At 69.4% G+C, this 114177-nt stretch carries 107 protein-coding genes, 1 tRNA gene and 3 pseudogenes (2 of these 111 only partly in view); 53 read left to right on the forward strand and 58 right to left on the reverse strand.

Annotated features, from left to right (window positions below; all coding sequences use genetic code 11):
* Positions 1 to 843, reverse strand: partial view of a S8 family serine peptidase gene (locus AB0B61_RS04640; RefSeq protein ID WP_358427959.1) — the start only. The gene continues 2484 nt to the left of window position 1, outside the view; the window shows 843 of its 3327 coding nt (coding positions 1-843); its start codon is at positions 841 to 843; the stop codon falls past the left edge of the window.
* Positions 844 to 927: 84 nt separating this feature from the next.
* Between AB0B61_RS04640 and AB0B61_RS04645 the strand changes: the two genes are divergently transcribed.
* Positions 928 to 1905, forward strand: a complete 978-nt coding sequence (locus AB0B61_RS04645; protein WP_358427962.1) for a LysR family transcriptional regulator — start codon at positions 928 to 930, stop codon at positions 1903 to 1905.
* A gap of 646 nt (positions 1906 to 2551) precedes the next feature.
* On the opposite strand, the pseudogene AB0B61_RS04650 reads toward AB0B61_RS04645, so the two are convergent.
* Positions 2552 to 2671, reverse strand: a pseudogene (locus AB0B61_RS04650) (carbohydrate kinase family protein); the annotation flags it as partial.
* Positions 2672 to 2729: 58 nt separating this feature from the next.
* Between AB0B61_RS04650 and AB0B61_RS04655 the strand changes: the two are divergent.
* Positions 2730 to 3413, forward strand: coding sequence for a DUF4429 domain-containing protein (locus AB0B61_RS04655; RefSeq protein WP_358427965.1), 684 nt, complete (start codon positions 2730 to 2732; stop codon positions 3411 to 3413).
* Between the two features lie 394 nt (positions 3414 to 3807).
* On the opposite strand, the gene AB0B61_RS04660 is transcribed toward AB0B61_RS04655, so the two are convergent.
* Positions 3808 to 4962, reverse strand: a complete 1155-nt coding sequence (locus tag AB0B61_RS04660) for a DUF5685 family protein (RefSeq protein WP_358427968.1) — start codon at positions 4960 to 4962, stop codon at positions 3808 to 3810.
* Between the two features lie 408 nt (positions 4963 to 5370).
* Here AB0B61_RS04660 and AB0B61_RS04665 point away from each other — a divergent pair, with 408 nt between their 5' ends.
* Together AB0B61_RS04665 and AB0B61_RS04670 are read left to right on the forward strand one after the other, a co-directional pair.
* Positions 5371 to 5517, forward strand: coding sequence for a hypothetical protein (locus AB0B61_RS04665; protein ID WP_358427971.1), 147 nt, complete (start codon positions 5371 to 5373; stop codon positions 5515 to 5517).
* 65 nt (positions 5518 to 5582) lie between these two features.
* Positions 5583 to 5879 (forward strand): hypothetical protein, encoded by a 297-nt coding sequence (locus tag AB0B61_RS04670; RefSeq protein WP_358427974.1) that lies wholly within the window; start codon positions 5583 to 5585, stop codon positions 5877 to 5879.
* Between the two features lie 840 nt (positions 5880 to 6719).
* On the opposite strand, the gene AB0B61_RS04675 is transcribed toward AB0B61_RS04670, so the two are convergent.
* Together AB0B61_RS04675 and AB0B61_RS04680 are read right to left on the reverse strand one after the other, a co-directional pair.
* A complete protein-coding gene (locus AB0B61_RS04675; RefSeq protein WP_358427977.1) occupies positions 6720 to 7073 on the reverse strand; it encodes a hypothetical protein in 354 nt (117 codons plus the stop codon).
* A gap of 198 nt (positions 7074 to 7271) precedes the next feature.
* Positions 7272 to 7730, reverse strand: a complete 459-nt coding sequence (locus tag AB0B61_RS04680; RefSeq protein ID WP_358429311.1) for an integrase core domain-containing protein — start codon at positions 7728 to 7730, stop codon at positions 7272 to 7274.
* 444 nt (positions 7731 to 8174) lie between these two features.
* On the opposite strand from AB0B61_RS04680, the pseudogene AB0B61_RS04685 reads away from it, so the two are divergent.
* The 6 genes and pseudogenes from AB0B61_RS04685 to AB0B61_RS04710 form a co-directional block, all read left to right on the forward strand.
* Positions 8175 to 8516: pseudogene (locus AB0B61_RS04685) on the forward strand (IS3 family transposase); the annotation flags it as partial.
* Between the two features lie 130 nt (positions 8517 to 8646).
* A complete protein-coding gene (locus AB0B61_RS04690) occupies positions 8647 to 9108 on the forward strand; it encodes an integrase core domain-containing protein (RefSeq protein WP_358427980.1) in 462 nt (153 codons plus the stop codon).
* A gap of 195 nt (positions 9109 to 9303) precedes the next feature.
* Positions 9304 to 10263 carry a CPBP family intramembrane glutamic endopeptidase gene (locus AB0B61_RS04695; RefSeq protein ID WP_358427982.1) on the forward strand — a complete coding sequence of 320 codons (960 nt, stop codon included), beginning with the start codon at positions 9304 to 9306 and terminating at the stop codon, positions 10261 to 10263.
* A gap of 30 nt (positions 10264 to 10293) precedes the next feature.
* On the forward strand, positions 10294 to 11046 hold the full coding sequence (locus AB0B61_RS04700; RefSeq protein WP_358427985.1) for a MerR family transcriptional regulator: 753 nt from the start codon (positions 10294 to 10296) through the stop codon (positions 11044 to 11046).
* Positions 11047 to 11872: 826 nt separating this feature from the next.
* On the forward strand, positions 11873 to 13333 hold the full coding sequence (locus AB0B61_RS04705) for an alpha/beta hydrolase (protein ID WP_358427987.1): 1461 nt from the start codon (positions 11873 to 11875) through the stop codon (positions 13331 to 13333).
* A gap of 466 nt (positions 13334 to 13799) precedes the next feature.
* On the forward strand, positions 13800 to 14048 hold the full coding sequence (locus tag AB0B61_RS04710) for a hypothetical protein (protein ID WP_358427990.1): 249 nt from the start codon (positions 13800 to 13802) through the stop codon (positions 14046 to 14048).
* Positions 14049 to 14396: 348 nt separating this feature from the next.
* Here AB0B61_RS04710 and AB0B61_RS04715 read toward each other — a convergent pair whose 3' ends face one another.
* The gene (locus AB0B61_RS04715; protein ID WP_358427993.1) at positions 14397 to 15149 is read right to left on the reverse strand and encodes an SDR family oxidoreductase; all 753 of its coding nucleotides are present in this window, start codon (positions 15147 to 15149) and stop codon (positions 14397 to 14399) included.
* 143 nt (positions 15150 to 15292) lie between these two features.
* On the opposite strand from AB0B61_RS04715, the gene AB0B61_RS04720 reads away from it, so the two are divergent.
* Positions 15293 to 16222, forward strand: a complete 930-nt coding sequence (locus AB0B61_RS04720; RefSeq protein ID WP_358429313.1) for an AraC family transcriptional regulator — start codon at positions 15293 to 15295, stop codon at positions 16220 to 16222.
* Positions 16223 to 16514: 292 nt separating this feature from the next.
* Positions 16515 to 17096 (forward strand): annotated as a pseudogene (locus AB0B61_RS04725) (low temperature requirement protein A); the annotation flags it as partial.
* Positions 17097 to 17554: 458 nt separating this feature from the next.
* Here AB0B61_RS04725 and AB0B61_RS04730 read toward each other — a convergent pair.
* A complete protein-coding gene (locus AB0B61_RS04730; RefSeq protein WP_358429315.1) occupies positions 17555 to 17794 on the reverse strand; it encodes an ester cyclase in 240 nt (79 codons plus the stop codon).
* Positions 17795 to 18041: 247 nt separating this feature from the next.
* On the opposite strand from AB0B61_RS04730, the gene AB0B61_RS04735 reads away from it, so the two are divergent.
* Positions 18042 to 18485 (forward strand): hypothetical protein, encoded by a 444-nt coding sequence (locus AB0B61_RS04735; RefSeq protein WP_358427996.1) that lies wholly within the window; start codon positions 18042 to 18044, stop codon positions 18483 to 18485.
* Here the strand turns inward: AB0B61_RS04735 and AB0B61_RS04740 are convergent.
* The 7 genes from AB0B61_RS04740 to AB0B61_RS04770 form a co-directional block, all read right to left on the reverse strand.
* Complete coding sequence (locus AB0B61_RS04740; protein ID WP_358427999.1) at positions 18475 to 19317, reverse strand: alpha/beta hydrolase; 843 nt, start codon at positions 19315 to 19317, stop codon at positions 18475 to 18477. The genes AB0B61_RS04735 and AB0B61_RS04740 overlap by 11 nt on opposite strands.
* Positions 19292 to 19690, reverse strand: a complete 399-nt coding sequence (locus AB0B61_RS04745) for a GNAT family N-acetyltransferase (RefSeq protein WP_358428002.1) — start codon at positions 19688 to 19690, stop codon at positions 19292 to 19294. Before AB0B61_RS04745 ends, AB0B61_RS04740 begins: the two co-directional genes overlap by 26 nt.
* Positions 19691 to 19706: 16 nt before the next feature.
* Complete coding sequence (locus AB0B61_RS04750; RefSeq protein ID WP_358428005.1) at positions 19707 to 20414, reverse strand: NAD(P)-binding domain-containing protein; 708 nt, start codon at positions 20412 to 20414, stop codon at positions 19707 to 19709.
* The gene (locus AB0B61_RS04755; RefSeq protein ID WP_225963420.1) at positions 20411 to 21481 is read right to left on the reverse strand and encodes an LLM class flavin-dependent oxidoreductase; all 1071 of its coding nucleotides are present in this window, start codon (positions 21479 to 21481) and stop codon (positions 20411 to 20413) included. The genes AB0B61_RS04750 and AB0B61_RS04755 overlap by 4 nt, the downstream gene beginning before the upstream one ends.
* Before the next feature lie 284 nt (positions 21482 to 21765).
* Positions 21766 to 22428: a hydrolase gene (locus tag AB0B61_RS04760; protein WP_358428008.1), complete on the reverse strand. Its 663-nt coding sequence runs from the start codon at positions 22426 to 22428 to the stop codon at positions 21766 to 21768.
* 43 nt (positions 22429 to 22471) lie between these two features.
* Positions 22472 to 22753: a hypothetical protein gene (locus AB0B61_RS04765; protein ID WP_358428011.1), complete on the reverse strand. Its 282-nt coding sequence runs from the start codon at positions 22751 to 22753 to the stop codon at positions 22472 to 22474.
* Complete coding sequence (locus tag AB0B61_RS04770) at positions 22754 to 23026, reverse strand: hypothetical protein (protein WP_358428014.1); 273 nt, start codon at positions 23024 to 23026, stop codon at positions 22754 to 22756. It lies immediately after the preceding gene.
* Between the two features lie 170 nt (positions 23027 to 23196).
* Between AB0B61_RS04770 and AB0B61_RS04775 the strand changes: the two genes are divergently transcribed.
* From AB0B61_RS04775 to AB0B61_RS04790, 4 genes are all read left to right on the forward strand, one after another.
* Entirely contained in the window at positions 23197 to 24132 is a 936-nt protein-coding gene (locus AB0B61_RS04775) for a LysR substrate-binding domain-containing protein (RefSeq protein WP_358428017.1), read from the forward strand.
* A 221-nt stretch (positions 24133 to 24353) separates the two neighbouring features.
* Positions 24354 to 24968 (forward strand): helix-turn-helix domain-containing protein, encoded by a 615-nt coding sequence (locus tag AB0B61_RS04780; RefSeq protein WP_358428020.1) that lies wholly within the window; start codon positions 24354 to 24356, stop codon positions 24966 to 24968.
* Positions 24969 to 24975: 7 nt separating this feature from the next.
* Positions 24976 to 25515 (forward strand): integrase core domain-containing protein, encoded by a 540-nt coding sequence (locus AB0B61_RS04785; RefSeq protein WP_358428022.1) that lies wholly within the window; start codon positions 24976 to 24978, stop codon positions 25513 to 25515.
* Positions 25516 to 25872: 357 nt separating this feature from the next.
* On the forward strand, positions 25873 to 26655 hold the full coding sequence (locus AB0B61_RS04790; RefSeq protein ID WP_358428025.1) for a hypothetical protein: 783 nt from the start codon (positions 25873 to 25875) through the stop codon (positions 26653 to 26655).
* Between the two features lie 209 nt (positions 26656 to 26864).
* Here the strand turns inward: AB0B61_RS04790 and AB0B61_RS04795 are convergent.
* Positions 26865 to 26938 (reverse strand) — tRNA-Arg (locus tag AB0B61_RS04795).
* A gap of 92 nt (positions 26939 to 27030) precedes the next feature.
* Here AB0B61_RS04795 and AB0B61_RS04800 point away from each other — a divergent pair.
* Complete coding sequence (locus tag AB0B61_RS04800; protein ID WP_358428028.1) at positions 27031 to 27984, forward strand: tyrosine-type recombinase/integrase; 954 nt, start codon at positions 27031 to 27033, stop codon at positions 27982 to 27984.
* Between the two features lie 53 nt (positions 27985 to 28037).
* Here the strand turns inward: AB0B61_RS04800 and AB0B61_RS04805 are convergent, their stop codons facing one another.
* On the reverse strand, positions 28038 to 28772 hold the full coding sequence (locus tag AB0B61_RS04805; RefSeq protein ID WP_358428031.1) for a ZIP family metal transporter: 735 nt from the start codon (positions 28770 to 28772) through the stop codon (positions 28038 to 28040).
* A gap of 95 nt (positions 28773 to 28867) precedes the next feature.
* Here AB0B61_RS04805 and AB0B61_RS04810 point away from each other — a divergent pair, with 95 nt between their 5' ends.
* Together AB0B61_RS04810 and AB0B61_RS04815 are read left to right on the forward strand one after the other, a co-directional pair.
* Positions 28868 to 29653: an aminoglycoside phosphotransferase family protein gene (locus AB0B61_RS04810; protein WP_358428034.1), complete on the forward strand. Its 786-nt coding sequence runs from the start codon at positions 28868 to 28870 to the stop codon at positions 29651 to 29653.
* Positions 29634 to 30590, forward strand: a complete 957-nt coding sequence (locus AB0B61_RS04815; RefSeq protein ID WP_358428037.1) for a cobalamin biosynthesis protein — start codon at positions 29634 to 29636, stop codon at positions 30588 to 30590. Before AB0B61_RS04810 ends, AB0B61_RS04815 begins: the two co-directional genes overlap by 20 nt.
* 6 nt (positions 30591 to 30596) lie before the next feature.
* On the opposite strand, the gene AB0B61_RS04820 is transcribed toward AB0B61_RS04815, so the two are convergent.
* From AB0B61_RS04820 to AB0B61_RS04835, 4 genes are all read right to left on the reverse strand, one after another.
* A complete protein-coding gene (locus AB0B61_RS04820; protein ID WP_358428040.1) occupies positions 30597 to 30833 on the reverse strand; it encodes a hypothetical protein in 237 nt (78 codons plus the stop codon).
* A gap of 133 nt (positions 30834 to 30966) precedes the next feature.
* Positions 30967 to 32154 (reverse strand): MFS transporter, encoded by a 1188-nt coding sequence (locus AB0B61_RS04825; RefSeq protein ID WP_358428043.1) that lies wholly within the window; start codon positions 32152 to 32154, stop codon positions 30967 to 30969.
* On the reverse strand, positions 32151 to 33551 hold the full coding sequence (locus tag AB0B61_RS04830) for an AlkA N-terminal domain-containing protein (protein ID WP_358428046.1): 1401 nt from the start codon (positions 33549 to 33551) through the stop codon (positions 32151 to 32153). Before AB0B61_RS04830 ends, AB0B61_RS04825 begins: the two co-directional genes overlap by 4 nt.
* 66 nt (positions 33552 to 33617) lie before the next feature.
* Positions 33618 to 36416 (reverse strand): AAA family ATPase, encoded by a 2799-nt coding sequence (locus AB0B61_RS04835; protein WP_358428049.1) that lies wholly within the window; start codon positions 36414 to 36416, stop codon positions 33618 to 33620.
* Positions 36417 to 36489: 73 nt separating this feature from the next.
* On the opposite strand from AB0B61_RS04835, the gene AB0B61_RS04840 reads away from it, so the two are divergent.
* Positions 36490 to 37692, forward strand: a complete 1203-nt coding sequence (locus tag AB0B61_RS04840) for an MFS transporter (protein WP_358428052.1) — start codon at positions 36490 to 36492, stop codon at positions 37690 to 37692.
* 10 nt (positions 37693 to 37702) lie between these two features.
* Here the strand turns inward: AB0B61_RS04840 and AB0B61_RS04845 are convergent, their stop codons facing one another.
* Positions 37703 to 38329, reverse strand: a complete 627-nt coding sequence (locus AB0B61_RS04845) for a hypothetical protein (RefSeq protein ID WP_358429317.1) — start codon at positions 38327 to 38329, stop codon at positions 37703 to 37705.
* Positions 38330 to 38349: 20 nt separating this feature from the next.
* Between AB0B61_RS04845 and AB0B61_RS04850 the strand changes: the two genes are divergently transcribed.
* Positions 38350 to 38520: a hypothetical protein gene (locus AB0B61_RS04850; protein WP_358429359.1), complete on the forward strand. Its 171-nt coding sequence runs from the start codon at positions 38350 to 38352 to the stop codon at positions 38518 to 38520.
* 7 nt (positions 38521 to 38527) lie between these two features.
* On the opposite strand, the gene AB0B61_RS04855 is transcribed toward AB0B61_RS04850, so the two are convergent.
* Positions 38528 to 40090, reverse strand: coding sequence for an ABC transporter substrate-binding protein (locus AB0B61_RS04855; protein WP_358428055.1), 1563 nt, complete (start codon positions 40088 to 40090; stop codon positions 38528 to 38530).
* 161 nt (positions 40091 to 40251) lie between these two features.
* On the opposite strand from AB0B61_RS04855, the gene AB0B61_RS04860 reads away from it, so the two are divergent.
* Positions 40252 to 42153: a nitrate- and nitrite sensing domain-containing protein gene (locus tag AB0B61_RS04860; protein ID WP_358428058.1), complete on the forward strand. Its 1902-nt coding sequence runs from the start codon at positions 40252 to 40254 to the stop codon at positions 42151 to 42153.
* Positions 42146 to 42502, forward strand: a complete 357-nt coding sequence (locus tag AB0B61_RS04865; RefSeq protein WP_358428061.1) for a DUF742 domain-containing protein — start codon at positions 42146 to 42148, stop codon at positions 42500 to 42502. The genes AB0B61_RS04860 and AB0B61_RS04865 overlap by 8 nt, the downstream gene beginning before the upstream one ends.
* A 50-nt stretch (positions 42503 to 42552) precedes the next feature.
* On the opposite strand, the gene AB0B61_RS04870 is transcribed toward AB0B61_RS04865, so the two are convergent.
* The gene (locus tag AB0B61_RS04870; RefSeq protein ID WP_358428064.1) at positions 42553 to 43944 is read right to left on the reverse strand and encodes an MFS transporter; all 1392 of its coding nucleotides are present in this window, start codon (positions 43942 to 43944) and stop codon (positions 42553 to 42555) included.
* A 72-nt stretch (positions 43945 to 44016) separates the two neighbouring features.
* On the opposite strand from AB0B61_RS04870, the gene AB0B61_RS04875 reads away from it, so the two are divergent.
* Positions 44017 to 44493, forward strand: a complete 477-nt coding sequence (locus AB0B61_RS04875; RefSeq protein WP_358428067.1) for a MarR family transcriptional regulator — start codon at positions 44017 to 44019, stop codon at positions 44491 to 44493.
* Positions 44494 to 44557: 64 nt separating this feature from the next.
* Here the strand turns inward: AB0B61_RS04875 and AB0B61_RS04880 are convergent, their stop codons facing one another.
* From AB0B61_RS04880 to AB0B61_RS04910, 7 genes are read right to left on the reverse strand one after another with little or no spacing between them, the layout of a single operon-like run.
* Positions 44558 to 45421 (reverse strand): ABC transporter ATP-binding protein, encoded by an 864-nt coding sequence (locus tag AB0B61_RS04880; RefSeq protein WP_358429319.1) that lies wholly within the window; start codon positions 45419 to 45421, stop codon positions 44558 to 44560.
* A 2-nt stretch (positions 45422 to 45423) separates the two neighbouring features.
* Positions 45424 to 46221 (reverse strand): ABC transporter ATP-binding protein, encoded by a 798-nt coding sequence (locus tag AB0B61_RS04885; protein WP_358428070.1) that lies wholly within the window; start codon positions 46219 to 46221, stop codon positions 45424 to 45426.
* Positions 46218 to 47120 carry an ABC transporter permease gene (locus AB0B61_RS04890; RefSeq protein ID WP_358428073.1) on the reverse strand — a complete coding sequence of 301 codons (903 nt, stop codon included), beginning with the start codon at positions 47118 to 47120 and terminating at the stop codon, positions 46218 to 46220. Before AB0B61_RS04890 ends, AB0B61_RS04885 begins: the two co-directional genes overlap by 4 nt.
* The gene (locus tag AB0B61_RS04895; RefSeq protein WP_358428076.1) at positions 47117 to 48133 is read right to left on the reverse strand and encodes an ABC transporter permease; all 1017 of its coding nucleotides are present in this window, start codon (positions 48131 to 48133) and stop codon (positions 47117 to 47119) included. Before AB0B61_RS04895 ends, AB0B61_RS04890 begins: the two co-directional genes overlap by 4 nt.
* Positions 48134 to 48136: 3 nt before the next feature.
* Positions 48137 to 49756, reverse strand: a complete 1620-nt coding sequence (locus tag AB0B61_RS04900; RefSeq protein WP_358428079.1) for an ABC transporter substrate-binding protein — start codon at positions 49754 to 49756, stop codon at positions 48137 to 48139.
* A 23-nt stretch (positions 49757 to 49779) separates the two neighbouring features.
* On the reverse strand, positions 49780 to 51402 hold the full coding sequence (locus AB0B61_RS04905) for a hydantoinase/oxoprolinase family protein (protein WP_358428082.1): 1623 nt from the start codon (positions 51400 to 51402) through the stop codon (positions 49780 to 49782).
* Positions 51395 to 52474: a DUF917 domain-containing protein gene (locus AB0B61_RS04910; RefSeq protein WP_358428085.1), complete on the reverse strand. Its 1080-nt coding sequence runs from the start codon at positions 52472 to 52474 to the stop codon at positions 51395 to 51397. Before AB0B61_RS04910 ends, AB0B61_RS04905 begins: the two co-directional genes overlap by 8 nt.
* Positions 52475 to 52712: 238 nt before the next feature.
* Between AB0B61_RS04910 and AB0B61_RS04915 the strand changes: the two genes are divergently transcribed.
* The 3 genes from AB0B61_RS04915 to AB0B61_RS04925 all read left to right on the forward strand — a co-directional run bounded on the left by AB0B61_RS04915 (position 52713) and on the right by AB0B61_RS04925 (position 56985).
* Positions 52713 to 53147, forward strand: a complete 435-nt coding sequence (locus AB0B61_RS04915; protein WP_358428088.1) for an RpiB/LacA/LacB family sugar-phosphate isomerase — start codon at positions 52713 to 52715, stop codon at positions 53145 to 53147.
* A 130-nt stretch (positions 53148 to 53277) separates the two neighbouring features.
* Positions 53278 to 54441: an amidohydrolase gene (locus AB0B61_RS04920; protein ID WP_358428091.1), complete on the forward strand. Its 1164-nt coding sequence runs from the start codon at positions 53278 to 53280 to the stop codon at positions 54439 to 54441.
* 27 nt (positions 54442 to 54468) lie between these two features.
* Positions 54469 to 56985 carry a Tex family protein gene (locus AB0B61_RS04925; protein WP_358428094.1) on the forward strand — a complete coding sequence of 839 codons (2517 nt, stop codon included), beginning with the start codon at positions 54469 to 54471 and terminating at the stop codon, positions 56983 to 56985.
* A 202-nt stretch (positions 56986 to 57187) separates the two neighbouring features.
* Here AB0B61_RS04925 and AB0B61_RS04930 read toward each other — a convergent pair whose 3' ends face one another.
* On the reverse strand, positions 57188 to 57496 hold the full coding sequence (locus tag AB0B61_RS04930; protein ID WP_358428097.1) for a hypothetical protein: 309 nt from the start codon (positions 57494 to 57496) through the stop codon (positions 57188 to 57190).
* Between the two features lie 159 nt (positions 57497 to 57655).
* On the opposite strand from AB0B61_RS04930, the gene AB0B61_RS04935 reads away from it, so the two are divergent.
* The gene (locus tag AB0B61_RS04935; protein ID WP_358428100.1) at positions 57656 to 58780 is read left to right on the forward strand and encodes a hypothetical protein; all 1125 of its coding nucleotides are present in this window, start codon (positions 57656 to 57658) and stop codon (positions 58778 to 58780) included.
* Between the two features lie 322 nt (positions 58781 to 59102).
* Here AB0B61_RS04935 and AB0B61_RS04940 read toward each other — a convergent pair whose 3' ends face one another.
* From AB0B61_RS04940 to AB0B61_RS04975, 8 genes are all read right to left on the reverse strand, one after another.
* A complete protein-coding gene (locus AB0B61_RS04940; protein ID WP_358428103.1) occupies positions 59103 to 59606 on the reverse strand; it encodes a hypothetical protein in 504 nt (167 codons plus the stop codon).
* A 142-nt stretch (positions 59607 to 59748) separates the two neighbouring features.
* A complete protein-coding gene (locus AB0B61_RS04945) occupies positions 59749 to 60642 on the reverse strand; it encodes a sigma-70 family RNA polymerase sigma factor (RefSeq protein ID WP_358428106.1) in 894 nt (297 codons plus the stop codon).
* 10 nt (positions 60643 to 60652) lie between these two features.
* Positions 60653 to 61039, reverse strand: coding sequence for an STAS domain-containing protein (locus AB0B61_RS04950; RefSeq protein ID WP_219530398.1), 387 nt, complete (start codon positions 61037 to 61039; stop codon positions 60653 to 60655).
* Positions 61040 to 61080: 41 nt separating this feature from the next.
* Positions 61081 to 62058 (reverse strand): phosphotriesterase-related protein, encoded by a 978-nt coding sequence (locus AB0B61_RS04955; RefSeq protein ID WP_358428109.1) that lies wholly within the window; start codon positions 62056 to 62058, stop codon positions 61081 to 61083.
* A 57-nt stretch (positions 62059 to 62115) separates the two neighbouring features.
* Complete coding sequence (locus AB0B61_RS04960) at positions 62116 to 63546, reverse strand: methionine--tRNA ligase (RefSeq protein ID WP_358428112.1); 1431 nt, start codon at positions 63544 to 63546, stop codon at positions 62116 to 62118.
* A 182-nt stretch (positions 63547 to 63728) separates the two neighbouring features.
* The gene (locus AB0B61_RS04965; RefSeq protein ID WP_358428115.1) at positions 63729 to 64193 is read right to left on the reverse strand and encodes a universal stress protein; all 465 of its coding nucleotides are present in this window, start codon (positions 64191 to 64193) and stop codon (positions 63729 to 63731) included.
* A 115-nt stretch (positions 64194 to 64308) separates the two neighbouring features.
* Positions 64309 to 64938 (reverse strand): DUF998 domain-containing protein, encoded by a 630-nt coding sequence (locus AB0B61_RS04970; protein WP_357955961.1) that lies wholly within the window; start codon positions 64936 to 64938, stop codon positions 64309 to 64311.
* 181 nt (positions 64939 to 65119) lie between these two features.
* Positions 65120 to 66040, reverse strand: a complete 921-nt coding sequence (locus AB0B61_RS04975) for an anti-sigma factor RsbA family regulatory protein (protein ID WP_358428118.1) — start codon at positions 66038 to 66040, stop codon at positions 65120 to 65122.
* A 195-nt stretch (positions 66041 to 66235) separates the two neighbouring features.
* Here AB0B61_RS04975 and AB0B61_RS04980 point away from each other — a divergent pair, with 195 nt between their 5' ends.
* A complete protein-coding gene (locus AB0B61_RS04980; RefSeq protein ID WP_358429321.1) occupies positions 66236 to 66790 on the forward strand; it encodes a DUF1707 domain-containing protein in 555 nt (184 codons plus the stop codon).
* Here the strand turns inward: AB0B61_RS04980 and AB0B61_RS04985 are convergent.
* Positions 66760 to 67869 (reverse strand): aromatic ring-hydroxylating dioxygenase subunit alpha, encoded by a 1110-nt coding sequence (locus AB0B61_RS04985; RefSeq protein WP_358428121.1) that lies wholly within the window; start codon positions 67867 to 67869, stop codon positions 66760 to 66762. The two genes, AB0B61_RS04980 and AB0B61_RS04985, sit on opposite strands and share 31 nt — an antisense overlap.
* A gap of 194 nt (positions 67870 to 68063) precedes the next feature.
* On the opposite strand from AB0B61_RS04985, the gene AB0B61_RS04990 reads away from it, so the two are divergent.
* Positions 68064 to 68444, forward strand: a complete 381-nt coding sequence (locus AB0B61_RS04990) for a hypothetical protein (protein ID WP_358428124.1) — start codon at positions 68064 to 68066, stop codon at positions 68442 to 68444.
* Positions 68445 to 68562: 118 nt separating this feature from the next.
* Positions 68563 to 70020: a DUF2079 domain-containing protein gene (locus tag AB0B61_RS04995; protein WP_358428127.1), complete on the forward strand. Its 1458-nt coding sequence runs from the start codon at positions 68563 to 68565 to the stop codon at positions 70018 to 70020.
* On the opposite strand, the gene AB0B61_RS05000 is transcribed toward AB0B61_RS04995, so the two are convergent.
* From AB0B61_RS05000 to AB0B61_RS05010, 3 genes are read right to left on the reverse strand one after another with little or no spacing between them, the layout of a single operon-like run.
* Positions 70006 to 70467: an SRPBCC family protein gene (locus AB0B61_RS05000; protein ID WP_358428130.1), complete on the reverse strand. Its 462-nt coding sequence runs from the start codon at positions 70465 to 70467 to the stop codon at positions 70006 to 70008. The two genes, AB0B61_RS04995 and AB0B61_RS05000, sit on opposite strands and share 15 nt — an antisense overlap.
* Positions 70464 to 70706 (reverse strand): hypothetical protein, encoded by a 243-nt coding sequence (locus tag AB0B61_RS05005; RefSeq protein ID WP_358428133.1) that lies wholly within the window; start codon positions 70704 to 70706, stop codon positions 70464 to 70466. The genes AB0B61_RS05000 and AB0B61_RS05005 overlap by 4 nt, the downstream gene beginning before the upstream one ends.
* A gap of 46 nt (positions 70707 to 70752) precedes the next feature.
* Positions 70753 to 71835: a glycosyltransferase family 4 protein gene (locus tag AB0B61_RS05010; RefSeq protein ID WP_358428136.1), complete on the reverse strand. Its 1083-nt coding sequence runs from the start codon at positions 71833 to 71835 to the stop codon at positions 70753 to 70755.
* A gap of 39 nt (positions 71836 to 71874) precedes the next feature.
* Here AB0B61_RS05010 and AB0B61_RS05015 point away from each other — a divergent pair, with 39 nt between their 5' ends.
* The 3 genes from AB0B61_RS05015 to AB0B61_RS05025 all read left to right on the forward strand — a co-directional run bounded on the left by AB0B61_RS05015 (position 71875) and on the right by AB0B61_RS05025 (position 77248).
* Complete coding sequence (locus AB0B61_RS05015) at positions 71875 to 72693, forward strand: PIG-L family deacetylase (RefSeq protein WP_358428139.1); 819 nt, start codon at positions 71875 to 71877, stop codon at positions 72691 to 72693.
* A gap of 49 nt (positions 72694 to 72742) precedes the next feature.
* A complete protein-coding gene (locus AB0B61_RS05020; RefSeq protein WP_358428142.1) occupies positions 72743 to 73798 on the forward strand; it encodes a lysylphosphatidylglycerol synthase domain-containing protein in 1056 nt (351 codons plus the stop codon).
* Positions 73799 to 73879: 81 nt separating this feature from the next.
* Complete coding sequence (locus AB0B61_RS05025; RefSeq protein WP_358428146.1) at positions 73880 to 77248, forward strand: BTAD domain-containing putative transcriptional regulator; 3369 nt, start codon at positions 73880 to 73882, stop codon at positions 77246 to 77248.
* Here the strand turns inward: AB0B61_RS05025 and AB0B61_RS05030 are convergent.
* Positions 77217 to 77738 carry a hypothetical protein gene (locus AB0B61_RS05030; RefSeq protein ID WP_358428149.1) on the reverse strand — a complete coding sequence of 174 codons (522 nt, stop codon included), beginning with the start codon at positions 77736 to 77738 and terminating at the stop codon, positions 77217 to 77219. The two genes, AB0B61_RS05025 and AB0B61_RS05030, sit on opposite strands and share 32 nt — an antisense overlap.
* Before the next feature lie 150 nt (positions 77739 to 77888).
* Here AB0B61_RS05030 and AB0B61_RS05035 point away from each other — a divergent pair, with 150 nt between their 5' ends.
* The 3 genes from AB0B61_RS05035 (at position 77889) to AB0B61_RS05045 (ending at position 79513) form a co-directional block, all read left to right on the forward strand.
* Positions 77889 to 78383, forward strand: coding sequence for a VTT domain-containing protein (locus AB0B61_RS05035; RefSeq protein ID WP_358428152.1), 495 nt, complete (start codon positions 77889 to 77891; stop codon positions 78381 to 78383).
* 62 nt (positions 78384 to 78445) lie between these two features.
* Positions 78446 to 79291 carry a serine hydrolase gene (locus tag AB0B61_RS05040; RefSeq protein ID WP_358428155.1) on the forward strand — a complete coding sequence of 282 codons (846 nt, stop codon included), beginning with the start codon at positions 78446 to 78448 and terminating at the stop codon, positions 79289 to 79291.
* 72 nt (positions 79292 to 79363) lie between these two features.
* On the forward strand, positions 79364 to 79513 hold the full coding sequence (locus AB0B61_RS05045; protein WP_358428158.1) for a hypothetical protein: 150 nt from the start codon (positions 79364 to 79366) through the stop codon (positions 79511 to 79513).
* 23 nt (positions 79514 to 79536) lie between these two features.
* Here AB0B61_RS05045 and AB0B61_RS05050 read toward each other — a convergent pair whose 3' ends face one another.
* From AB0B61_RS05050 to AB0B61_RS05065, 4 genes are all read right to left on the reverse strand, one after another.
* The gene (locus tag AB0B61_RS05050; RefSeq protein WP_358428160.1) at positions 79537 to 81120 is read right to left on the reverse strand and encodes an NAD(P)/FAD-dependent oxidoreductase; all 1584 of its coding nucleotides are present in this window, start codon (positions 81118 to 81120) and stop codon (positions 79537 to 79539) included.
* Between the two features lie 633 nt (positions 81121 to 81753).
* Positions 81754 to 82455, reverse strand: coding sequence for a hypothetical protein (locus AB0B61_RS05055; RefSeq protein ID WP_358428163.1), 702 nt, complete (start codon positions 82453 to 82455; stop codon positions 81754 to 81756).
* Between the two features lie 161 nt (positions 82456 to 82616).
* On the reverse strand, positions 82617 to 83177 hold the full coding sequence (locus AB0B61_RS05060) for a hypothetical protein (RefSeq protein WP_358428166.1): 561 nt from the start codon (positions 83175 to 83177) through the stop codon (positions 82617 to 82619).
* 109 nt (positions 83178 to 83286) lie between these two features.
* Positions 83287 to 83754 (reverse strand): hypothetical protein, encoded by a 468-nt coding sequence (locus AB0B61_RS05065; protein WP_358428169.1) that lies wholly within the window; start codon positions 83752 to 83754, stop codon positions 83287 to 83289.
* A gap of 513 nt (positions 83755 to 84267) precedes the next feature.
* Between AB0B61_RS05065 and AB0B61_RS05070 the strand changes: the two genes are divergently transcribed.
* A complete protein-coding gene (locus AB0B61_RS05070) occupies positions 84268 to 87195 on the forward strand; it encodes an AAA family ATPase (protein WP_358428172.1) in 2928 nt (975 codons plus the stop codon).
* 46 nt (positions 87196 to 87241) lie between these two features.
* On the opposite strand, the gene AB0B61_RS05075 is transcribed toward AB0B61_RS05070, so the two are convergent.
* The 3 genes from AB0B61_RS05075 to AB0B61_RS05085 form a co-directional block, all read right to left on the reverse strand.
* Entirely contained in the window at positions 87242 to 89791 is a 2550-nt protein-coding gene (locus AB0B61_RS05075) for a M4 family metallopeptidase (RefSeq protein WP_358428175.1), read from the reverse strand.
* A 258-nt stretch (positions 89792 to 90049) separates the two neighbouring features.
* A complete protein-coding gene (locus AB0B61_RS05080; protein ID WP_358428178.1) occupies positions 90050 to 90910 on the reverse strand; it encodes an RNA methyltransferase in 861 nt (286 codons plus the stop codon).
* A complete protein-coding gene (locus tag AB0B61_RS05085) occupies positions 90858 to 91631 on the reverse strand; it encodes a DUF4184 family protein (RefSeq protein WP_358428181.1) in 774 nt (257 codons plus the stop codon). The genes AB0B61_RS05080 and AB0B61_RS05085 overlap by 53 nt, the downstream gene beginning before the upstream one ends.
* A 209-nt stretch (positions 91632 to 91840) precedes the next feature.
* Between AB0B61_RS05085 and AB0B61_RS05090 the strand changes: the two genes are divergently transcribed.
* From AB0B61_RS05090 to AB0B61_RS05140, 11 genes are all read left to right on the forward strand, one after another.
* On the forward strand, positions 91841 to 92413 hold the full coding sequence (locus AB0B61_RS05090) for a cation transporter (RefSeq protein ID WP_358428184.1): 573 nt from the start codon (positions 91841 to 91843) through the stop codon (positions 92411 to 92413).
* Positions 92414 to 92547: 134 nt separating this feature from the next.
* On the forward strand, positions 92548 to 94323 hold the full coding sequence (locus AB0B61_RS05095; protein WP_358428187.1) for a substrate-binding domain-containing protein: 1776 nt from the start codon (positions 92548 to 92550) through the stop codon (positions 94321 to 94323).
* Between the two features lie 139 nt (positions 94324 to 94462).
* Positions 94463 to 96049 (forward strand): sigma-70 family RNA polymerase sigma factor, encoded by a 1587-nt coding sequence (locus AB0B61_RS05100; protein WP_358428190.1) that lies wholly within the window; start codon positions 94463 to 94465, stop codon positions 96047 to 96049.
* 368 nt (positions 96050 to 96417) lie between these two features.
* Positions 96418 to 96786 (forward strand): hypothetical protein, encoded by a 369-nt coding sequence (locus tag AB0B61_RS05105; protein ID WP_357644170.1) that lies wholly within the window; start codon positions 96418 to 96420, stop codon positions 96784 to 96786.
* 8 nt (positions 96787 to 96794) lie between these two features.
* Positions 96795 to 97910, forward strand: a complete 1116-nt coding sequence (locus AB0B61_RS05110) for a GNAT family N-acetyltransferase (protein ID WP_358428193.1) — start codon at positions 96795 to 96797, stop codon at positions 97908 to 97910.
* A 148-nt stretch (positions 97911 to 98058) separates the two neighbouring features.
* A complete protein-coding gene (locus tag AB0B61_RS05115; RefSeq protein WP_358428196.1) occupies positions 98059 to 98892 on the forward strand; it encodes a glycosyltransferase family 2 protein in 834 nt (277 codons plus the stop codon).
* Between the two features lie 11 nt (positions 98893 to 98903).
* Positions 98904 to 99842, forward strand: coding sequence for a glycosyltransferase family 2 protein (locus AB0B61_RS05120; protein ID WP_358428199.1), 939 nt, complete (start codon positions 98904 to 98906; stop codon positions 99840 to 99842).
* Positions 99842 to 100645, forward strand: coding sequence for a polysaccharide deacetylase family protein (locus AB0B61_RS05125; protein WP_357956016.1), 804 nt, complete (start codon positions 99842 to 99844; stop codon positions 100643 to 100645). The genes AB0B61_RS05120 and AB0B61_RS05125 overlap by 1 nt, the downstream gene beginning before the upstream one ends.
* Positions 100638 to 101954 carry a hypothetical protein gene (locus AB0B61_RS05130; protein ID WP_358428202.1) on the forward strand — a complete coding sequence of 439 codons (1317 nt, stop codon included), beginning with the start codon at positions 100638 to 100640 and terminating at the stop codon, positions 101952 to 101954. The genes AB0B61_RS05125 and AB0B61_RS05130 overlap by 8 nt, the downstream gene beginning before the upstream one ends.
* An 8-nt stretch (positions 101955 to 101962) precedes the next feature.
* Complete coding sequence (locus AB0B61_RS05135) at positions 101963 to 104782, forward strand: hypothetical protein (RefSeq protein WP_358428205.1); 2820 nt, start codon at positions 101963 to 101965, stop codon at positions 104780 to 104782.
* A 78-nt stretch (positions 104783 to 104860) separates the two neighbouring features.
* Positions 104861 to 106042 carry a DUF418 domain-containing protein gene (locus tag AB0B61_RS05140; RefSeq protein WP_358428208.1) on the forward strand — a complete coding sequence of 394 codons (1182 nt, stop codon included), beginning with the start codon at positions 104861 to 104863 and terminating at the stop codon, positions 106040 to 106042.
* Here AB0B61_RS05140 and AB0B61_RS05145 read toward each other — a convergent pair.
* Entirely contained in the window at positions 106021 to 106476 is a 456-nt protein-coding gene (locus AB0B61_RS05145) for an Lrp/AsnC family transcriptional regulator (protein ID WP_358428211.1), read from the reverse strand. The genes AB0B61_RS05140 and AB0B61_RS05145 overlap by 22 nt on opposite strands.
* A gap of 93 nt (positions 106477 to 106569) precedes the next feature.
* Here AB0B61_RS05145 and AB0B61_RS05150 point away from each other — a divergent pair, with 93 nt between their 5' ends.
* From AB0B61_RS05150 to AB0B61_RS05160, 3 genes are all read left to right on the forward strand, one after another.
* Positions 106570 to 107424: an LLM class flavin-dependent oxidoreductase gene (locus tag AB0B61_RS05150; RefSeq protein WP_358428214.1), complete on the forward strand. Its 855-nt coding sequence runs from the start codon at positions 106570 to 106572 to the stop codon at positions 107422 to 107424.
* Between the two features lie 11 nt (positions 107425 to 107435).
* Positions 107436 to 107861, forward strand: a complete 426-nt coding sequence (locus tag AB0B61_RS05155; RefSeq protein ID WP_358428217.1) for a nucleoside deaminase — start codon at positions 107436 to 107438, stop codon at positions 107859 to 107861.
* Between the two features lie 91 nt (positions 107862 to 107952).
* Positions 107953 to 109545 carry an alpha/beta hydrolase gene (locus AB0B61_RS05160; RefSeq protein ID WP_358428220.1) on the forward strand — a complete coding sequence of 531 codons (1593 nt, stop codon included), beginning with the start codon at positions 107953 to 107955 and terminating at the stop codon, positions 109543 to 109545.
* 60 nt (positions 109546 to 109605) lie between these two features.
* Here AB0B61_RS05160 and AB0B61_RS05165 read toward each other — a convergent pair whose 3' ends face one another.
* The 6 genes from AB0B61_RS05165 to AB0B61_RS05190 form a co-directional block, all read right to left on the reverse strand.
* Positions 109606 to 110835, reverse strand: coding sequence for a cytochrome P450 (locus tag AB0B61_RS05165; protein WP_358428223.1), 1230 nt, complete (start codon positions 110833 to 110835; stop codon positions 109606 to 109608).
* Entirely contained in the window at positions 110832 to 111389 is a 558-nt protein-coding gene (locus AB0B61_RS05170; protein WP_358428226.1) for an ATP/GTP-binding protein, read from the reverse strand. Before AB0B61_RS05170 ends, AB0B61_RS05165 begins: the two co-directional genes overlap by 4 nt.
* A 31-nt stretch (positions 111390 to 111420) precedes the next feature.
* On the reverse strand, positions 111421 to 111780 hold the full coding sequence (locus AB0B61_RS05175) for a DUF742 domain-containing protein (RefSeq protein WP_357644144.1): 360 nt from the start codon (positions 111778 to 111780) through the stop codon (positions 111421 to 111423).
* Positions 111777 to 112196, reverse strand: coding sequence for a roadblock/LC7 domain-containing protein (locus tag AB0B61_RS05180; RefSeq protein WP_225292333.1), 420 nt, complete (start codon positions 112194 to 112196; stop codon positions 111777 to 111779). Before AB0B61_RS05180 ends, AB0B61_RS05175 begins: the two co-directional genes overlap by 4 nt.
* 65 nt (positions 112197 to 112261) lie before the next feature.
* Positions 112262 to 113608 (reverse strand): ATP-binding protein, encoded by a 1347-nt coding sequence (locus AB0B61_RS05185; RefSeq protein ID WP_358428229.1) that lies wholly within the window; start codon positions 113606 to 113608, stop codon positions 112262 to 112264.
* Positions 113609 to 114027: 419 nt separating this feature from the next.
* Positions 114028 to 114177 carry the final stretch of an ABC transporter ATP-binding protein gene (locus tag AB0B61_RS05190; protein ID WP_358428232.1) on the reverse strand. 1692 nt of this gene lie beyond the right edge of the window, so 150 of the gene's 1842 nt are visible here — the last part of the coding sequence; its start codon lies off the right edge, out of view; it ends in the stop codon at positions 114028 to 114030.

Raw genomic sequence — 114177 nt, forward strand, 5'->3', positions numbered from 1 at the left:
CGATGCCGAACCGCTGCCGGCGATGGTGGATGCGACGTGCGTGCCGTGACCGACGTTGTCCACGGTGTCGGCGGCGTCGGTGAAGTTCTTCTCCTCGACGATCTTCCCGGCCAAGTCCGGGTGAGAGTTGTCGATCCCGGTGTCCAGGACGGCGACGGTAATCCCGCTGCCGTCGTATCCGGCCGCCCAGGCGGTCGGCGCGCCGATCTGCTTCACGCTCTGGTCCAGCGAGACCTCGCGCTTGCCGTCGAGCCAGATCCGCCCGATGCCGGACGCCGCGGTGCGCTGGGTCGCCGGGCCGGCGGTCACCTCGGTCCAGAACTCGTGCGCTCTCGCTTTGCCGACCTTCACCGCGGCGGCGCCGATGCTGGGCAGCGTGCGAGTGACCTTCCCGGCCGACCTGACCCGGGCGGCGGCCTTGGCCTCGTACGACACGATGGTGGGCACGTCGTCGACGTGCGCGTCGTCGTATCCGGCCTGGACGAGCCCGGTCACGTCGAACAGCCGCCGGTCGAGCCGGGCGGCCGACACCAGCTTCTGGGCGTCGTTCGGCACGACGAACTGGTGCCCGTCGCGTTCGTACTGGCTGAAACCAACCTTTTCGCGGCCGGGAGCGGGGTCGATCGAGACCCGGTTCCCCTCGACATAGACCCGGTCGCCCGTCAGCAGGGTGACCCACGAGCCGCGGGGCGCCGTGGACTGGGTACCGGAGGTCCACCGGGAGGGTGCCGGATCGGCGCTCGGCGTGGGCTCCGCGCTCGCGGTGGAGGTCAGACTCGCGGTTAACAGGGCGGTGGTGAGCAAGAGACCGGGCAGGCGCCGGCGGAGAGACGTCCTGGACATCAAAATCCTTCCTCATGGTGCAGGGAAGATTCTGAGATCACGACATTGAGCGTAGGTACTCCTAATCGGGCATAACATCGCGTTATGCAGTTGGAGATCCGCCACCTCCGGGTGGTCGCGGCGATCGCCGAGTCCGGCAGCATCAGCCGGGCCTCGGCCGTGCTCGGCTTCAGCCAGCCGGCCGTCACCGCGCAGTTGCAGCGGATCGAGCGCGCGCTCGGCGGGAGGCTCTTCGCCCGCGACGGCACCGGCGCCAAGCCCACGGCGTTGGGTGCCATGGTCCTGTCCCATGCCCAGGGCATCATCGCGTTGCACGACGATCTGGTGCGCGACATCCAACGCCGTGACGCTGACGGCGACCTGGCGACGCTCAGGATCGGCGCCACGGCCGGGCCGATGGCCGCCGGCCTGATGACGGTCAGCCGCCGGTTGCTGCCGGAGGCCGAGGTGTCCCTGCACGTGAGCGACGCGGACGAGGAACTGGTCGAACTGCTCGCCGAATCCCGGCTGGAGATCGGGCTGAGCGTCGACTATCCGGGCTACGAACTGCCGGTGCCCGAAGGGCTGAGCGAAGCGGTACTGGGCGTCGAGCCCGTCTTCGTCGTCCTGTCGAGGGACCACCCGCTCGCGGCCGAGCCCGAGGTGCCGCTGGCCGCGCTGGCCGGCGAGCGCTGGCTGCCGGGTGTCGGCAAGGACATCAGGATGCGGGCGATGTTCCGGGACACCTGCCGCCGCGCGGGGTTCGTGCCGCGGCGCATCCAGCGCACCGACGCCAGCCTGGTGTTCTCCCTGATCAGCCAGGGGCACGGAGTGTCCCTGTGCAGGGCGATCACAGCCGAGCGCGAGAACGTGGTGGTCAGGCCACTGGCCGGCGACCCGATGTGGGTACGGGAGCGGCTCCTGTGGTCGGCGGGCTCGCCAGTCGCCGAGCACGTACCAGGTATCCGTGACGTGCTCGCCGCGGCGTACCGGGAGCAGGCGGAGGCGATGCCGGCTTACCAGGCGTGGCAGCGCAGCCGCCGCCGGTCCTGGTCGGAGCGCGACGTGGAGCCCTTCGCCTAGCAAGTACCGCACTCGCCTCGGATTAGAAGCAAGATCTTTAAGTGTTACCTTGTGACGCTTTCTGATACTTCGTGCCGCTTTGCCGCGCCGTTCGTGCCCCGCGATGCCGCATCGTGACGGGATGTTCCAGGGCGCAGGAGCACGCACCGAGCACGATGCATCCCCCGACGCACGAAGCATGGGTCTCGGGCGGCCGTTACGTACCCTCCTTTCCGGATCCGGCCACAAACCTGAAGCACGTCTCCGACCTGGCCGCAACACCGACGGGAACGGCTTGGAGGACTTTCGGCAAGCGACTCATTTGTCCGCTTGAACTGCATGGATGAGATTTTCGGTAGGCGCAGTGCTTGATCACGGTTTGGTGTCGTGCGACCGGCCGATCTTGACGCAGGTGCACCCATGAGACGTTATTAAAACGTCTGTTCCCATTTGTGCAGGAGGTCCTCGTGCGCCACCCACTGGTTCGCCGATTAGCCGCAGCTCAAGCGGCGCCGCGCACCGTGGTATGCCCAGCGGACGGTGCTGGTGGGCTGGTCCTACGGGGCGCCGCTCGCGCTGCACTGGGCCACTCGCAACCCACTCGAACCTGCCGGAGTCACAGGTCCGGCCGCACGCCGAAGGCTGCGCCCGGCCCTGGCCGTTGCTCGAAGCGCCGCGACCTGGACAGGTCGACCGCTTCCTGCTCCTCCAGAGTGCGCCAGCAGAAGTCGCCGTAGTCGTCGTCGCCGAACGCGGCGGCCAGCGATGTGCGCAGGCCCAGCCGGCTCATCACGGTGGCCGCCCGTCTGCGCAACCGCCAGTGTTTGAGCACCTATCCTGCTTGCATGGGTGACGTACTGAAGGGGCGAGGTTGCGCGTGGGAGTTCGAGGACGAAGGACTGCGCATTACGCCTGAGCCGGGTAAGGCGTCGAAACTGAGCATGGAACTCGGCGAGCGGTTCGTGCCGTACGACGCGCTGGCCGATGTCATGGTGGAGCCCGGTGCACGCGGCAGGGTGGTGTTGCGGGTGGTTCCCCGGGAGGGAGCCGACCCGGTCATGTCCGCGGCAACGGGGCAGCTCCAGGAGTCGCTCGATCCGTACCGGCTGGTGCTGCCCGCCGCCACGAAGACGCTGGCCGACCAGTATGCCGACGAGATGCGCGCGGCCCTATCCGAGCGCGGTCCGGCTGAGCGGTTCTTGATCGCCGGTCCTTCGGTGCCGCGTAGTTTCAAGGCATGGGACGGTGAGGCCGCCTTCGACGGGCAGGCTGTCACCTTCACCTGGTTCTCCTCCGGGGCTTCCCCGGCCAAGTTCACGGCAGGTGACCGGCGTTACCCGATCACCGAGATCGAGGGCGTCGATTGGCATGCACTGGAGGACGCTCGCGGGTCGTTGCGGCTGCGCATCCGTGGGCAGCAGGCCCTCTCCAACCCCAACAACGATCCCGCCTCCGTGGTGTTCGGCATTGGCTGGGGAGCCACGCATCACTCCCTGCCCTTCGCCGCCGCCGTGCTGGCCGCCGTATAAGCGATCTTGAGGACGAGGCCGAACGACGCTTCACCGAGGTTCTAGCGGACGGCCAGGCCAGCACCGTGCACGGGTCGTGGGCAAGCATTGGGCGTGGACGCCCGCAAACGATCAGCGAGAGCCGTGGACGGCCGGACATGCGAAGAGAGCCTCTGACCCGCATTACAGCAGGTCAGGGGCTCTTTTGTGCTGGTCGGGTGAAGCGCGCCCTGCAGGATTCGAACCTCCGACCGTCGGATTAGAAGGTGACGGGGCGTACAAGCACGCACCGAGCACGGCTGACCGCCAGTGCTGGGGTCTGACGGCACGCTCCGGGGGGCGATCCTGGCCGGGCGCTTCGGCATCGGCCACCGGGCTTATCGCCCAGACCCTGCTGACGTGACTCCCGCGGCGGTCAGTCGCAGCCGCAGCCGTCACAGCAACAGCCGTCCTCGCCCGGGCAGCAGGAGCAGCAGTTGCCGCAGCAGTCGTAGCCGGAGCAGTCGAAGCGCTCGCAGAAGGAGCCCTCGCGGTCCTCGTCCCAGGCAGGCCGGTACAGGCCGCACGTGCAGCAGGTCAGTGCGGCGCACGCCAGCGACAGCAGCCCGCCGGGATCCTGCTTCGGCGGCCGTCCTCCCGGCGGCGCGCCGGGATCGCCGGGCGCGTGTCCGGGCGGGTGACCGGTGCCGTGGGTTCCGGCGGTGGCGAAGGCTCGGGAGAGGGCGCTGCCGGTCTCCCGCACCAGCAGGGCGCGCGTTAGGCCAGGTCGGGGCATGTCCAGCTCGTCCACGGCGGCGCGCAGCTCGGCGTGCGCGACGTCGCAGTGGCGGCGCGCCTCGTCCAGGCCGGTGCCGGTGGCTGCCAGCGGGTTGTACGCCCCGGACTCCCGGTCGTCGGCCAGGTCCTCCACCGCGTCGATCAGGTGTGCCAGCTTCCCGAATCCGCGACCGGCCGCCTCCAGAGCCTCCCGGTTGTGCGGCTTGCCCGCGAGCACCGCTGTGTGCGCGAACGCGGCGGCTACGGCGTCCTCAGTAGGCCCCGTCAACTCTCGCAACCCGGGCGCCGCGCTGCTCCCCGGGGGCGCCTGGGCGGGAGCGCGTTCCAGGAGGGTCTGGCGGTCGGCCGCCGCCGTCAGCGGGGTGGGGTCGAACCCCAGCGTGCCGGCCATGGCCGCGCCGGCCGAGGACCAGCGGCCCGCCAGGCGGGTGGCGCCGGCGGCCACCGGGCGGCGGGCGTACACGCCGTCCCCGTCCGCCACGTGGTCGCTCACCTTGCCGGCCGCCAGGAGCAGCGACACCGAGGCCGCCAGCCGTACCCCCTCCGACTCCACTACGTCGGCGCCCTTGAAACCGCGTAGCGCACACGGGCCCGCCCTCCTGCGCGACGCGGACGTGGGCGACTGGGCCTCGGTGAGGACGGACACGAGCAGGCCGTCGTAGTTGGTCACCAGGCGCGACAGGTGTCCGTGCTCGTCGCGGAGCGCCAGGCAGAGCCCGCACAGGTGACCCATCCAGTCCGCGTAGAGCCCTTTGCACAGGACGTGCCGACACGGGCGGACAATGCCGAACATACGTCCCCTTATGTACGCATCAGAGAGCCAACCGTAGCACCAGGCCGCCGGTAGATACCGCGGCGCCGAACGGATCCGCAGGAAGGAGAAGGTGCCCTCACCGACAGGCCTGGCGCACTGCGCCTGCCGACCTAAAAGGACCAAAATCGTTTGGACAACGGGTACCCACATGGCCATCGTTTGCCGTGATCGGATCCAGCTCGGTGCGCAGCCGCGCCGCTTGTCTGACCACCACCCGCGGGCAACTGCGGAAGCCGTTAGAGGCTCAGAACGGATGGCCAGCGGCAAGTCGTTACGTCTGGGCCCGCACCTGACCAGCTTGGGGTCGGTCATCCACCGGAGCAGATACACCCCCTGTCGACGTGGTGCAGGCCCGGCGAGGGCGCTGAGCTCGTCGTCGCGGTCGGCGTGGTGTTTTCGCGCGACCGCGTCGTCGCGATGCGGCCCGACGGCGCCGCGTCCTTCCGGTTCACCGACTTCGACCGCATCTCGGAGGAACTGGGCGAGTACGGATGCACGCCGAACGTCTACCTGTACCCCATGACGACCCACTAACGATCCCCGCAACGCCACGGCCGGCCCTGGCGGCGCGGGACCTACACGGCTGGTACAAATGGGGCATGAGCGAATCCGTCGGGTATCCCCCGCGGCCGAATGTGCCAGCGGCCCGGCGTGTCTACAGTCGGACGTACCGTGTGTGGGCCCGGGTGCTCCTGTGGACGCCGATCGCGCTCACGGTGGCCGGCGTGGTCCTCGGCCTGGGGCTGTTCGCGGCCGCTGACGCCGACCCGACGCACAGTTCGTCCGCGCTCGGCTATCTCGGCCTCGTTGTGTGGGGCGCCCTCGCGGTCCTGTCACCGGTCCTGCTCGGGTCGTTCATCGCCGGGCTGGTCATGCTGAACCGCACGCGCAGTTGAGGTCGCGGCGGGACACGGCCCGACCCAGAGTGCCGCTGCGCAGGCAGCCAGGCGGAGAAGCGGCGCCGGGGCGGAAGGCGGGTGGACCGGATAGATGCCTACACCAGCGTGCCGCGGCCACGTGACGGGGTTCGTCGAATCAGTCGCCTGGCAGGCGTGCTCCGGTACGCGCCTCGATGACCGCCATGACGGCTGCCGCTTGCGCCGGCCAACGAGTGCGGCAGGCTCGGCGCCGTGCAGCGCGTGCGGATCCAGTTCCCGGGATCATGGCAAGCTGCCACCTGCTGGCCACGTACTCCAGAAATCTCCCACCTGTAAGGTTCCACGACACGTGCCGCACCTGCGCGTCCTGGCTGAGCCATTCCAGGACGGGCACCCGCGCGGCGTAACCGAAACCGCCGGGGATCAGTATGCCGTCCAGATAATCGTTGCCCGTACTATGGCGAGGACGTCGTGTTACGTTGAAAGCGCCTCGTCGAGCTGCGGGCTCGGTGGGGTAGGGATAAGCGGGTCGGCTGGGCCGGGCTATTGGCACTCGCTTGAGATACGAGCTGCAGTAGTGTCGATGGTCATGGGTTCGATTCCCACCGCGCATGTCATCGTGCGCACGCCCGGCGGTCTCCACACGTTCGGCGCGGAGACCGTTGTGCCTTTCTTCTCGCTCGATGGCTCAGTGCTGTCGCCCTTATGGCACGAGTACGGAACCTGGCCAGACTCATCCTGTGCCGCTCGAATATTGAGTTACTTAGGCTGAGCTGCGGTTAAGCGGCGTGGCGTATTCGCTGATCATGCCCGCGACGACGGGTTTTCGGTGGATGGATCGCAGGTCGTTGAGGTCGGTCACCTCGCGAGCAGGCCGCGGTGCGGTGTCTGGGGGACGTTGTTGCCGGGACTGGTGCGGCCGGTCCGTTGTAGTGAATCAGGTACTCGCGAGCGCGCCAGGGCCAGATGACGTTCGCGGAGGATCAGGATCCGGTCCAACAGTTCGCGGCGCAGGGTACCGATGACTCGCTCGCAGATGGCGTTCATCCTCGGCGTCTGTGCCACGGTGGCGGTGATCCGAAACCCTTCGGCCGCGAGCACCTCCCTGAACGCGGAGGAGAAGAGTGGATCGCGATCGTGGATCAAGAACCGCAGCTCGGCGATGCGCTCCCCCAGGTCTATCACCAGGTTGCGGGCCTGCTGGACGTCCACGCCCCGGTCGGACGCGCGGTTACCCCACCCAGATGCAGCCGCCGAGTGCCGTGCTCGATGAAGACCAGCACATACAGCCGGTTGAGTAGTACCGTCTCGACCACTAGGAAGTCGCACGCGTTGATCGCGGGGGCCTGAGCGGCCAGGAACTGCCTGTGGGTGCCGAATACTGTGTCTCCTCATGCGTACTGTGTCTCCTCATGCGACCTGGGCGTACTCATGCAGGAGACCGCCGAGCCGGTCTCGCCGGGAGACCTCGATGTCGGCGTCGACCGGGTCGGGTAGCGCCCGTAGCGGGCTGGCCTGCTGCAAGGCCCGGTGCGGACGATGCCCATCGAAGTAGGTCTCGTACTCGGCGAGGACTTTGCACAGGTGGCGTTCGTTCATGATGAGGATCCGGTCGAGTAACTCGCGGCGTACGCTGCCCACCCACCGCTCCATGACCGCGTTCATCCGAGGAGCCCGAGGTGCTGTGAGCACCACACGAATGCCCTCGGACCTGAACACCTCATCGAACAGAGCAGTGAACTTACTGTCCCGGTCTCTGATCAGGAATCGGAAGTCGCCGATCCGATCGCCCAGGTCAAGTATCAGGTTGCGGGCTTGCTGGGCGACCCAGCCGGCGGTTGGGTTCGCCGTGACCCCCAGTACGTGCACCCTGTGCCGCGTCAAAACGCAGCCATGATGGCTCTGACCTGTGGTTTGACGGGACCCGCCCCTGCAGACAAGATCGCGTCTTGTGCTTGTCCGCCTGCTCTATCTCATCACGCTGCGGGTGTTCGGCTGGCTGATGTTGCTGGGCCGTAGCCAAGGCGTCGAAGAACGTGGAAATCATGGTGCTGCGTCACGAAGTGGCGGTGTTACGGCGCCAGGTCGAACGCCCCAAGCCGGACTGGGTCGATCGAGCCCGTAACGCTCCAGAATGGCTGCATAGCTCTTGACCTGGGACGACACTCCCCGTACCGATACGACACCATCGATCGTGTACTCGTCCGACTGCTCTACCTGATCGCCACGCGAATCTTCGCGTGGCTCGTCCTGCTGTCTCGTTCCTCCGCGGCCAAAGACGCAGAAATATTGATCCTGCGGCACGAGGTAGCGGTGCTGCGCCGCCAAGACACCACGCCAAGGCTCACCTGGGCGGACCGCGCCCTACTCGCCGCCCTCGCCCGACTACTCCCCCGTGTACTACGCAGCCACCGAATCGTCTCCCCACGCGCCCTCCTTGCCTGGCACCAGGGCCTCATCAAGAAGAAGTGGACACAGCCGCCGTCCGCAGAACGCCCTCCAGTTCCAGAGGACCTGCGCGAACTGATCACCCGCCTTGGCGCCGAGAACCCGCGCTGGGGCTCCCGAAGAGTGCACGGCGAACTGCGCCGCCTCGGGCACAAGGCCAGCCCGGCCACCGTCCGCCGCGTCATGCGCGCCGCCGGCCTGGGTCCCGCTCCGCGACGTCACCCAAGGCGGAGCGAGTGGACCACCTTCCTCAAAGCCCAAGCCCACGACCTACTCGCCACCGACCTGTTCCACATCGACACAATCGGACTGCAACGGCTCCTACGCCCTGTTCGTCATGGAGGTACACACCCGCACGGTCCACATCCTCGGCGTCACCGCCCACCCCACCGCAGCCTGGGCCACCCAGCAGGCCAGACAGCCGCTCTGGCACCTCGGAGAACACGCCGACCACTTCACCCACCTCATCCGTGACCGCGACGCGAAGTTCACCGCCGCCTTCGACGCCGTCTTCGCCAGCGAAGGCATCACCATCACGAAGATCCCCCCACGTAGCCCCAACTGCAACCCGCACGCCGAGCGCTTCACACGTTCAGTACGCGAGGAGTGCACGAACCGGATCCTGCTGTTCGACCGCGGTCACGCCGAGAGGGCCCTCCACAGCTACGCCCGCCACTTCAACGAACATCGCCCTCACCAAGGTCGCCAACAGCTTGCGCCGCTGGACCGACCCCGAGGTCGTACTGCTGCCAGCAACCCAGATCAAACGCCGGACAGCCGTCGCAGGCCTCATCAATGAGTACCGCCGGGCTAGCTGACCAAGCGACAAAACCCCAGCTCAAAGCCGGTGAAGCCGTTAAGAGCGGTACGCCCAGAACCCCTGGAGGCGCTGCAGCGGGGATGGCGGGGAGACAGGACACCGCTTGAGTGTGCCCCCAGGGCACGGTGTTCCCTAGTGCGTGGAACAACCATCTCGACCCAGGAGGACCGCCCGATGTCCGTACCAGAACCCGGCCAGACCCCGGCCACTGCAGCGCGCCCGAGCTCACCGCACCAGGCCGACGACCCGGCACCCGGACGTCGCGGGCCGGAGGTCGACGGCTCCCGGCCGTTCGGTGCCCACGTCCGCATGAGCTGGTGGAGGCCGCTGATCGTCCTCGTCATGCCGCCGGTCGTGATGGTGCTCCTGCAGATCCTGCTATACCAGGTCGTTGGCGCCATCGAGGGCAGCGACGACCCGATGTCCGCCACCTTCACCCCGCTGAAGCTCCTGGCCGTCAACCTGAGCGTGGGCATCTCGGGCGTGGTGGCGATCCTGCTGCTGGCACGGCTGGCGAAGGTGCCGTGGCGCAGCCTGATCAGCTCGCCACGGGCGTTCGACGGTCGACGCCTGGCGCAGTACCTGCTCGGCGCGGCCCTGCTGGTGGGCGCCGGCATCGGCGTGGTGGCGCTGGTCGCCCCCGAGTCCCCAGGCTGGGTCGCGTTCGGTGTCTCCGGGACGACGATCCTCATGCTGGTGATCACTGTGCTGAGCACCCCGCTCCAGTCCGTCGGCGAGGAGCTGATGTTCCGCAGCGCCGTGCTGCCCGCCGCCGCGTCCTGGGTGCGCGCGGTTCGCCCGGCCCTCGCCGTCGGTCTGGTGGTCTCCAGCCTGGCCTTCGCGGTCGTTCACGGCTCCAGCGACCCCTGGCTGTTCGGCTACTACACCTTCATCGGCGTTGCCACGGGACTGATGGCGATCATCAGCCGCGGCATCGAGGCGCCGGCCGCGTTCCACATCGCCAACAACGTCCTGTTCTCAAGCGTGAACACGCTGATGGCAGACGGCGAGGGCTACACCATCAACCGGTCCACCGACACCGGTGACGCGGCCCTCCTGATCCTCGCCGCCGTTAACATCGCCATGGTCGTCCTCGTTTGGGTGCGCGAGCGACGTACACGGAGCACGACCTAGAACCGGCGCCGGACGACGAGGTGAGGACCCATGGCCTGGAGCACACGCGAGATCGCCGACCTGGCGGGCATCACGGTGAAGACGGTGCGCTACTACCACCAGGTCGGGCTGCTCGACGAGCCCGACCGCGAGCCCAACGGCTACAAGCGCTACGAGGTGCATCACCTGACGCGGCTCCTGCAGATCAAGCGCCTGACCGGGCTCGGTGTGCCGCTCGCGCAGGTGGCCGAGATGGGTACGAGCGGCGAAGGGCAGGCCTCCGTCTTCCGGACCGTCGACGCCGAGCTCGAGGCGACGGTCCGGCGGCTGGAGAGCATCCGGCGAGAGCTGGCCATGCTGGCGCAGCCGGGTGCGTCACCGGAGGTGCCGACCAGCTTCAGCGGCCTCGTCCAGGACCTGCGCGACAACGACCGCGCTCTGCTGACGATCTACGCCCAGCTTTTCTCGGACGAGTCGATGGAGGTGCTGCGCCGGACGCTCGAGGCACACCCGAACGACGATCTCGACGAGGCGTTCCGCGACCTGCCCGAAGACGCCGACGATGCCACCAGGCAGGCCCTCGCCGAGCAGCTCGCGCCCTTCATCGTCCCGGGCGCCACCGCACATGGCGTGACGCTGGAGCCGAGGGCCACCACGCCAGGCCAGGCCGAGGCGGCGCGGCGCGCCGTCGGTCACGCCCTCAGGGCGCTCTACAACCCCGCGCAGGTCGACGTGCTCCGTCGAGCGCACCTGCTCCACGAGGCCGACGACGACGGTGCCGACACCGGTGCCGACGCCCCGTGACCCCCTCGATGATGTAGACCGCCTCCCACACCCCGCACGGCACGAACCTGGAGAACAGCGCGATGTAGTTGTCGGCGATGTGTCCGCCGCAGCCCGCAACCTGGAGTCCGGCACCGCGCAGAACGCGTGCCGTGCAGTACAGATTCCTCGCCCACCCGGTCACTGTCATCGGCGACCGGTCGTCTGCGACACCGACCACCGCAGCTGGTTCGGCCTTCTCCGATCTGCGAGAGCGGCACACCCAGCTCGGCAAGACGTCGGATCCGCAGGAGGCGGCCAAGGGTGTGGTCGGGTACGCGCGACGTTGCTCAGGGTTGCCGGCGCTCGGCGTCCGGAGATGGGGGCGCCAGTCGTCCGTGGCCGTGCAAAAAAGGGCACTCGGCCGTTGACACCGGTCCGATGGCGCGGCCGGATCGCTCCGGGGTTCACCAGTGACGCCGCGTCATGGACTTCACCTGCGAATGTCATGTGGCGAGGTGGTGACGTGGCTGCACTGCCGGAAGAGCACCGCAACGGCTGTAATCGACCCACATGAGGCACTTAAACCCAGCCGCCGGCGAGCTGCTCGACACGCTGGACCGGCAGGCAACCGCAGAGATCGAGCGGCTGACCAGCCGGCGGGCGACGATCGCCGACTTCCCGACATCGAAGTCGGCCTCGACGCGCCCTCGATGCTCACAGCCTACGGCGAGCACCTGCTCAACGACCAGCAGCGCCGCACGAACCGGCTGTTCCAGGCACTCATGACCAACCCGGACGAGCGCTGATCACGCCTCCCCAGGGCCCGTCCACGCCCATGCCCATCTCGTTCGTAGAAAGTGATCAGATGCGAAAAGCCCTGACAGCCCTGATCGTCGCCGCCGTGGCGACGACCCTCCTGCCGGGAGTGCCCGCCGCGGCAACGACCATGCCGAGCGCGGTGCGGTGGGGGCCGTGCCTGGAGAACGTCGCCGCGTCCGGTCTGGAGTGCTCGACGCTCAAGGTTCCGCTGGACTATCGCAAGCCGGACGGGCGGACGATCGACATCGCGATCTCCCGCCTGGCGAGCAAGGACCGGACGCGGCGGCGCGGCGTGCTGCTACTCAACCTGGGCGGCCCGGGCGCGGCGGGCCTGCGGTTCCCGGTCGATCTCGTGGCCGCCGGTATGCCGCGGAGTGTGCTGGACACCTACGACGTGATCGGGTTCGACCCGCGCGGCGTCGGCCACAGTACGCCGGTGACCTGCGCTCTGACACCGGAGCAGCAACTGCGGGGCAACATCCCCCCGTACGCGCCCACCGCGGCCTACGTCGCGAAGCAGGCGGAGGAGGCCAAGGCCATCGCCAGGCAGTGCGCCACGTCGAAGACGGGGTTCATGCTGCCGTACGTCACCACCGCCAACACCGCCCGCGACATGGACCGCATCCGGCGGGCACTGGGCGAGCCGAAGCTCTCCTACCTCGGTTACTCCTACGGCAGCCACCTCGGCGCGGTGTACACCACGCTGTTCCCACAGCGCGGCGATCGGATCGTGATCGACAGCAACCTGCCCCCTGGCGGCATCAACTACGAGGACAGGAGTCTGTTCGCCCGAGGCGTCGAAGATCGGCTCCCCGACTTCGCCGAGTACGCCGCCGCCCACGCCGGGTACGGGCTGGGCAGCACATCGGAGTTGGTGACCGAGAAGTACTTCGAGATCGCCGAACGATTGGACAGGACACCGGTCCAGGGAACCGACGGTGCGCTGTTCCGGATGCTCACGTTCGCCATGCTCTTCCGCGACGCGAATTTCCCTGCTCTGGCCGGGCTCTGGCAGTCGATCGACACCGGCCAGGCGCCGCCGGCGGGGGCGGCGGATGATTCCGTACTGAACTCGGACAACTCGATGTCCAGTCACCAGTACGTGGTCTGCGGCGACTCGCGCTGGCCCCGGTCGATCCATACGTACCAGCGCGCCGTCGAGGCCGACCGGAAGCGGTACCCGATGTTCGGCGCGGCGGCGGCCAACATCCGGCCGTGCGCGTTCTGGCCGTCCGACCCCATCGAGGCGCCGGTGCGCGTCAATGACCGGGGCCCGTCGAACGTCCTCATGGTGCAATTCCTCCGCGACGCGGGGACACCGCTGGCCGGCGCCAGGAAGATGCAGCGGGCGCTCGGCGACCGGGCCCGGATGGTGACCGTCGAGCAAGGCGGCCATGGTGTTTACCTGCTCGGCAAGAACACGTGCGCGGACACCGCGGTGACGACGTTCCTGACCACGGGGAAACGCCCGGTGCGCGAGCTGACCTGCGCGGCAGAGCCCGCCTGATCCGAGTCGCCGTGTTGGCCTGCTCGACGAACCGGCTCGCAGGCCCAACGAGTACAAGTACAGGGTGTCGCATCTGCTGCGCCTGCTCCGGATCCGGCGTGTGAGGGACCTCGGGATACTGGTGCCCCTTTGGGGTGCCAAACGGCGAATACCGTTGCTGAACTGGGCGTTCGCAGGGCGATCAGGCTGCTCTCCGGTACTCGCCGATCAGTCCAGTGACGGTCCTTCGACGGTGGATCTGAGAGGCCATGTCGATCACCTCACTAGGTTCGTGCAACGGCGGGCGAAGCGAACGGCCCCGATGCAGGCCATGGTGGTTGAAATGGCGTTCGTACTCGGCCAGGACCTTACGCAGGTGCCGCTCACCATAGAGCCTTGCCCAACAGCAACGGCCCACCTGCACGGGGCGGCTCCCCCGCCATATCGCCTCGCACCGTTGCCCCCGGCCCGTGTAGGTGAGAGCCAGTTGCACGATCAGGTGCGGAACTCGCCGGGGGTCCAGCCGGTCGGACACGACCCCATCGAGGAGGCGGTGTCATCCGTAGTCGTCGGGGAGCCGGTCGAGGACCCGTTCGAGCGCGGGTCCGATGACATCCAGCTCGGCGTCGGTGAGCACGCCGATGAAGTACCGCCGGACGGCGGCGACGTGTGCGGGAGCGGTGGCGACGATGGCCGGGGCGTCCCGCTGCGGTTCCCTGTCAAGTTAGCGTGTTGAGGCGTCCCGCATGCCCGTCGCGGAGCACGTCCGCTTGCTGGAGATCCAGTGCCATGCCGTACACCTCATACCCAGCTGTGCGTTGGCGTGGCACGCTGACGTTGTTCCGGCCATCTGGTCTGTGGATGTTGGTACCGGGGTTGTTGTCAGCCTCGTTTGCCGGAACGCGCAGCGCGGTCGGCAGTCCAATCGGCGGCATCGGCTCGACTCCTCGCCGAGGAGCCCGCTCGGGCCGTGGACCTGCTGGTCGATCTCGGCGCCGACGTCGATGTTGGTGGCTGCGCCGCCTGGATAGTAGCGGCATAGAACCTGGCACGCTTCAGATGCCACCCATCGTGTGGTGCCTGCTCAGATCTGGTTCGTGCCTCCGTCGACGTAGATGTTCGCGCCGACTACGTAGCTGCTCTGTTCCGAGGCCAGGAAGGCCACGACTGCGGCGGCCTCCTCAGGCTGCCCCATGCGGCCCTTGGCCACGGTCGCGGCAACATTCTCCTTGACGGCCCGGGCGGTCTCCTCGTCGCCGAAAGCGGCGGTGCCCCCGGGAGTCTCGATCCATGCCGGCGAGACCACGTTGACCCGGATGCCACGACCCTTGAGCTCGTTGGACCACGTCCGCGCGAAGGACCGGACGGCCGCCTTCGACGCCGCGTACGCGCCGAACGCCTCTACTCCACGGTCGCCGGCCGTCGAACCGACCAGGACGATCGAGGCTCCGTCGTTGAGCAGCGGCAACGCCTTCTGCACGGTGAACAGCGTGCCTCGGACGTTGACCGCGAAGGTCTGGTCGAAGTGCTCCTCGGTGGTCTGTTCCAGCGTCACGAACGCACCGACCGCCGCGTTCGCCACGAGCACGTCCAAACCCTCGCCTCGCGCCCGGACCGCCTCGTAGAGCCGGTCCAGGTCCTCCGGCTTCGAGATGTCGCCGACGACCGCGGTGGCCCGGTCTGCTCCGATGGTCTTGACGGCGGCCTCCAGCTCGGCCTCGCGCCGGCCGGTGACGAACACGTACGCGCCCTCGTCCGCCAGCCGTACGGCGGTGGCCAGCCCGATCCCGGTGCTGCCCCCGGTGACCACCGACGTCTTGCCTTCCAGCTGTCCCATGTGGGTATCTCCATCACTCTCTCGATGCCGATCCGTTCGACATCCATACTGCGGGAGATCGGGGATACTATCCATGATGCAGAGTCCGGCATTCTTTACGTATCGTCCAGGAGGTGCCGTCGGTGCTCGGATTTCGGGATCCAGTGGCTGACGCGATCGGCCTGCTCCGGCCCCGCACGGTGATCGGGCCCAGTCTCCGGGCCGTGGGAGAGTGGGCTTTGCGCTTCGACACGTTCTTGCACGTGCGGATCGGGGGCCTCGTGCGCGGCACGTGCTGGTTGATCCTCGAAGGGCACGAGCCGGTGCTCCTGCAGGAGGGTGACACCTTCATGCTGGGCAACCCGCCGCCTTACGTGCTGGCCAGCACGCTCGACGCAATCCCGCGCCCTGCGGAGCCGGTGTGGGCGGGTGCCGAAGACGGGTTCGTGCGGATCGGCCCGGAGTCCGAGGAGGACCTCTACCTCTGCGTCGGGCACATCGCGTTCGACGACAGGAACGCGGCCCTCCTGACCGATCTTCTGCCGCCGCTCGTGATCGTCCGCGTGGCCGATCCTCATGGCAGGCGGCTCGCGCAGCTGATCGATCTCCTGGCCACCGAGGTCGGGGTCGCCGCCGCCGGCGGCCCGCTGGTGCAGAACCACCTCGCACAGATCCTGCTCGTGCACATGCTGCGTGCTCACGCCGGTCAGACAGACCGGCCCACCGGCTGGCTGGGCGCCCTGAACGAGGACGGCATCGGTGCCGCCCTGCGTGCCGTGCACGCGGACGTGGCCCATTCCTGGAGCCTCAAGGAGCTCGCCGAGATCAGCCACATGTCGCGTTCCGCGTTCGCCCAGGCCTTCAAGAGCCACGTCGGGGTCCCGCCGTTGGAGTACCTGATCCAATGGCGCATGAGCCTCGCGCGCGACGCCCTCACCCGCGACACTCTGTCGATCTCCGAGCTCGCACGGGCCACGGGCTACCTGTCCGAGAGCGCGTTCAGCACCGCGTTCCGCCGCGTGGTCGGCTCATCGCCCGCACAGTTCCGGCACCAGGCACGGCAGCCACCGCGCTCGGCCGCGAACGGAAGTTGAAGGAGGCATCCTGTGCTCGGCTGCGCCGCTCACGCTGGCGACGAAGACACCAGCACACCGCCCGCCGACACCACTACCAGCGACGCGGACACGCGTCATAAACGCGACTGCAGTACTGGTGCGATCGCGTTGGCGTGGATGCCTGGCCCCGGGTCGTGGCCATGCCGTCCCCGACCTCGGCGTTGTTGGCCACATGCCGACGCCGGCCCGCTGGCGCAGAGTTGGCGCTTCGAGCCAGACGCCTCTACCTCGCCGACCAGTCCACGCCCGATGACCGAATCAGAGACGCGGCACCACCCCGTGGCACCCCCACCACATCACCGAGCGCTATGGCTTGTTCACGCTCATCCTGCTCGGCGAGAGCCTACTCGCCTCCTCCAACGCGATCATCGAGGCCGTCCACGACGCCGAAGCCCTCGGACGGCTGATCTCGATCGGCGCGCTCACCTTCGTCGCGACCGCCGCCCTGTGGTGGATCTACTTCTGGCCGCCCCACCACCGGTCCATCACCAGCTTCGGCGGGTCGCTGCGCTACGGCTACGTCCACTACTTCGTGTTCGCCGCCGCCGGTGCGTTCTCCGCGGGCATCGAGGTCGAGATCGACGTCCTGACCGGGCACAGCGAGCTCAGCAACCCGGCCGCCTCCTTCGCCGTGACCGTCCCGGTCGCGATCTTCCTGGCAGGCACCTGGTGGATCGCAATCCGAGACCACGCCGACCGGCTCGTCAACACAGTCGTCCCGCTGGCCGCAGTTCTGGTCCTGTGCGACCCGCTCATCGCGGTTCCCGTCACGCTGACCGCCGTGGTCCTCGTGCTCGTCGTGGTTGTCCTAGTCCTGCAGCCACCCGTGAACACACGTGCCCCATCGCGATAGAGCCGAGGCTCCTCCAGACGCGGATTGCGTGCTCCCGGTACCGGGTGACATCGCCGTCGCCTCGGCGCCGGAGAGAATCGCCCGAGCCGCATGGGTAAACACCGGCGCAGACCGGTTGTGGACTGGCTTCTTGACCTGACCGCATGGTCGGGAGTCATCGGCCTGATCGGCTTCACCGTCGCCGCACTGGTCCGGATCCGTTTCTCTGGGCGAGTCGAAGAACGTACAGTCCCACAGCCCGCGCCACTCAATCATCACCCTCGCCCTGGAAGTCGGCGTCCCCGAGCGCGACGTCGGCGTCGGCCTACCGGGCACCTCGCAAACGACCGTCGCGCCAGCGGCGAAGACCACCGAGACGTAGCCTTCGATACCGGCCGTTCGCGGCGATGGCGTAGCCGGGCGCACGCTGGGCGAGCTTGAGCATGCGGCGGGCTCTGCGTGGCTGAGCCCCGGCTGGGTCAGCCCGCGAGCTGCTTCTTCAGGGCCTCGGCGTCGTGAACGGCCGACATCTGCACGAACTTCCCGTCGCGGATCCGGTAGATGGCGAACTCGTCGATCTCGATCGGAGCGCCCGTGGGAGCCACCCCGAGCCATTCCTTGGTGGGGGTGCCGTGGTTGACGGAGTGGCAAGCCAGAGTTTCACCATTGATCGCCACCTCCTTGATCTCCCAGTGGAAGTCGGGAACTGCGTCGGTGATGCCCTTGAGCGCCGGACATGACTGCCTTTCTCGCCCGGTGTCCGGGCTGTTCTCGTGTACTCATGGTTCACCTGCGACATCGATACTGCAGAAGCAGCGGAGTACGATCCATGATGCAGAGTCCGTAATTCTTTACGTATCGTCCAGAGGGAGTGCTCGGTGCTCGGCTTTTCGGGATCCAGTGGCTGACGCGATCGGCCTGTTCCGGCCCGCACGGTGATCGGGCCCAGCCCGCCTTCATCAAGGTGTGCACCTATTTCCCTATCCGGCCAAGATCTGGCTCAACGGGCACGAGTGGGCCAAACGCCAGGCCACCCAGGCCGGGATCGGCTTCACCGAGCTGTCCAACGGGTTCGCCACCACCGACGATCCGACCGTGTTGCAGGCGATCTGCGACCGGCTCGGTCCGGGCGTGATCAACGTGTTCGTACAACGCTGGCTTTCCAGGCTGCCGCTGCCGTTCACCGATACCGACGGGGACGCCGGCTACTGGTGGGAGACCTCGATGTGGCAGGTCGAGCTCTCCCGTACGATCGTCTTCGACGCACCCCGCCACGCCCGGGGGTTCTTCGAAGCGTTGATCGCCGACAAGCTTGATCTTGGCCGTCCGCACAACGTGGAGATCATCTTCAACCGCCAGATCCGGAGTGGTCCGACCACCAAGATCATCGGTGGAGGTCCTACGTGTTGAGGAATGTGTTCAGTGCGGTGTTCACCTCGTCGGCGTGGGTCCAGAGCAGACCGTGTGGGGCGCCTTCGATCTCGACATACTCGGCCTCGGGGAACGCCGCGTGGAAGCGACGCCCGGTGGCGTCGATGGGGAGGATGTTGTCCTTGGTGCCGTGCAGGATCAGCGCCGGCTTGCCACTGGCGCGCACCGCCTCGACGTCACCGCGGAAGTCCTCGATCCAGGACGGGACGACCGCGTACGCGGCGACCGGGGCGCTGCCGATCGCGACGTTCCAGCTGGCGGTGACGGCCTCCTGGCTGATCCGGGAGCCGAGGTTCTCGTCCAGGTTGTAGAAGTCCGAGTAGAACCGCGTGAACCAGGCGTACCGGTCGCCCTTCGCGGCTGCGGAGATGCCGTCGAACACCTCCTGCGGTACCCCCTCGGGGTTGTCGTCGCGGGCGACAAGGAACGGTTCGAGCGAGGCGAGGAACGCGAGCTTCGCTACTCGCTCATGCCCGTAGCGTGCCACATACCGGGCCAGTTCCCCGGTGCCCATCGAGAAGCCGACCAGCACCACATCGCGCAGGTCCAGGGTCTCCAGGACCGTGTTCAGGTCCGCGGCGAACGTGTCGTAGTCATAACCGGAGCCGACCTTCGACGACTGCCCGAATCCGCGACGGTCGTAAGTGATGACCCGGTACCCGGACGCGAGAAGCTCGCGCGTCTGACCCTCCCAGCTGTGCCCGTTCAGCGGGTAGCCGTGGATGAGGACGACCGGTTGACCCGACCCCTGGTCCTCGTAATACAGCTCGACCGGCGTGCTGTTCTCATTCCCAACGGTGATGTATCCCATGATCTTCCCTTTCGGTGCTGACCAGCCCAACGCTGGCGCGCGTGACCAGTGCGATGTCGGCAGGTGTCGGCTGGCGGAAGACACCGCCATTCGCGGCGAATTCATCGCCATGCATTCTCAGATGGCGAGCAAACAGCGGGCACACAGGCACGACGGTGAGGTTCTTGCGAATGCTGTCTGCGAGCGCCTCACGCACCAGCAGCCCAGCCAGACCTCGTCCACTGAACTCCTGGTCTACCTCGGTGTGGAAAAATATCCGGTCATCGTCTTCCTCGGGAAAGTCGACGAAGTCGACCCTGCCGACGGGTGATTCATTGGCGAGGTTCACCGTGTAGGAGCTGATCGGGCTGGCGACCTCGAGCCTGATCGTCACGGATGCACCGCTGTTGTCAACTGATCCCTGAGTCATCTGGCTGTCCTTTTTGTGAATAGGCCAGAGACGGTTCAGTGGCCGGAGCAGGGGTAGTGGTGAGCACGCGAAGCTGCTCGGCGTCGACATTGGCTCCGAAGGCAGGGGCGCCGGGCTCGAGCCGGGCACCCGCCGCGAGGTCACCGATGGCGAGTGGGTCGAACCCAAGTGTGTCGATCAGCTCTGACACGGCGGTGAGATCCTCGGGTGAGTCACCCGCGATCGCGATCGCCTTGCGCCCGAGGTGGCCGGATGGGCGAGCCCCGTCTTCGAGGTCGTGATAGCCCATGTGGTTGAAGGCTTTCACGACTCGCGCGCCCGTCAGGAACTGCTGCACGACTTCGCTCGAGGACGTACCGGGCGGGACGATCGTGTCGCGGGGACCATCGATTTCCCACCAGTGGTTCATCGCATCCACGACCAGCTTCCCCCGCAACGCCGAGACCGGGAGGTTGCGGAGTTTGCCGAGCGGGAGAGCGAGGATCACCACGTCCGCGGCTTGCGCGGCCTCGGCTGGCCACGCGGCGGTCGCGCCAGGGGTGAGCACCTCGGCGGTCAGCGCGATCTTCGCGGGGTCACCGGAGCCGGAGATCAGAACCCGGTAGCCGGCGGCGACCGCCAGGCGCGCCAGGACGGTGCCGACCTTCCCGGCCCCCAGGATCCCGACGGTGGCCACGGGGGTGGTCATCGTGTCGCCGCCGTGACGGCGGGCTGTTCGGCCAGCAGCTCGCGGACCCGGGGGATGACCTGGGTGCCGTACAGTTCGACCGAACGTAGCCGGGCGGTGGCTGAAACGGTGCCCGCGGCGGAGTAGATCATGTCGAACCGGCCCGCGTCCAGCACCCGGATCGCGTGGGCGATCTTGTTCGCGACCGTCTCGACCGAACCGACATATAGCGACCCGCGCCCCACCTCGGCGTCGAACTCCTCCCGGCGAAGCGGTGGCCAGCCGCGCAGCGCCCCGATCCGGTCGCGGATCTCCCGGTACCCGGGGTAGAACAGCTCTTTGGCTTCTTCGTCGGTGGCGGCGACGAAGCCGGGCGAGTGCATCCCGACCGGCTGTGCGGTGGTGCCGAGCTCCTGGTTCGCCCGCCGGTAAAGATCCACGTAGGGAGCGAACCGGGCGGGGGCGCCGCCGATGATGGCGAGCATGAGCCGAAACCCGTAGTGGGCGGTACGGAGCACGGACTGCGGTGACCCACCGACTCCCACCCAGGTGCTGAGCCGTCCCGAATCGGTCTTCGGGTACACGTCCGCGTCATTCAGGGCGGCCCGGGTGGTGCCCTCCCAGGTGACCGGCGTCTCGTCCAGGAGCCGGTGGAACAGGTCGATCTTCTCCTCGAACAGCACCTCGTAGTCCTTCAGGTCATACCCGAACAGCGGGAACGACTCGGTGAACGAACCACGTCCGAGGATCACCTCCGCCCGGCCGCTGGAGAGCGCGTCCACGGTCGCGAACCGTTGGAAGACCCGCACCGGGTCGTCCGAGGACAGCACCGTGACACCTGAGGCGAGCCGAATGCGCTTCGTGGCGGTCGCGATGCCGGCCAGCACCGTCTCCGGGCTGGAGATCGCGAACTCCGGCCGGTGGTGCTCCCCCAACGCGACCACGTCGATGCCGACCTGATCGGCCAGCACGGCCTCGGTCACCGCGGCGCGGATCGCCTGCGCGTGCGAGACGACCTCACCCCGATTGTCACGGGGCCGGTCCCCGAAGCTGTCGATACCGAACTCGATCTTCGAAACGTCCATCATGGCAACTTCCTCAGAGCTTTCGTTGTGCCCGTGCGCGACGGTGCGAGATTCACGAGAGGTAGGGGTAGCGGAAATCGCCTGAAATGTATTCGGCCGGGGCGACGACGACCTGCGTGTACGAGTGCTTGAATCGTTTCGGACCGGCGTCGGTGACGCTCTGGAATCGCACCTGGATGACGCGGGGATGCTCCCACTCGCCCCCGATTCCGAATGTGACCGCACCGAAGGCGGCCTGGGGCACGCCACGTGCCCCAGGTTCGCCTCCGGCTCAGCGTCCGTCGGCGCTACGCACCAGCTCCATCGGTGGTGGGTGTGGCCAGCAGTTGCAGCTCCCAGGCGAACGCGATCCCGCTGGCGCCACCGTGTTCCTGGAGAATCTGCGTGAGCTCGGGGGGCGTCGGCTCGCGAGCCCAGTCGCGCTGCCATTCCCCGGACACGGCCATCCAGGTGATGGGCACCACGCCGGCCTGCTCCATGCGGCGCACCGCCATGTCGTGCGCCTCGGCACTGACCCCGCCGCAGGCGTCGGTGACGACGAAGACGTCGTAGCCCTCACCCAGCGCCTGGATGGCGGGCATGGCGACGCAGATCTCCGTCCACAGCCCGGCGATGATCAGCTTCTTGCGCCCCGTCTTCTCCACGACGTCGACGACACGACGGTCTTCCCAGGTGTTGATGTACGTGCGGTTGATCGGTTTCTGGTCCGGGAACACGTCCTGGAGAGCCTTGATGAGGTAACCGCCACGTTCTTCGATCACCGTGGTCAGCACAGTGGGGACGTCGAACGCCTTGGCGAGCTTGGCGAGGCCGACGACGTTGTTGACGATCATGGTTGGTTCATGGCTGTTGAGATTGGTGAACTGGTAGGGCTGGTGGTCGATGAGCACCAGGACGCTCTCCTCGGGGGTGAGCAGTGCCTCGAGTCCGGTCTTTGCGGTGCGCGTCACTATGTTCCTTCTGCGTGATGGGCTGAACGTTCGATGGTCAGAGTCAGAGCTGTTCGGGTGATGCCAGCCGGTAGACGAACTGGCCGAGTCCGGACTGCGCGATCGCGAACATCGGGTCGGCCAGGCCTTCCTGCGTGGCGGCCATGTTCAGGTCGCCAAGGCGGACCGCCTCGTATCCGGCGTCGAGACTGAGCTGCCTGACAACGCCCTGGACTTCGTCGTCACCGGACCACAGGTTGCTCGGCCGTACACGGGCATCGGCGACCTGCCCGAGGAGAGAGGCGAAGTTGGTGCTGAACGCCTTCGCCGTCGGCCCGCCCGTCACCTACTGGACGTACTCGGCGTTGGAGGAGAACCCGGCCGGAGGCCGGGCACCGCCGTAGAGGTTCGTGGCGTCGAGCACTGTCTTGCCCTCGAGCCCGACGACGGATGACAGCGCCACCTCCACGGCGGTTCCCGGGACGGCGAGCAGTACCGCGTCCGCGGTGCCGACATTGCCGCCTCCACGCCCCAGCCGCGTCACCTGGTGCCCGGCACGTTCCCACAGGCCGGCCAGCCCGCCGCCGACGTTGCCTCGTCCGATCACGGTGATGTTCATGCTTCATTCCTTGCGAGGCTGAGGTGGTTTGTCGGCCGGTCACGCGAACCGAAACCGGCTCCGACCAGGCTCGACGGGGCACGTTGGAACGTCTCCCACGTCGTGAGAACGACACTACGGCGGCCATCCGGCGGGCGTCCAAGACTTGTCCGGACCTCCAGCGGTAGGATTTGTCTATCGATGTCAGCCCCCGTGTCCTCCGCTACTTCATGGCCGTAGCCGAGGAACTCCACTTCGGTCGCGCGGCCACGCGTCTCTACATCGCTCAGCCATCCCTGAGTCATCAGATCCGCAAGCTCGAGGAGACCCTCGGCACCCCGTTGTTCGTGCGTTCGAGCCGGAGCGTGCAGCTCACCGCCGCGGGCCGGACACTGGCTCGCGAGGCGCCGAAAGCGCTGGCCGCGCTGGAGCAAGCCGTGCAGCTCACCCGGCTGGCCGGGGCAGGGATCGCGACGACGATTCGATTGGGCTACACACCGGTGACAAGCTTCGACACGCTCACGGCGCTCCTGGACACTCTCCGGGAAGACCATCCAGACGTCCTGGTCGACGCTCGAGAGTTCTTCAGCGCCGAGATTCCCGAACGTCTCCGTGCCGGCGACCTGGACGCCGGTCTCGCTCTCTCACCGCAGCCCCTCGACGGCGTAAATGGCGAGCTCCTCCGCGAAGAGCCCGTCTCCGCAGTCCTCAGCGCTCGCCACCGCCTCGCTGACGCACCGAGGATCCCGGTGACGGCCCTCCGCGACGAGACGCTGCTGCTGTTCGCCCGCCACCACGCCCCGGCGTACTACGACGCCATCGTCGCCGCGTGCCACGAGGCGGGCTTCTCACCCGATATTTGCGCATTCGACGAACCACCGGTGAACGCCATGCTCGCCCGGCTCTCCAGCGGACGCGAGGTCAGCCTGGCCCCGACATCGTTCGCTGAGCACGCCGCGAAGACCAGCCCCGGCATCGTTCTTCGTGACGTCGTCGATCCGCCGATCATGGCAGAACTCTCCGTGCTGTGGCCCACGAACGATCCGTCACCCGCCATCGCGAGCGTCGTCGACACCGCCCGACGATGCGCTGAACGCAACAAATGGCTACGCAACCCCATCACGTAGCGTGCGACGCTGCGACCCGCAGCCTCGATCACCGAACGGCATGTACAACGCCTGCACCGGGCCACGTCCATCCACAGTGGAATGGACGTAAGCCCAACGTCGAATTTCCTGGGCATTCCGCGTAAGCTGGGGGTTCGCTCGGATGGCCAGCCGTGCTTTCCGGGGCCGCGCGGTAAGCCCGCCCGGCCTTCGGCTGACCGGCGCGGAATTTCAGGCGTGGTGTGCTGCTCGAAAACTCGGCTTCGTGCTGTGAACTGGGCCTTTGCGGCATGACCAGGGGCGGCTGCGACCATTACGAGGTGTTGTTGTCGCTAGTCTACCGGTTGGTGAGGTGCTCGTTCGGCTTGCTGGCGGTGCTGATCCGCTCTGATCTGTCCAAGGACGTTGAGCTACTGGTGCTCCGTCACGAGAATCAGGTGCTGCGCCGACAGCTCGGTGACCGGCCGCGGTGGAGTCACGCCGACCGGCTCTGGCTTGCGGCATTGTCGAGGCTGATTCGCCGTCGCCAGTGGGCGGAGGTGTTTCCAGTCACCCCGGCGACGATCTTGCGCTGGCATCGCAACCTTGTAGCGCGCAAGTGGACCTTCACCGACAGGCGGCGCCCGGGACGGCCCTGCACCCGTCCGTCAGTCAAGGCACTGATCGTTCGGATGGCTCGGGAGAATCCGACCTGGGGTCACAGGAGAATCCAAGGCGAGTTGGCTCGGCTGGGCTACCCGATCGCGGCCTCCACGGTGTGGGAGATCCTGCACGCCGCCGGTATCGATCCGGCGCCCCGCCGGGCCGACCTGGCGGCAGTTCTTGACCGCTCAGGCCCACGCCATCATCGCGTGTGACTTCCTCGTGGTCGAGACGCTGCTGCTCAAACGGCTGTATGTGCTGGTCTTCATCGAGCACGGCACCCGGAGCCTGCACCTGGCCGGAGTGACCGCGCACCCGACCGGGGCATGGACGGTGCAACAGGCCCGCAACCTGCTGATGGACCTAGGTGATCGCATCGCCGGGCTGCGGTTCTTGATCCACGATCGGGATCCACTCTTCACCTCCGCCTTCCGAGAGGTCTTCCAAGCCGAAGGGCTGCGGATCATCGCAACGCTGCCGCGGACGCCGAGGATGAACGCCATCTGCGAGCGCGTCATCGGCACCCTACGTCGCGAACTCCTGGACCGCATCCTGATCCTCAACGAACGCCACCTGGCCCGCGTGCTCCACGAATACCTGATCCACTACAACGAGCATCGACCGCACCAATCCCGGCAACAACGGCCCCCGGACACCGCAACGCAGGCTGCCCGCGACGCGACCGACCTCAACGATCTGCGATCCATCCGCCGAAAACCCGTCGTCGCAGGCATGATCAGCGAATACCACCACGCCGCTTAACCGCAGCTCAGGCCACGTAACTCAATATTCGAGCGGCACACGCTCACCGGTTCAAACCCTGGACCGTCGCCACCCACCTCAACTAACTACAGGCGAGAGGATTCGGCCGCACGAAACCTGTCATCGGCAGCTATAATCCCTGCGCCGAATCCTGGATTCGACCTTCTACGGAAGATCCTCCTCCGCAGCTACTAACGAGGACGAGATCACGCTCGGTCACAACAGCACACACTTTGCGCCAGAACCACTTTGTACGACCACGGACATACCGGTATCGAAGGCTATCCTCAACGGATCTTTCATGGTCGCATCTGACCCGCATTCCGCACGTGACCCGACTGCGGCAGGATCATCACCATGAGAAAGATGATCGCAACTTTAGCGGCCTGTGGTGCTCTCCTAGCGGGCGCTACTCCGGCGCAGGCAGTGATCAAGGACCCCGTCCAGGCGCTGAAGGCCGTTCTGGCAACCGGGCACGGCGTGCGCTTCACCGAGACGGCGACGCTCTTAGAGGGCGTCGACGAACGGGCGGAACGTCGGCGTGAGGGTGTCTTCGAGTTCAACGCCAAGGGCGGCGTCAAAGCCCTGGACGTCACCACCACCGGAGGCGAGTACGGACACGAACGTGTCATCGGTTTCAACCACGACAGCGGCGGCACCAGCTACCGGTCCGGCGGTCTTGTAGGGAAACGGCTGCAAAAGGGCAAGATCTGGTTGAAACATTCCGACCAGGGTTACCTTTGGCACACCAGATCGCTCGGCGACGACGAGCAGCTCATCAACCCGACCGAACCCGCGACCATGGCCGCGCTACTGAAGAACGGGCGGACCAACGGGAATACCGTGACCGGCGCGATCACCTTCAAGGAGCTTCGGAAGGTCTCACCCTGGATGAAGCACTCGGACCGCGCCGGCTGGGAGAATGAAACAAAGATCTCCTACACCCTCACGCTGATCCCACCCGGCCTGGTCAGCAGGGTGGAGAGCATGTTCACGTTAGTCAACGGCCCTGACGACCTGGTGGGTACGGTCATTCATGTCGACACTCACTACAGCCGGTGGGGTAATAAGGTGTCGATCAAGGCGCCGGATCGCCGCAAGACAACCACCGAACTGTGCAGCGAGACTTCCTGCAATTGACGTCTCCGGGGCTGATGGCGCAAGGGTGCTTTGCTGCGCCGAGGTTCTCAAGGACGGCCTGGCCGGAACCGTGCACGGGGTCGTGGGCAAGCATTGGGCGTGGACGCCCGCAAACGATCAGTGAGAGCCGTAGACAGCCGGACATGCAAAGGGAGCCTCTGACCCGCATTAACGCAGGTCAGAGGCCCTTTTGTGCTGATCCGATGAAGCGCGCCCTGCAGGATTCGAACCTGCGACCGTCGGATTAGAAGTCCGGTGCTCTATCCAGCTGAGCTAAGGGCGCTCGAATTCGGCCTCTGACCAGCATGTCAGCCGACCAGGAGAGACGGTAGCATAATCATACGCCGATCGAACAGTATCGGATTTGGAGGGGCCATGGCGCGATCCCGAAGACAGATGCCCCCTTCGCCTCCCCTGCTCGACATGGTGCCCTCCTGGGAATTGTCCCTTCAGGCGGCTGACAAGTCACCCGGAACGATCCGGAGCTACCTCGACAGCGTACGCGTCCTGGCCCGGTTTCTCTCCGAGCGCGGGATGCCCGTGGAGGTGGAGGCGGTCGACGCCGCGAACGTACGCGCGTTTCTCGATGCCAGTACGGCCGCGACCAGTTCCGGGAACGCGCGCAAGCATTTTCGCAACCTGCGGGTGTTCTTCAACTGGCTGATCGCGGAAGAGGAGCGGATCTCGGGGACGCCCATGGACGGGATCGACCCGCCGAAGGGGGCCGGTCGGACGGTCGAGATGCTGGCTGATCGGGAGCTTGAGGCGTTGCTGGAGGTGTGTTCCGGGGGGTCTTGGGTGGATCGTCGGGATACCGCGATCGTGCGAGTGCTCATGGACAACGGGATGCGGCTGTCCTGGCTGGCCGGGCTCCGGCACGGTCCCACCGATGAGCAGCGGGACAATACTCAAGCCGGGCGGGTCGGGGATGTGTGGTTGGATCGGCGGTCGCTGCGGATCGTCCGTAAAGGTGAGGACGCGCTTCTGGTGCCGATCGGGCCGAAGACCGCCGCGGCGATCGATCGGTATCTGCGGGCCCGTACGCGACATCCGCACGCGGCCTCGCCCTGGCTCTGGCTTCCGGTACGCGGTATCACGGCCGAAGGTGGGCAGCGGCGGCTGACCGCGACCGGCATACAGCAGATGCTGGAACGGCGAGGTCGGCAGGCGGGGATCCCGGGGCGGCTGCATCCGCACCGGTTCCGGCAGACGATGGCCGACGACTATCTGGAGAAGGGCGGCGATCCGCTCGATCTGATGCGGATCACCGGGTGGAAGAGCGTGGAGATGGTACGCCGATACCTCAGCGCCGCCGCCGAACGTCACTAAACCTCAGCGCCGCCAACGCCGGCTGCCCGTAACGGACCACGAACAGCAGCGCGTCAGTCCGTCAGGGCGATCACCAGCCACATGAACGCCGCCCCCGCCACCGTGGCCAGCAGCGTCGGACCCGCCGCGCGGCTCGTGGTGTGGGCCTCCGGCAGGATGTCCGACGTCGCCAAGTACAGCAGAAACCCGGCGAACATCCCCAGATACGCCCCCAGCACCCCCGCCGGAATCGCGATCAGCGACGTCAACGTAGCCCCCGTCACCGGCGCCAGAGCGTCCAGACCCAGCAGAATCAGCGCCCGGCGGCGCGCGTTCCCGTACAGGGAAGTGATCGTGTACGTGTTGAAGCCGTCCGTGAAGTCGTGCGCGATGACGCCGATCGCGACCGCGACCGCGAGCGTGGTGTCGGTCTGGAAGGCGGCGCCGATCGCGGCGCCGTCGAGGAAGCTGTGGACGACGAGCGCGGCGCCGGCGACGAGGCCGACGCCCGCGTGGGAGTGGCGGTGTGAGGCGTAGTCGCCTTCGTGGGCGTCGTGCATGCCCATCGAACGTTCGACGCTGTGGATGCCCAGGAACGCCAGCGCGAACATGAGCATCGGCACCGGCACCCCGCCGAGCTGAGCCGGGTCGCGGGAGAGCGCCTCCGGCAGCAGGTCGAACGCCACCACGCCGAGCATGACGCCGGCGGCGGCGCCGAGGACGAGGTGACGGCGTTCCTTGACGCGATGCGCGACCAGCCCGCCGAGCAGCGTCATCAGGAATGCCGCGAACGACAGCATGATCGGCATGAGGCTCCAGGCTAGGGGGCGCGTACGTGTCACAGAGTCGCGACACGCTAAAACGCCAGGCGGGAGGGGTGCAAAAGGGTCTAAGCTTTCTGGGCATGGTCGCGACGCTCCTGCACGAGATCCCCTTGCAGGGCGGGGACGTGACAGACGGGGTGGTCCGGGTCGGTGACACCGTCCGCAGACCGGCGAGCCCGTCGACGCCCGCCGTGCACGCTCTGCTCCGCCACCTGGAAGCCGCCGGGTTCGAGGGCGCGCCGCGCGTCGTGGGCATGGACGGGCTCGGGCGCGAGATCCTCACCTATGTTCCCGGTACGGTCGGGCTCGGCCTGGTGACTGTCACCGACGAGGCTCTGGTACGGCTGGCCGAGCTGCTGCGCGACTTCCACGACGCGACGGAGGGCTTCCCGCTGACGCGCGGCGGATGGGAGGGCGGTTCGAACGACGACGCCGCCCCGGAGGTCATCGGGCACTGCGATTTAACCGTTCAAAACGTGATATTTCGCGATGGAAGGCCTCGGGCGCTGATCGACTTCGATCTGGCCCGGCCGACGACCCGGCTGTTCGACGTCGTCACGACGCTCAGGCACTGGGCGCCCATCGGCGACCCGGTCGACCTGGCACCGCTCCAGCGCGGGCTGGACGTGGGGGCGCGGCTGCGCCTGTTCTGCGACGCGTACGGGGTGCCGCCGCGTGATCGCCGACGGCTGCTGGAGCTGGCCAGGCTCCGGTTCCAGCGCTCCTACACGGTCATGCGCGACCGGGCGGCGACAGGCGGGAGCTGGGCCAGGATGTGGGCGGGCGGCGCGGGCGAGCGCATCCGCCGGGCCGCCGTCTGGCTGGACAAGCACGAAGATAAGCTCCATGCGCATTTGGTCAGTTAAGTCCCACCCACCTAAAGACACCGCCAGGCCGGTGGGCATCGCGTTGGGAGTGGCGCTCGACGCCGTCATCGGCGACCCGCGCGCGGCCCACCCGGTCGCGCTGTTCGGCCGCGCCGCCACCAGGCTGGAGCGGGCCCTCTACGGCGACGCCAGGCCGAACGGCGTCGTCCACGTCGCCCTCTGCGCGGGCGCGGCCACGGGCCTGGGCGTACTCGCCGAACGCGTCGCGAACCCCGTCGCCCGTACGGCGTTGACGGCCGTCGCCACCTGGGCGGTGCTCGGCGGCACCACGCTGGCCCGCGAGGGCGCCTACCTGGCCGCGGCGCTGGAGGACGACGACCTGACCAGGGCCCGCGCCCGCCTCCCCCACCTGTGCGGCCGCGACCCCGCCGCGCTGGAGGCGCCCGAGATCGCCAGGGCCACCGTCGAGTCGCTGGCCGAGAACGCCTCCGACGCCGTCGTGGCCCCGCTCTTCTGGGGCGCCGTGGCGGGTGTGCCGGGGCTGCTGGCCTACCGGGCGATCAACACGCTGGACGCGATGATCGGCCACCACTCCCCCCGCTACGAACGTTTCGGGTGGGCGGCGGCCAGGCTCGACGACGTGGCCAACTACCTGCCGGCCCGGCTCACGGGGCTGATCACCGTACTCGTCGCCCCGAACCGGGCGCAGGCGCTGGCCGTACTGCGAAGAGATGGGCACCGCCATCCCAGCCCCAACGCGGGCAGGTGCGAGGCCGCGTTCGCCGGAGCGCTCGACCTCACGCTGGGCGGCACGAACGTCTACGGCGGCAGAACCGAGCACCGGCCGACCATGGGCGACGGCCCCAAGCCCGAGCCCGCGGACGTCCGGCGCGCGGTGCGCCTCACCCGCGCGGTGAGCCTGACCGCCGCCGGAATCGCGGTGCTGGCCGCCTGGGGCCTGCGCCGCCGCCGCTAGGAGGGCCTACGTCAGGCTCTGCAGGTTCGTGACGAACCAGAACGCGATCACCACGACCACGCCGACCCCGAACATCACCCTGACCGCGCTTCCTGTGGACTGCCGTCTGATCGGCACGGCCCGCATGGAGTGCCGCCAGGCCTGCCGGGCCGAGACCATGGACTGGAAGCGACGTCCCGCGACGAACAGGGCGAGCGCGACGATGATGAATAAGACGACAACGCGGCTATCGGACGCGTCCATAGAGACGCTCCTTCGAGAGTCAAGGAGTGTGCCCCCGCACAAGCTGAAGGCACCAGAGTACTCAGATAAGCCGCTTTGTGCAGTAGTGAATTACGCGCCCCATTACAGGTCATCAATGTGGAGAAAGGCGAGGTCACACCGCACCGGTCCCCGAGCGCGGCAGGAGCAGGAGAAGGGCGGGCAACCCGGCCAGAGCGGCCATGAGGACGGCGGTCAGCGTGAGGTCGCCACCGGCCAGGAGAGGGGCGACGACGGCGGCGCCGACCGGCGGTGTGGCCTGCATGAGTGTACGGAGCACGCTGAACGCGCGGCCGCGCAGAGCGGGCGGGATCAGCTCCATGCGCAGCGACTGGGCCCAGATGGTCATCACCACGCCCGCCGCCCCGATCAGCAGGAACCCGGCCGTGAGCACCCACCGGTCGGGTACGGCCAGCAGCGCCAGGAATCCGGCCGCCGCCAGGAGCTGTGCCAGCCCGATCGCCCGCATCCGGCTGACGTTCGGCTTCCACGACCCGGCCAGGAACCCGCCCGCCAGCTCGCCCACCGACAGGGCGCTGAGCAGCAGCGCCAGCGTGGCCGGGCCGCCAGGCAACCGATCCTTGGCCAGCCACGGCCCGGCGACCAGCACCAGGGCGCCCTCGGCGATGTTGAACGCCATGAACGCCAGTGTCGTGCGCACCAGCGCCCGATCGCGCAGCAGGTGGCCAAGGCGCGGCCGGCCCGTCTCCGGCGTCACGTGCGGCCGCAGTGGCGTGCGGACCAGCAGCGCGGCCACGGCGAAGCACAGATAGCTCACCGCGTCGAGGGCGAGGACGTTCACCGCGCCGATGGCGTCGATCAACGTCCCGGCCAGGGCGTAGCCCACGATTCCGGGCACGGCGTACGCCAGGGACTCCAGCGCGTTGGCCTTGTCGAGCGCGTCCGGCTCGACGAGATCCGGAATGGCGGCGGGCACACCGGCCATGGGCACCATCTTGAGCAGGCCGTGCAGGGCCGCCACGACGAACGGCAGCCACCCCGGCACGCCGCCCAGCACGGCCGTCAGCGGCACGGTGGCCACCGCGAAACCCCTGATCAGGCTGTCGGCGGCCAGCACGTGCCGCTTGTCGAAGCGGTCGAGCAGCGGGCCCACCGCCAGCCCGCCGGCCAGCACCGGAGCGGTGTAGCAAGCGGCCAGCAGGCTGAGCGCGCCGACGCCACCCGGCCCGTTGAGCACCAGCCAGGACAGCGCCACGAGCGTCATGCCGTCGCCGACCAGCGAGATGGACGAGCCGATCCACAGCCTGCGGAAGTCCCGCGCGGCCAGAACGGTGAGCGTCATGCCGCGGCCCACAGGTGGTGCAGGGCGTAGGAGCGCCATGGGCGCCAGCTCGCGGGCGCCTGCCGTACCTGCTGGGTGGGCAGGAAGACGTCGGGGTCGGCGAGCGCCCGCATGCGGATGTAGGCGGCGGTCCGCTCGTCCACGCCGGGTACGGCGCGCAGCTGCCGCTCGGCCTCGTCCCGATCGGCGCCCGGATCGAGCGTGAGCCGCCCGGTGACCAGCGCCTCGGCGATCGGGACGACCTCGGCCAGCGCCGCCATCGGCGGGAACAGGTGGGTCACCGCTCCGGCCGGACTGCCGAGCGGCTCGCCGAAGCGCTCGACCAGTTCCGCCAGCTCCTCCCCCTGCCCGCACGCCGCGCGCACGGCCAGCTCGGCCGGGTCCACGTGGCCCGGCGAGCGCAGCCCCGGACGGGCCGTGACCAGCGGGGCGAGCACCGGATCCGCTCCGAGCACCTCCTCGATCTCGCGCGGGTCGGCGTCGAGGTCGAGCAGCACCCGGCACCGCCGCACGGCGACGGCGAGGTCCCTGACGTCCGCCAGCAGCAGCTCGCACCGCATGTGATCGCCGCCGTCCGTCACGCCCACCACGGCTGTCCCGTACGGCAGGCGCAGCGACCTTCGGTAGAACCCGGCCCCGCCCTCCTCGACGCCGGGCACGACCCGCGCGGCCAGGTAGGTGAACAGCGCCTCCGCGTCCAACGGCGGCCGGTAGGCCAGCCGCACCTCGACGCGGACAGCCCGCGAGCCTGAGCCGACCACCGATCCGGCCGCGGTCACCGCGCCGTGCACTGCCGCGGAGCCCCGCTCGGTCGCGGGGTCCGGCCGGTTTCCGTGGTTCCCGGCGGTGCGGGACCGCAGCTCGGTCGGCGTCAGCCCGTACAGCTGCCTGATCGTCTGGTTGAACTGCCTGATGCTCGCGAACCCCGCCGCGAACGCCACCTCCCCCGCCCCCAACCCCGTCGACTCCAGCAGAATCCGCGCGGTCTGCGCCCGCTGCGCCCTGGCCAGCGCCTGCGGCCCGGCGCCCAGCTCGGCCAGCAGGAGCCGGTGCAACTGCCGCTCGCTGTAGCCGAGCCGGGCGGCCAGCCCCGAGACGCCCTCCCGGTCCACCAGCCCGTCGGCGATCAGCCGCATCGCCCGGCCGGCCACGTCGGCCCGCAGGTTCCAGTCGGGTGAGCCGGGCGCCGCATCGGGGCGACAGCGCTTGCAGGCCCGGTGGCCCGCCTGCTGGGCGGCCGCGGCCGTGGGGTAGAGCCGCAGGTTCTCCGGCTTGGGCATGGCCGCCGGGCAGCTCGGCCGGCAGTAGACGCCCGTGGTGACGACCCCGACGAAGAACCGCCCGTCGAAGCGCCGGTCGCGGCTCCTGAGCACCGCGTACAGATTGTCAGCATCCATCACCCGACCCACTGTGACGTGGCCCGGAGCGCGGCGGCTAGCCACGATCGGACGCCGACGACAGCGTTACAGGAGCCCGGTACGGCGGGCCAGTGCCGCCGCCTCGACCCGGGAGGCCACGCCGAGCTTGGCCATGATGTTGGACACATGGACGCCCGAGGTCCTGGCCGAGATGAACAGCCGCTCGGCGATCTGCCTGTTGCTCAACCCCTCGGCCACCAGCTCCAGCACCTCCAGCTCCCGCGCCGACAACCCCGGTTCGGCCGTCAGGCGCACCTTTCCGCTGGCCGCCGCCCCCTCGACCTCCTGCCGCAACGGCGCCGAGCCCAGCCGCTCGGCGATGGCGGCGGCCTCACGCAGCAGCTCGCGTGCCGCCCCTGGATCCTGCTCGGCCGCTCTGACCAGGGCCTGTCCCAGCGCGTACGGCTGGCCGACCGTCCGCCAGGCGGCCACGGCGGCCGCCCACGAGCCCCCGCACTCGGCCTCGAACGTCGCCCGGTACGCCTCCTGGACCCGCCCCGTCGTCTCCATGCCCGCGGGCGCCTGGCGCACCCGGCCCGTACGCGCGGCGATCACCAGCAGCGGCCAGGCGTAGCGGCGGCTGAGCGTCAGGTCGTGCGCGGACAGCACGTGGTCGGCCAGCCGCCCGGCCCGCTCCACGTCACCGGCGGCGACCGCGAGCCTGCCTTCGAGCAGGTCGGGCTCCAGGCACGAGTCGTAGCCGCGCGAGCGCCCGCGCATCAGCGGCCTGGCCCGCTCCAGAACGTCGGCCGCCTCCGCCAGCGAGCCCTCCCACACCGCGACCGTGCCGAGCACCATCAGCAGCCAGGCCCGGTGGATCGGCGGCGGGTCGAGCGCCAGGGCGGCGTCGATGACCTCGCGCGCCTCCTTCCAGCGGCCGAGGGAAGCCAGGGGTTCGGCCAGGTTCGCGGCGATGTGGGCGCCGCGCGAGCGGGCCATGCCCAGGCGCTTGGCCTGCGCCATGCCCCGGCGCGCGACCGCCTCCGCCCTGGCGTGCTCGCCCGCCGCCTCCAGCACGTCGGCCTCGCCAGCGTACGCGGCCAGCACCGTGTCGTCGTCAGGCGCGGCGGCCCGCGCCTCGGCGTGCAGTCGCGACGCGGTCACCAGGTCGCCTTCGAGCGCGGTGAGCGCGGCCAGCGTCACCAGGGACCTGGCGTCGCCGAGCGCCAGCGCGTCCTCGGCATGGGTACGGGCCTCGGCGTCCTGGCCGTTCCAGGCCAGCGTGTTGGCCAGGGCGCCGATCAGCCGGGCCTCGCGCGGCGCCAGCCGGATCGCCTCCCGCAGGTCCGCCAGCCCCTCCTCGCCGAGCAGGTCGCGGATCGCCACCCGCAGCTCCAGCAGATGGGCGGCCCGCAGCGGGTCACGCACCTCGTCCAGCGCCCGGCTCGCGAGCTCCTCGGCCCGCTCGGCGTCACCGGCGTGCAGCGCGTCCTTGGCGGCCAGCTCCAGCACGGCCGCATGATCCATACCGCCATCGGCCGGATCGAACCGACCCCGCAGTCCCCTGCCGCCCTCGGGCAGGTCGGACCGATCCCGCAGGTCCGTACCGCCCTCGGACGAGTCGGACCGTCCCCACAGCTCCGTATCACCCTCGGGCAGGTCGGACCGATCCCACAGTTCCAGTACGCGCTCCCATCGGCCCGCCCGCCAGGCCGCCTCGAAGGCGCGACGCCGGTCGCCCGCCGCGTACCAGTGGTCGGCGGCCAGCTCGGGCCGTGCCTCGGCGCAGCGGGTGTGCAGCCGGATGCGCTCCCCCGGCAGCAGGTCGTCGTAGACGGCGTCCCGGATCAACGTGTGCCTGAACACGTAGCCGTCCCCATCCACCAGCAGCAGCCGAGCCCGCACGACCGGCCGCAGCGCCTCGTCGAGCGCCAGGTCGTCCAGCCCCGCCACGGCCCGCAGCACCTCGTGCGGCGTCCTGCTCCCCCCGTACGAGGGCGAGACCGACGACGACACGGCGGCGATCCGCAGCACGTCCAGACTGGCCCGGCCGAGCCGCTCGGCTCCGGCGAGCAGCAGCTCGCGCAGTGACGCGGGCGTGGCGGCGGTGCCCGCGTCGGCCAGCGCCTCCACGAACAGCGGGTTGCCCTCACTACGCGCCACGATCCGGTCGATATCGGCACGTCCGAGTGGCACTACCTGCTCGCCGTCGCTGCCGCCGAGCATGCGCGCCACCTCGTCGCGGCCCAATGGCGGGACCTTGAGGGTTTCGGCCATGGGCAGGCGCAGCGGCTCGCGCGAGGTCGCGATCACCAGCACGCCGGGCCGCGTCAGGTTGCGCAGCAGGAACACCAGCAGGTCGCGACTGGCCTGGTCGGCCCAGTGCAGATCTTCCAGCACGAGGACCACGGGCCGCCGCTCGGCCGCCCGCTCGACCAGCAACAGCACCTCCTCGAACAGCCGTGCCCGCCCCAGCTCCGGGTGTTCCTCCAGCTCGCCGAGCTCGGGCAGCAGCCGAGCCAGCCCCTTCCGGCCACCGCCGGGAACAAGCCCGGCCCCGTACTCCCGAACCAGACGGCGCAGCACCGGCACGAACACCGCATACGGCACACCGCCCTGAACGCCATGCACGCCAGCCTGGACACCGTGCACGCCCGCCTGAACGCCGTGCGCAGCCGCCTGACCACCATGGACAGCCGCCTGGACACCGTGTGCGGCCGCCGTCTGAAGGGCCGTCCCCGGGTCGGCGCCACCCTCGGCGACCAGCGCGCCGACGCCGCGCGTGAACTCGCGTACCAGGGCCGATTTGCCGATGCCCGCCTCTCCGACGACGAGCACCGCGCCCGGTGTGCGCTCCAGGGCGGCCGCCAGCGCGGCGAGCTGCTTCTGACGTCCGACGAACACATCCCCATTATGAAGAGGCGGCTACGCATCATGCCGGATGTGCCTAGGACGCGCCTCCGGCACCGTTTGAGTTATGTTGACCCACCCCGCCCCTTCTGGCTCGCTGCTCACCCGCCCGTTTGTCATGACCATGGCCGCCGCGGCCGGTGGGCTGCTCGGGTTCTACCTGCTGTTCGCGACCATGCCGCTCTACGCCGCGTCAGGCGGCGCGGGCGAGACCGGCGTGGGGCTGACGACCGGCGTCATGATGCTGTCCACGGTCCTGCTGGAGCTGGCCGTCCCGTGGCTGCTGGCGAGGTACGGCTACCGCGCCGTGCTGGCGCTCGGTCTGGTGCTGCTCGGCCTGCCCTCCTTGCTGCTCCCCCTCTCGGCGGGGTTGCCGTTGATCCTCGCGGTGGCCCTGCTGCGCGGCGGTGGGCTCGGCATCCTGGTCGTCGCGGGCACCGCGCTGGCCGCCGAGCTGGTGCCCACTGAACGGCGTGGCGAGGGACTCGGCCTGTACGGCGTGGCGGTGGGTGTCCCGTCGGTCATCGGGCTGCCGCTGGGCCTGTGGGCGGCCGGAGTGCTCGGCTTCACCCCGGTACTCGTCGTGGGCGGCCTGATCCCACTGGCCGGACTGGTCGCGGTACTCGGACTACCCGCCCTCGGGCCCGCCGCAGAGCCCACCACCGCGCCCACTGGCGGGCCGGGCACAGAGCCCACCACCGGGCCCGACGCAGCGCCCACCAGCGGGCCTGGCGCCAAGCCCGCCGGGACGTTCGATCTGCGGAGCCAGATGCGGCCCACGCTGATCTTCGCCGCCGTCACGCTTGCCGTCGGCGTGCTGGTGACGTTCCTGCCGCTGGCCGGGTCGCCGGAGCTGGCCTCGGGCGCGCTGCTCGCCCAGTCGATCGGCACGCCGCTGGCCCGCTGGTGGGCGGGCAAGGTCGGGGACGGGCACGGCTCGGAGCGGCTGCTGGTGCCCGGCGTCCTCGTCACCGCCGTCGGCGTCGCCCTCCAGGTCTGGTCCGCCGAGCCGGTCGCGGTGGTGGCCGGGATGGCGCTGTTCGGCATCGGGTTCGGGGTGCTGCAGAACGCCACGCTGGCGCTGATGCTCGAACGCGGCCCCGCCGGCCCGGTCAGCGCCCTGTGGAACCTCGCCTACGACGCGGGGATGGGTGTCGGCGCGATGGGGTTCGGCCTGTTCATCGGTCACACGGGCTACCCCGTGGGCTTCGCCGTGACCGCGGCGCTGGTCGCCGCCACCCTGCCGCTGGCGCTGCGGCGCACCCGCTGAAAAACGCGGGTCAGCCGGTCCGCTCGACGCCCACCGTGATCTCGTTGCCCAGCTTGTGCTCGCCCACGAGGTCAAGAGAGTCGCCGCTCCAGAACCGGCCGGGGTCGTACCAGTTGGGCCGGCGCCCACCGGGCAGCAACCCCATCTCCTCGTACGTCACCGCGACGATCTCGGCGCAATAGGCGCTCTCCAGCGTGCTCTCCCCCAGCCGGCGCCGCAGCTGCGGGACCCGCCCCCTGGCCCAGCGGGCCGCCAACCTCGCGGTGGAGGGGAACGGCGTGCCGTCGAGCCGGGCAACCGCGCGCAGGGCCGCGTCCTCCATCTCGGGGGTCGCCTCGGGTTCGAGCTGGCGGAGCCAGGCACGCTGGCCGTACCTGTTGGCCCAGACGGTGACCGCGTCGCGCAGGTCGTGCAGCTGCACCCCACGCTGGTGGGTGCCCGACCAGAGGTCGGGCAGTGACCTGCCGAGCTCGGCGTGCCACATCATGGGTGGCAGGTCCTCGACGACGATCGCCATGCCGACGTGGTTGATCGGGCTGTTGGTCATCGTCTGGATGGCGCGGTCCGGCACCGAGCGCCCGCGGAAGACCCACAGATCGCCGGTCCTGGTCAGTCTCACGGCCTCGTCGAGAGTCAGCACACAGCTAGCCTAGGCACATGCGTTGGTGGAAGGTACTCGGATTGGCCGGGGTCGCGGGAGTCGCGGCCACCGGGGTGGCGATCGCGCGGGCCGAACGACGCCGCCGCGCCTACACCCCCGAAGAGATCAAACAACGACTGCGCGACCGCGTCCAAGCAGCACCACCGCCTCACGAAGTGAGGCCATGAACAGAGCTCAGCCGGCCGGGCGCAGGTCGTAGACGAACACCACGTCCGGGTAGGCCGGGTTGTCGTCATAGTTCTGGATGCCGCCCAGATAGGCCCGCTGGTAGTTGACCACCCACGGCAGCGCCCCGGCGACCCGCTGGTCCAGCACGCGGCTGGTGGCCTGCTCGAAGCCTCGCTGGGCGGCGGCCTTGTCCGTCACCGTGAGCTCGGGCAGCGTGTCGAGCAGCGCGTCCGTCCGCTTGTCCTTCAGATAGGTCAGGTTGAACAGGGGCGGGTCGGCGCTGTGGAAGACGTTGCCGAACCACGAGTAGCCATCGGCGTAGTCGGGCCACCAGTACATGACGAAGATGTCCTGGCCGCGCTTCTTGCCCTGCTCCCATTGGGCATTCCATGGCATCGCCCGCGCGTCCAGCGTGACGTTGAGCGTCTTGAGCGTGGCCTGCAGCCGGGTGACCAGCAGTCGCTCGTCGTTGTCGCCCTCGGCGTAGGTGAGCCGCAGCCGCAGGGGCCGGCCGGTGGGGCCGTAGCCCGCCAGCTGGAGCTGGCGCGCGGCCTCCACCAGGTCCTGTTTCGGCACCCGTCCCGGGGTGTGGCCGGGCAGCCCCTCCGGCACGATGCCGCTGGTCGGTGAGGCGGCGCCCTTGAGCGCCCGGATGATGCCCTGGTAGTCGACGGCCTTCTGCACCGCGCGCCGTACCCGTACGTCGGCCATGGGGCCCGCGGCCGTGTTGAACAGCAGCATCGCCGTCTGGAACGACGCCCGCTCGGACGTGCGCAGGCCCGGCGTGACCGACGCTCTGGCGAACAGGCGCGGGCTGAGCCGGTCCACGAAGCTCACGTCGCCGCGGACCAGCATCTTCCAGGCCCGCTCGGGATCGGGTATGACGCGGAACTCGACCGTGCGGTAGTGGGGCTGGCTCCAGCCGCCCCAGTAGCCGTCGTACGACTTGAGCGTGAGCTCCTTCTCCTTGCCCTTACGCCAGCTCGCTACCGTGTACGGCCCCGAGCCCGCGTCCCGGCCCTCCTGGAACCACTTGCCGAGATCGGGCGCGGCCTGGGTGTCGTAGATGTAGGCCGCGTAGCCGGAGGAGGCGACCAGGTCCAGCGGGACCGGGTACTTGAGGGTGAAGGTCACGGTCTCCGCGTCGTCGGCCCGGATGCCGGACACCGCGTCCCAGATGTAGGACGCCCCGGTCGCGCCCTTGATGGTCCGCTCGATCGACGCCTTCACCGCCGCGGCGTCCAGGGGCCGGCCGGTGTGGAAGGTGACTCCCGAGCGCAGCGTGAACGTCCACGTCTTGCCGTCCGCCGACGAGCGCCACGCGGTGGCCAGCCGGGGGCTGGACTTCTTGGTCACCGGGTTCCAGACGGTCAGCGTCTCGTAGATGTTCTGCAGGGCGATGATCTCGTTGGAGTACGAGCGGCTGGGGTCCCAGTCGGTGATCACGTCCAGATTCTGGACGTAGACGAACGGCGACTCTCCGGCCGGTGCCTGCCGTACCTCTGTAGGGGTCGAACACGCGGCGATGGAGAGCACCAGCGCGGCGACCGCTGCGAGTCGACGGCGCAACGCATCTCCCTCTGTGACGGATGTACGCCGAAACTTACTGCACGATGCCCGCCAAAAGTCCAAAAGTCCCGAAAAATTAGCCAATCCAGAGATCGAATTGCTATTCTCTGGGCTTGTCCCGTCCGGGGTTGCCAGCAGGGGACCGACCGGAATGAGGTGCCATGGGTCGTAGCCGAACGATCCGCATGAAGATCATCGGCCTACTGCTGGTTCCGCTTGCCTCGATGGTGGTGCTGTGGGGAGTCATCACCGCCGTCAGCGCGAGCCAGAGCTTGGAACTGCGCCAGTACAAGACGCTCTGGACCAACCTGCGGCTGCCCGCGTACAAGCTCATCAACGAGATCCAGCGCGAGCGCCTGGCCTCGGTGAAGCTGCTGCGTACGGGGAGTCCGGCCGACCGGTCGGCCACCGCGGCGCAGCGCACCAAGACCGACGTCGCCGACGCGGACTTCAAGAAGCTCTCCAGCCTGTCCATGAACTCCTCGGAGACGATCCGGACCCAGGTCGACTCGGTGCTCACGCAGATGGACCGGCTGGACGCCATCAGGGCCGAGATCGACGCGGGCCTGTCCGACCGCCTGCGCGCGGTCGAGTCCTACAACGCGATGACCGACTCGCTCTTCGGGCTGCACCGGCGGGTGGCGTTCATCGACGACATCCCCATCTACGAGCAGTCGCGCATCGTCATCGACATGGGGTACGCCAAGGAGCTGCTCACCAGGGAGCAGGCCATCGCGGTCGGGCCGACCTCGATCGCCGAGCGCAGGCTGTTCACCCAGTGGGTCGGCAACCGGCGCTTCCTCATCGACCAGGCGCTCGGCGAGCTCGACCCGCGCCTGCGCGACACCCAGGTGTCGCTGATCACCTCGGCCGCCTACCAGCGGATGCGGCTCATGGAGGACCAGATCATCGCGGGCGGCGCCCCGAAGTCCTGGTTGACCACGGCCGACACGCTGGCCAAGTCGTTCCAGGAAGCCCAGATGCAGGCGAGCACGATGCTCTCCGCGCGGGCGGAGCCGGTGGCGGACTCGGTGCTCTACCAGTCGTTCGTGCTGGCGGGGACGTGTTTCGTCCTGGTGATCGTGTCGATCGCCTTCTCGCTGAAGATGGGCACGCGGCTGTCCAAGGAACTGCTCGCGCTCCGGCAGGCCGCGCTCGAAGTGGCCCAGGAACGGCTGCCGCAGGTGGTGGCCAAGCTGCGCAAGGGTGAGACGGTCGAGGTGCCCGAGCTGTCGGTGGCGAGCACGACCGTCGAGATCGCCGACGTCGGCCAGGCGTTCTCCACCGTCCAGCAGACGGCCGTGGAGGCCGCGGTCGGGCAGTCGCAGCTGCGCGACGGTGTCGGCCACGTCTTCCGCAACCTGGCCAGGCGCAGCCAGACGCTGCTGCACCGCCAGCGGATCCAGCTCGAGGGCATGCAGCACCGTACGACCGACCCGCACGCCCTCGACGACCTGTTCCGCCTCGACCACCTGACCACCCGCATGCGCCGGCACGCCGAGGGCCTGATCATCCTGTCGGGCGCCACCCCCGGCCGCGGCTGGAGCAAGCCCGTGCCGCTGCTCGACGTGGCGCGCGGCGCGGCGGCCGAGGTCGAGGACTACCAGCGCGTCACCGTCGAGCCGATGCCCGGGCAGCGCTTGGCCGGTCCGGTCGTCGGGGATGTGATTCACTTGATCGCCGAGCTCATCGAGAACGCCACCGTCAGCTCCCCGCCGCACACCACGGTCGTCGTGCGCGGCGAGGCGGCGGCCCGCGGCTTCGTCTTCGAGGTGGAGGACCGCGGTCTCGGGATGAGCGAAGAGAAGCTGGCCGAGTGCAACGAGCGCCTGGCCAGCCCACCGGAGTTCGACCTGGCCGACAGTGACGAGCTCGGCCTTTTCGTCGTCTCCCGCCTGGCCGCCAGGCATGACATCCGCGTCACGTTACGCGGTTCACCATATGGAGGGACCACCGCGATCGTGTTGATCCCGGCAGAACACGTGAGCGACCCGCCGGCCGAGCCGGAGAGCCGCGCCAAGGAGCCCGCCGCCCGGCCCATGCGGGTGGTGCCCAGTGAATGACGAGCGGTGGCTGGACGAGGACGCTGGTCCTATCGTCCCCGCCTACTTACTGACCAGGGGCCGGACCATCCCCGCGAGCAAGGCCATCGACCTCATCGCGGTGATCATCACGGCCGGCGGCCTGACGCCGCCTGCCGGTCTCGGCCCCGAGCATCTGATCATCATGCAGAAGTGCACCAAACCGACCCGGCTCGTGGACGTGGCCGCCGAGCTGAACCTGCCCATCGGTGTGGTCAGGGTGCTCGTCGGCGACCTGCACGCGCAGCAGCTCGTTCAGGTCGAGCCGCCGCGCCCCGCGCCCGACGCCACGGTGCTGCTGGAGGTGATCAGCGGCCTGAAGGCGCTCTGAGCACCTCCAGGCCGCGTCACCCCACGGCGCCGCACTTACAAGCGCCGCGCTCAGGCCGCCGCGACCGCCACGCGGCGGTTGAGCAGGCCGAACACGGCGGCGAAGACCGCCGCCACCCCGCCCGCGACGGCGGCGACCCCGAAGACCCACTGATATCCGAGTACGCCCGGCTGGGCGGCCAGGACGGCGGCGATGACCGCGCCCGCGGTGCTGCCGCCCACGATGCGTACCAGCGCGTTGACCCCGGCGGCCAGCGCCGTCTTGTCCGGGGCGACGTGCTCGACCGCCATGGTGCCGAGAGCCGCGTAGCCCACCCCGAGGCCGATGCCCAGCAGGGACGTCGCCACGTAGATGTCGCCCCCGGTCCGGTGCGCGAAGACCAGCCAGACCGCCGCGAGCGCGACGACCCCGGCACCGGCCGCCACCATCGACGAGGCCGAGAACCTGCGCATGAACCGCCCGGCGAACAGCGAGATCACCAGCATGAACAGCGTGCTGGGCAGCAGGTAGAACCCCACCTCCAAGGTGGAGGCCCCCAGCCCCGAGGCCGGCGCCTGGGTGAACCCCGAGATGCCCGTCATGACGGTGAAGAAGGCGAACCCGAGCAGCATCGAGGCCACCGTCGCGCCGACCGTGCCGCGCTGCACCAGCATCGACATCTGCACCAGCGGCTCGGCCACCCGCCGCTCGACCGCCACCCAGACCACCGCGACCACCACCGCGGCCGCGAACAGCCCGATCACTCCCGGCGAACCCCAGCCCCACGATCCGCCCTCGCTGATGGCCAGCAGCAGCGCAACGAGCCACACGGTCAGCAGGAACGCCCCGGCCAGGTCCGGCCGCCCGCCGCGCCCCGGAGCCTGGTCGCGCACCAGGAAGGCGACGATCACCGCGGCGACCACCGTGATCGCGGCGGTGATCCAGAACACGGCGTGGTAGTCACCCGAGGCGAGCCCCGCGAGGATCATCCCGCCCCCGCTGCCGAACCCCATCGTGGCGCTGAGCACCCCGATGCCGGTGGCCAGCTGCTGCCTGGGCAGCATGTCACGGACCACCCCGATCGCCAGTGGCACCAGCGCCGCCACGAATCCCTGCAAAACCCGGCCCACGAGCAACCACGGCAACGAGGTGGCCAGTCCCCCGATGACAGAGCCGATCACCAGGAGGGCCAGCGCGCCGAGGATCATCGGCCGCCTGCCGTACATGTCGCCGAACCTGGACAGCAGCGGCGTCGACACCGCGCCGACCAGCAGGCTCAGCGTGAGCGTCCAGCTGACGGCGGACAGCGAGGTGTGCAGCTCGCGCTGGAGCACGGGAAGCAAGGGGACCACGGCCGTGTTCTGCAGGGCGGCGATGGAGGCCGCGAACGCGAGCGCGACCACCCCGGGCCACGGGCTCCGCTTCGACGTCTCAGGCGGCGCGGAAGCGACGATTGTCGCCATGACGGCTCCTTAGATAACTTGGGTAAGTAATCGAGAGACGATGATACATACGTAAGTTAGGTAATCAAAGCGATGGGTGAAGATCTCAGCAAGACCGTGTCGGCCTTCAGGCGATTGGTGACCACCCTCAACCGCGCCAAGACGCATGACCAGCTGACCCAGGCGGCCGGCGTCCGGCTCGACCGTCCCGACGTGCAGATCCTCGTCTATCTCCTCGACGCCGGTGAGCCGCGCAGGGTGGGCGCGATCGCCGAGGGCTTGCAGGTGGAGAGCCCGCACGTGACCCGGCACGTCTCGTCGCTGGAGCAGCGCGGGTTGCTGTCCCGGGTCAAGGACCCCGACGACGGCCGGGCCTGGCGGATCGCGCTCACCGATGAGGGTGCCGAGGCGGCCATCCGATGCCGCCGCATCACCCTCGAATGGTTCGACGCCGCGATCGCCGACTGGCCCACGGACGAGCGGGCGGAGCTGGAGCGGCTGCTGTCCAAACTCTCCGACGACCTGTGCACCCACCTCCAGGACCGCTTCGCGGACAGCCCGGCCAAGTGAACGCCCTCAGCCCAACTCGGCCGGAGTGAGCGCCCTCAGCCCAACTCGGCCGGAGTGAGCGCCCTCAGCCCAGCACGTCTTCGGCGCGGTGACAGGCCACCTGGCGGCCCTCGACCTCCCTGAGCGCGGGCGCCGTTTCACACCCCTTCACGGCCAGCGGGCAGCGCAGCCGGAAAGCGCAGCCCGTCTCCGCGGGCCGCGCCTCCGTCCTGCCCCTGGCCACGGGCGGCTCTCCACCGAGCTTCGGCACGGCGTCACGCAGCGCCAGCGTGTACGGGTGCGCGGGCCTGGCCAGAATCTCGGCCGTCGGCCCCGACTCCACGACCCGGCCCGCGAACAGCACGTGCGAGGTACGGCAGAGCCGGCCGACCACGGCCAGGTTGTGCGTGATGAGCAGGTGTTCCGTGTCGAGGCCGGCCAGCAGGTCGAGGATCCTGGCCTGGACGGTCACGTCGAGCGCGCTGGTGGGCTCGTCGAGGATGAGCAGCCGTGGGCCCACCGCGAGCGCCCTGGCGATGACCACGCGCTGCCGCTGACCGCCGGAGAGCTGGTGCGGGCGCCTGGTGGCCAGATCCGGGGAGAGGCCGACCTGGTCCAGGAGTTCGGGGACGCGGTGCCGGGCGTTCCTGGGCAGGGCTTCGGCTATGGAGGCGCCGACGCGCATCCTGGGGTCGAGGGCTTCGGCTTGGAAGACCGGTTGGACGTCCCTGCGAAACGCCCTCATGTCCGCTTTTTTCAGGGTTTTCTGGCCGTACCAGATATTTCCTGACATGGGGGCTAGCAGGCCCAGGAAGGCCCGCGCCAGCGTGGTCTTGCCCGAGCCGCTCTCCCCGATCAGGCCGACGCCCCCGTCAGTGAGGTCGAGCGTGACGTCGTGCACGACAGGCGTCCGGCCGTACCCGAGCGTCACGCCCTCCGCCCTGAGCATCGTCACGGCAGCGCCTCCAGCAGCTCACGGGTGTACGGATGGGACGGCTCGGCGAGCACCTCGGCGGCCGGGCCGCCCTCCACGACCGCGCCGTCCTTCATGACCAGCACCCGGTCGGCGATCGTGGAGACCAGGGCCAGGTCGTGGGAGACGAGCAGCAGGGCCAGGCCGCGCTCCGCGCGCAGCCGCCGCAGCACGCCGACGACCTCGGCCTGCACGGTGACGTCGAGCGCGCTGGTGGGCTCGTCGGCCAGGATCACCTCGGCGCCGAGCGCGATGGCCAGCGCGATCGCGAACCGCTGCGCCTGACCGCCGGAGATCTCGTGCGGATAGCGGCGCAGGATGCCCGGATCGAGCATGACCGCCTCGACGGCGTCCACCATGATCCGCCGCACCTTCCCCTGCCTGGCCTTCCGCCCCGTCCCCCGCTCGGGCTCCGGCCCGGCCCCCTGCTCCCCGCCGCGGCCATGCAGCTTCAGCGCGCGGCGCATCAGGGTGCCCAGGCGGGTCGTGGGGCTGAGCGCGGCCTGGGGTGACTGCATCACGAGCGCCACCCTGGCGCCCCTGATCTCGCGGAGCCGCCGTTCCGGCGCCTGGAGCACCTCGACCCCACAGACCCGAATACTTCCGGACACGTGGGCGCCCTCGGTGAGGCCCAGGAGCGAGAGCAGCGTGGTCGACTTGCCCGAGCCGCTCTCCCCCACGATCGCCACGCACTCCCCCGCGCGCACGTCCAGCTCGGGCACGCTCGCGACCACCCGCTCGCCGTACCGCACCTGAAGATCCCTGACCTCGATCACTTGACGACCCTTCGCGGATCCAGGGCGTTGCGCAGCCCTTCCCCGAGCACGTTGAAGGCGAACGCCGTCATTAGAATCGCCAGCCCCGGGAAGGTCACGACCCACCAGTTCGTGGTGAACAGCGTCTGGCCCTGCTCCACCATCAGCCCCCACTCCGCCGTCGGCTCCTGCGCGCCGAGCCCCAGGTACGACAGCGCGGCGGCGGTGAGGATCACCCCGCCCGCGTCGAGGGAGATCTGGACCAGGACGGGGGTGAGCGAGTTCGGCAGGACGTGTCTCAGGACGATCATGGGCGCGGGCACGCCCAGGCAGCGGGCCGCGTCCACGTAGGCACGGGTCGAGATGGAGGCCGCCACGGAGGCGGACAGCCGGGCGTACCAGGGCCACCAGGTCGCCGCGATGGCCACGATCGCGGTCGTCACGCTGGGCTGCAGCACCACGGCCAGCGCCAGCGACAGCAGCAGCGCGGGGAAGGCCAGGAAGACGTCGGTGACGCGCATGATCACGTCCCGCACCCAGCCGCCGGCGTAGCCGGCCACCACGCCCAGCGTGACGCCGACGACCGCCGACACCGCCAGCACGGCCACGGCGATGGTCAGGGAGGTCTGTCCCCCGTACAGGACCCGCGTGAGCACGTCCCGCCCGACCTTGTCGGTCCCGAACCAGTGCGCGCCGCTCGGCGGGAGCAGCGCGTCGACGGGAGCGAGCCGGTCCACGGGGTACGGCGCGAGCCACGGCGCCAGGATCGTGGCCAGCAGGACGAGCGCGATGAGCACCGCCCCGGCGGCGGCGAACCGGTCGGTGATCTTCGGCAGCGTACGACGCAACCGCACCGGCTCAGGAGCGCCCTCGGGACGCGGCTCCAAGCGGCCCTCCTGGCTCGTCAGGCCCTCGCTCATCGGGCCCTCGCTCTCGGGTCCACCACGCCTTGGAGGACGTCCACGACCAGGTTGGCCAGCACATAGACCATCGCGACCAGCAGCGTGACGCCCGCGATGGCCGGGGTGTCGAGGCTGTGGATCGACTCGACGGCGTACCGGCCCAGGCCCGGCCAGTTGAACACCGCCTCGACCAGGAACCCGTTCACGATCGCGTACGCGAAGACCAGGGCGATCAGGGACAGCACCGGGTTCAGCGCGGGCCGCAGGGCGAACCTGGTCAGGATCGACGTCTCCCCGAAGCCGAGCGCCCGCTCCAGCCGGGCGTGCTCCTGCCCGGACTCCTCGATGAGCGCCGCCCTGGTCATCTGCGCGATCACACCCGCCGGGTAGGCCGCCACGACCAGCGCGGGGAGCACCAGGTGTTCGAGCGTGCTGGTGAAGATCGGCCAGTTGCCGGTGATGAGCGCGTCGACGATGGTGATGTTGGTCCAGAGCGTCAGCGGGCTCGTGGTGTCGAGCACTGAGTCGTACTCTCCGGCGACCGGGAACCAGCCGAGGTTGCTGGCGAACACCGTCTGCAGGGTCAGGGCCAGCCAGAACACCGGGACCGAGACGGCCAGCATGCTCACGACCCGCACCCCAAAGTCCGGAAATTTCGTCTTATAGCGGGCTGCGAGCACGCCGACCGGAATGCCCACCGCGATCGCGATGAGCAACGCCGTACCGACCAGCTCCAGAGAGGCGGGGAACGCGAGCAGCAGGTCGTCGCGGACCGGCTGCCGGGTCCGCAGGCTGGTGCCCCAGTCGCCGGTGACCAGGTCCCTGACGTAGTTCCAGAGCTGCACCGGGATCGCGTCGTCCAGCCCGAACCGCAGCCGGGCCGCGGCGAGCTCCTCGGGCGTCGCCTTCGGCCCGGCGAACGCGACCGCCGGATCGCCGGGCACCAGCCGCATGATGGCGAACGTCAGCACGACCACCCCGGCCACGACCAGGACGGCCTGGCCGAGGCGGCGGGCCAGATAGCGGGGCACGGGTCAGCTTGCGGGCTTGAGATCGTAGAAGAAGACCACGTTGGGATAGGCCGGGTTGTCGACGTACCCCTGCACGTCCGCCGTCAGCGCGCGCTGGTAGGTCTGCACGTACGGCACCGCCACCGCGGCCTGGTCCTGGATGATCTGCTTCTGGATGGTCGCGTACGACTGCTCGGCGGCCAGCTTGTCAGTGGCCGTGAGCTGCGGCAGCGCGTCGATCTCCTTGTCGATCTCGGCGTTCTTCAGGTAGGAGAGGTTGAACTGCGGCTTGTCCGCGCTCCTGAACACGTTGAAGAACCACGAGTAGGCGTCGGCGTAGTCGGGATACCAGTACATGACGAAGATGTCCTGACCCTGCTTCTTGCCCTGGTCCCACTGCGCGTTCCAGGCCATCGGCTTGGCCTCCAGGCTCACGTTGAGCTGCTTCAGCGCCGAGCTGAGCAGTGTCACCAGCAGCTTCTGGTCCTCGTCGCCCTGGGCGTAGGTCATCTTCAGCTTCAGCTCGGGGAGGTCGGGGCCGTAGCCCGCCTCGGCCAGCAGCGCCTGCGCCTTGGGCAGGTCCTGCTTGGGCTCCAGGTTGGCGGTATAGCCGATGAGGCCCTGCGGCACCAGGCCGGTGCTCTTCTTGCCCGCGCCCTTCAGCGCCGCCACGAGGCCGTCGTAGTCGAGCGCGAGCTGGAGCGCCTGCCGGATCTTGACGTCCTTCATCGGGCCGGTGGCGGTGTTGAACAGCAGCAGGAGGTTCTGGAAGGACGGCGTCTGCGAGGTCTGCACGCCCTGGGTCATGGCCGCCTGCTCGAAGAGCTGCGGGTTGAGGCGCTCGACGAAGTTCACCTCGCCCTTCTGCACCAGCTGCCAGGCGGTGGTGATCTCGGGGGTGACCCGGAAGGCGATCTTCTTGTACTGCTCGGGCTTCCAGCCGCCCCAGTAGTCCTCGTACGCCTTCAGCGTGAGCTCGGTCTCCTTGCCCTTCTGCCAGGTGTCGATGGTGTACGGACCGGTGCCGGCGTCGGTCTTGCCGTCCTTGAGCTTGTCGGCGGCGGCCGTGTCATAGATGTAGGCGGCGTACCCGGAGGAGGCGATCAGGTCGAGCGGAGCCGCGTACTTGAGCGTGAACGTCAGCGTCGCCGGGTCGGGCGTCTCGATCGTCTTGACCGAGCCCCAGATGTAGGCGGCGCCCGCGTTCATCTTGATCGTGCGCTCGATGGCCTTCTTGGCCGCGCCGGCGTCCATGGGGGCGCCGGTGTGGAACTTCACGCCCTGGCGCAGCTTGAACGTCCACTGCTTGCCGCCGTCGGCCGAGGTCCACTCGGTGGCCAGGCGCGGCTCGGGCTTCTGCGACTGGGTGTTGTACCTGGTCAGGCCCTCATAGATGTTGGACATGGCGATGATCTCGTTGGAGTACGAGGTCGCCGGGTCCCAGTCCGTGACCACGTCGAGGTTGGGCGCGTAGACGAAGGTGGCGTCGTTGGCCTTGGTGGCCGCGACGGCGGACTCGCTCGTCGTGGCGCTCGGTTTCGGGGTCCGATCAGCACCGCGCACCTGGCCGCCCGCGCACGCGGTTGCGGTCATGGCCACGGCCCCGGTGACCCCGGCGACGAGCAAACGCTTGTGCCAGCGCATGGGTGGGGAGTCCTTTCGATCTGTCACCGGGACAGAGGTCCGGCGGCTTTGACGTGTACCCGCACCGCGGGTTCTGAGAGGTAGCTCAGCGGCACCTCGAGCAGGTCGACGATCTCCACCCTGGCCGGGTCCGCACCCGCCGCCACGGCACGAGCTGCCGCCTCCTCTTTGACTCTTTCGATCGCATTTGCCCGGCTTTCGCCCGCAGGCAAGATCGTATCGACTCTGCCACTCGCGAGGGCGATGGCCGCACCGACGGCGTTGGCCACATCGGCGTGCTCGGGACGGATGACACCGCTCACGCCGGGGATCTCGGCGGGCAGCAGGAACGCGCCGCCACCCACCGCCACCAGCGGACGGTCGGCCCGGCCGAGCGCCATCCGGTCCACGGCGTCGATCACCATGGCGTCGGCGACGGCCAGCGCGCTTTGCAGAGTGTCGCGGAATGTTTCCGACATGTCGCCCGCGCCGTACGCCGCCGTTCCCGTGGGCTTCGCGGCTGTGGTCGCGTGGGCGGCGGCTTCCAGCCGGTCGCGCCAGTCGGCCGCGTTCGCCGGGACGCGGCCGCCCGCCACGGCGGCGTCGGTGAGCGTCGTCGTGGCGCCGCCGAAGACCAGCGCCTCCTCCGCGATCCGGTACCCCACCGAGTCCGGCCCCACCCGCACACCGGCCCCGCCGGGGCGGACCACAGTGCCGCCGCCCAGGGCGATGGCCAGGATGTCCGGCATCCGGAAGTTCGTCAGCACCCCGCCGATCTCCACCGCCGCCGCCGACTCCCTCGGGAAGCCGCCGACGAGCACGCCCAGGTCCGTGGAGGTGCCGCCCACATCAGCCACGATCGCGTCGCGTACCCCCGACAGGAACGCCGCCCCGCGCAGCGAGTTCGCCGGTCCGGAGCCGATCGTGGACACCGGCAGCCGGGCGGCGTGCGCCACCGTCATGAGCGTGCCGTCGTTCTGGGCGAGGTACGGCCGCGCCGCCAGCCCCCGTTCGGCCAGCGCCGTCACCAGGGCCTCGGTCACGTGCGCCGCCACGCCGTACAGGGCGGCGTTGAGCACGGTCGCGTTCTCCCGCTCCAGCAGCCCGAGGGAGCCGATCTCGTGGCTCATCGACACGGGCAGCTCGTACTCGTCCCGTACCAGTTCCTCGACCACCCGCTCGTGGTCGGCGCTGGCCGGGCTGAACACCCCGGTCACCGCCACGGCGTCGGCCCGTACGCCGTCCAGGAACCGGCGGATCGCGCCGAGGTCGAGCGAGCCGATCTCGCGGCCGTCGACGTAGTGACCGCCCGGCACGATGACCTCACCGGCGGACACGGCCTCGCGCAGGTCGTCCGGCCAGTCGGAGAGCGGCGGCACGGCGGTGGTCGCGGGCGCGCCGAGCCGGAGCACGGCCACCCGGCCGAGGTTCCTGCGCTCAAGGATCGCGTTGGTCGCGTGGGTGGTGCCCAGCATGACCCGGGTGATCCGCTCCCACGACGCCACGTCGGCCAGCACCGCGTCCAGAGCCGCCCTTAACCCCTCGGTCACGTCCGGCGTCGTCGGCCGCTTGGCCTTCGCCACCACCCGGTCGGACGCGTCCAGCACCACGGCGTCCGTGTTCGTACCGCCGACGTCGATCCCGATCCGCAACGCGCCCTCAGCCACGCGGCTCCCCCTTCGCCAGCTCCTCGATCGGCACGTACTCCAGGTCGTAGCCGAACGCGCGCGGCCCCGCCGTCTCCAGCCCCTTGGGCGTGCGCCAGAGCGGGTCGCACGGCCAGGCGAGCACCGTGACGCGCTGGCCGTAGCGCAGGCCCTCGGTCTGTACGGCGGCGGCCGTCTCGGTGTCGACCACAGTGATCAGGTCGGGCACCATGGCCCTGGGGCGGCCGTTCTCGAGGGCGACGAGATTCTCGTTCTGGAGCTCCAGCATGAGCGTGCGGCCCCGGTCGTCGCCGGTGCCCTCGATCGTGGCCGTGCCCCTGACGAAGCCGCCGGTGGTACGCCGTTCGACGTCCGTCAGCTTGCCGGTGATCAGCCGGGCCGCGCCGAGCCGTTCCGCCAGGGCGCGCAGCGGCTCCGCCGCGCCCTCGGTGGCCCGGCCGACGGCCAGCGCGCGGGTGACCGTACCCTCGATGATCGCGCCGCGCGCCTGTGCGGCGGTGAGCACGTAGTCGGCCATCAGCGCGTGCGAGCCCGCCGCCACGCAGACGGCGCGCGCCAGACGCTCGGACCAGAGGCCGTCGATGGGGCGGATCGTCACGATGTTCCCCACGACGTCGGACATGATGACGAGGTCGGCAGGCAGCCCCGCCACATACATCGACACCATCTGCACTTCGGGAAACGCCCGCCCCATGCCGTCGGCGTCGAGCAGCGGCAGGCCGAGCTGGGCGGCCCAGGCGACGGGCGCGACGCCGTTCGCCCCGCCGATCTCCGACGACATGACCGCGGCGGGCGGGCGGCCGAAGATCCGCTCGATCTCCTCCGCGATCCGCTTGGGCTCGTCCTCGCCGTGGATCATCTCGTGGCTGACGGTCGGCGCGCCGATGCCGGACAGCGGCACGACCAGCGCGTCACTGGGCAGGTCCGCCAGCTCGATGAGCGGCACCGGCCCGTACGTCTGGATCGCCCGGATCGCCGCCAACGACCCGGTACGCACGTCCCCGCCGCCTCCGGTGCCCAGGACGGCACATCCCCGGGCGAGGGCGGGAATGTCACTGATGTCGATGGTCATATGGCGACACAACCAAGCACATAGCCACTCATTGCGCCAGTCAGGTCGGCGTTACGTGGACCAACTCAGGTCTGTGAACCGGCAAACCGATTGCGCGATCCGGCTCCGCGCGGCGAAGCTCGTGGCGGGCATACCCGCGGTGGCGGCGACGGCATAAGTGCTGTGGTCGCGACGACATAGGGGCCGTGATGGCGGCGGCCTTGGAGCCGTCACGACATTTCCGGAAAGGCAAGCGATCATGCGAATTTCGGTGGCGACCGACAGCCTGGACGGCGTGGCCGAGCGCGTCGTGAAGCTGCTGCGTACGCGCGGGCACGAGGTGGTCACGCACGGCGCGCTCAACCCGGAGGAACGCGACGACTGGGCGTGGGCGTCCGAACTCGCCGCCCGCGACGTGAGCGAGGGACGCGCCGACCAGGCCGTCGTGTGCTGCTGGACCGGCACGGGCGCCTCGATCGCGGCGAACAAGGTGCCGGGCGTACGGGCGGCGCTCTGCGTCGACGCCTACACGGCCGACGGGGCCCGCAAGTGGAACGACGCCAACGTGCTGGCGCTGAGCCTGCGACTGACGTCCGAAGTGGTGCTCGACGAGATCCTCGACGCCTGGCTGGCCGGCGCGCCGAGCACGGACGCCACGGACCAGGCGAACGTCTCCCACCTCGACACCATCTGACGGGCGACCCGCCAAGAGACCGTCGTACAGGAGACGACCTCGGGTCCGGAGCCGGCGGCGACCGGCCGCGTGGGAAATGACCTTCGGCGGAACCGCGGAAACGTCGGTGCCGCCCTTTAGGGTGCTGGGCATGACGGATGTGCTCCTCCACGGCGGGCGGCCGTGGGGTCATGAGGCGCCTGCCGACATCCTCGTCCGCGACGGCCGTATCGAGCGGGTCGCGGACGGTATCGACGCGCCCGCGGCGCGCTCGTTCGACATCACCGGCGGCCTCGTGCTGCCCGGCCTCGTCGAGGCGCACTGCCATCTCGACAAGACCCTCTACGGAGGGCCCTGGGTGCCCCACTCCGCCGCCGACACGCTGGCCGGCCGCATCGGCAACGACCTGGGCCGCCGCGCCGAGCTCGGCGTGCCGAGCGTCGAACGCGTCGCCGCGCTGCTGGCGCGGATGAGCGCCTACGGCACCACACACGTCCGTACCCACACCGACATCGACCCGCTGGTCGGCCTGCGCGGCGTGGAGGCCGTAAGGGAGGCGGCGGCGGGCTCGCCCATCGACGTACGCCAGGTCGCCTTCCCGCAGCACGGCGTGCTCACCAACCCCGGCACGGCCGAGCTGCTCGAAGCGGCGCTCAAGAGCGGTGTCGAGGCGGTCGGCGGGCTCGACCCGGCGGGCATCGACCGCGACCCGGTGCGCCACCTCGACATCGTCTTCGGGCTGGCGGAGCGCTACGGCGCGCGGCTCGACATCCATCTCCACGACGGCGGCTCGCTCGGCGGCTGGGAGCTGGAGCTCATCACCGAGCGCACCAGGGTGCTCGGGCTGGCGGGCAGGGTGACGGTCAGCCACGCCTACGCGCTCGGCCAGCTCGACGAGGCCTACCAGGACCGGCTGGCCCAGGGCTTCGCCGAGGCCGGGGTGGCGCTGGCGACGGCCGCCGTCTACAGCTTCCCGGTGCCGCCGATCAAGAAGCTCCGGGCCGCGGGCGTCACGGTGGCGTGCGGTCACGACGGCATCCGCGACCTGTGGGGCCCCTATGGCAGCGGCGACATGCTCGAGCGCGCCATGCACCTGGCCTACCGCAGTACGTTCCGCAGGGACGAGGACATCGAGCTCGCGCTGGAAGCGGCCACCTACGGCGGCGCCCGCGTGCTCGGCCTCGACGCCTACGGGCTGGCTCCCGGCGACCGGGCCGACCTCGTCGTCGTCCCCGCTAGCGGCGCGGCCGAGGCCGTGATCACGCATCCGGCGCGCACTCTGGTCATGAAAGACGGCACCGTCCTGCACAATTGACCGGCGGGACCATCGAAAGGCAGGCAAGTGCTCTCTATTCACCAGCGGATCGCGGAAGAGCTCGGCGTACGCGACGGGCAGGTGCTGTCGGCCGTCGAGCTGCTCGACGGCGGCGCGACGGTGCCGTTCATCGCCCGCTACCGCAAGGAGGTCACCGGCGCCCTCGACGACGCCCAGCTGCGCACGCTCGAAGAGCGGCTGCGCTACCTGCGCGAGCTGGAGGAGCGCAGGACGGCGATCCTGGAGTCGATCGAGTCCCAGGGCAAGCTCGACGACGAGCTGCGGGCCCAGATCATGGCGGCCGACACCAAGGCCCGGCTCGAGGACATCTACCTCCCCTACAAGCCCAAGCGGCGCACCAAGGCGCAGATCGCCCGCGAGCTGGGCCTGGAGCCGCTGGCCGACCAGCTGATCGCCGATCCCTCGCTCGACCCGGCCGCCCTGGCCGAGACGTTCGTCACCGAGGGCGTCGCCGACGGCGCCGCCGCGCTGGAAGGCGCGCGGGCGATCCTCATCGAGCGCTTCGCCGAGGACGCCGACCTCATCGGCGGCCTGCGCGAGCAGCTCTGGGGCCGCGGCCGGCTGCTGTCCAAGGTCCGGGAGGGCAAGGAGGAGGCGGGGGCGAAGTTCTCCGACTACTTCGAGTTCGGGGAGCCGTTCACCAAGCTGCCCTCGCACCGGATCCTGGCCATGTTCCGGGGCGAGAAGGAGGAGATCCTCTCCGTCACGCTGGAGCCCGACGACAGCCCCGAATACGAGATGCGCATCGCCTCCCGCTTCGGCGTCTCCGACCAGGGCCGCCCGGCCGACCGCTGGCTCAACGAGACCGTGCGCTGGGCCTGGCGCACCCGCATCCTCGTGCACCTGGGCATCGACATCCGGATGCGGCTGTGGCAGGCGGCCGAGGACGAGGCGGTGCGGGTGTTCGCCACCAACCTGCGCGACCTGCTGCTGGCCGCCCCCGCCGGCACCCGTACGACCATGGGCCTCGACCCGGGCCTGCGCACCGGCGTGAAGGTGGCCGTGGTCGACGCCACCGGCAAGGTCGTCGACACCGCCACCATCTACCCGCACGAGCCGAAGCGGCAGTGGGACCAGTCGCTGGCCGTCCTGGGCGCGCTGGCGCAGAAGCACGGCGTCGAGCTGATCGCCATCGGCAACGGCACCGCCTCCCGCGAGACCGACAAGCTGGCCGGTGAGCTGGTCAAGCACATGCCGTCGGTGACCAAGATCGTCGTATCGGAGGCGGGCGCGTCCGTCTACTCCGCCTCGGCCTACGCCTCCGCGGAACTGCCCGACCTCGACGTGTCGATCCGGGGCGCGGTCTCCATCGCCCGCCGCCTCCAGGACCCGCTGGCCGAGCTGGTCAAGATCGATCCCAAGTCGATCGGCGTCGGCCAATACCAGCACGACCTCGCCGAGACCAAGCTGTCCCGCTCGCTCGACGCGGTGGTCGAAGACTGCGTCAACGCCGTGGGCGTCGACGTCAACACCGCGTCGCCGCCGCTGCTCACCCGTGTGTCGGGCATCGGCGCCACCCTGGCCGAGAGCATCGTGCGCCACCGCGACTCCAACGGCCCCTTCAAGACCCGTTCGGCCCTGAAGGACGTGGCCCGGCTCGGCCCCAAGGCGTTCGAGCAGTGCGCGGGCTTCCTGCGCATCGCGGGCGGCGACGACCCGCTCGACGCCTCCAGCGTGCACCCCGAGGCCTACCCGGTGGTCCGGCGCATCCTCGGCTCGGTCCAGACCGACCTCAAGACGCTGATCGGCAACACGGCGACGCTGCGGGCGATCAAGCCGCAGGAGTTCACCGACGACACGTTCGGCCTGCCCACGGTCACCGACATCCTGCGCGAGCTGGAGAAGCCCGGCCGTGACCCGCGACCGGCGTTCAAGACCGCGACCTTCAAGGAGGGCGTGGAGAAGATCTCCGACCTGCTGCCCGGCATGATCCTGGAGGGCGTGGTGACGAACGTGGCCGCCTTCGGCGCGTTCGTGGACGTCGGCGTACACCAGGACGGCCTGGTCCACGTCTCCGCCATGTCCCGAAATTACGTGAAGGATCCCCGCGAGGTCGCCAAGCCCGGCGACATCGTCCGCGTCAAGGTCCTCGAGGTCGACATCCCCCGCAAGCGCATCTCCCTGACCTTGCGCCTGGACGACGAGACCACCTCCGAGGGCCGCACGTCCCGCGGCCAGGGCGGCGCGGGCCGCGGCTCGGCTGGAGACGGCGGCCGGGGCGGCTCGCGCGGTGACGGCGGTCGCGGTGACGGGCCCGGCGGACGCGGGGATAGCGGACGTGGGGACGGCATGCGAGGCGCCGGGTCCGGCGGACGCGGAGACGGTGCGCGAGGTGGCGGCGGTCGCGGAGATGGCGGTCGTGGTGACGGCGGTCAGCGCGGGCGGGGCGACACCGGCCAGCGCGGCGACGGCGGCCAGCGGGGTCGCGGGGAAGGCCAGCGCGGCGGCGCACGCCGCCCGGCCCCCTCAGGCGCCATGGCCGAAGCCCTCCGCAAGGCCGGCCTAACCGGAGACGACCAGTAACTCCGCCCTCGACCTGCGCCTTGGGCAGCGGGCACGGCGCCACCACACGCCGTGCCCGCCCTCTTGGTTGGGCCGTGGACGGACAGCACGGCCTCACCGCACACCGTGCCACCCCCGTCGAGGTGGTCCGCTGCCAGTAGCGGAGGAATACACCGCACTGGACCGCTGGGTCCGCCCAGTGGCCGCACCTCACGAGGGTCTGTCAGTACTTCTTGATCTCCCAGTCGTGGCCGGTGGCCTTGCGCTTGCCGGAGCAGGTGGCGACGGACTGCCCGTCTATGCCCGCTTGGACGACGACCCACGGGCCGCGCGTCTTGCCGGTAGGACATGTGGCCACGGCCCGTACGTACCCCGAGCCCCTGTCGCAGCTGGCCCAGGTCACGTAGTTCTGGTAGCCAATGCCGCTGTGGCAGCCGGTGGGCGGTGGTTCGGCCAGGGCAGGGCTCGGCGCGAGGGGTATGACCGTCGCGACGGTCGCGGCCATCATCAGGGTCATGATCGTCTTTTTCATGCGGGCGATCTTAGTAAGCCATTCGGAACTTATACGGCTTTTCGGATGACCGTTGTCAGGATCGACCGGAGACGGCGGCTGACTTCCGCCGTCGGGTGATCCGCTGCTGGCGGAACTTCGGCGAGTCGGCCAGGCCCGCCGGGGCGATACGGTCGAAGGGTGAGCACAACTGCGTACACCACGGCGATCACCCAGGCCCGCGACCTGCTCAGGTGGCGCTCACCACTGCGCGCCGAGCTCTGGGCAGCCCGGCTCACGGCCACACTGAGCCCGGCGGAGGTCCAGCCGCTCGTACGACAGCTCACCGAAGACGGCAGCCCGGAAGCGCGCCTCACCCTCGCCGCCCTGGCCACCGTGGAGCCCGCAGCTCTGGAAGCCGCGGACATCGCGGCTCTGGAAGCCGTGGAGATCGCCCCGGACGATGTCGAGACCGCAACTCCGGATTACGTGGAGCCTGCAGCACTGCGCGACGAGGCGGAGCGGGCCACCGGACAGACGGCCGCGCGGGAGCCGGGAGGGGAAAAGACTCTTCGGGAGACACCGCGGGAGGCCGGGAGGGAGGCCGCGCGAGGACTGCCCGAGTGGGTCAGGCGGATGGGACAAGTGGTGTGTGAACAGGCGTGGTACGGCAAGGCCGACCGCTACGGCGAGCAGACCCTGGCCGTCCTGCGCTTCCGCTACCCCGACGACAAGGAGCCGCACGTCCTGATCGTAGGCATCGACCAGGTCAACGGCGGCCTGGCGGTCGACGCGGTGGTCGAGGAGCCGAAGTTCCTCGACGACCTGGACCTGCGGCCGGCGGATCCGGCGGTGGTGGCGGGGCGGGTGCTGGACGCGTTCGAGATGACCGACCTCGTCATGGGGGCACCGATCGCCGAGAGCCTGCCCGCCGTCCGCCCGCTGGCGCTCGCCCGCGCGCAGGCCGTCCCCGATCCGGTACGGCAGGCGCCCGATGACACCTTGTCCCGGTTCCTGGATCTGCCGGACCTGCCGGGAGCGCAGGAGGCGTTCGGGAAGCTGGTCGAGTTCGTGGGTGATCGGCCCCTGTGGTGGAGCCCGGCCCGGGTCTCACGGTTCCTCACCTCGTGGTTGCCGCGCGAGGCGATCCTGACGGACGCGGCCGTCTCGGCCATGCCCGAGGTGGTCCGCGCCTGGAGCCGCTTCCACGGCGCCGAGCCGGAGGTGCTCCGGCGGATCGAGGCCGACGCGCCCCGCCTGCCCGCGCTGATGGCCGACGAGTCGCTGGCGGGCCTCCGCAAGCGCATGGCCCAGAACGACCGGTAACCACAGGCGGGCCGCGCCCTTCTCAGAGGGCGAGACAAACGGGTGCTGCCCAGCAAGTCCGCTACCAGCGGCAAGTCGCAGCAGTGACCACGAACATCACGATCTACAACTGGAGTAGTAGGTACGGACGGCTATGCTGCGCACTGAACGTTTTACCGCCGCCCCCGCACGGGCGTCACAAGGGAGATCAACGTAATGTACAAGGAGTTCGCCGCAGAGGCCGTCGTCTGGCTCGTCCCGGTCGTGGTCCTCATCGGCCTCGCTCTGATGGTCACCTCCTGACGGTCAGGCGCTGGACCGGGTGCGACCCCTGGCGTCCTTGTCAGCGGTAATACTCGGAGTGCACGACCGTGGTGACGTCACGGTCGAAACGGATCCCGCCGTCGAGCCACCGGTTCCACATGTTCGAGAGCGTACGGGTTCTGACGGTGCACGACCCCCAGCGGGTGCGCTTGGCACGGATGGTGCCGACGTAGTCGTAGCAGGACCCGACCTTCTTGCCGTTGACCTTGAGCCGGGCGTTCAGGCTGACGGCATAGAGGGTCCTGCGGGAGATGTTGGTGATCCGCACCTTGACAAGGCACGTGTCCTTGCATCGGCCAAAGTAGATCTTGTACTTGACCAGGTGCGGCTTGGCGGTGCTGGAGAGGGTGGCCGTCGGACCCGCGGCCACCCCGGCAAAAGCGGAAGCCCCCGTGAAAGCGGCCACCCTCGTGAAGGCGAGTGCCGAAGAAGCGGCGTCCCCAGCGGCCGGCGCTACAAGCACCCCCGTCGGCACCGCCACCACCGTGGCCGCTAAGAAGAAGCAGACGAGACCCTTGACCATGTTGCCCCCATAGCGTCAACATGCCGCCGCTTCCACCCGGCGAAAACCGTCGAAAGCCATTGAAAGCGACATCAGGGTCCCGATTAACCGTCAGGAAAATGGCCGAGTCAACCGGCCTTCCGACCACACCCCTATTACCTCGTCACGAAGCCCAGGCGAGCAATGGACGCAGCTGGCGCAGGCGTTTCAACGCCTGTTTCTCCAGTTGCCTGATGCGCTCTCTGGTGAGCCCGAGACGATCCGCGATTTCGGTATAGCTGCGGGCTTCATTGCCCGCCAGGCCGTACCTGAGTCTGAGGACGAAAGCCTCTCGCGGCGGGAGCGAGGTGAGCACCTGGTGCAGTTCGGCGTTGAGCGCGCGGCGTTCCGTGAACTCCTGCACCTGGAGGCCGTCCTCGTCGGGGATCATGTCACCGATGTTCCCGTCGCCGTTCTCGCCGACCGGCACGTCCAGGCTGACCGTCTCCTGGGCGAGCCGCCGTAGCACGGCGACGTGGCGGAGCGAGCGTTCGGCGGCCTTGGCGAGCTCCGCTTCCCGGGGCTCGCGCCCCAGGTCGACGGTGAGCTGCCGGGCGATCCTGCTCAGGCGCGCCAGCTCTTCGGCGACGTGCGTGGGCAGCCGTACGGTGCGGCTCTTGTCGTGGATGCCGCGTTCGATGGCCTGGCGGATCCACCACATCCCGTAGGTGGAGAACTTGTAACCACGTTTGTAGTCGAACTTCTCCACGGCCCTGATCAACCCGAGATTGCCCTCCTGGATGACGTCGAGGAGTGGGAGCCCACGAAAGGCGTAGCGTCTGGCGGCGGCCACCACCAGCCGGAGATTGGACCTGATGAGCAGGTCCTTAGCACGCTGCCCGTCGCGGCGGACGTATTCGAGCTCGGGTGTGACCTCGCCGCGACTGATCAGGTAGCCCGAGTAGAGGCCTGCCTCGATCCGTCGTGCCAGGTCCACTTCGTCCGCGGCGCAGAGCAATGGTGTCTTTCCGATCTGCTCCAGATACATGCCGAGCAGGTCGGGCTCTTCGGCCGACATACCAAAGCGACTACCCGGTAAACGGCGGCGAACTCCCCGGTTCATTGAGTTCTGCGATGGCGAGTTCGGCGGTGGTGCGGATGTCGAAGAACTTGTCGAGGGCGGTGATCGCGAAAAGGTGCTTACACCTGCCGTTCAGCCCGGAAAGCAACAGCCGGCCGCCGGAGGCGGTCACCGCCTTGTGCAGATAAACGAGCACGGAAAGCCCGGAAGAATCGCAGACGCTGACCGCCTGCATGTCGATGACGAGTAAGGGTGGCTGGGTCAGGTCGAGCGCCTTGGTGACGCGATCGCGCACCTCGGCCGCGGACCCGAAGTCGAAGTCTCCCGTGAGCCTGGCGATGACACACGGTCCCTGGAGCCCGAGGCTGATCGACAAGGCCTGCTCCGAAGTCACCCAGTTCCACCTACCCGCATTGCTCGCCCGATGTCACCACTTTACGAGAAGTAGCGTCTTGGGTTGGACACCAGCATCTGCTCGATCTGATCGCCGGTCACACCCGAGTCCAGCAGTGCGGCCAAGACCTCGTCGTGGATGTGATCGTAGCGCCAGTTGGGCGCCATCGTGCGAAGTGCGTCATCCCAAGACTCCACAAAGTAGTCCATAAAGCAGGCGGTGTCGTGGCTGAGGACCATCCGATCAGCGTATCCCCGCTGGCAGAGGGCGGCGATGGTGGCCACCCGATCGGACGTCGCATTGTAGACATCCAACCCGAATCTATCCATCCCCAGCGTGGCGCCCGTGTCGGCCAGACGCATCAGGTAGTCGAGATCGTTGGTGTCGCCCGCGTGCCCGACGACGACCTTCGTCAAGTCCACGCCCTCCTTGGCGAAGAGGTCGAGCGCGGTCAGCCCGCTCTGCGTGAAGGAGTTCGTATGAACGGTGATCGGCGCACCGGTACGCGCATGCGCCCGCGCGACGGCCCGGCCGATCCGCTCGACCCCGGGCGTCAGGCCCTTCTGCTCGACCACGCACTTGAGGAACGCCGCCTTGACCCCGGTGTCGGCGATGCCCTCGGTGAGGTCCCGTACGAAGTCGTCGATCATCGGATCGGGCATGTCCAGGAGCAGGCCGGGGCCGCGATGGTCGTACTGGTGGGGCAGCTCTTCGAAGCTGTAGATGCCGGTCGCGGCGATGATGTGCAGATCCGGCACTTCGGCGGCGATGCGCTGGATGCGGGGGATGTACCGCCCGAGCCCCCACACCGTCGGATCCACGATCGTCCGCACCCCCTTCGCCGCCACCGCCTGGAGCTTGCCGATCGCGTCCGCGACCCGGAACTCCTCATCCCACCAGGCACCTTTGCCGTAGTTGTCGAGAAACTCGGTGGACAGGACGAAGATGTGCTCGTGCATGAGGGTCTGACCGAGCTCATCGACGTCGACGGGACCGCGAACGGTGTTGACGGTGGGCATGAGCGCCTCCATACCGGCTGGTCAGTGCCGCCAACCTAGGCCGCCCCTTACCCTCCGTCAACCAGCCAGCCGCGGGAACAACGGCTCGGGCCGGGGCAGCCGTTCCCCGCTCACCGCCACCGCCACCCGCGCCGCCCCGGTGGGCAGAAAAGGCGCCAGCTGTCCGGCCAGCGCCCGGCACGCGTGGACGAGCGTCGCCAGCGAGGTCTCCCTGTCACCAGGCTCCTGCCGCCACGGCTGTACGCGTTCGACGTACTTGTTGGCCTCCTCGACGATCGTCCAGACCGCGGCGGCGGCGCGGCGGAAGTCGAAATCCTCCAGCGCCTCGTGCACCCGCCCCGGCGCGCTCTCGCAGGCGTCGACGAGGCCACGTCCGGCATCCCTGTCGACTGCGACTATGGGCACCACGCCGCCCCGAAACCGGTGCACCATGGTGACGACCCGGTTGACCAGGTTGCCGACACCGTTGGCCAGATCCTCGTCGGCCCTGGCGACCAGCCGTTCCACGGTGAAGTCGGCGTCGCCGACCCGCGGCATCTCGCGCAGCAGCCACCACCGCACCGCGTCGGCGCCATAGGCTCGCGCGATCGCCTCGGCGTCGGCGGGCGTTCCGGCCGACTTGCTGATCTTGCGGCCGCTGACGGTCAGGTAGTCGTGCACGAAGATCTCAGCGGGCAGCGGCAGGCCCGCCGCGAGCAGCATGGCGGGCCAGTACACCGCGTGGAAGCGGATCACGCCCTTGCCCATCAGATGGACCTTGCGCGGTTCGGCCACCCACCAGCGGTCGTAGTCGCCGCCGTCCAGCGCGGTGACGTAGTTGGCCAGGGCGTCCCACCACACGTACACCACCTGGGAGGGATCGCCCGGCACGGGTATGCCCCAACCGCGGGCCCGGTCCGCGGCGCGCGAGACGCTGATGTCGGCCAGACCCGCCTCGATGAACGCCAGCACCTCGTTCCGCCGTGCGGCCGGCTCGATCCTGAGGCGCCCGCCGCGGATCAGGTCCAGCAGCGCGTCCTGGTAGCGGGAGAGGCGGAAGAACCAGTTCCGCTCAGAGACGCGCTGTAACGGCGCCTCGTGCTCGGGGCAGGGCCCCTCGCTGTAGAACTGCTCGCAGCCGACGCAGTAGAGCCCCTCGTAGTGCCGCTGGTAGAGGTCGCCGTCGATGGCCCGCCAGATCCGCTCGACTCCCGGGCGATGCCCCGGATGATGACTCGTCCGGATGAACGCGTCGAAGGACAGGTCGTACGACTCGCGCAGCCCCTCGAAGGCGGCCGCGTTGCGATCGACCAGCTCGCGCACCGGGACGCCTTCCGCCTCGGCGGCCAGCACGTTCTTCAGCGAGTTGTCGTCGGTGCCGGTCTGGAAGCGTACGGGCTCACCGCGCCGCCGGTAGTGCCGGGCCAGCACGTCGCCCTGCACGAACTCCAGCGCGTGCCCCAGATGCGGGCGGGCGTTGACGTAAGGGATGGTGGTCGTGATGTACATCGTGTGTCTCCCGAGAGGCCCCGGACACGATGCGAGGCCCCGCTGGCAGGGCCTCGAACAAGACGTCGTCGGTGGCAGCCCCTACGGGGCCATCATCACCAGTCGCGACGTCATGCGCTCATCGTAGTGTTCCGGATGAACCCGGCGCATCCGAAAATCCAGGCAGCACGTCGCCGCCAGAACTACTCCGGCGCGGGCACCACCAGCACCGGCCGGCGCGCGTGGTGCAGCACGCGGTCGGACGTGCTCCCGAGCAGCAGCGACTTCACCCCGCCCTGCCCCCGCGTCCCGGTGACGATCAACGTGGCCCCGATGTCGTTCGCCACGTCCACGATGGACGACCACACGGACAGCGCGTCCGGCTCGCACCGCGGCGAAGCGTCGAAGCCCGCCTGTCTGGCCAGCTCCGCGCCCTGCGATGCCAGCTCCCTCATGGCCTGCCCGACGGCCTCGTCCTCGACGGGCGAGTCGTCGATGGTCATCATCAGCCCGGCCGACGCCCGCGCCGAGGCCAGCGCCAGGCGTTCCCACACGGTCAGTACGACGGCGCGCGCGCCGGGCAGCAGCGTGCCCGCGAAGGTGATCGCCGCCTTGGCGTCGTCGGAGCCGTCGTACGCGATCAGAATGGTCTGCTCAGTTGCTTCCATAGGCGAGCTCTTTCCAGATCAGCCCGTTTCACGCCCGGGAGCCGGGTAGCCAGCGGATATGACCGTCACACCCGCAGGACGACATCGGGAGGGTCAAGAAGAACCTGGCCAAGTACTACGCCAAGATGGGCGACACGCCGCCCTGGGAGCGCTGAACCGAGGGCTTGAGCAGCGACATCCCGGCCAGGGCCAGCACACCGATCTCGGTGAGGACCACGACCCGCTGGGTGAGCCCGGCGGGGATGTCGTCGTTGGACAACTCGATGCCGAACATCCGCACGACGTACGGGACCACGACGAGCAGCAGCGCGCCCAGCGCCACCGCGCTCAGGACCCGTACGGCCCTGGCGTAGCGGACTCGCGCGTTGGCCAGCAGCATTCCCGCGGCCGGCATCACCAGGAAGGCGGCGAAGGCGGCATATCTGTGGATGCCTCCCGACAGCGAAAGCGGCACGCCCGGACGGTCCGTGGGGAAGGCGCCGATCAGGAACATGCTCCCGCCCCACGCCAGCAGCAGCAGGACGACCCAGACGCTCGCGCCCGCCCGGCGCAGCGACTCGGCGATCAGTGCCGAACCGACCGCGAACAGCGTCAGCGAGGTCGGCAGCAGCCATCCCAAGGGCTGAAAAGCGTACTCACTGATCACGCTGTGCATGGGGTCCAGCCCCGACTCCGCGTGCAAGGTGAGCATGGCGCCGGCTCCGGTGCCGATGGCCGCGAATCCACTGACAAGCAATGCCTTCATGCTTCAAAGGTCGTGGAATACGGGCTTCCGGAGTATCGGAGATCGACCCGAACAGGCCCTGAACCGCCCCTTAATACCTAGGTCGTAGCACTTCGGATACCTGCTCGCTGACCTGCGGGAAACCGCCCCTGGGTCCAGCCCGCCGCCTCAGGGTAGGTAGGGCCAGCTATACCACTGCGGATCAGGGCAGGTCGAAGTAGACCCTGATCACGGTGGCGCCCGCTCGCGTGTGTACGCGGACCAGGTCGCTGAGCAGGTTGACGATCAGCAGGCCGCGCGAACCGGGGGTGCGCGGATCGACCGGCATCCGCCCGGCCAGCGGGTCGATGATGTGGCCCGAGTCGCTGACCTCGCACACCAGCCGGTCGGCTTCGGCCCAGACCCTGATCAGCCCGGCGCCGCCGCCGTGATCGAGGCTGTTGGCGCCCAGCTCGGCGACCGTCAGGCGGATGTCGTCGAGCCTGGCCCGGCTGAACCCGAGCTCGGCGGCCCGCCCGGCGGCCAGCCCGCGCGCGGCGGCCAGGTTGGTGTGGTCGAAGCGGAGCGAGAGGAAGTCTGCGGGCTCGTCCAGCGGCTGGTTGTGCCCGTCGACGACCTTCTGGGGCGCGTAGTCGCCGCTGTGCCACTCGCCGGAGCCGTCGCGCAGCACGGGATGGGTCTGCTCGGCCTCGCGGATGACCTCGGGGTCGAGCCCGTCGAGGTCGTACGGGCACAGGATCGTGACGTGGCGGCCGGTGAAGGCGTAGTTGATCAGGGCTTCGTGCTGGGCGCAGGCGGGATATTCCGTCACCGTGCGGCCCGGCCAGATGGGCTCGCCGATGATCCGTACGTGACCGACGGGGTGGCGGTCGGCGAACTCGCGGAGCACGGCGGGGATGATGCGTCCAGGATTGCGCCCGGCGCTGGTCATGTCGAGCAGGAGCACCTCGTCGGCGTCGCGCCCCAGACCGGCCTCGATCAGGGCGAGATTCCGGGGCGGAACCGCGACGGCGACGGGCTCTCCCGAACTCAGCCCTTCGCGGACGAAAGCCGTGGTGGCAGCCACATATTCCCGATCGCCTCGGTAGAAGAGTGCCGGGTGCACGAAGGGGTCCGCCGCCATCACACTTCAAGCTACCCCGCGATGAGGTCTTTACGGCAATCCGTTGGGTATCCATGTGTTATGAAGAGACTCCAGATCGTGCGGCCGACGAAGCCCTCCCCCCGGCCGCTCCCTCTCGATCTGCGTACGCCCTCCGGCCGACGCCTCCCGTTCTGAACCGGGCGAACCTATGCTCGGAACATGTCGGATTTACAGATGCGCGTCTCAGATGCCGACCGTGAGCGTGGCGCGCGAAAGCTCCAAGAAGCGTTCATGGAAGGCCGTCTCACCCAGCTGGAGCTGGAGGACCGGCTCGAACTGGCCCTCACAGCACGAACATACGGCGATCTGGCCGGTCTGACCGCCGACCTGCCGGCTGACGGGCCCGCGGTGGACGGGCCCGTGGCCGACGAGGTGGTGGAGCTGGAGTCCAAGAACGGCCACATCAAGCGATCAGGCGACTGGGCGGTCCCCCGCCGGCTCAAGGTCGCCTCCAAGTACGGCAGCGTCGAACTCGACCTGTCGGAAGCGGTCATCTCCCATCCGGTCATCGAGATCGACCTCGACCTGAAGTACGGTTCGGCCAAGATCGTGCTGCCCGACGGTGCCGCGGCCGACATCGACAGGTTCCGCACGGAGTGGGGCAACACCGCGACGTCGGAGGTGCCGGGCCGGCCTCGGCCGGGAGCCCTCTATGTGGTGGTGAGCGGCCAGGCGAAGTACGGGAATCTGGCGATCCGCTATCCGCGTAAGCGCTGGTTCACCCACTGATGGAAGATCGAGATGTGGTGCTCGCTCGGCACCAGGACCCCGCCGGCCCGGTAGGCGCGTGACGACATACCGGGCTGGGTCCGTTCGCAGGCGGCGAAGTCCTGCTCGTTGACCCGGTGGAACAGCTCGACCGAGAGCGACAGGTCGGCGCCGGAGGCGACCACGTCGGGGTGGTAGAGCCAGTCGCACTCCACGATCGTCCGGTCGGCGGCCAGCGGCACCATGCGGTGCAGGATCACGTGGTCGGGCACCAGGTTGACGAACACCTGCGGCTTGACGGTGATCGCGTAGTAGCGCCGGTCCTGCTCGGCCGACACGTCGGGCAGCCTTCCGAAGCCCGGGCTCCCGTCCACGGTGAACCCCTCGGCCCGCTCGGCGAACTCCGCCCCGTGGCCCACGTAATACTGCGCGGCGTAGCCGCCCGCGAACTCGGGCAGCACGGCCGTCAGCTCCGGGTGGATCGTGGCGCAGTGGTAGCACTCCATGAAGTTCTCGACGATGAGCTTCCAGTTGGCCTTGACGTCGTAGACGACGCGGCGCCCGAGGTCGAGCTTGTCGACGTGGTAGTGCTCGATCGCGGCCGGATCGCCCAGCCGCTCGGTGGCCGCGCTCGTCACCGTCTCCTCGAACGAGGGCGGCTCGTCGGCCAGGCAGACCCAGGCGTAGCCGAGCCACTCGCGCAGGCTCACCGGGATCAGCCCGTACTCCACCCGGTCGATGTCGGGCATCTTCGCCAGGTTCGGCGCCGCGGCGAGGCGGCCGTCCAGGTCGTACGACCAGGCGTGGTAGGCGCACCTGATCGTCCGCTTGACCTCGCCCGCGTCCTCCAGGCAGAGGCGGGCGCCGCGGTGCCGGCAGACGTTGAGGAAGGCGCGCAGCTCGCCGTCGCGGCCACGGACCACGAGCACGCTCTCCCTTCCGACCTGGACCGTCCTGAACGTCCCCGGCCGGGCCAGCTCGCCGGACCGGACCGCGCAGAACCAGAGGCTCTCGAAGATCTTGGCCTGCTCCTCGGCGAACGTCGCGGGGTCGGTGTAGGCATGACCGGGCAACGTGGAGATCAAGCTCGATGTGGTCAACCGGCACCCCTTGTTGCGTATTACGCACCGAGTTGCTCTATATGCGACATCGTCTGGTCGGCCCCAGGGGCTGTCAAGAGCTGGTCGCCCGCTTTACAACGACTTGATACTGATGGTGCTAGTGGGGTGCAAGCACCTGTCAAGGATTACTCCATAATGTCGATTCGTCGCTAAACGCAACGAAGGGCACGGAAATGACACCCCCTCGTCGTCGCATCGCCATCGCGATCGCGACGCTTTCTCTTGCCGGCCTCACCACCGCCTGTGGTGCCATCGGCAACGCTGTCGACTGCAACCAGATGGGCAGCGAAGTCACGAAGATCATGACTGACTTCAACGGGAGCATGGCCTCGGCCGCGACCGATCCCAAGGCATTCGAGACGGCTGGCGATGACGCCGCCGCCAAGGTGAAGACCCTGGCCGGCAAGTACGACGGCGAGCTCGCCGCCGCGCTCAACGACCTTGCCTCCGGACTCGATGGCATCAAGGTCGATCCCAAGGACCCCACCGGCTCGCTGGACTCCGTCCAGAAGTTGCAGAGCTTTGTAACGAAGATCCAGAGCGCCTGCTCCTGATCCCCTGCCGCGCCGCCCGCGGGGGGCGGTGCGGCGCGGCAGCCTTGTCGCGTACGCGGTTCAGGGGGAACTTTTCCGCGAACGCGATCCCGGGGGAATCGGTCTACGCTTGCTGCCCGTGACGGGGGAAGCTCTGGCAGCCGGCGCTGCCCGTTGGACGGCCCGGATCACGCCGAACCGCCTGCGCGTCGGGCTGATCGCCGTGATCTCGGCCGCCGTCTATGCCGTGCTCGGCCTGGTCAAGCTGGCCACCTATCGCGCCAGCACGTTCGATCTGGTGATCGTGGACCAGGCCGTGCGCAACTACGCGCACTTCCGGCCGCCGTACATCCCGATGGTCGGCGCCTTCCACGACCGGGGGCTGGACTACCTCCAGCTCGCCGACCACTTCTCGCCCATTTACGCGCTGCTGGCGCCCTTCTACTGGATCCATGACGGGCCGGCCTCGCTGATCGTGGCGCAGGCGCTGCTGTTCGCCGCCGCGATCCCGTTCATCTGGCTGTTCACCAGGCGGATGCTGGGGACCACCCCGGCCTACCTGGTCGCCGTGGCCTACGCGCTGTCGTGGCCCGTCGCGCAGGCGATCGCGTTCGACGCGCACGAGGTGATGTTCGTCCCACTGCTCACCGCGATCATGATCGAGCGCTACCACGCGGGGCGGCTGCTGCCCGCCTTCGCGGCGATGGGCGCGCTCCTCCTGGTCAAGGAGGACATGGGGCTCACCGTGATCGGCTTCGGCCTCTACCTCTTCCTCACCGGCGACAGGTTCCGCGGGATGTGCTGCGCCGCGATCGGCCTCGGCGGGGTCATGCTCACCCGGGGCGCGCTCATTTCGCTGCTCGGCGGCCAGAGCGCGGACTTCTGGGCCTATGGCCACCTGGGGCCCGACGCGCCGAGCGCGATCCTGACGCTGCTGCGCGACCCGCTGGCCGCGCTGCTGCTGCCCTTCAGCGAGGAGACCAAGGTCGACACGCTGTTCCTGCTGGCCTGGCCGACGCTGCTGCTCTGCCTGCTGTCGCCGCTGTCGCTGGTCGCGCTGCCGCACGTGCTCGAACGCATGCTGTCGGACCGCGAGCCGTGGTGGCGGGCGGACTTCCAGTACAACGCCTTCACCGTGGTGATCCTGCTCCTGGCGGGGGTCGACGGGCTGTCCAGGCTGCTGCGCCGGATCAACCGCGCCGACGACCGCTCGCTCAAGCTGGCCTGGTCGGCGGGCGCGCTCGTGGTCGCGCTCACCCTGGTGCCGAAGTTCGCCCTGGACCAGCTCTACCATCCGGCCTTCTACAAGGCGGAGGAGATCCGCACCGAATCGGCCGCCGCGGCGGTGGCCACGGTTCCCACGGGGGTCACCGTGGAGGCCGCCAACTCGCTCGGTCCGGCGCTGACCTCCCGCACCACCGTCCTGCTCTGGACCGGGCAGCCGCGCGGCGCCGCGTGGGTGGCGGCCGACACGGCCCGCTGGCAGTTCCCGTTCGGCTCCCCCGACGATCAGCGCGCCCAGGTCGACCGGCTGGTGACCGAGGGATATACGAAGGTGTTCGACCGCGATGGGTATGTGGTGCTACGTCGTACGTGACGTGGCTTCCGGTCCGAAGCGGGCGGCGATATCCCGTTCCCATGACGCGAGGAAGGCCGGGTAGCCGTCGGCGAACTCCCGCAGCTCCCGCTCCCCTGCCGGCGAAAGCGCGGTCAGCTCGTACGTGACCCGCACAGCGCTCCCGCCGCCGTGGCCCGCACCGACGGCCACCCTGACGGTCCCGGCCCGCGAACCCGGCGTCACCCGCGCGTACGAGACGTGCCGCCCCCTCTCCCTGCCGAGCACCACCCAGGTGGTCCGCTCGCCGTGGGCGTCGGTCTCGAACACGGTGCCCGGCTCGCTGTCGTCGTCGGTGGGCACGGGGAAGCGGGGCAGCCAACCGGCCACCCACTCCTCCTCCCCTCGGGGCGTGAACAGCCGGAACGCCTCGGCAGGCGGCATCGCCACCGCGAGCTGTCCGCTGAGCCGGACCTGGGCGCCGCTCACTTCTCCACCATCCGGTGCGCGTCGGCGGCGGTCAGCGTGAGGCCGTAGACGGCCTTGAGCTGCTCGATCTTGCCCAGCGTCTCGGGCGTGAAGGGCGCCTGCCCCTCGAAGGCGTGCAAGGCGATCCCCTCCACCAGATCGCCCAGCGACATGTCCAGATATTCGGCCAAGCCCTTGAGCACCTTGAGCAGGTTGCGCTCGAGCCGCAACCCGGTCTGCGTGCGATCAACTGTTACCATAGTAACAATGTACGCGACTTGGCATGTAGCCCCTGCCCAAGGCGGCTTATCCGATGGCCTCCGCGTACGCCCGGTCGAAGCCCGCCAGGACGGTCGGCCAGGTGCCCGCCGACGGCGGGACGGCGCGGTTGTGGGCGATCATGCGCTGCCGCAGCTCGGGATCCGTGGCCAGGCGGGCCACGGCGGCGGCCAGGTCGCCCAGGCTGCGGCCGAGCAGCCCCTCCGTGCCGTTCTGGACGAAGTCGGCCACCCCGCTCTGCGCCCGCGCCACCACGGGCAGCCCGGCGGCGCGGGCCTCCAGCGCGGCGATCCCGAACGACTCGCGTGGCGCCGGCGCCACGAACACGTCGGCCGACTCCAGCACCTTGGCGATCTGCTCGCGGGTGTAGCGTCCCGGCAACGAGACCCAGCCCGTCATGCCGTGCCTGGCCAGGTAGCGCTCCATCTGGGCGCGGGCCGGGCCGTCGCCGATCACCGTGGCGCGCAGCGGAATGCCCTGCGGGACCCGGGAGCGCACCATGTCGAGCAGCTTGAGCAGCCGGACCGGCTGCTTGCGCGGCGCGAGACGGCCCACGGCCACGATGTGCACCTCGTCGCGCGGCTCCGGCGGGGACCCGGAGAACAGCCGCCAGCCCGACAGGTCGAGGCCGTTGGACACCACGTGCACGGGCACCCCCTCCCCCGCGACCGACCGGATCGGGGCCGCCGCCGCGTTGCTGACCGTGGTGGCCACCAGCCCCCAGCTCTGCCAGCCGTAGACCAGCCGCAGCAACCGGTAGATCCCGCGCGTGACGGGATCCCACATGCTGTGCACGGTCACGACACAGGGAATTCCGGCCCGTTTCGCGGCCCGCACCCCCATCCAGGCGAACGGCGAGACCGCGCCCATGTGGACGTGCACCACGTCGGGCCGCGAGGAGGTCAGCCGCCGCGTGAGATGTCCCACTCCGAACGGGTGGACCGGCAGGTCGAAGGGCATCCTGGCGACGATCCTGTGCACACCGGGCAGCGCCTCTCCCTTGGTCGCGGTCGCCACATCGACGGCGTGGCCGGCCTCGCGCTGCGTACGCACGAGGTCGGCGACCTGAACCTCGATCCCCCCGAGTCGCGGCAGGTAACAGTCACTCACGTGAAAGATCCGCACCCCTCCCAGACTAATCTGGGCGTTGTGCCTCCACGTACCGCTGTGTTCTTCCACGCCCATCCCGACGACGAGGCCTTGCTGACGGCCGGCACGATGGCGATGCTCGCGGCCGAGGGGCACCGCGTGGTCCTCGTGGTGGCGACCGCCGGCGAGCGCGGCCTGGCCGAGATGGGGCCGGGCGAGGAGTTGCGCGCGACCCGCCTGAAGGAGCTGTACGAGTCGGCGGCCCTGCTCGGCTGCGCCCGTGTCGAGTGCCTCGGCTACGGCGACTCGGGCCTGAGCCCGCAGGGCGGCCGCGCCGAGGAGCGGCCCGACGACGCCTTCATCGACGCCGACTCCGAGAAGGCCGCCGGGAAGCTGGCCGCCATCCTGGAGGAGGAGCGGGCGGACCTGCTGTCGATCTACGATCCGGCGGGCGGCTACGGCCATCCCGACCACGTCCAGGTGCACCGGGTGGGGCGGCGGGCGGCGGAGATCGCGGGCACGGCGGTCGTGCTGGAGGCGACGGTCAACCGCGACCCGCTGGTCAGGCTGCTGAAGCTGGCCGGGAAGTTCTACCGGTTCCCGCCCGAGTTCGACGTACGGACCTTCGAGAGCGCCTACTCGGCGAGTGAGACGATCACCCACCGGGTAAATGTCCGGAAATATACGAAACAGAAGCGGGCGTCCATGTCCGCGCACGCCTCCCAGGCGACCGGCGGCGACAGCGACCGCACGCTGGCCGTGATGCTCAAGGTGCCCGGCCCGCTCTACCGGCTCGTCTTCGGCACCGAGTGGTACGTACGGCGCGATCTTCCACCCGGCACCCGCCTCAGTCATCCTCTGGACCAGTGGCCGAAATGAGTCCCCAGTATGATCCGGGCCGCCCCCGCGACCGGCAGACTGTACCCCGATGAAGAACAGATGGCTCCAGATCACGCTGTCGGCGCTCTCCCTGGCGCTGGCCATGGCCCTCGTGGTCTACCTGCCGCAGATCGTCCACTCGCTGACCGGCAAGCCCGTGTCCTGGCGCGAGATCGGCGCGCTCTTCCACAGCCTCAGCTTCGGCACCATCGCCCTGATGACCGCGGTCTGGCTGCTGAGCCTGCTGGCCTACACCTTCGTGCTCACCAACTCGCTGCCGGGTCTCAACAACCTGCAGGCGCTCACGCTCAACGCGGCGGGCAGCGCGGTGAGCAACCTGCTGCCGTTCGGCGGCGCGGCCGGGGTGGCGCTGACGTTCGCGATGACCAGGGGCTGGGGGTTCGCCAACCGGTCGATAGTGGTGATGACCCTGGTCAGCGGCATCTGGAACACACTGTTTAGATTCATCCTGCCCGCCGTCGGCATCATCGCGCTGCTGGCGGCCGGCAAGGCGCCCAACCCGACGGTGGCCAAGGCCGGCTGGGTGGGCGCGGTGTCGATCCTGGCGCTCTGCCTGGTCGTGGCCGCCGCCCTCTACTGGGACCGCGCCGCCGCCCTCCTGGGCAAGGGCCTCGACTTCCTCGTACGCCTGTTCAGGCTGAAGTTCCACGCCTCCGAGGCGCTCGAGCGGCTGCGCAAGGACACCGCCGAGATCGTGAAGTCGCGCTCGATCGGCCTGTCGCTGGCCATGGTCTTCTTCCTGGGCTTCCAGTGGGCGATCATGGTCGTCTGCATGCACGCCACCGGCGCCTATCCGGGGCTGGCCCAGTCGATCGCCGTCTTCGCCCTGTCGCGCGTGCTGACCAGCGCGCTGGTCACGCCGAGCGGCGCGGGGATCATGGAGAGCGGCGTGGCCGCACTGCTCTACGCCTTCGGCGTGGCACCCGCCCCGGCGACGGCGACCGCACTGCTTTTCGGCTTCTGGACTTACACTATCGAGATCCCGTTCGGCGGCCTCGCTCTAGGCGCGTGGGCGCTACTGCGCAGGCGCAACGCCAGGAACGCCGACGCGGAGCCCCCGTCCGCGATCTCGAAGGCCCCCTAGTGACAATCCCAAACCGAACAGGCGTTAATCAATCACGGCCCTTGTGCCTGATTCGGAAGCCCGCATAGCGTGGCGGCTGACATGGTGGCGTTCCGAGTTCTGGGGCCAGTCGAGGCGTACGAACACGACGACGAACTCGACCTCGGCGGGTTGCGGCAGCGGGCCGTCCTCGCCCGGCTTCTCGTGGCCAGAGGTCAGGTCGTGCCGGTTGACACGCTCCTTTACGACTTGTGGGATGACGACACGGCCAAGGGAGCCCAGTCGGGGCTCCAGGTTTACATCTCTCGGCTGCGCCGGGTGCTGGAGCCGGGCCGACCGCGTGGCGGGCCCAACCGCCTGCTGGTGACCGTCGCCTCCGGCTACGCACTGCGGGTGGCGCCCGACCAGGTCGACGCGCTCAAGTTCGAGCAGTTGGTCAGGGCGGCGGGCGAGCACCTCGAGGAGGGCGATCCGCAGTCCGCGCGCGCCCGCCTGGAGAAGGCGCTCGGCCTGTGGCGGGGCACCCCCTACTCCGACTTCGCCGACCAGCAGTGGGCGGAGGCCGAGGTCAACAGGCTGACCGAGCTGCGGCTGGTGGCGCGTGAGCGGCACGCCGACACCGGGCTGCGCCTCGGCCTGCCCGCCGAGACCGTGCCCGACCTGGAGGCGCTCACCACCGAGCACCCGCTGCGCGAGGAGGGCTGGCGCCTGCTCGGCCTCGGCCTCTACCGCTGCGGCCGGCAGGGCGACGCGCTGGCGGCGCTGCGCCGGGCCAGAGGCATCCTGGCCGACGAACTGGGCATCGACCCGGGGCCGGCGCTGCGCAAGCTGGAGTCCGACATCCTGGCCCAGGCGCCCGAGCTGGAGCTGAGCGTCGCGCCGCGGCCGTCCAGGCCCGTGCAGGCGCCCACCGACACCTGGCCGCCCCGGCCCGCCGCCCCGGTCGAGCCGCCGCCGCTGGAGCCCGAGCCGTTCGTCGGCCGCGACGCCGAGCTGGCCAGGCTGACCACGGCCGCCGCCCGCACCGGCAGGTTCCAGGTGGCGATCGTCGCGGGCGTCGCGGGCGCGGGCAAGACCACGCTGCTGCGCCAGCTCGACGGCAAGCTCACCGGCGACGGCTGGATCACCGCCTCCGGCGCCTGCCCCGACTCCAGCGCGACACCACCGGGCTGGGCGTGGGTGGAGATCCTGCGCGCCCTGGTGGGGATGACCGGCGCGGGCGAATACGCCCAGCTGCTGGCGCCGCTGCTCGACGACGCCGACCCCGATCCCGACGACGACGAGGTGTCCGGCGGCTTCCGGCTGCACCGGGCGGTCGGCGGCTACCTCGCGGGGGTGGCCCGGCGCGCGCCGGTGCTGCTCACGCTCGAAGACCTCCACTGGGCCGACGACCAGACGCTGGCGCTGCTGCGCGCGCTGCCCAGCCTGCTGGCCACCAGCCGGGTGCTGCTCGTGGTCACCTGCAGGGAGAGCGAGCTCGACGACCGCCAGTCCGACGTGCTGGCCGCGCTCGCCCGGCTCGGCCCGGTGCGGGTCGGGCTGTCCGGCCTCGACCCCAAGGCCGTGGGCGAGCTGGTCAGGGCCACCTGCGTGCGCGAGATCGACGAGGACGCGGTCGAATCCATCGTCGAGCGCACCGGCGGCAACCCGTTCTTCGTGCGCGAGACCGTACGCCTGCTCGACTCCGAGGGCGCGGCCGACCGGGCCAGCGCGGTCGAGGTGCTGTCGCGAGTGCCCTCCGGGGTGCGCGACGTGCTGCGGCGGCGCATCTCCCGGCTGCCCGCCGGAGCCCAGCAGATCCTGTTGCAGGCGGCGGTGATCGGCCGCGACGTCGACGTCGACGTGCTGGTCGACGTGGCGGGCGACGAGGACGCCGTGGTGGAGGCGGTCGAGGCGGCGCTGCTGGCCGGGCTGGTGACCGAGCCGGGGCCCGGGCTGCTCAGGTTCGATCACGACCTGGTGCGCGACACGATCTACTCCGACGCGTCGCGGCTGCGCCGCACCCGGCTGCACGCGGCGGTCGCGTCGGTCATCGAGCGGCGCACGCCGTCCGACGTGGCGGCGCTGGCGCACCACTACTTCCTGGCCGACGCCGCCGAGAAGGCCGTCCACTACGCCGGACTGGCCGCCGAGCAGGCCGAGCGCAGGTTCGCGCACCGCGAGGCCGCCACGCTGTGGGAGCAGGCCATCGCGGCGTTCGACCGCACCGGCGGCGACACCAAGGACCGGCTGCAGCTCATGCTCCGCCAGATCAGGGCCCTGGCGCTGTGCGGCGACATGACCGCGGCGCGGCTGCTGCGCCGCCAGGCCATGGACTCCGCGCTGCCGCTGGGTGACCTGGAGATCACCGCGCGGGTGGCGGCCTCGCTCGCCGTACCGCACAAGGGGATGGCCCGCGACTTCACCCGCACCGCGTGGGAGATCGTCGACGTCACCGAGAAGGCGCTGATGGAGCTCCCCGAAGGGGAGCAGACGCTGCGCGCGAGCCTGCTCACCACGCTGGCGCTGGAGTTGGAGGGCTCCTCCTCGCCCGAGCGGGGGCGGCAGGCGTCGCTGGAGGCGCTGGAGCTGGCCAGGCAGAGCGGCGACCCGACGCTGCTGGCGGCGGCCCTCAGCGGGCGGCTGCGCCAGTCCTACGACATCCCGGCGGTCGACACCCGCGAGAGCATCGGCCGCGAGCTGCTGGAGGTCGCCCAGCGCTCCGGGCAGATGGCCACGCAGGCGCTGGCCCACCTGGTGCTGCTCGAATGCGCGGCGGCCCGCGGCGAGTTCGCCATCGCCGACGAGCACGCCGCCGCGGCCGACCGGCTGGCCAGACAGTACGACCTGTCGGCGCCGGCGGCCGTCTGCGCCTGGTATTCCGGTCAGCGGCTGATGATCGCCGGCGACTACCGCGGCGCCGAGCGGGCCTACGCCGACGCGGCCAGGATGACCGAGCGGGCGGGCATGCTGGAGGGCCGCCAGGACCTGCCGCTGATCACCACGTTCTGTCTGCACCTGGTCGACGGCCGGGCGGCCGAGACGGTCGGGCAGATCGCCGACAAGCACCAGCGGGGCGCGAAGTGGACCCTCGACGCCTACGCGCTGGCGCTCGCCTCCGCGGGTCGCGTGGCCGACGCCAAGGCCGTGGCCGCCGTACGCCCGCCGGTGCGGCCCGACTTCCTGTACGAGCTGGCGATGACCTGGCGGGCGCTGGCCGGGATGCTGCTCGACGACCGCGAACGGATGATCGACTGCTACGACAAGCTCAAGCCGTTCGCCGACCGCATCGCGGGCGCCGGCACCGGGGTCGTGGCGCTCTGGCCGGTGGCCCTGACGCTCGGCGACCTGGCGGTGCGGCTGGGTCAGCCGGACGCGTCGCGGGCCCACTACGAGAAGGCGCTGGAGGTGGCCGAGCGGGTCGGCGTGCCGCGCTGGGTGGAGGCGGCGCGGCGGTCGGTCAGCAACTCACCTGGAAGCGGTCGCTCTTGATGGTCTTGGCGCCCTCGACGGTGAGCTCGATGCGATACCAGCCGGCGTTGTTCGAGATGGTGGGGTTCCAGCGCACGGTCTTCCTGTCGCCGGCGAAGCCGTCATAGACGACGAAGTAGGAGTGCCAGGTGTTGGTGCCTGGGCTCCAGCGGGCCAGCTGCCAGCTGTACAGAACTGTGTGGTCGGCCTCGGGGTTGACCACCACGCTGCGGGCCACGAACGTCTTGACACACCCGGCGTCGCCGCCCGGCAGCGCGCTGACGCTGATCTTGCCCGGCTCGGCGGCCTCGGGCGTCCGGGGGGTGGCCGGGTAGGTGATGGGCAGCTCGCGGGCCGACAGGGTGACCGTCTGCGCCGGGCGCGGCGCGGAGTTGGCGGTGTCGTAGGCCGAGAAACCGACATAGGCTCCGGTGAAGGCGAGGGCCGCCACGAAGAGCTTGGCCGTGCTGGCCGTGCCGGAGGCCAGAACCGCGGTGCTTCTCGTTGCCATGATCAACACTCCTTCTCGTTCACCTACAGTGGTACGCGAAGGTGGTTGAACCCTGGTTGTCGATGAGTTGCACCCTGCTGTGGCGACGGCTCGCCCCTTGAACTAAGGTAAGGCTGACCTAAAGCACGCGACGGGGGTGTGGGGTCCTTGATGCGACGTCTGGCGATCACCATCGAACCCGTGGGGCCGATCTGGCTGGGGGTCGTGCTGATCATCGCCCTGTTCGGCGCGTTCCAGGCGTACTACTGGATCGGCCGCAGGCTCGGCGAGAAGCTGTACGACTCGCGCATCGGCGTCAACCTCGGCCGTGAGCGGATCGCGAAGGTCGAGCGGGTCGTCGAGAAGTGGGGCGCGTTCGCGGTCTATGGGTGCTTCTGGGTGCCCATGCTCCGGCACACGCTGCCGTGGGTCGCCGGGGCGCTGCGCGTCTCCTACCCCTGGTACCTCGTGGCCAGCGCGCTGGGCTGCCTGACCTGGGCGCCCATCTGGTGGTTCGGCCTGAGCGCGCTGGTCTGGGCCTGGCTCCAGGTCGCCGCGCGGTCGCCGATCACGGCGGCGGTCCTGGCGGTGCTGTTCGTCGGCGGGGTGATCGCGTTCGTCGTGTGGCGCCGGAAGAAGCGGGCGGACAAGGTGCTGGCCGCCTGAGTGTCCCCAAGTTGGGACAGAGTTCGGCATATTAAGCGGTGATCACCTGGGACCATGTCGGCATGCATATTGGGGGTTTCATCGGCGGCGCCGCGCTCGCCGTGGTCGTGGGGATCTCGTCGCCCGCAGCGGCCGCGCAGGCGGCGGATCCGCCCGTTGTGGCGGCAAAGTCCGCATATGTGGTCGATTCAGCGGGAACGATCCACTTCAACAAGCGGGAGACGAGCCGCGTCCCGGTCGCCAGCCTCGTCAAGGTGATGACGGCCTACGTGGTGCTCCGCGAGGCCAAACTGGGCGACACCATCACGATCACCGCGGCCGACGTCAAGCACGCGACCAAGTACGGCGGCACCACCGCCTCGCTGAAGAAGGGCGAGCGGCTCACGGTCAGGGACCTGCTGTACGGGCTCATGCTCCCCTCGGGGGCCGACGCCGCCAACGCGCTGGCCAGGACGTACGGGCCGGGCAACGCGGCATTCGTCGCCAAGATGAACGCCGCGGCCAATCGGCTGCGCCTGGCCGACACCCGCTACACCAACGCCGACGGCCTGCCCGTGCCCAGCAACGGCGGTTACTCCACGGCCGTCGACCAGACCAAGCTGGCGCAGGCGGCCCTGCGTGACACGACGTTCAAGACGGTCGTCGGGCGCGCGGTGCACAAGGTGGCCAAGACGTCCGCGCACCGGGCGCACACCTGGCGTAACTCCAACAAACTGCTCACGCAGGCTGACGGGGTGCTGGGGGTCAAGACCGGCTACACAAACGCGGCGGGGTTCTGCCTGCTGTTCGCGGGCGAGCGCGGCGGCAGGCAGGTGGTGGGCGTACTCCTCGGGGACCAGGACGCGCGCCGCTTCAGCACGGCCGAGAAGCTGCTCGACTACGCGGGCGAGCAGATCGCGGGCAGCTGATCCGAGCATCGGTGATGACCTGGCGAGCGGCCAGGTCATCACCGGCTCCCGGCCGCTCCCGGCGGAGCGACCGTGAGCGGTCGTGAGCGGTCGGGTGGCCGGGAGCGGTCAGGCGGCTGGGAGCGGCCGGGTGACTGGGATCGGTCAGGCGGCTGGGAGCGGCCGGGTGACTGGGATCGGTCAGGCGGCTGGGAGCGGCCGGGTGACTGGGAGCGGCCGTGAGCCGGGTGGGCCGGGTGGCATCCTCAGCTGCGGAGAAATCCCTGGTAGTCCTTGGCAGCTACCTCGCTGCATTTATCCCGATATACGCCGACACCGCCGACATACGGCATGAAAACCCGAGGCTTCCCGGGGATGTTCGCCCCCATGTACCAGGAGTCGGCCCGCGGGAACAGCGTCAGCTTCGCGATCTCGTTCACCTGCTCCACCCACGCGTCCTCGGCCTGCGGATCCGCGTCGATGACCCGCCCGTCCAGCCGCTCCAGGCACTCGGCGATCCAGTCCACGTGCTGCTCGATCGAGACGATCATGTTGCTCAGCACCGACGGGCTCCCCGGCCCGGTGATCGTGAACAGGTTGGGGAACCCGGCGCTCATCAGCCCGAGATAGCTCCTGGGCCCCGCCCGCCATTTGTCCCGCAGCGACAGCCCGCCCTCGCCCCGGATGTCGATGGCCAGCAGCGGCCCGGTCATCGCGTCGAACCCCGTCGCGTACACGATCACGTCCACCGGGTGCTCACGCTCGGCCGTACGCACGCCGCCAGGGGTGAGCTCCCTGATGGGCGCGGTCCTGAGGTCGGCGAGGGTGACGTTCGGGCGGTTGTACGCGGCGTAGTAGCCCGTGTCGACACAGAGGCGCTTGCTTCCTATGGGGTGGCCGCCGGGAAGGAGCCGCTCGGCCACCGCCGGGTTCCGTACCGTGGCCCGGATCTTGTCGTGGACGAAGCCGGCGGCCGTCCGGTTCGCCTCCTCGTTGACCAACAGGTCGGAGAACGAGCCGAGGAAGCCCAGGCCGCCCCGCTCCCAGCGCGCCTCGAACTCCCGCCCCCGCACCTCGTCCGTCACCGCCAGGGCGGAGTCGGGGTTCGGGCTGGCCAGGAGACCGCTGTGGGAGGTACGCAGCTGACGGCGGAGATCCTGGTGGTTGGCCTTGAACCACTGCTCGTACTCCGGCGACAGCGGCCCATTGCGCGCGGGAACGCTGAAGTTGGGCGTCCGCTGGAACACCGTCACATGCTCGGCGCTCTCCGCGATGACCGGAATGGACTGGATGCCCGACGAGCCGGTGCCGATGACCGCCACCCGCCGCCCGGACAGGTCCACGCCATCGGCCGGCCACCGTCCCGTGTGATAGCTCGGCCCCCGAAAGGAACCGGGCAGACCGGGGAGGTTGGCCACGGACAGGCAGCCGACCGCCGTGACGAGGTAGCGGGCCGACAGACGCTCGCCGCCGCCGGTCTCGACCCTCCATGTTCCGGGCGCATCCCAGGAGGCGGCCGTGACGCGGGTGTCCAGCTGGATGTCGGGGCGCAGGTCGAAGCGGTCGGCGACGTAATCGAGGTAGCGGAGGATCTCGGGCTGGGCGGCGTACCGCTCGGTCCAGGTCCATTCACGCTGGAGGTCGTCGGCGAAGGAGTAGGAGTACTGCAGGCTCTCGACGTCGCAGCGGGCTCCGGGGTAGCGGTTCCAGTACCAGGTGCCGCCGACGCCACCGCCCGCCTCCAGGACGCGGGCCGCCATGCCTAGGCCGCGCAGGCGGTGGAGCATGTACAGGCCGGCGAATCCGGCGCCAATGATGATCACGTCGTGGTCGGTCGATCCTGCGGGCATCGCGCCTCCATCGGCGATCGAGAGGGACCTCCCTCTAGGAGAACACGGCCCGTACTACAGAACACGGCCCGCCGGACAGCGGTTGCCGACCGGCCGGGGCTCGAATGGCTGTCCTGGTGCGGTGCCGCCTTAGGGCTATCCCTTGGCCAGGCCCTGAGGTGCTCGGCCCCTCACCCGATCTACGCTGGATCCCACCTGCGGCCCGAGGCGCGTGTGGTGGCTTCCTCCATCGAAAGCGGGGGGCTCGATGGTTCAAGCGCCATTCGCCCGAGGAGCTGACCGGCAGGTTGGCGATTACCGGCTCTGCGGACGGCTCGGCTCCGGCGGACAGGGGGCCGTCTACGAGGTCTTCGAGAGGGACGGCACCCGGGGCGGCCGGCAAGCCGCTCAGGCGCGACCGGATGGAAAGGGCGAAGGCCAGAGCCCGTTTCGCCAAAGAGGTCGCCGCCACCCGCCGGGTGGCGGCGTTCTGCATGGCGGGCCAAGCTCAGCAGGCCACCTGAGCCAGGGACAGGCCTGACCTGGGCACAGGCCCAAGCCGAGCACAGGCTCGAGCTGGGCACAGGCCCGACCCAAGTACAGGCCCGACCCAAGTACAGGCCCGAGCCGGGCACAGGCCCGAGCCGGGAGTTCTCACATCCGGATCGATTTCGGGGTCGTGCCGGTCGGCGTGCGCAGCTTCAGGCGTCCAGGTGGCCCGGTCGGCGGCGCGGGCGGCGCGGCCGAGGGTCGTCCCGTAGGTGCCGGTGGTGGGTCCGTCGCCACCAGGCAGCCCCGGCACGGCGCCCAGAGGAAGCCCGACCAGGCCGAGGAGCCGTTCCACACCGAGCCGGTCCACTGCCACGACCAGGCGGTCGTCGCGTAGTAGCGGTTGTCGCCGCAGGCGCCGCCCCAGCCCCAGGTCGGGGCGAACGTGAAGGAGGACGAGCCCGACACCTGCCCGGTGCCGCCGCACTGCACCCAGGTGCCGCCGTCCCAGTAGTAGAGGAGGTTCTCGCTGATCTGCGTGGTACGCCACCGGCTGTTGTTGCGGTAGGAGAAGCCGTCGGCCCCGGTGTGAACGCCGTCCGGCAGGAACTCCACCCGTGACCGGGTGCCATGCTCATAGCCGCCCGTGGTGGACGTGGCCCAGCCGTAGCTGAAGATCCAGTAGTCGGGCGGTCCCAGTTCCTCGAACGCGGGCTTCCAGATGTAGTCGTCGATGTCCCCGTCGTAGGCGCATTCCCAGGTCTCGCCGCTGACGGTGACGAGGTCGCCCTGCGCCGCCTCGTCGCACCGGTCGCCGGGGTAGTCGGCGTACGCGGCGCCCTGGCCTATGGCCAAGGGCGCCGCCACGAGTAAGAGAGTGGTGAGCACGTGCCGCCAGCTGCGGAACGGCCCTCTCATAACGTACGCTTCCGCGATTTCTTCCTGATCATTCGCACAAAGTAACTTTGGCCCAGGAAGCCGTCAAGGCGTACCTTGACCATCGTTTCCGAATAATTGCTGACCTGAAGCTATGCCGCCCGCAGCGTGAACCGCACGGTCGCGTGCTCTTCTGAATCGCCGTTGATATCGACCCGGAAAGCCGGATCGGTGCCGTTGACGTCATAGGAAGTGGCGGCGAAGGACGAGATGAACCAGTTAACGCGTACATTTCGCGAGTTCAGCCGCCCGTCCAGGCAGTCTCGGGTCAGGTATTCGGCCGACCCATCCGTCCCCACGAGAATCGCGTTGGATTCGGACTTCCATACTCCGGTGACACCCTTCGGAATCAGGTCGGGAGGGGTGGAGACCCACTGCCCGTGGTCGAGGCGAATCCGCGCGAGGTGGAGGTCGCAGAGGCTCGACTGATCGTTCGCCAGCTTGACTTCGACGGACAGATGCCCGAACGCGGCGCCCGCCGACCGTACGGCCGTCGTCGAGACCCCCGCCGACCGTACGGCCGTCGTCAAGGCGCCCGCCGACTGCGCGGCCGTCGTCGAAGTCGCGCCGGCCACAGCCGGCAGGCCAACCGTCATCGTCAACGCCGAGAGACAGGCGGCGAAAACCCTGCGGCTGAGCGTCTTCCTGGTCATGACTCTCTCCTGCTCATCGGTGGTGGGCTCAGCGGTGGTACGCGGTGGGCGCGGGGAACCCCGCACCCACCGCTCGGTGAATCGCTGGTACTTCAGCTGCCGGGCTGGATTACTCAGGCAGGAAATAGGTGAACTGCCCGCCCGCGTGGTTACCGCCGCCGATCACGACATTGGTACGGAAGGCGGGGTCCGTTCCGGCGGCGTCGCCGGAATTACCACCAGAGAACGGGTTGTCCCAGTGCGCATGGATCCGCTTGGTGTTGTTGCTCGCTGGATCGCAGTTCTCGGTGATGTAGTCGGCTTCTCCTTCGGTTCCGGTGCCGACCCCGTTCGACTCGGATTCCCAGCTGACGAGCCGGCCCGACTTGATCCGCTCCGGCGGCTGCCTGCTCCACTCGCCGTGGTCGAGCCGTGCCGTGACGAGCTTCAGGCCGCAACCCGTGTTGTTGCTCAAGAAGACCTCGAAGCTGATGAACGAACGAGCGGAGCCGGCGCTCGCACTCGCTCCGGCCGCGGATGCGATCAGGCCGGCCGACAACAGCCCCGTGGCGATGACGGCACTGCCGAGCCTGCGCATCCCGCGCCTGGTGATGCCTTTACTGTGCATTTCCGTTCCCCTTTTTAGGGCGATGAGCTCCTGACTCCTTAAAGTTAGGAGGGATTCAACCGCGCCCACATACCCAGCCTTGGGGATTGCCCCGACACCGTGCCTGACACTATGCTTCCGAGTGTCGCTGAAATATGGGGCATCGCGTATAGGAGAAATGCACCCATCAAGCACCCTATATCGCTGAAATCTCCCGGTGCGCTTTATCGGCCGCCTGAACAGCCGGGGGCAGCGGCAGAAACTTGGGACATATCCGTGGATCGCCACTCCGCTGAGGTTCGGCCGAGAGGGCGGCTCGGGCTCATCGGGATGCGCACAGCCTCGTCAGCGCGCTGACAGCCCCCGAGCCAAGCGTCGGCGTCCCGTCCGCTTTATAGGGTTAAGGGATGATATGTCAGTAAAGCGAGGGTTGACCGTAGATGACTGGTAGTAGATAACGGTATTCCGGCACGGGCACCAAAACCCGGACCCTCGGAGACGCCGATGACGAGTGTCGCCAGTCCCGCGATGGTCGGACGCGAAGCGCCGTTGCGAGCACTCCTCGGCGCGATCACCCGACCGCCCGCCGTGGCCCTGGTGGAGGGCGAGGCGGGGATCGGCAAGACTCGGCTGGTGCGGGCGGCCATCGACCTCCTGCGCGACGGCGGGCGCACCGTGCTGCTCGGCCACTGCCACCAGCTCAGGGAGCCCTTCCCGTACGGCCCGGTGTTCGACGCGCTGCGCCACGTCGCCGCCGCCCTGCCCGGGACCGAGGCGCTCAACCCGGTGACCGGGGCACTGCGCGGCTACCTCCCCGAGCTCGCCGGGCACCTGCCGCCCTCACTGCCGCCGGTCGACGACCCGCGGGCCGAGCGGCACCGCCTGTTCCGCGCGGTCCACGCGCTGCTGGACGCCGCGGCGCCGGTCGTCCTGGTGGTGGAGGACCTGCACTGGGCCGACGACGGCACCCGGGACCTGCTGCGGTTCCTCACCCAGCAACCGCCCGAGGGCCTGGCGCTGGTGGTGACCTTCCGGCGGGAGGACCTGCCCGTGTCCGGGCTGCCGTTGGGCCACGCCTATCGGCATCCGCCGGGCGCCAACAGCGTGGTGATCTCGCTCAAGCCGCTGGACGTCGAGGCCGTCAGGACCCTGACCAGCACGCTGCTCGGCCGCCCCCAGGTGACGGAGTGCTTCGCCGCCAGGCTGCGCGAACGGACGGCCGGCGTACCGTTCCTCATCGAGGAGGTCGTCCGCTCGCTGCTCGACGGCGACGGCCAGTTCCCGGACGGTGTGGAGGAGCCGGAGGCGCTCGACCGCATCGCGGTGCCGCTGCTGCTCCGCGAGGCGATGGCGGAGCGGCTCGCGGAGCTGTCGCCGCCCGCGCTGCGCGCGGTGCACGCCGCCGCCGTGCTCAAGCTCCCCGCCGACGAACGGCTGATCGCCGCCATCTCAAGCAGCGCCATCTCAAGCACCGCCGACGAACCACTGCTCGCCGCCATCTCCAGCACCACCGACGAACCGCCGATCGCCCCCGCCGGAGCCGCCCTGCGCGAGGCGCTCAAGGCCGGCGTCCTGCTGGAGCACCCCGACGGCCAGTACGGCTTCCGCCACGCGCTCGCCCAGCAGGCCGTCTACGACGCGATCCCCGGCCCCGACCGGCAGCTCACCCACAGACGGGCCATGGCGGCACTGGCCGCGCTGGACCCGCCGCCGCTCGTACAGCTCGCCTACCACGCCAGACGCGCGGGCGAGTTCGAGGCGTGGCGCAGGCACGGCGTCGCCGCCGCGGACCAGGCGGCGGCGCTGGGCGACGTCCCGCTCGTGGTCGAGCTGCTGGAGGGCATGCTGGCCGACCCCAAGCTGCCGCGCGAGGCCCGCGGCCCGCTGGCCCTGCAGCTCAGCCGGCTCGCGACGATCGGGCTCTCGCATCGGCGCGCCGTGCGGATGCTCCGCCGCCTGCTGTCGGACGACTTCCTGACCGGGGACGTCCGCGGCGAGGCCAGGCTGAACCTGGGCGTCCTGCTGGCCAACCAGGCGGGCGACATAGCGGCGGGACGCCAGGAGGTCCTCGCCGCGCTCCCCGACCTGGCGGGCCGGCCCGGCATCGCCGCCAGGGGGCTGGCCCTGCTGGCGATGCCCGCCTGGGGCGGCGAGCCGATCGCCACCCACAAGAAGTGGATGGACCAGGCCGAGAGCCTCCTGGTCGCCGTCGCCGACGAGGACCCCGAGCTGACCGCGACGGTGTACGTCAACAAGGTCACCTTCGCCATGCTCGTGGGCGCGCCCGACGCCTTCGCGCTGGCCGGCACGCTGCCCGTGAGCGATCCGTCGGCGGCCGTACGCAGGCAGGCCGCGCGCGGCTACTCCAACCTGTGCGACGCGGCGACCGCGCTCGGCCACTACGGCCCGGCCGGCCGGTTCGCGCGCGAGGGCAGGCGGATCGCCGGGGAGACCGGCGCCCTGTACCCCGCCTACCTGGTGGAGGTGTCGTCGATCAAGCTCGACTGGCTGACCGGACGCTGGGACGGCCTGCGGGAGCGGGCGCTCGCGGCGGTCGAGATGACCCCCGACACGCCGCTGCTCAGCGTGGACGCCCGGCTGGTCCTGGGCATGCTGGCGCTGGCCAGGGGCGAGTGGCAGGAGGCCGGCGAGCACCTGGAGGCGGCCGGTCCGCGCGAGCCTGACTCGGCCTTCCTCCCGGTCGCGGCCGCCGCCTCCGGCGGGCTGGTCGAGCTGCACATGACCCACGACTCCGTGGACGACGCGCTGTCGGAGGCCGACAGCGCGGTGACCAGGCTGCGGCACAAGGGCGTGTGGGTGTGGGGCGAGCAGGTGGTGCCGGTGGCCGTCACCGCGCTGCTCAGGGCGGAGCGGCCCGCCCAGGCCGCCGAGCTGGTGGCCGAGTTCGCGGCGGGTGTCGCGGGCACGACCGCGCCGGCGGCCGAGGCGGCGCTGGAGTCGGCGCGCGGCGCGCTGGCCGGGGCGAGTGGCCGGTTCGAGGAGGCCGCCCGCTACTACGGCCGGGCGCGGGCCGCCTACGAGGCGATGCCCAGGCCGTACGGGGCGGCTCGGGCGGCGGAGGCCGAGGCGGGCGCGCGGCTCGCGCTCGGCGACAGGGCGGCCGCCGCGGAGATCCTCGCGCACGCGGACGAGTGCTACACCGCGCTCGGCGCCACCCACGACGCGGCGCGCTGCCGCCATCTGCTGCGGGAGATCGGCGTGGGCGGCCGGCCGCGCCGGGGGCGGAAGCCGGCCGGCGGGGTGCTGTCGCCCAGGGAGAGCGAGGTGGCCAGGCTGGTCGTGCTCGGCCGGACCAACAGGGAGATCGCCGAGGTGCTGTTCCTGTCGCGTCGCACGGTCGACACCCATGTGGCGCGGGTGCTGCAGAAACTCGGCGTCCGCACGCGTAACGAAGTGGCTCTCCCTCCATGAGCCGAAGCCCTGGCCGGATGACCGGCCAGGGCTTCGGTGTCGTGTGTCAGAGGGTGATGCTCCAGGTGTCCAGGCGCCCGGTGTCGAGGAAGTAGTCGTCGGTGACTTCGAGCACCCAGGTGCCCGCCGCCTGCTGGCTCACCGGGACCGAGTACGTCCTGGTGCCGTACGAGGTGCAGCTGGTGCCGCCGGAACCGTCGACCGAGTACCACGTACCGTTCGGCCCGCGGAGCCGGATGTCGAGATCCTCCGCGCAGGTGTGCGCGATGGTGACCGACAGCTTGACCGGCGAGACCGCCGTGCCCGTCGCCGTGGAGGTGATCGGGCTCTGTATGGTGGCGAAGTCGTTGATGGCGTAGTCGGTGCCGTTGGTGAACGTCCTGCCGCCCGAGGTGCTCTGCACCGTGAGCGCGTAGGTCGTGGTGTGCGTCGCCGTCACGCCGGTGCCGGTCACCGTCACGGTGTACGAGCCGGCGGGCGTGGTCGGCGCGGTCGAGATCGTCAGGGTGGACGACCCGCCCGAGGTCACCGAGGCCGGGTTGAAGGCGGCCGTGGCGCCCGTGGGCAGACCACTCGTCGCGGCCAGGTTCACGGCCTGCGCGGTGCCCGCCGTCGTGGTGGTGCCGATGGTGGTCGTGGCCGCGGAGCCGGCCTGCACCGTGCCGGACGTCGGGTTGGCCGAGATCGAGAAGTCCCGGGTCGCGGTGCCGACCTGGAGGGTGTAGACCGCGGTGTGCGTGGCCGACCCCGCACCGGTGACGGTGATCGGGTACGAGCCCTGAGCCACCGAGGAGCCGACGGACAGGGTCAGCGTCGAGGAGTTGCCGGAGGTGACCGACGACGGGCTGAAGCTCGCCGTGACGCCACTGGGCTGCCCGGACGCGCTCAGGGTGACCGTCTGGGCGCTGCCGGACGTGGTCTGGGTGTTGACCGTGGTGGTCACCTGCTGGCCGGGCTGGGCGCTACCGGTCGACGGGTTGAGCGAGAGTGAGAAGTCGTTGCCGGGGGTGCCGCAGGCGGGCTCGCCCGACGCCGCCGCCACGCTCACCGCGCTCCACGCCGCCTTGGTGGTGTTGCACTCGGCGCTGTTGGCGCCGAACAGCTCGATCGCCGCCGCGACGGAGGCCGCGCGGGCGTTGGTGTAGCGCCAGCTGGAGGTCTTGCGGTTCAGGGCGCCCAGGTAGATCTGGCCGGCCTTCTGCACGCCGACGCCGGTCACCGATGACGGGCCACCGGAGCAGATCGGGCTGGTCGGCTTGCCGCCGCCGGGGTTGTTGCCCTCGGCCAGCAGGTAGAACCAGTGGTTCAGCGGACCGGCCGCCGCGTGCACCTCGGTGCTGGGGATCGAGGAGGAGTAGCAGTTCGGGTCGCCGAGCGCGCTCGGGTTGTACATGTTGCGGATCGGCCCGTCGCCGACGAGGTCCACCTCTTCGCCGACCAGGTAGTCCGGCGGGTCGTTGGGGTTGTTGGCGTAGTGCTCGGTCAGGGCGCCGAAGATGTCACCGGTGCCCTCGTTGATGCCGCCGTTCTCGTTTCCGGAACCGGCCCCGCCGGGCGTGGTCTGGAAGATGGCGTGCCCGAACTCGTGCGCCACCACGTCGATGTTGGTGGCCTGCCGGGTGTTGGCCTGGTTGTGGCCGAAGTTGGTGTAGCTGCCGTTCCAGTAGGCGTTGACGTCGGCCAGGCCGACGCGGGCGGGGAAGCCCCTGCCGCTGCCGTTGATGCCGTTGCGGCCAAGCCAGTCACGCAGCATGTCCCACTCGCGCTGGACGGAGTAGAGCGCGTCGACGCAGCCGGTCTCCAGGTTGGTGCCGCTGCCGTTGCCCCACGCGTCGTCGGTGCCGGTGTAGGCGGTGCCGCCCTGCCCGCCGCACTGGATGCCGGGCCTGGTCGTGTCGGTCATCGAGTACGAGCTGCCGGAGCCGCTCGTGTTGATGGTGACCTGGCCGTAGTAGTAGCTGTTGCCGCTGCCCTCACGTACCAGGTCGTAGGAGTCGGCGATCTTGCCGGTACTGGCGTCCACGAAAACGTGCTGGATGCTCGGCCGGCCCTTGACCAGGCCGCTGACGACGGCCTCCCAGCTCAGCGTGGGCTTGCCGGTCCAGGCGAGCACCACCAGGCGCGGGGCGGCGGAGTCGTCGACGCGCGAGAGCCGGGTCTTCGCCACCTCCGTCGCCCGCTCCGCGCTGATCGTGGCCGTGGTCCCCACGTCCTGGGCGCTCGGCCCGGCCGCCGCGACGGTGTCGCGGACGTGCCCCGCCGAGTCGGTGACGACGACCGCGTCCCCGCCGACCACCGGCAGCCCCTTGTAGGAGCGCTCGTAGCCGACGAAGTACATGTCGCTGGTGCCGCGGGTGACCGACACGCGGCTGTACGCCTCGTCAGGTCCCTTGGCCAGCTTGTCGAGCCCGCTGGAGACGGCCTTGTCGGCGACCGCCGCCGCGAGCGAGCCCGGGTCGGCCGCCGCTCGCGCCCGCGCGCCGGAGTCTTCCTTACCGGCTCCGGGTGGGGCGGCGTACGCGGTGGGGACGGCGAGAGCCATCGACGCGGCAGTGGCGAGTCCCACGGCCGCGGCGGCTAAGGCAGTGCGTTTCACGCGTGGTGCTCCTTTCGGCGTTTCCCGGCCGCCGCGGCGTGCGCGCGCACGCCGACCACGCCGCCTCAGGGATCGCCTGGGCCGCGGAACCGACCGGGAAAGGGGGGTGGGTGAGGGAGCGGGTTGAGCGGACGAACCGTTGACCTTGCTGCCGCCAGACGCTAAGCGCTGCGATCAGGCGTGCAAATACGTATGTGCATCGGTAGCCATACCGATCTTTCGGTCCGCCCTGGTCAGAGCGCCCGAGAGGGGCGGTCCCTAGAGCCGGGCACTGCCCCGCATGAGGCCGTGGCAGGCGATCGCGGCCGCCGCCACCACGTTCAGCGAGTCCACACCGGCCGCCATGGCCGCGGGACTCATGGGAATGCACACGGGCTCATCGGCCTCTTGCGACCACCGCGAGGAGAGGCCGTCGCCTTCTGAGCCCAGCAGCAGCGCCACCCGATCCGTCATCTTGACCGCGTCCAGCGGCGTGGCGCTCTGATCGGGGGTCAGCGCGAGCAACTGATAGCCCGCCTCACGCATCTGCTCCAGCCCGTTGTACCAGTTGTCCATCCGCGCGTACGGAATGGAGAACACCGCGCCCATCGAGACCTTCACCGACCGCCGATACAGCGGATCAGCGCACCGAGGGGACAGGATGACCCCGTCCACCCCCAGCGCGGCGGCGCACCTGAAGATCGCGCCGACGTTCGAGTGGTCCACGAGGTCCTCCAGGACCACCACGCGTGAGGTGCCCGCCAGCACCCGCTCCACCGACGGCAGCGGCAGGCGTTCCATCGACGCCAGCGCTCCCCGGTGCACCTGGAACCCGGCGACGCCCAGCATGGTCTCGTCGCTCACCACGTACACCGTCGCGTCCCCGAGCACGTCCGCCAGTGGTTCCAGCCAGCGCGCGGTCGTCAGGACCGATCTGATCGGGTAGCCGGCCCCGATCGCGCGTCTGATCACCTTCTCGCCCTCGGCCACGAACAGGCCGCGCTCCGCCTCCAGGCTCTTGCGCAGGTCCACGTCCCTGAGCCGGGTGTAGTCGGTCAGGCGTGGGTCGGCGGGGTCCGTTACGTAGTCAGGCACCTTCAGATACTGCCACGAGGCGCATGACCTGCCAGACGGCCGCATAGCAGCTGAGCACCAGGCAGAGGCCCACGAGCGTGCCCGCGCCCACCTTGGTGATGACGCTGGGCATGCCGAGCTCCGGGACGGGCTCGTCGACCATGGGCCACAGGAAGGCGCCCGCGACGGTGCCGGCCACGCACAGGGCCAGGACCGCCCGTCGTACCCCCATGTGGAGCCGCAGCCGGTCGGGGACGGTCGCGGCGCCCATCCGGGTGAGGCCGCGCCAGGCCCACCACACCACGATGGCCAGGCCCACCACCGAGGAGGTGTACTGGAGCAGGCGGAACAGCCTGATCACCCCGAACACCGACACATCCAGCCACGTGCCCCACTCGGCGGGGCCGGTGGTGTGGGTGAAGGAGTCCCACAGGACGTGGGAGGCGGCGCCGATCAGGGCGCCGGCCAGGACGGCCGGCAGATCGCGCAGGCGCGGCGGGAGCAGGGTCGCGGCGCGGCCCGCGAAGGCGGGTGGGAGCAGGGAGATCAGCGGCTCGCGGAAGAAGAGGTGGAACAGGGCCAGCAGGATGAGGACGGCGGCCAGGTCGGTGGTGACGACGCCGTGCCAGGAGTGCCAGTCGGTGTAGTCGGGCAGGAACGGCAGGAAGATCGGCAGGTCGGGGACCATCGCGCCGATCGCCAGCGCCCACGGGTTGACCAGCCTGCGAAACAGGGGCGACGACACCAGGGGAAGCACCGCCGCGATGTGACTGGGCGTGAACGGCACCGGCGCCAACCTCCCTCGTAGCTGATCTTCGAAGATTACCTCGCGAACCTTGAACAAGCTTTGCCCACAGACCCTAAAGTCACTATAAGTAATGGGTAGTTTACTTATCGCTGTCGACGGCCGGGGTCGGGATTCGGGGGTTCAAGGTGCCTGAACAGCGGGTTCACGCTCATCCGGCCGCGTCAGCCGACTGGCTCCGCGCTGCGCGCGTGGCTCGCTCCCTTTCGGTGCTCACCCTCGTGTGGCTGGCGGTGGAGAGCACGCTCGGCCTGGCCGCGGGCCTGGGGGCGCATTCGGTGGCGCTGATCGGCTGGGGGCTGTCGGCTCTCGTGGAGGCGGCGGCGAGCCTGATCGTGGTGTGGCGGTTCACCGGCTCGCGCACGCTGTCGCCGAGCGCGGAGCGCCGGGCGGGGCGGGCGGTCGCGGTGAGCTTCTGGCTGCTGGCGCCCTATCTGGTCATCCACGTCGCCCACGATCTCGACGCCGGCCACCGGGCCGTGCCGAGCGCGCTCGGCATCGTGGTGACCGCGGTCAGCCTGGCCAGCATGCCGGTGCTGGGATTGGTCAAGCGGCGGCTCGGCCGGCGGCTCGGGTCCCCCGCGACCTCGGGGGAAGGCACCCAGAACCTCATCTGCGCCGCGATGGCCGCGGGCGTCCTGACGGGATTGTGGCTGAACACGCTCGGCTGGTGGTGGGTCGATCCGGTGGTGGCGTTGGCTCTGGCGGCGGTCGCCACGAGGGAGGGAACTCGGGCCTGGCGCGGTCACTCATGCTGCCATTGACCGTCACACCAGGTAATCGTCGCACCAAACGGGCTGTTTTGCCACAGTAAGCGCACCGAGTATCGTTCCGGAAGTATTGCGGAGCATCTCCCGCTAGGGTCTCCGAAAGGTCCCGACACACCGAAGAGGACATCGTGGGGCGACACCGCACAGACGAGCTCGACGGCGGCTACCAAGCTCAGGAACCGACTCCCCGTAAGCGTGGGAACGGTGGTGGCCGCGGCAAGGTGTTCGTCCCGCTCGCCGGGGCGGTCGCGCTCGCTGTGCTGCTGGGCGTCGCGGCGTTCGTGATCTTCAACCGCGACCACGACTGCTCGAACGGCAAGTTGCCGCTGCGCGTCGTCGCGAGTCCGGACATCCAGCCCGCGCTGAACAAGATCGCCGGCAACTACAACAAGGCCATGCACTCGATCGACAGCCGCTGCGTCGAGGTGACGGTGGCCAAGGAGGCCGCGGCGCGGACCGCGAACGCGCTGGCCGCCGGCAAGATCAACGCTGATCTGTGGGTGGCCGACTCCAGCCTCCTCGTGTCCCGGCTCCGCGGCCAGGCCGCGGGTGCCGCCCTGCCGGAGTCCACCGGCTCGATCGCCACCTCGCCGGTCGTGCTGGTGGCCGCCAAGGCCGCGGCGGCCAAGCTGGCCAGCAGCCTCCAGCCGAGCTGGGCGGGCGTCATCGCGGCGGCGAACGTCGCCAATCCGGACGGACCCGGCAAGAAGGTCCGCGTCCTGGCCCTCGACCCGCAGAAGAACTCGGCCGGGATGGCCGCGCTCCTGGCCGCCGCCGGCTCGGCCCAGCAGGCCGGTCAGAGCAAGGCGCTGGTGGGCGCGCTCAAGGAGTTGTCGGGCCAGCTCGTCGCCGACCCGACCGCGCTACTGGCCAGCCTGACCGTGAAGTCCGGGAGCAAGGTCCCGATCGGCGTCACGTCCGAGCAGACCATCTACCTGCACAACACGAAAAAGCCTGACAACCCGGTGGTGCCGCTCTACCCGGCCGAAGGCACGCTCAGCCTCGACTACCCGCTCGTGATCGTCACCAAGGACGCAGCGGCGCAGAAGGCCGCCGCGGCGTTCCAGCAGGAGCTCGGCACCGAGTCGGCCCACCGGACGCTGCGCGAGCAGGGCTTCCGTACGCCCGACGGCAAGGCCGGCGACGCCCTGTCCAAGGACAAGGGCTTCACCCCCGCCAAACCCGCGGCGCTGCCCGCCCCGGATGACAAGACGGTGGTGAGCATGGCGCAGACCTGGTCCCGGTTGAACCTCGGCACCCGCCTGCTCACCCTGCTCGACGTCTCCGGCACGATGGCGCTGCCCGTCCCCGGCACGAAGATGACCCGCATGCAGGCCATCGGCAAGATCGCCGTCGAGGGGCTCGGGCTGTTCCCCGCCGACGCGGAGATCGGGGTGTGGGCGTTCTCCACCCACCTCGACGGGCAGGGCAAGGACTGGCGCGAGGTGGTCTCGGTCGGGCCGCTCAGCGAAAGCGTCAACGGCGTGCTCCGCAAGGACGCCCTGGGCAGGCAGCTGGGGTCCGCCCAGGCCAAGGCCACGGGTGACACGGGGCTGAACGACACGCTCAAGGCCGCCTACGCGGAGATGACGAAGTCGTACCAGGAAGACAAGATCAACACGATCGTGATCCTCACCGACGGCGCCGGCAACGACGATCCGGACGGCGGGATCAACAACAAGCAGATCCTGAACTATCTCAAGAAGACGTATAACCCCAAGCGCCCGGTCAGCATCCTCCTCATCGCCTTCGGCCCGGACGCTCCCAAGGGCAAGCAGCAGATGGACGCGCTGGCGCAGGCGACCGGTGGCGAGGCTTACATCGCCAAGAACGTGCTGCAGGTGCGCGACTTCTTCCTCCAGGGCATGCAGCGCCGCCTCTGCTCGCCGCGCTGCGATGGCTGACCCCATTAGTCACATCTGACACGGTTTTCCCAGCTCATGCCAGTTGGGCATGGACTGACCCGCTGTGGTAACCCCGCTCGAGTGGGGAGGCGTCCTACCCGCCGTGAGGGCTTCCGCCCTCGACCAGCGGGGAGGAAACGTGTCTGGATGGCCGGCTGTTGACCGCGGTGACGATCAGCAGGTGGTCGACGCGCTTCGGATGGGTGCCGTCGAAGGCGCGGCCAAGCTCTATGACGCTTATGCCGAGCGGTTGCACGACTACGCGTGCTCTCTTACCGGGGAGCGCGACGCCGCGGCCGATTCCGTCCATGACGCGCTCGTCACCGCGCACGGGTGCGTCTCACGGTTGAAGGAGACCGGCCGGCTGCGACCCTGGTTGTACGCGCTGACCAGGTTCCAGGCGGCCGCCCGGCTGGCCCACAGGAGCGGCTCGGCCAAGACCGGCAGCGTGCCGTTGCCGGTCTTCGACGAGCCGGCGGATCCCGAACTCGCCGCGCTGGTGCACGAGGCGCTCGGGGAGCTCCGCGGGAACGAGCGCGAGGTCCTGGAGCTGTCGCTACGTCACGGGCTCACCCCGGCCGAGGTCGGGGCGGTGCTCGGCTTGACCTCCCGCCAGGCCGCCGCCCGGCTCGGCCGGGCCCGTGATCATCTGGAGAACGCCGCCGCCGCCGTGATCCTGGCCAGGACCGGACGGGCGCATTGCCCGGATCTGTCGGCGATGCTGGACTCGTGGGAAGGGCCGCTCACCCCGTTGCTGCGGCGGCGGTTGTCGGGACACATCTCAGGGTGCGAGGTGTGTACCGAGGGGCGGCACCGGCAGGTGGCGGCCACCCGGCTGCTCGACATGGTGCCGGTGGCCTATCCCCCCATCTCGCTGCGCCGCAGGGTGGTCGACACCTGCGTCAACCCGGAGCGGGACCAGACCCGGACGCTGATCACCGACCGGGGCGACAGCTTCGACCGCACGGGATTTCCGGTGGCGGTCGAGCGGCGCTCGCGCCGCCGCAGGCCGCGCCGCCTCGGGCCGGTGCTGCTGGCCGGCGCGGCGGTGCTCGCGGCGACCGGCGCCATGGTCGCGATGAACGGCGGGGACTCCGCCAAGACCGCGCTGCGCGTGGCCCCCGCCCCCTCGGCCTCCCCCTCAACCTCGCCTGACGACGCCTCCCCTGACGACCTGACCGGCACCACGCCGGAGCCCGCGCCGGAGGACGACACCACCCCCACGCCCGATCCGTCTCCCACGTCGTCCCACAGCGGTGTGCCGAGCACGAGACCCGCCGCCACCACCACCAAGCCCGCGGCCGCCCCGACCGCCACTCGCCGGCAGACCGTACGCGGCGCCCGGTTCGCCGCCTCCTGCCCTGACGGTGTCGAGGACGCGGCGAAGATCGGGCTGAGCGCGCGCAACGCCACCGTCGCCTGGCGGGCGACCGCGTCGGCGGGTCTGCAGGTGTACCCCGCGAACGGGTCGATCAAGGCGGGGGGCTCGCTGGCGATCTGGGTCACGATCGACGACCCCGGCACCGGTGGCAGTGGCTCGGTGTCCTTCAGCTCCAACGGTGGCGGCGCCACATGCTCGCTGTCGTGGCACGGCGGCACGCAGCAGACCCCGGCGCCGCCCACGGACCAGCCGACGAGCGGTCCCGAGCCGAGCGAGACGCCCAGCGGGCCGACGCAGAGCACATCTGTGGACAGCTTCCAGGTGGATCCGCCCCACGACTCCTGACGGGTGACATGGTTACCCGGGATGACATTCCGCCTGATAAGGCAGAGAAATTCTGACCCCGGCCGTCAAATGGGCCTCCCCCACGCCAGTGGCCGCTGAGCCCGGAGTACACTTACGTGACAAGTGGGGATAAAACGGACCATAGCTCGAAGATCTTGCCGCAAGTAGGGCATCCTTGTGGTTTGGGGACCGCAACGGAGGCCGGAGTATGACCGTGTGTTCAAAAACACACGAAGAATATCTGCCTGCCGGTAAACCGGAGCGCGTCGCCAAGCGTCGGCATTGACGTGTCCAGGGGTGCATTGGTCCCATGAAATGCGATCAGTCGCGCCTTTACCCAGCTAGGCCCCAGGAGAGAAGACAAGTAGATGCTCAAGCACCGCAGAGCGCTGACGTGGCTCCTCGCGCTCGCCTGCATCGCGGGAGCGGTGATCGCGCTGTTCGACATCCAGACACCGCTGCGCCCGCTCCTCATCTCTCTTTTCCTTCTGGTGGTGCCAGGAGCCGCAGTCGTAGGACTGTTGCGTGATCGTGACCCGCTTGCCGCACTATCAGTAGGAGCTGCGGCAAGTCTCGTGCTTAACGTGCTCCTCGCCCAAGCCATGCTGCAGTTCAACGCATGGTCGCCTCGGGCCGGTGTGGCAACGGTCGCCGTGCTCGGAGGCTTCATGTACGTGCTTCGCGTGTTGTACCGGGGGAAGAACATGCAGACCGAACAGGGGGCCAGGGCAAGGTGAACATCACAGTGGTTCGCCCCGGAGATCTCGGAGAATCCGAACGGGCCAGGTGGCGCGCGCTTCAGAAGGCCGACCCGAGCCTGGACAATCCCTTCCTCTCCGTCGAGTTCGCCCTGGCCATGGACCGCCTGCGGGATCGGGTGCGGGTCGCGGTCATCCAGGACGAGAGCGGCATCGCCGGCTTCTTTCCCTACGAGCGCCACAGCTTCGGCATCGGCAAGCCGCTCGGCGGCTTCCTCACCACCTGCCATGGTCTGATCTCGGTCCCGGGCCTGAAGTTAGAGGCTCGCGCGCTGCTGAGGGCCTGCAAGCTCAGCGTCTTCGACTTCGACCACCTGGTCGCGGGGCAGCCGACGTTCGCGCCTTACGAGAGCGACGTGCGCCCGGCGCCGGTCATGGACTTCACCCAGGGCTTCGACGCCTGGCTCCAGCAGGTGAAGACCAACTCCCCCAAGAACCTGAAGACCGTGCGCTACAAGGAGCGCAAGTTCGGCAGGGAGCACGGTGGGCTGCGCTTCGCATGGGCTTCGGCCGATCCGGAGGAACTGCGCACCCTGCTCGCGTGGAAGTCCGACCAGTACAGACGGACGGGCCGGGTCGACCGGTTCGCCCAGCCCTGGATCGTCGAGCTGATCGACCTGATGTTCGCCGAGAAGTCGGCTGACTTCTCGGGTGTCCTGACCATGCTGTACGCGGGAGACGTGCCAGTCGCCGGCCATTTTGGACTGCGCACGGCCACCACGCTCGTCGGGTGGTTCCCCGCTTACGACACCGAGTTCGCCCGGTACTCACCGGGCATCGTGCACCACCTGCAAATGGCAGAGGCCGCCGCGGCGGCCGGGTTGCACATGGTGGACATGGGCAAGGGCGGCAAGGAATACAAGGACTGGCTCAAGAGTGGGGAGCTGTACGTCGCCGAGGGCCGGGTCTCCAGACCCTCCGCGTCGGCGGCCGTGCACTGGATGGGCAGAACTCCTTTCAACAAAGCCCGAACAATTGTCATGGACCGGCCGTCTCTCTATAGGGCAGCCGACAAAGTCCTGAAGGGTTTCGGTCGGGTGCGCAGCTCTTTGCACCAGGAGTCATCCAACGCAGTCGTCAAGGAACCAACGGGAGCGCGCTAGCGCCCCCACCCGTACCACCAGCAAGCCCCGCACAACCCTCGCTCCCAGTGGACCCTTCATGCGCCGTTCGCAGCACCGCCATTCCTCCTGCACCCGGGAGTGGCTGCGTTCGGCCAGTGTGCTGGGTCTCGGAAGGAATTCCCTCACCATGAGTCCCGACATCACCAAGCACAACGGCAAGGTGCAGATCGCGCCGCTGCGATCGATGCCACCTATTGAGCGTTTCACCCCGGTCACCCCTCACCTGGCCATCTCTCCCACGGTGAGCGTCGTGGTCCCGGCCATGAACGAGGCGGACAACCTGCCCCACGTCTTCGCCACGCTGCCCCAGTGGATCGACGAGATCATCCTGGTCGACGGCAACTCCGTCGACGACACTGTGGCGGTGGCCAGACGTCTGCGGCCCAACCTGAAGGTGGTCACCCAGACCGGCAAGGGCAAGGGTGACGCCTTGGCCGCCGGCTTCGCCGCGGCCAGCGGCGACATCATCGTGATGATCGACGCCGACGGCTCCACCGACGGCCACGAGATCATCACGTTCGTCGGTGCGCTGGTCACCGGCGCCGACTTCGTCAAGGGCTCCCGCTACGCCGCCGGTGGCGGCAGCGACGACCTGACCGTCGGCCGCCGGTTGGGCAACAAGGTCCTCACCGGCATAGTCAATCTGATGTACGGCACCCAGTACACCGACTTGTGCTACGGCTACAACGCCTTCTGGGCCCGCCACCTCGAGGTGCTCGACCTCGATTGCGACGGTTTCGAGGTGGAGACGCTGCTGAACGTCCGCGCCGCCAAGGCCGGATTGAAGGTGCACGAGGTGCCGAGCCACGAGCACAACCGGATCCACGGCGAGAGCAACCTGCGCGTCGTGCGTGACGGCATGCGTGTGCTGAAGACCATCCTGCGAGAGTGGCGCCGCCAGCCCGCACCTCCGCTGCCCAAGCCAGCCACTGCTCCGGCCGCGGACCGGGGTGTCGCGTAAGAAGGTCCGTTGTGAAGACGTCTGTTGTCATCTGCGTATACACCGACGAGCGGTGGGAGGACATCAGGCAAGCCGTCGAGTCGGTCGAGAATCAGCGGCGCCGGCCCTACGAGCTGATCCTGGTCGTGGACTACAACCCGGACCTGCACCTGAAGCTCAAGCGTGCTTACCCACAGGCCATTGTGGTGGAGAACACGCACGAGAAGGGGCTGTCCGGCGGCAAGAACACCGGCGTGGCCACGGCCACCGGTGACATCGTCGCGTACCTCGACGACGACGCGGTCGCCGATCCCGGCTGGCTGGAGGCTTTGGAGGAGGGCTTCCAGGAACCGGGTGTCGTCGGCGTGGGCGGTCGCACCGAGCCACTGTGGGCGTCCCAGCGCCGGCCGCGCTGGTTCCCCTACGAGTTCGACTGGACGGTCGGCTGCTCTTACCGCGGCATGCCCGCGGTAAGAGCGCCGATCCGCAACGTGATGGGCGGCAACGCCGCCTTCCTGCGCGAGGTCGTCTCCGAGGTGGGCGGTTTCCACAGCGGCATCGGGCGCAGCGTGCAGGGCCGTAAGAGCCGGCCGCTGGGCTGCGAGGAGACCGAGTTCTGCATCAGGCTGAGCCAGCGCAAGCCCGGCTCGGTCATGCTGTTCGAGCCGCGCGCGCTGATCGGGCACAAGGTGTCGCACCAGCGCGAGCGGTTCGCCTACTTCAGATCCAGGTGCTACGCGGAAGGACTGTCCAAGGCCCTGGTGACGCAGGAGGTGGGCACCCAGGACGGGCTGGCCAGCGAGCGGGCGCACGCGCTGAAGACGCTGCCGCTCGGCGCTCTGCGGGGCGTCGGCGAGGCCTTCCGGGGCGACGTCGGCGGGCTCGGCCGGGCCGCCGCGATCGTGGTCGGCCTGGCCTGGACCACCTGGGGTTACCTGATCGGCTCCGCACGACTGAAGGCAGTGCGCTGATGATCCGCGTACCGATATTGATGTACCACTCTGTCGCCGACGACCCGAACGAGGAGACGCTCCCTCACTCGGTACGGCCGTCGGACCTGGACGAGCAGCTCGCCTACCTGTCGGAGAGCGGGTTCACCCCGCTCACACTGGGCGATCTGGTGGCCTCACTGAACAAGAACAACGGCAGGTGCATGCCGGACAAACCCATCGTCCTGACCTTCGACGACGGCTACGCCGACTTCCACAGCCGCGCGCTGCCGCTGCTCGACCGCTACAAGTTCCCGGCCACGGTCTTCCTGACCAGTGGCTGGGTGGCGGACGCCGGCGACGACGCCGCCGGCCGGCCACTGGACGACATGCTCACCTGGGGCCAGGCCCGCGAGACCGCCCAGGCCGGCATGGAGATCGGCGGCCACAGCCACAGCCACCCGCAGCTCGATCAGCTCCACATCGACGAGCTGCGCCAGGAGCTGCGTAAGAACAAGGGCCTGCTGGAGGAGAAGATCGGCGCACCGGTCGCCACCATGGCCTACCCCTACGGCTACTCCAGCGCCCGGGTGCGCCGCGAGGTGCGCAAGGCCGGCTACTTCGCCGCCTGCGCGGTGAACAACTCGATCGCCGCCGACCGTCACGACATGCTGGCCATCCCCCGGCTGACCGTGGCGCGGCACACCTCCATCAGCATGTTCAAGCGCGCCGTCGAGGGCACCGGCGTGCCCCTGATCTACCTGAAGGAGCGGGTCCTCACCAAGGGCTACGCGATCGTCAGGCGCACGAGGTACGGCCTGCAGCGGGTGCGTGGAAATGTCTAGCCTCTGGGGGAGGGTGCTGCGCGACCTTCGTAACCCCCTGTTCCGCAACGGCTACGCGCTGATGGCCAACACGGCGATCACCGCGACGCTCGGCATGGGCTACTGGCTGCTGGCCGCCCACTTCTACACGCCCGAGGAGTTCGGCCGGGGCCAGGCGATGATCACCGCGATGCGGCTGTTCGCGTCGCTGACCGCGCTGGGCCTGGTGGGCGCGCTCTCCCGCTTCCTCCCGCTGGCGGGCCGCCGCATCCCCGAGCTCATCCTGCGGGGGTACGGCCTGGCGGCGGCGACCGGCGGCGTGGCGGCACTCGGCTTCCTGCTGACCCTGCCGCTGTGGGGGCGGACCTACTCGGTGCTCGGCGCGTTCGGGCCCGGCCTGTTCTTCCTCGGCTCGGTGCTGGTCTGGTCGGTGTTCACGTTGCAGGACGTGGTGCTGACCGGACTGCGCAACGCCACCTGGGTGCCGCTCAACAACCTGGTCTTCGGCCTGGCCAAGATGGGGTTGCTGGTCGCGATGGCCGGCGCGCTGCCCGACGGCGGCATCTTCACCTCCTGGATGGTGCCGACGGCGCTCGCGCTGATCCCGGTCAACTGGCTGATCTTCGGCGTCATCGTCCCCCGGCACATGAAGCGGACCGAGACCGTCCAGGAGCCGCCGCGGCTGCGCCAGATCGGCCGGTTCCTGGCCGGCGACTTCCCCGGCACGCTGTCGATCCTGGCCATCGTCTATCTCGTGCCCACCGTCGTCGCGACCCGGGTGGACGAGGCCACGTTCGGGCGCTTCTCGATGGCGCACACGCTGGCCAGCATGATCGAACTGCTGGCCATGAACATGGCCGTGTCGCTGACCGTCGAGGGCTCCTTCGACCGGTCGCAACTGGCCGAGAACTGCCGCCGGGCGCTGCAGCGAGCCTTCATGATCATCGTACCGATCATCGTCGTGGTGATCGCGGGCGCGCCGCTCATCCTGAGCGTCTTCGGGGAGGGCTTCGCGGCGGAGGGTACGACGCTGCTGCGGCTCATGGCGCTGGCCGTGCTGCCCCGAGTACTGATCGAGGTCTATCTGAGCGTGCTGCGGGCGCGGAGTGACGCGCGGCAGCTGGCCTTCGTGCAGATCGGGCTCGCGGTGCTCGTTCTCGTGGCGATCCTGGCGCTCTTCCCGTTCGCCGGAGTCAACGCCGTTGGGTACGGCTTGTTGCTCAGCGAGACTTTGATGGCACTTTTGATCTTCAAATCTCTTCGCAAAATACTCATTCTTGGCGATACACGGCGGACTCCCGTCACTCAGGGGTCGTCCGGGGCCGCATGATGGTCAACGTGAGGCAACGCGACGGCGATGGCAGGACAACGGGGGTCACGGGCTCCTCCGAGCACGTGGGCGACTCCACGGACGGCACCGAGGCAGAGGGGGGAACGGGCGTGCCCTTCGATCCGGACGCCACGGGCGTCATCCCCCGGCTGTCAGTCCCGGCCACCCCCGCGCCGGACGCCGCCGCGGACGTCGCCGATGGTGACGACGACGGTGATGACGAGGCGGAGACGGGCACCCTGCCCGCCATCCGACTGCCCGCCACCCTCCATATCGGCACGCCGCCGAAAGCCCCCGAGGAGACCGAGAACCCGAAGGAGCCCAAGGGCTCGCAAAAGCCCAAGGCCCTGAAGGAGTCCAAGGCCGCGAAGGAGCCGAAGGGCGCCAAGGGTCCGGGCGCGGACGATGCGGCGTCCGCCGAGGATGACGACGCGGCGGGGACCGTACCGACGAAGGTGGCGGCCGCCCCGGCCGCGAGTCTGACCGTGGACGCTCCGCCGACCCCCGCGAAAGCGCCCGCCGAGACTCCCGCCACAACCCCCGCCAAGGCTCCCACCGCAACCCCCGCCGAGACTCCCGCCACAACGCCCGCCAAGACCTCGGCCAAGGCACCCGCCGCCGCCAAACCCGCCGCTACCAAGCCCGCCTCCGCCAAACAGGACCCCGCCAAGGCGAAGGGCCTGGGCGAGCGGCTGCGGCGGTTGGGGCGCAGCGCGCCCATGTGGCTCCCGGCGCTGCTCACGGTCGAGGGCCTGATCATGTACGTCCTCGCCCTGCGCGTGGCCCCGGGCCCGCTGCGCGGCGTGAACCCGGCCGACATCAACGGCCTCGGCCTGATCGCCGCCCTCCCGGCCAGCGCGTTCGCCGCGATCCTGATCATGCTGGTGTCGTTCTTCGTCACCGTCGCCCAGAGCACGGACCGCAAGTTCCTGTTGCTGTTCCAGATCGCCGTCATCACCTTCGCCCTGCACGGCGCCGGTTCGCTGGTGGCCAGCGAGCCCAGGTTCCCCACGGCCTACATCCACGCGGGCTTCGTCGACTTCATCGGCCGCACCGGCGAGACCGCGATCAACATCGACGCCCGCATGGGCTGGCCGGGCTACTTCGCGCTGTTCGCCTTCGTGACGAAGGCCGCCGGCATCAGCGACATGACCACGATCCTCCAGTGGACGCCGCTGCTGACGAACCTGCTGTACCTGCTGCCGTTCGTGCTGATCCTGCGCCAGGTGGTGGCCACCACGCGGGCGCGCTGGTACGCGGCGCTGCTGTTCGTGCTGGTGCAGTGGATCGGGCAGGACTACTTCTCGCCGCAGGGCTTCACCTTCGCGCTCTATCTGGCCTTCGTCGCGATCCTGTTGCGCTGGTTCGGGCGGGTGGAGCCGCGTACCAAGCCGATCGCGCCGAAGGGGCTGCGTAAGCTGCTCGGCCGTCTCGACGCGATGACGCCGGGCGAGATCGCCAACACCGGCACGTTCCGGGCCGACCGGCTGCTGATGCTGCTGATGCTGCTCGCGCTGTTCTTCGCGGCGACGGCCTCGCACCAGATCACGCCGTTCATGATGCTCGGCGTGGTGACGGCCTTCCTCATCTTCAAGCGGACCAAGCTGACCTGGGCGCTGCCGTTCTTCCTCGGCCTGGCCGTGCTGGCCTGGATCAGCTACGAGACCGTGGGCTTCTGGGCGGGCCAGATCGACGCGATCTTCGGCGGCCTGGGCCGGATTCTGACCAACCTGCAGCGCAACACCGGCGACCGCATCGCGGGTAGCGACCCGGCGCACGCGCTGGTGCTGCAGGCGCGGCTGGGCATCCTGGTCGTGATCCTCGCCCTGGCGGCGACCGGCCTGCTCAGGCGGCTGCGGCGCGGGGTGGTCGACCGGGCGGCGCTGATCCTGCTCTGCGTGCCGGTGCTGGCGCTGGGGCTGCAGAGCTACGGCGGTGAGATCGGGCTGCGCATCTACATGTTCGCGCTGCCCGGCGCCTGCCTCCTGGCCGCGTACGCGTTCTTCCCGAACCTGCCCGCCGACAGCGCGGACGTGCGCGAAGAGACCGTGCCCATGCGCAAGCGGAATGTCCGCTTCAACCCCGAGCTGACCAGGAAGCTGTCGGTCGTGCTCGCGGCCTGCTTCGCGGTGGTGTTCGCGGGGGCGTTCCTGATCGCCCGCTACGGCAACGAGAAGTTCGAGCGGGTGACGACCGGCGAGGTCGCCGCGATGCACTACATCTACGCGCACGACAAGCCGAGCGCCAAGGTCCTCTACCTGACGGCCAAGGAGGGCCCGGAGGTCACGCCGACGCTGCCGTGGGGCGAGAAGGACATCGAACTGGTCAACTTCAACGGCCAGGCGCTCGTCTACCAGGATCCGACGAACATCGCCAAGGCGGTCGCGACGCTCAAGGCGAGCCCGCGCAACACCTATCTCGCCGTCAGCACCGGTCAGATCGCCTACCTGCAGCTCAATGAGGGCTTCCCGGCAGACTGGGGTGCCAGGTTCAGGGCAGCGCTGGACGCCTCGCCGGACGTGAAGCGGGTCTACGCCAACAAGGACGCCGCTCTATACACCTGGAAGAAGTTCGTCAAGGGCACCGAGATCCCGGAGCCCCTCCCGTACATAGGACGCGGCGACCCCACCTCGCCCTGGACGCCGGTCGGCCTCGCGGCACTGGCTCTGACCTGGGTGACCCTGTTCGGCTACGAGGTGATCCGGCTCAACGGGCCGAACCGGGCGGTCAAGGCGCGCCGGCGGTTGCTGTGGGTGGCCATCCCGGCATTCGCCGTGGCCGTAGGCGTGATCATCGAGCGATTTATCTATATCGCATCAAATACCTAGATTCACAGGAAACCCTCAGGTTTTGCGGAATGATGTTCGCTGATGAGGACACATCCCGCCATTTCGCCTGGGCGATCCATGGTTACACGCATCACCTCGGTCGATGCCCTGCGCGGCTTCTCGCTGCTCGGCATCCTCGTCGTGAACATCGCCTTCCTGGCCTCCGGCTACCGGATGGCCGGAATGGCGGAGCCCGCGTTCACCTCGCCGCTCGACTGGGCGGTGCGGTGGACCGTGACCCTGTTCATGGAGAACAAGTTCTACTTATTGTTCTCCTTCCTGTTCGGCTACAGCTTCACGCTGCAGGTCGACTCGGCCGTCCGGCGGGGCAAGGCGTTCGTGCCGATGTTCCTGCGCCGCCTGGCCGGGCTGTTCCTGCTCGGGCTGGCCCACGCGGTGCTGCTGTTCCCGGGTGACATCCTCACCACCTACGCCGCGGTCGGCCTGGCCCTGCTGCTGCTCCGCAAGATCTCGCCCAGGACCGCGGTCATGCTCGCGATCGCCCTGACCTCCATGCTGGCCCTGGGCTTCGTGCTGCTGGCCGTCCTCGCGATGGTGGGTCTGGACACGGCCGGGACGGTCTCGCACGGGGTGGTGGAGGCGGTGCACTCCGACTCGGCGCTGCGCGGCTCGGGTATCCAGATCATCGACGAGCACCTGCGCAAGCTCTCCCTCATCGTCGTGCTGCGCGTGCTCTTCCAGGGTCCTGCCGTACTGGCCGCCTGCCTGATCGGCCTGGCGGTCGGCAAGCTGGGCGTGCTGCGCGACGTGTCCGCGCACACGGCCACGCTCCGCAGGCTGCAGTGGCTCGGGTTCACCGTCGGGCTGGGCGGCGCGTTCGTCTACACGCTGTCGGCCTGGCACGGCAGCGTGAACAAGTTCCTCGGCGAGGCCGTGGACCTGGTCACGGCTCCCCTGCTCGCCGCCGCCTACGCGGCGACGTTCCTGCGGCTGCTGCCGCACCTGCCGCGCATCGGGCGGGCGCTGGCGGCGCCGGGCCGGATGGCGCTGTCCAACTATCTGGGGCAGTCGCTCATCTGCTCACTGATCTTCACGGGGTACGGCCTGGCGCTCGTGGACCGCGTCAGCCCGCCGGTGGAAATGGTGATCGCGCTGGTCGTCTTCGTCGGGCAGGTCTTCCTCAGCCATTGGTGGCTCCGCGCGCACCGGTACGGGCCGGTGGAATGGCTGCTGCGCGCCGTGACGTACTGGAGCCGGCCGGGCGGCCGGGGCGCGCATCAGAAGTCGGCGCGCGCCTGAGGCCCTCGATAGGGCAGCGTCCGGCTGTAGACCAGATTGGTGGTGGTGCTGCCGAACTGGGCGAGCTCGTCGACGACCCGTTCGAGATGGGCCATGGAGGCCGCGGCCACCTTCAGCAGGTAGCAGTCGTCTCCGGTGGTGCGCAGGCATTCGAGGATCTCGGAACGCTCGCCGAGCAGCCGATGCAGCGGCTCGTGCCTGCTCCCGGGATACTTCAGCCGCACCACGGCGAGCACGGCGTACCCGACCTTCTCCAGATCGACCTCGGCTCGGTAACCGGTGATGACGCCGACCGCCTCCAGCCGCTTGACCCGCTCGGTCGTCGCGGAGGGGCTGAGGCTGACCCGCCGCCCCAGCTCGGTGAGCGCGACGCGCCCGTCTCTCTGGAGCTCGGCGATGATCGCCCAGTCCGTGGCGTCAAGGCTCTCGGTCATCGGCCCAAAATACCGGCAATTCCCCGGCCAATCGTCTCGTACGCAGAGAGAACTCCCTTCCTACCGCCATGACCCATTGGCTAGCCTGCACGGGTGCGAATAGGCGTGAATGTCCCGAACTTCGGACCAGGCACCAGTCCCGACGTGCTGCGCGGCTGGGCGCGGACGGTGGAGGGCCTCGGCTTCGACCTGCTGATGGTCTCTGACCACGTGGCGGTGACACCCGACGTGGCCCAGCAGTACCCGGCACCGTTCTACGAGCCCTTCACCACGCTGTCCTGGCTGGCGGGCAGCACCGAGCGGATCAGGCTGGGGACCACGGTGCTGATCATGCCGTACCGGCATCCGCTGCTCGTGGCCCGGATGGCCGCCAACCTCAACGACCTCAGCGGCGGCCGGCTGGTCCTCGGCGTGGGCGTGGGGTGGGCGCGGCAGGAGTTCGAGGCGCTCGGCGTGCCGTTCCACCGGCGCGGGGCGCTGACCGACGACTACCTCGACGCGCTGCGCGCCGCCTGGGCGGACGGCGCGGACTACCGCGGCGGGCCGGTGCCGATCTGGATCGGCGGCAACAGCGACGCCGGGCTTCGCCGCGCGGTGCGGCTCGGCGAGACCTGGCACCCGCTGCGCAACACCCTGCCCTGGCTGCGCGAGGCGTTCGGCCGCCTCAAATCCCTTGCCGACGAGCAGGGCCGCCCGGTGCCCGCCCAGGCGCCCCGCATCGTCCTCAGGCTCACCACGTCCCCGATCACCGACCCCGATCGGCTCGCCGGTGAGGGCACGATCGAGCAGATCGTGGACGATCTCGAACAGCTACGCCTTCTCGGCTCGGACACCGTCGTCCTCGACCCCTTCGGCGGCGACCCACAGGAGACATGTCACCCCGAGGTGGCCTGGCACGCCCTCGCGGCCGTGGCGGCCTCCTGGGACCTTCACGCGAATCACCTATGAACGGAGCGACCATGACACACGACGACGAGCAGTTCCTGCGCCAGGCCATCGGGCTGGCCGCCAAGGCGCGCGCGGCGGGCAACCCGCCCTTCGGGTCGCTCCTGGTGGGGCCGGACGGCAGTGTGCTCGCCGAGGACGTCAACACCTCCATCAGCGACGCCGACATCACCGCGCACCCCGAGCTGAAGCTGGCCCGCTGGGCGGCCCGTGAGCTCAGCCCCGAGGCCGCGGCGGCCACCGTCATGTACACCAGTTGCCAGCCCTGCGGCATGTGCACGGGCGCCATCGAGCGGTCGGGGCTCGGGCGGGTGGTGTTCGCGTTGTCCACCGAGCAGCTCGGCGGGCTCAAGCCACCCGCCGGGAGCACCGGGGCGCGACTCGACGGACCGGCTCTGTACGACGAGGCGCGGGCACCGGTCGAGGGCTACTACGTCTAGCGCTCATATTCACCAACAAACTCCGTAAAGTCCCGCAAACCGCACTGTCGTCCGTCAGGATGATCAAGGGATACCTCTGGAAGGAGCGATAGTGCGGTTAAGACTGTTCACGGCGGCACTGGCTGGTGCCGCGCTGGTGACCCAGCTCGCCGGAGTGGCATCAGCCCAGTCAGCCCCGTCAGGCCCTTCGACCGCGATCGACTGGGCGGAATGTGGCACCACGTACAAGGGCGAGTGCGCGACCATCAAGGTGCCGATGGACTACGCCAAGCCCAAGGGCGCGACGATCGACCTGGCCATCGGCCGGTTGAAGGCGCTCGACCCGGCCAAGCGGCAGGGCGTGTTGTTCGTGCACCCGGGCGGTCCCGGTGGGTCCGGCCTCAACGCGTACATCATGGGCCGCGGCATCCCCGACGACAGCCCGCTGCGCCAGTACTTCGACATCGTCAGCGTGGACCCCCGCGGCGTCGGCCGCAGCACGCCCATCCTGTGCGGTGAGGACGTGGTCAACGAGACCCCGTTCACCTATCCGGCCAACGAGGCGGAGTATCAGAACTGGCTGGCCTTCAACGCCAAGCTGTCGAAGGACTGCCGCGAGCGCACGGGCCCGCTGTTCGACCACGTCGGCACCACCAACGTGGTGCGCGACGTGGACTCGATCCGCGCGGCGCTCGGCGAGCGCCAGATCAGCTTCTTCGCCATCTCGTACGGCACGCAGGTCGGCCAGCAGTACGCCGAGATGTTCCCCAAGAACCTGCGCGCGATGGCCATCGACTCCAACATGGACCACAGCATCACCTCGGCCTACCAGTACATGAAGACCACCACCGAGGACCTCGAAGGCTCCTACCAGGCGTTCGCGAAGTGGTGCGGCGAGACGGCGGCCTGCGCGCTGCACGGCCAGGACGCCACGGCGGTCCTGGACGACCTGCTGGCCAAGGCCAGGGCCGGCACCCTGAAAGACCCGGAGACCGGAGCCGTGATCTCGGACGAGGAGCTCCGGATCGAGGTGTTCGAGCCGATGTACCGGCCGTGGACCGGCTTCTTCCCGCTGGCCGAGCGGCTGAAGGCGCTGGCGGCCGGCCAGGCGGCCGAGCAGGCCGCGGACAAGCCGGTGGCGTCGGAATCGGCGGAGGCGAAGACGACGGCCAGGGCCTCGGCCGAGGCTTCGACGTCGGCCGCCGAGGGCGTCAACTACGCCTACCCGGCCATCTGGTGCTCCGACTGGAAGTGGAACGTCAGCGGCTTCGCCGAACTCGACGCCTACAAGCGCCGCCTCAAGGCCATCGCCCCGCACACCGAGCTCTCCCCGTTCTGGACCGACGTCATGACCTGCCTCAACTGGCAGGGCAAGACGTCCAACCCGCAGCACCGCCTCAGGATCAGCGGCACCCCGCCGATCCTGGTCGTCAAGGCGAAGGATGACGTGGCCACCCCGGCGGCCTGGAACTACGCCGCCGCCCGGCAGATCCCGCGCTCGGTCGTCCTGGAGTACGACGGCGTCGGCCACGGCCAGTTCCGCAACAGCACCTGCGCGCGCGACTACATCGAGAAGTACCTGATCAACCGCACCATGCCCGCGGCGGGAACGCACTGCGCCACGCAGTTCCCGACGGAACCGCCCGCGACGGCACTGTCCCCGCAGGACTCCCCGCTGTCCATCACGGGCCGCCCGATCCACTGACGACGAGCTGACCGGTGGTGTGTCCTCTGAGGAGTCAGGGGACACACCACTTCGGCGGTCCTAGCCGATTCCCCTGAGGTAGCCGGGCGAGAACTCGACCGGCAGGGTGGTCAGGGCGCGCAGCCGGAAGGACGGCCGCCAGACGAGCTGCTCGGCGGGCACCGCCAGCGCCATGTCCGGGAGCCGGTCCAGCAGCACCTCGACGGCCGTGTAGGCGATGACCTCGGCGAGCTCCGGCGCCGGGTGCGGGCAGCCGTGCTCGCCGTGGCCGAAGGACATGTGCGCGTGGTTCCCGGCGGAGCCGCCGTAGGAGTCCGGCCGTACCTGCGGGTCGGCGTTCGCGGCGGCGAGGCCGACGACGAGCGCGTCGCCGGCCCGGATGCGCTGCCCGCCCAGCTGGGTGTCATGAACCGCCCAGCGGCCCAGGCTGTTCTGGGCGGGCGACTCCTCCCACATGACCTCGTTGAGCGCCTGGCCGGCACTGCGGCGGCCGCCCGACAGGGTGACGGCGAACCGTTCGTCGGTCAGCATCAACCGCAGGGTGTTGCCGATCCAGTTGGCGGTCGGTTCCTGGCCCCCGCTCATCAACACGACCAGATCCTGGACGAGCTCTTCGTCAGTGAGGCCCGCGGGGTGGGCCAGCAGGCGTGAGGGCAGGTCCGGGCCGGGGCGCTCGCGCTTGGTGTCGAGCAGCCGCTTCATGGTGGCCTGGACTCGCTGATGCGCCTCCACGACGCCCGGGCCGGTGTTCAGCAACTCGGTCACGTCCGCCACCAGCTGTGGCGTCTCGGCGTCGGGCAGGCCGAACAGCGTGGAGATGGACAGCAGCGGCATCGGCTGGGAGTACTGCGCGATCAGGTCGGCCCGGCCGTGGCCGGTGAACGCGTCGATCAGGCCGTCGGCGGCCCTCTCGGTCCGGGTTCTCAGCTCGAACTGGTCGACGGCGGCGAGGGCGTCGCTGAGGGCACCGGCCCGCCGCTGATGCTCGGCGCCTTCGGTGAACAGAATGGACGGCTGGTAGCCGACGAACGCCATCAGCGGCCAGTCCGGCGGGATGCGATCCCAGGCGTTCCACCGGCGGGAGTCGCGGGCGAAGAGCTGCGGATTGCTCAGGACGTAGCGCAGCTCGCGGTAGCCGATCACCAGCCAGGCGGGAATATCGCCCTCGAGCAGGACCGGGACGACCGGCCCGTGCAGCTTGCGCATGTCCCGGTACAGCTGCTCCGGATCGCGCTGGAACTGGGGGCCGTACATCCGGACAGGCTCGGGTGTGTGGTGGACGTTGGTCATCGGGTAACCCCCTGGGCGGAGGACATCGCGTGGAGGTGATTGACGAGCGCGATCAGCACGGCCTTGCTCGAGTCACGTTGACGGGCGTCACAGTCGATCAGCGGAACCTCCTCGGACAGGTCCAGCGCCTCCCGGATCCGCTCCAGGGGATGCTTCGGCTCGTCGAAGTTGTTGCGCGCGACGATGAACGGCATTCCGTGGTGTTCGAGCCGGTCGATGGCGTACCAGGAGTCGGCCAGGCGGCGGGCGTCCACCAGGACGACCGCTCCCAGCGTCCCGGAGAACAGCCGGTCCCACAGGAACCAGAACCGGTCCTGGCCGGGCGCCCCGAACAGGTAGAGCACCATCTGCTCGTTCAGGCTGATGCGGCCGAAGTCGAAGGCCACCGTGGTCGTGGTCTTGGTCTGTACGCCGCTCGCGTCGTCGATCCCCATGCCTGCCTGGGTCATCGTCTCTTCGGTGCTCAGCGGCCGGATCTCGCTGACCGAGCGGACCATGGTCGTCTTGCCCACGCCGAACCCGCCGACGATCACGATCTTGAGGCCGGTGGTCATCGTGCTCTGTAGCGGTGTACGGGCCGATGGGTCAGAGGTTCTGAAGTCCAACAAGCACCTGCTCTAGGATTTCGGGATCGGGCAGTTGCGCCCTGGCCGGAGCCTTGGGCGGATGGCGGGCGGTGATGCGTCCGGTGTCCAGCAGGTCGCACAGCAGGATCCGTACGACGCTGACGGGCAGTCTCAGCTCCGAGGAGATCTCCACGACCGCCATCGGCTGGCGGCACATCTGGAGGATCCTGACGTGCTCGGACTGCATGCCGGGGGTGGGATCGCATTCGCTCACGATCAGCGTGACCACGTCCATGGCACTCTCGTCCGCGCGACTACGTCCCCCGGTGACCGTGTAGAGCCGGTCCGGGTTCTCGCTGGCCACTCGCCGCGAGATCATAGCGATCGGCTGCTCTGCTGAGGTTCGCGCGGCGGAGCGGTCAGATACTCCCCGATCTGCTCGACCAGTTCGTTCATGTTGTGACCGATGATGCCGGGGTCGGCGTCATCACTCGCCACGACGGCGAGATGGGCGCCTTCTCCCGCTTCCACGATGAACAGCAGCCCGCCGTGGAACTCCGTCATCGACTGACGCAGCCCGCCGGAACCGTCGCCGAACTCCATCGACGCCCCGTGGGCCAGGCTCTGGATGCCCGAGGCGATGGCGGCCAGTTGGTCGGCCCGGTCCACCGACAGCCCGTGGGTGTGGGAGAGCTTGAGGCCGTCCTTCGACAGCACCAAGACGTGCCGGGTCTGCGGTGTCCTCTCCAGGAGGTTCTCCAGCAGCCAGGCGAGGTCGCGGTCTGAGGTTCTCATCGAGATTCTGGGACGGTCATCCGGCGGCGCCGGACGAGCAGCCCTCCCTCCAATCTGTAAGTTGGTCACCGGGTGTCGTCTTTCGGGCCTTCTGCCGCTGGGCCCTCTGCTTGCGGGTGTTCCACTTCCTGACCAGCCGCGCCGGCGCCGGCGCCGGTCCCACGGCTGGCCTGGCGGAAAGCGCTGAATCTCGCTCCGGCCTCGGAGAGGGACGACCTGGGCCGCGCCGCCGGAGCCTGCTCGGGCACGGGGGCCGTGGACGTCGCCGCCGCGAGCGTCTGGCCGCGCCGGCGCCTGGGCAACTCGCCATCGGCGACGGTCTCGGCCTGCGCCGGGAGCGGGGCCGAGGTGGCCCGGCGGGCGGCCGGGACGCTCGGCTGACGCGGGGCCTCCACCTGGGGGGCCGGCGCGGGCTGGGTGACCAGTTTCTGCGGGATCATGACCACCACTCCGGTGCCCCCGCGTGAGGACGGCCTGAAGGAGACGGTCAGACCGTGCTTGCGGGCCAGGCAGCCCACGACCGCCAGGCCCAGGCGCGTACCGGACAGCGTCGTCAGGTCCAGGGGCTCGGACGAGACGGCCTGCCGCGCGCGGTTCAGCGCCACGGCGCTCATGACCAGACCGCAGTCCTCGATGGTGATCACGATGCCCGTGCTCACCTCTTCGACGTACACGTGCACCTCCTCGGAGGGAGGCGAGAAGCTGGTGGCGTTGTCCATCAGCTCCGCGAGGGCGTGCATGACGCCTTCGGCGGCGTGCCCGGCGATCGCGACGGTGCTGGCCGAGTGCACCCGAACCCGCTGGTAGGCGCTGATGCGGCCCACCGCGCCGCGCATGATGCTCTCCATCACGATCGGCTTGGTCCAGCGCCGCCCGGAACGCGCGCCGGTCAGCACGGCGATGCTGTCGGCCAGCCGGCCCGCCTGGGCGGTGCTGTGGTCCAGCCTCAGCAGGTCCCCGAGGACCTTCTCGTCATGCCGGTCCTCCATCTCCCGGAGGTCGGCCAGCATGCTGGTCGCCAGTGCCTGAACCCGGCCGGCGGCGTTGGCGCAGGCCGACATCGCGGCCGCGCGCATCCGGTCTCCCCTGCCGACCTCCTGCGCCAGTGTCCACAGGATGCGTTGCTGAGCCAGGTCGGCGGGCCTGGGCACCTCGGACAACGCGGTGTCGACCGAGGCCCCGTCACGCAACCTCTTCACCAGCGCGGGCAGCGTGTGGTCGGCCAGCTGGGCGAGGTCCGCTTCCCTCATGGCGAGCCGCTCGCGCAGCAGGCTCGCCTGCTGCCGGCCGTACAAGCCATAGGTGATCGCGGCGCACAGCAGCAGGGCGGCTATGCCCAGGCACCAGGCCACGAGCGTGCGCCCCGCGACCGGCGCCTCGGCCACGGCCCATACGCACGCGACGCCGGCCACTACGGCGACGCCAAGCGGTACGAGCAGGGCCCGACGGTGAACAGGTATATGAGTTGCTGACATCAAGCGGTTCCTCGTCGGAGGTCAGAAACATACGGCCTGGAAGTCTTGATCGGATTGTAGTGGAATCTTCGCTTTGCGTGGGCACTTGGTCACCAATTGCGGCCATTGTCCCCCACCCATGCCGAAAAAGTGATCTCTTTGAGCATGGGCGCCGAATCTGACAACAGATCTTGCTCGGTGTGGAGTATGCCGGATTAGTAGGCTCTCGGCTACTGAGCGGCGATGGCGAGAGATCTCCCCGTGGGTCACGATCGACGTCGGCGGGCGGTGTTGATCATGGCACAGTTGGCCGGGGCGGGGATGGCGTTCACATGACAGAGCCCGGGCGGTTCCCCGCCCGGGCTCTGTCGCTTGTGTCAGGAAACGCCGTGAACCCCGAGGTCACTCCGTTTCGGCCGGAGCCGGATCCGATCCGAGCGTCGTACCGGTTCCAGGTCGATCCGGCGCACCCCCTCCGGCACATGCCGCAGATCATGGGTGATGAGCAGCGTCGTCCGCCCCTCCAT

Origin of the sequence: Nonomuraea sp. NPDC049158 (genome assembly GCF_040648335.1) — a bacterium.
In the GTDB taxonomy this organism is placed as follows: Bacteria; Actinomycetota; Actinomycetes; order Streptosporangiales; family Streptosporangiaceae; genus Nonomuraea.

Bases quoted from the DNA above. Each gene is read 5' to 3' on its own strand.
- AB0B61_RS04645 (WP_358427962.1), top strand. From the start codon at position 928: ATGCAGTTGGAGATCCGCCACCTCCGGGTGGTCGCGGCGATCGCCGAG.
- AB0B61_RS04655 (WP_358427965.1), top strand. From the start codon at position 2,730: ATGGGTGACGTACTGAAGGGGCGAGGTTGCGCGTGGGAGTTCGAGGAC.
- AB0B61_RS04660 (WP_358427968.1), bottom strand. From the start codon at position 4,962: ATGTTCGGCATTGTCCGCCCGTGTCGGCACGTCCTGTGCAAAGGGCTC.
- AB0B61_RS04670 (WP_358427974.1), top strand. From the start codon at position 5,583: ATGAGCGAATCCGTCGGGTATCCCCCGCGGCCGAATGTGCCAGCGGCC.
- AB0B61_RS04690 (WP_358427980.1), top strand. From the start codon at position 8,647: ATGGAGGTACACACCCGCACGGTCCACATCCTCGGCGTCACCGCCCAC.
- AB0B61_RS04695 (WP_358427982.1), top strand. From the start codon at position 9,304: ATGTCCGTACCAGAACCCGGCCAGACCCCGGCCACTGCAGCGCGCCCG.
- AB0B61_RS04700 (WP_358427985.1), top strand. From the start codon at position 10,294: ATGGCCTGGAGCACACGCGAGATCGCCGACCTGGCGGGCATCACGGTG.
- AB0B61_RS04705 (WP_358427987.1), top strand. From the start codon at position 11,873: ATGCGAAAAGCCCTGACAGCCCTGATCGTCGCCGCCGTGGCGACGACC.
- AB0B61_RS04715 (WP_358427993.1), bottom strand. From the start codon at position 15,149: ATGGGACAGCTGGAAGGCAAGACGTCGGTGGTCACCGGGGGCAGCACC.
- AB0B61_RS04740 (WP_358427999.1), bottom strand. From the start codon at position 19,317: ATGGGATACATCACCGTTGGGAATGAGAACAGCACGCCGGTCGAGCTG.
- AB0B61_RS04750 (WP_358428005.1), bottom strand. From the start codon at position 20,414: ATGACCACCCCCGTGGCCACCGTCGGGATCCTGGGGGCCGGGAAGGTC.
- AB0B61_RS04755 (WP_225963420.1), bottom strand. From the start codon at position 21,481: ATGATGGACGTTTCGAAGATCGAGTTCGGTATCGACAGCTTCGGGGAC.
- AB0B61_RS04770 (WP_358428014.1), bottom strand. From the start codon at position 23,026: ATGAACATCACCGTGATCGGACGAGGCAACGTCGGCGGCGGGCTGGCC.
- AB0B61_RS04790 (WP_358428025.1), top strand. From the start codon at position 25,873: ATGAGAAAGATGATCGCAACTTTAGCGGCCTGTGGTGCTCTCCTAGCG.
- AB0B61_RS04800 (WP_358428028.1), top strand. From the start codon at position 27,031: ATGGCGCGATCCCGAAGACAGATGCCCCCTTCGCCTCCCCTGCTCGAC.
- AB0B61_RS04805 (WP_358428031.1), bottom strand. From the start codon at position 28,772: ATGCCGATCATGCTGTCGTTCGCGGCATTCCTGATGACGCTGCTCGGC.
- AB0B61_RS04810 (WP_358428034.1), top strand. From the start codon at position 28,868: ATGGTCGCGACGCTCCTGCACGAGATCCCCTTGCAGGGCGGGGACGTG.
- AB0B61_RS04815 (WP_358428037.1), top strand. From the start codon at position 29,634: ATGCGCATTTGGTCAGTTAAGTCCCACCCACCTAAAGACACCGCCAGG.
- AB0B61_RS04820 (WP_358428040.1), bottom strand. From the start codon at position 30,833: ATGGACGCGTCCGATAGCCGCGTTGTCGTCTTATTCATCATCGTCGCG.
- AB0B61_RS04825 (WP_358428043.1), bottom strand. From the start codon at position 32,154: ATGACGCTCACCGTTCTGGCCGCGCGGGACTTCCGCAGGCTGTGGATC.
- AB0B61_RS04830 (WP_358428046.1), bottom strand. From the start codon at position 33,551: ATGGATGCTGACAATCTGTACGCGGTGCTCAGGAGCCGCGACCGGCGC.
- AB0B61_RS04840 (WP_358428052.1), top strand. From the start codon at position 36,490: ATGTTGACCCACCCCGCCCCTTCTGGCTCGCTGCTCACCCGCCCGTTT.
- AB0B61_RS04850 (WP_358429359.1), top strand. From the start codon at position 38,350: ATGCGTTGGTGGAAGGTACTCGGATTGGCCGGGGTCGCGGGAGTCGCG.
- AB0B61_RS04860 (WP_358428058.1), top strand. From the start codon at position 40,252: ATGGGTCGTAGCCGAACGATCCGCATGAAGATCATCGGCCTACTGCTG.
- AB0B61_RS04870 (WP_358428064.1), bottom strand. From the start codon at position 43,944: ATGGCGACAATCGTCGCTTCCGCGCCGCCTGAGACGTCGAAGCGGAGC.
- AB0B61_RS04875 (WP_358428067.1), top strand. From the start codon at position 44,017: ATGGGTGAAGATCTCAGCAAGACCGTGTCGGCCTTCAGGCGATTGGTG.
- AB0B61_RS04880 (WP_358429319.1), bottom strand. From the start codon at position 45,421: ATGCTCAGGGCGGAGGGCGTGACGCTCGGGTACGGCCGGACGCCTGTC.
- AB0B61_RS04890 (WP_358428073.1), bottom strand. From the start codon at position 47,120: ATGAGCGAGGGCCTGACGAGCCAGGAGGGCCGCTTGGAGCCGCGTCCC.
- AB0B61_RS04900 (WP_358428079.1), bottom strand. From the start codon at position 49,756: ATGCGCTGGCACAAGCGTTTGCTCGTCGCCGGGGTCACCGGGGCCGTG.
- AB0B61_RS04910 (WP_358428085.1), bottom strand. From the start codon at position 52,474: ATGACCATCGACATCAGTGACATTCCCGCCCTCGCCCGGGGATGTGCC.
- AB0B61_RS04915 (WP_358428088.1), top strand. From the start codon at position 52,713: ATGCGAATTTCGGTGGCGACCGACAGCCTGGACGGCGTGGCCGAGCGC.
- AB0B61_RS04920 (WP_358428091.1), top strand. From the start codon at position 53,278: ATGACGGATGTGCTCCTCCACGGCGGGCGGCCGTGGGGTCATGAGGCG.
- AB0B61_RS04930 (WP_358428097.1), bottom strand. From the start codon at position 57,496: ATGAAAAAGACGATCATGACCCTGATGATGGCCGCGACCGTCGCGACG.
- AB0B61_RS04940 (WP_358428103.1), bottom strand. From the start codon at position 59,606: ATGGTCAAGGGTCTCGTCTGCTTCTTCTTAGCGGCCACGGTGGTGGCG.
- AB0B61_RS04945 (WP_358428106.1), bottom strand. From the start codon at position 60,642: ATGTCGGCCGAAGAGCCCGACCTGCTCGGCATGTATCTGGAGCAGATC.
- AB0B61_RS04955 (WP_358428109.1), bottom strand. From the start codon at position 62,058: ATGCCCACCGTCAACACCGTTCGCGGTCCCGTCGACGTCGATGAGCTC.
- AB0B61_RS04960 (WP_358428112.1), bottom strand. From the start codon at position 63,546: ATGTACATCACGACCACCATCCCTTACGTCAACGCCCGCCCGCATCTG.
- AB0B61_RS04965 (WP_358428115.1), bottom strand. From the start codon at position 64,193: ATGGAAGCAACTGAGCAGACCATTCTGATCGCGTACGACGGCTCCGAC.
- AB0B61_RS04970 (WP_357955961.1), bottom strand. From the start codon at position 64,938: ATGAAGGCATTGCTTGTCAGTGGATTCGCGGCCATCGGCACCGGAGCC.
- AB0B61_RS04975 (WP_358428118.1), bottom strand. From the start codon at position 66,040: ATGGCGGCGGACCCCTTCGTGCACCCGGCACTCTTCTACCGAGGCGAT.
- AB0B61_RS04980 (WP_358429321.1), top strand. From the start codon at position 66,236: ATGCGCGTCTCAGATGCCGACCGTGAGCGTGGCGCGCGAAAGCTCCAA.
- AB0B61_RS04990 (WP_358428124.1), top strand. From the start codon at position 68,064: ATGACACCCCCTCGTCGTCGCATCGCCATCGCGATCGCGACGCTTTCT.
- AB0B61_RS05005 (WP_358428133.1), bottom strand. From the start codon at position 70,706: ATGGTAACAGTTGATCGCACGCAGACCGGGTTGCGGCTCGAGCGCAAC.
- AB0B61_RS05020 (WP_358428142.1), top strand. From the start codon at position 72,743: ATGAAGAACAGATGGCTCCAGATCACGCTGTCGGCGCTCTCCCTGGCG.
- AB0B61_RS05025 (WP_358428146.1), top strand. From the start codon at position 73,880: ATGGTGGCGTTCCGAGTTCTGGGGCCAGTCGAGGCGTACGAACACGAC.
- AB0B61_RS05030 (WP_358428149.1), bottom strand. From the start codon at position 77,738: ATGGCAACGAGAAGCACCGCGGTTCTGGCCTCCGGCACGGCCAGCACG.
- AB0B61_RS05035 (WP_358428152.1), top strand. From the start codon at position 77,889: ATGCGACGTCTGGCGATCACCATCGAACCCGTGGGGCCGATCTGGCTG.
- AB0B61_RS05040 (WP_358428155.1), top strand. From the start codon at position 78,446: ATGCATATTGGGGGTTTCATCGGCGGCGCCGCGCTCGCCGTGGTCGTG.
- AB0B61_RS05050 (WP_358428160.1), bottom strand. From the start codon at position 81,120: ATGCCCGCAGGATCGACCGACCACGACGTGATCATCATTGGCGCCGGA.
- AB0B61_RS05060 (WP_358428166.1), bottom strand. From the start codon at position 83,177: ATGACCAGGAAGACGCTCAGCCGCAGGGTTTTCGCCGCCTGTCTCTCG.
- AB0B61_RS05065 (WP_358428169.1), bottom strand. From the start codon at position 83,754: ATGCGCAGGCTCGGCAGTGCCGTCATCGCCACGGGGCTGTTGTCGGCC.
- AB0B61_RS05070 (WP_358428172.1), top strand. From the start codon at position 84,268: ATGACGAGTGTCGCCAGTCCCGCGATGGTCGGACGCGAAGCGCCGTTG.
- AB0B61_RS05080 (WP_358428178.1), bottom strand. From the start codon at position 90,910: ATGCGGCCGTCTGGCAGGTCATGCGCCTCGTGGCAGTATCTGAAGGTG.
- AB0B61_RS05105 (WP_357644170.1), top strand. From the start codon at position 96,418: ATGCTCAAGCACCGCAGAGCGCTGACGTGGCTCCTCGCGCTCGCCTGC.
- AB0B61_RS05115 (WP_358428196.1), top strand. From the start codon at position 98,059: ATGAGTCCCGACATCACCAAGCACAACGGCAAGGTGCAGATCGCGCCG.
- AB0B61_RS05125 (WP_357956016.1), top strand. From the start codon at position 99,842: ATGATCCGCGTACCGATATTGATGTACCACTCTGTCGCCGACGACCCG.
- AB0B61_RS05130 (WP_358428202.1), top strand. From the start codon at position 100,638: ATGTCTAGCCTCTGGGGGAGGGTGCTGCGCGACCTTCGTAACCCCCTG.
- AB0B61_RS05140 (WP_358428208.1), top strand. From the start codon at position 104,861: ATGGTTACACGCATCACCTCGGTCGATGCCCTGCGCGGCTTCTCGCTG.
- AB0B61_RS05145 (WP_358428211.1), bottom strand. From the start codon at position 106,476: ATGACCGAGAGCCTTGACGCCACGGACTGGGCGATCATCGCCGAGCTC.
- AB0B61_RS05155 (WP_358428217.1), top strand. From the start codon at position 107,436: ATGACACACGACGACGAGCAGTTCCTGCGCCAGGCCATCGGGCTGGCC.
- AB0B61_RS05165 (WP_358428223.1), bottom strand. From the start codon at position 110,835: ATGACCAACGTCCACCACACACCCGAGCCTGTCCGGATGTACGGCCCC.
- AB0B61_RS05170 (WP_358428226.1), bottom strand. From the start codon at position 111,389: ATGACCACCGGCCTCAAGATCGTGATCGTCGGCGGGTTCGGCGTGGGC.
- AB0B61_RS05175 (WP_357644144.1), bottom strand. From the start codon at position 111,780: ATGATCTCGCGGCGAGTGGCCAGCGAGAACCCGGACCGGCTCTACACG.
- AB0B61_RS05180 (WP_225292333.1), bottom strand. From the start codon at position 112,196: ATGAGAACCTCAGACCGCGACCTCGCCTGGCTGCTGGAGAACCTCCTG.